The sequence below is a fragment of the Rossellomorea sp. NRS-1567 genome, from assembly GCF_050467885.1.
In the GTDB taxonomy this organism is placed as follows: Bacteria; Bacillota; Bacilli; order Bacillales; family Bacillaceae_B; genus Rossellomorea; species Rossellomorea aquimaris_C.
In genome coordinates this window covers 173,015-288,357 of sequence record NZ_JBITPL010000014.1, presented here as the reverse complement: position 1 = coordinate 288,357, position 115,343 = coordinate 173,015, and the positions used below count along the sequence as shown (strand labels likewise).

The window sequence follows — 115,343 nt, the reverse complement described above, 5'->3', positions numbered from 1 at the left end:
TTATCAACCGTTATTTCGATTTATCAACCGTTGTTTCGATTTATCAACCGTTGTTTCATTTTATCAACCGACATTTCAATATATCGACCGTTCGACAAATTTCGCCCTACACACACTCTAATACCCCCAACAACTCTCCCCCAATCTTTTCCCCACCCATACAAAAATTAACTTTGCCTTGTCCCCATTTTTACAGTAAACTAAGAATATAAATTTGAAGTTGTCAGACCTCCTACTTTATCATCATCACCTAAGGTAGCTCGTCTGTTTTTTAAAGTACAGTAATGATAACGTTTACAGAGAAGGAGACTATATAATGAAGCGCAGACTTATGTTTTTTACAATTGGACTTTTTATTTTGACGATGGGGGTTGCCTTGATTATTAAATCCGATTTGGGTGCCTCTGCCTGGGATGCCCTGGCCGTTGGGGAATCGAATATGTTCGGGATTACGGTTGGAACCGCTGTTTTCATAAATGGGATTGTATTGATCGGGCTTAATGCTCTTATTATGAAGAAAAAGCCTGATGTACTGGCTGCGGGAAGTATTCTTGTGATTGGTCTTTTGATTGATTTTTGGTTACTGGTTGTCTTTACTAATTATGCTCCTGAGATGCTGATGAATCAGGTGTTTACCCTTGCTTCAGGGATTTTGACAATGGGACTCGGGATTGCGATTTACTTACAGGCCAAATTCCCCGCAAGCCCGATGGATACACTTATGGTGGCCATCCATACTCGTTTCGGATTAAATCTTCGTAATTCCCGTATCATCAGTGAAGGATTTGCTCTGTCACTGGCATTCCTGTTTAAGGGTGATATTGGAATCGGCACGATCATTGTCACGCTCCTATTAGGATTCGTGGTTCAATATAGCTTCCCGATCTTCGAACAGCTCTTTGAGAGAAAATCAATGGGAAAAGCAGCCGTTTCTGCTGATTAATCAATAATAAAAAAGCAATCTTCCAAGTGGGAGATTGCTTTTTATTTTGTGTCATCTGAATGAGGGCTCGTGCCAGGCTCCAATTGTTCCGTTTACGTGGAACTTAATCCCCCTTTAGAATTCAAGAGCTCATTGATACGCTTTCTCTGACTCTTATTTGCAAGCACATAAAGTGTATCACCCGCATTGATGACGGTGTCTCCCATTGGAGTGATGAGTTCATTGTTTCGGATAACCGCTGAAATCAATGTTTTCTCGGGGAGATTGATGTCCTTGATCGCCTTGTTTGTAATATAGGCGTCGTCGTTAATGAGGATTTCGAGCATTTCATTGTTTGTTTTACCAATTGAAACGAGTTCTATGCTGTGAGCGATAGGGGGTCTTTCTTCTCCGGCAAGCTTAAGATAGTTGGCTAAAGGTGATATCGTCGTTCCTTGGATCAGGGCGGATAGAAGAACAACGAAAAACACGACGTTGAAGATGACTTCATTGTTTTCGATATTGGCTACCATTGGATACGTTGCCAATACGATGGGTACCGCGCCTTTCAAACCAGCCCATGAGATGAAGAACTTTTCTTTAACTGTGAAGTTCTTTGCCAGGGCAAGGCTTAAATAGACTCCCAGTGGTCGCGCCACTACAATCAATAGAATCGAGAGAACAATACCTTGCCACGCAATGCTTGGTAGATGCTGAGGGAATACCAACAAGCCCAGGAGGATAAACATGACGATTTGCATCATCCAGGCAAATCCTTCATTAAAGCGGACAATCGAATGACGATAAGTCAATTCCTGATTTCCGACTACAATCGCCATGATATAGACAGCTAATAGACCGCTCGCTTCCAGTATGCTTGTGAAGGCGTATGTGAAGATAGCCAGTGAGATGGACAGAACAGGATACAAACCGGATGAATCAAGATTGATCCGATTGATGATCCATACAGATGCCCATCCAAGCGCCAGTCCAAGTACCAGCCCCATACCCATTTGCCAAAAAAAGCTTAAAATCAAGGTAGCAGGATTTAATCCGGGAAATTGGATCAATTGTAAAAAAGCTACCGTCAAAAAGATTGCCATCGGGTCGTTACTGCCTGATTCTGCTTCCAGTGTAGAAGAAATTTTCGGTTTGATGTTTTTGTTCCCTAAAACGGAGAAAACCGCTGCAGCGTCCGTTGAACCAACAATAGCCCCAAATAACATCCCTTCCAGCCAGCTTACATCGAGGATGAACTTCGCTGCTACCCCAATCGAAAGTGTGGTCACAATGACTCCAATGGTTGCCAGTGATAATGAAGGTTTATAGACACTTTTCACATTACTCCATTTCGTCTGAAGTCCACCTTCAAACAGGATGATGATCAAAGCAAGTGTTCCGATGAATTGTGTCATTGGAGCATTATCGAAGAAGAAATATGTATTTAATACCATTCCTACGATGATAAATAAAATAAGTGAGGGGACGCCTAATCGTGTGGAGAACTTAGCGGTTACAACACCGACTAAAAGCAAGAGGCCAAGCAGTAAAGTCAAGTTATCAATGGTGATTTCCATTTTATCGCCTCTTATTTCATGAAGATTATTCTCTTTTATTATATAATATTGTGAATTACGTAACAATTAAAAAGCCTTGCTGCGTCTATTATCGAAACATCTGAAAGTATAAACGGATGAACTCCATTTCCCTCAACTTCTGTTCAGAAAGTGAGCGAGAATCAACCAATCTTCTTTTTTCTGCTTAAGGTTTTACCCATGATGATATATTCATGGGGGACATTCGGAAAGAATCCATCACGAAGGGTTTTCCAGTCTTGAGAATGATAAAAGTCAATGGCTGATTGATTATCCTTGCGGGTCGTAAGAAGTGCTCTTTCCTCTCTTCTATTCTGCAATAATATTCCCATCAGTCGTTTAGCCATACCTTTTCCTCTGTAATCGGGATGAACGCCAAGTTCGACCAGCTCCATGCAATTCTCCATCCATTCACGATCCCGCTGTAAATGACGGGACAAGAGCTCGTGGTAATATTGCCCTTTTTCAGAGGAATATCCATATACATACCCAGCGACTTCCTCACCCACAATAGCGAGGTATCCTTCAAAATGCGGGTACGTAGAATGACGTTTAAACTGTTGTTCCATGCCGGCAGGATCCACCGCAAAGAGCTGGCAATAAAGTTTGATCATTTTCTTGAAATACTTTCCTTCCACGCGAAACGGGACAATTTTCATTGTTCCCTAACCTCCTTCCCATGATTACGAATATACAAATAAGACTCCATGAACATCCATAGAGTCTTAATACTATCTATTATCATTATTTCTTCATGACCCCTTTTAGAACAAAGGCGACATTTGCCGGTCTTTCAGCCAGCCTTCTCATGAAGTATCCGTACCAATCCGTACCGTATGGGACGTATACGCGCATTTTGTAGCCTTCTTTGACCAGCTCATGCTGACGCTCTACACGAATGCCAAAAAGCATTTGAAATTCGAATTGATCACGCGGAATCTTATATTCTTCCACGAGTCTCTTCGTATATTCGATCATCTCATCATCATGGGTGGCGATAGCCGTATAATTTCCATTTAACAGATGAGTTTTAATAATTTTTTTGAAATTATCGTCTACATCCTTCTTCTCAGGAAACGCAACTTCAGGTGATTCTTTATAGGCCCCTTTTACTAGACGCAGGTTGGGGGAATACGCATTCAGATCATCCATATCCTTTTCTGTTCTATATAAATAGGCTTGTATTACCGTGCCGATATTATCATACTCAGACTTTAACCGTTTGAAGATATCAATGGTCTTTCCACAGCGGGAATAGTCTTCCATATCAATGGTCACAAATACGTTTTGTTTGGTTGCTTCATCAAGAATCAACCTCATATTCTTCATGACAATCTCTTCGGAAATATCCAGCCCCATTGATGTCATCTTCAGGGATAATTGAGATTTCAGGTTTTCTTTCCCGATCGCACGAATAGCCTCTACACATTCCAGGGCCATTTCGTTTGCTTCTCGTTCATTGTCCACAAACTCACCTAAATAGTCGATCGTTACAACAAGATTCTGACTATTTAGTTCACGAATAACCTCAACTGCCTGCAGAATATGAGATCCTGCAACGAACCGGCCGGCTCCAAAACGCAGGCCATATTTCTTAGCCAGTTTCGTCATCGGCTTATTTTTTGAAAGGAATAAAAAGAAATTACGCATTGCTTGCTCCATGTTGCTTACCCCCTGAAAAAACATATATATCATACTATGAAACCGTTTTCTTTATTGCTAAAAAAGAAAAAGTTCATACTATTATATATCTACCAACATTTTATCACCTTTTCAACGTTTTGAATATACTTTCAATACGTACTTAGTAGAATATTATCGAAATTTGTAAACACGTGAATAATCATGCTGAGCATTAGGAAAAATAACCTTTGCCCTATGATTATAAAACTTTCTTAATGGGTCGTATACAGGGTAATATTACCTATCGATCATACAAAGAAAGGGTATTCAAAGATTGAAAAGGAGGAAAAGAAAATGCAACAACAACCTCAACAAGGAAGCCAGCCGCAAGCTTATACAGAACCACCGCAAATGCTTACCACGAAGGATTCTTTATATTTAAATGACATGCTTGCATGGAATCTTAATGCCATGAAGAAGTGCCATTTTGCAGCAGCTCACTGTCAGGATACAGAGATTAAAGCTGAGTTGGATAAATGCGGCCAGATGCACCAACGTCACTACCAACAACTTTTAGCACATTTAAATACGACTAACCAAAATCAAAACATGATGTAGAAAGGAATCATCTTACATGAATCAGCAGAATCAGCAAAAAATCCAGAACCCGCAATCACAAGTACCCGAAACACCACAGATGAATGATCGAGACTTTATAACGGATGTGCTGTCTCACGAGAAATACATGACTGCTTCTTACTGTACAGCTCTGAACGAAGCGAGTCATCAAGCGCTATACCAGGATCTACTCACGATTTTTAATGAAACACAAAATGCTCAACGCGAGCTATATAATGAAATGTTCCGCAAAGGCTGGTATAAGCTTGAGGCTGCCGACAGTCAAAAGATTCAACAATCCTATCAGCAGCACCAGCAGTACTCTTCTCAATTCCCTTATGGATATGGCGGTCAGGTTCAATAATTGGACAATTGGAGGCAGACTCGGGTCTGCCTTTTTTTATCTGAAGAGGAAAGGTAAAGCCTCGTCTTCCCCATAAAAAAAGTACCCTCTTCAAAAGGGTACTTTTCAATCCAAATACTTACTCTTCCTTCTTTTTCTGATTCATTTCCGCGCGATGAGCTTCATTCATTTCTTTGATCTCGCCAACGATTCGTTTCATCTCATCCTTGCCTTCAGGATATAACGAATTCCAATGCTTCACGAGTGCAGGCATATTTTTCGCAATGAATGAGTAAAGAGCGTATCGGGTGACCATTTCTTTCTTGTCCGAATCGGTCTCACCTACCAAGAGCTCTGTGTACTTTTCGATCAATGCATCAAATTGTTTGGGAAATTCCTTCATTATCATAAACCTCCTTGTGAATATTGAACTATGTCCTTTTCACTCGACAGGTTTGTGGACATGTTTTACAGCGATACTGTTCCCCATTTTCCAGTCTATAGGAAAAGCAGCACGTTTTGCGAACACGAACGGTTTCCGTTACACCTTCTACATTTACTTTTCCACTATAGTAACGAGCCAATGGATTTTTGTGATACCGTCCGAACCATTGGCTGTTTTCATCGGAAAGCAGCTGGCAGAATTGTTCGTCACGCTGCTTTCTCATTCCTTCAGTCAAAAGAAAATCATCATTCTCGAAAATCCAGAAAATATATACGGCGATATTTTCCCACTGAATGAGATTTGATAGCTTTGTTGCTTTCTTTAACGACTGAATCACTCCATCAAGATGATCCCGAAAGATCGTCTGAATAAATTCCTCCCTTTCCCAGGTGGAAGTAAATTCAGTAACGGATGCATCTTTCACATAAAACTGAGGCATCCATAATCCATTCTTGTCCCCATCCACCAGGATAAGGTTTTCAGGGTTGAGGTTTAATTTCTTATTCCAATACGTCATTGCCATTAATCCCATTGCCGCTATGAAAGCATAGCGTTTCATGAATAAGGACGCTGCTACTTTAAGATCATCTGTTCCGATTGACGAAAGTCTGCCGGATAAATAAGCTTTCATGTCATTCTCCCCTAAGAAAGAACTTGCTTCTTCCCCTTTAAAAGTAGGATCCCACTCTCTATGAAAACGATATTTCTTAAGAGTGTCCCACTGTTCCTGGGTGAGGGCATTCATCCCGTCTCACCGACAGCATTCAGAATGCAGCGGCCTTTACCAAACGGGATGCATAGAGGCGTTCCGAACAATGGATCCCGGGAAACCTGGCAATCCATATCAAATACATTCTTCACCAGCTCACAGCTAATCACATCTTCAGGCTTCCCTTGGGCATAAATTTGTTTATCACGGATGGCGACAATATTATGGGCGTATCGACAGGCTAAATTCAGATCGTGCAGGACCATGACGATGGTTCGCTGCTCTTTCTCGTTGAGTTCGAATAATAAATCAAGAATCTCAATTTGGTGCGTCATATCGAGATAGGTAGTCGGTTCATCCAACAGAATGATGTCTGTGTCTTGTGCTAATGTCAATGCAATCCAAGCACGCTGTCTCTGTCCTCCTGAAAGTTCATCCACTTTCCGGTGCTGCAGTTCCTCCATCTTCGTTGCCTTCAGTGCGTCCTGAACAATTTCTTCATCCTTATGGGACCACTGCTTGAGCCAGGTTTGGTGAGGATAACGACCTTGCTTTACCAGCTGCAGGACGGTCAATCCCTCTGGAGCCGTTGGCGATTGAGGGAGAATGGCCATTTTACGAGCGACTTCTTTCGTTGATAAACGAGAGATTGCTTCCCCATCCAACAGAACCGAACCTTGTTTCGGCTTAAGTAATCTGGCAATGGAACGAAGAAGAGTGGATTTACCGCAGCCATTTCCGCCGATAAAGACAGAAATCTCCCCTTTTGGAATATCAATATTCAGTTCATCAATAATCGTTCGTTCCCCGTAAGATAGAGTTAAATCCTTCGTTTGTAAAATGTCACTCATTAATGGCCAACTCCTTTAAGAATTTCTTGTTTTAAATAATAGATAGATAAAATAAGGTGCTCCGATCGCTGCAGTAAATACACCGGCCGGAACTTCCAGGGGCAGGAATAATGTTCGGCCGATAAGATCTGCCACCATCACGAGAATTCCACCTATAAAAGCGGCAGTCGGAAGTAACGCTCCGAAAGATGATCCTACCATTCTTCTTGCCATATGAGGGGCCATCAAACCTACAAAGCCAATTCCCCCTGCAAAGGCAACCGCTCCACCTACTAAAGCCGTTGACATCAATAGAAGCAAAAAGCGTTGTCTCTGAACGTTCCCTCCAACACTTGTAGCGATTTCTTCCCCAAGTTCCTGAATATTTAATTGACGGGTTATAAAGAAGCTTAACAGGATAAAGACCAGGCTCCACGGAAGCAGGATCCATACGTCCTGCCAATCCGATCCGTTCACGGTACCCGTTATCCAAATATTGGCCTGGCTGGCTCTATATATAGGGCCGAGTATCATAAGAAGTGTTGTCAAAGCTTGTGTCAGAGCTGAAATACCGATTCCAATCAAGACGAGTCTGACAGGAGATACCCCTTTTCGCCAGGCTAAGAAATAGACTAAAAAGGCAATGACTGCTGCCCCTGTAAATGCAGCAACAGGAAGCCATTTAATGCTGACCATCAAGGTATTATCATCGTTGCTGAAAACGGTCAAAAAAGCGACCACAGCTGCTCCTGCACCCCCAGTAATCCCGATGATGTCGGGAGATGCCAAAGGATTTCGGATCATCCCCTGTAAAATCCCCCCTGCAACGGCCAATGCCATCCCGGCGAGCAGAGCAATGATGATCCGCGGAAGTCGAAAAGACGTAACGACAAGCTGTTCTAAGCTTGTTCCGCCTCCAAAGAAGACGCTTACGACCTTCCATGGTGCTATTTTCAAGTCACCTATTCCCGTACTCATAATAAGGACAAGTACAGTGATGACGCCTAATATCATGATTTTCTTCATTGCTGATAGATCAACAAGCATAGAAACCCGGTCCTGAAGCCAGCGTTTCCCCATAAATCTATTCATCGGTTAAAACCCCTTCCTTGCAACGTACACGAAGAATGGTGCACCAATAATGGCTGTCATAACACCAACCGGCACCTCCTGGGGCATGATGATGTAGCGGGCTCCAATGTCAGCGGCCAATAGTAAAATCGCTCCGAGTAATCCTGAGTAAGGGATCAACCAGCGATGATCCACCCCGATGATTTTTCTCGCAAGATGGGGGATGACAATCCCGATAAAGCCTATTGGTCCTGCGATGGCTACGGAACCTCCAGCCAGCAGCACGACCACGAGTAAAGCGATAAATTTAATCAAGGCTGTTTTGAGTCCCAACCCTTTGGCAACATCTTCTCCCATGGCAAGTATATTCATTTTTCCTGCTAACATGAGCGCAAGGATCCAGCCTGCCACAATATAAGGAAAGACCCCGGTTAAAATGTCCAGGCTTCTTCCTTGAACAGATCCTGCAAGCCAGAACAATACCTGCTCTAACGCCGCTTCATTCAGTACAAGTAATCCCTGTGTGAATGAGGAGAACATCGCCGTGATGGCAGCCCCTGCCAACGTCAGTTTCATGGGAGTCAACCCGTTATTCCCAACGGAGCTGATGACATACACTCCGACGGCAGCCAGTCCTGCTCCCAGAAATGCCAGCCATGTAAAGGATTGAAGATTGGTTACACCAAATAACGTAACCGCCACTACCACCAGAAAAGCACCACCGGCATTGATCCCGAAAATACCGGGAGATGCTAACGGATTCTTGGTCAAGGTTTGCATCAGGACACCTGAAATGGCGAGGGATGCCCCTACTGTCGCAGCAATAAGCGCCCGTGGTAACCGGATCGTCTGAAGTACAATATGTTCAGTCGAACCATCGGGATTGGTGAACGCTTCAATCGCTACCCTCCACGACGTATCGGTATACCCGTATACAATGCTGATTCCAATACACAATAGGAGAAAGAAAATGGTTCCTATATACAGAATAAGTTGTTTTTGAATTTTCATTATGTGTTAACCTTTCTAATCCATATGAACATTCCATAAGGAAAGGAAAATCAATTGTCATTTCACGTTCAGTCCTTCTCCTACTATTTTAAAGAAGAATGAAACAACCGTCAATGACTTTGAAAATCATTATCATTTAGGTATTGACAATGAAAGCCTTCTCACCTATTATGAAAAGTGTAATTGATAATCATTATCACCCATAAAATATTTTTCAGGAGGATTCATACATATGAAATTAAGAAGTTTATTATCTTTATTACTTATCGCTTCACTTCTATTTTTGGCAGCTTGCGGTAATAAAGAAGAAGAAAAAGAGGGTTCTGGAAGTAGCGATAAGAAAGAAGAAACCTATACAGTGGAACACGCAATGGGTACGACTGAAATCGAAGGAACTCCTAAGAAGGTTGTCATCCTTACAAATGAAGGAACAGAGGCTCTTCTCTCTATGGGTGTGACCCCTGTTGGTGCCGTACAATCCTGGACAGGTGATCCATGGTACGATCATATTGCCGACGATATGAAAGATGTTGAAGTAGTCGGAACTGAAAGCGAATTAAACATGGAAGCCATTGCTAAACTTCAACCGGACCTTATTATCGGGAACAAAATGCGTCAAGAGGAACAATACAATCAGCTGAAAGACATCGCTCCAACGGTGATGGCAGAAACATTACGCGGTAACTGGAAAGAAAACTTTGAATTATACGCTAAAGCGGTAAACAAAGAAGAAAAAGGCCAGGAAGTATTAGCCCAGTATGACCAGCGAATTGAAGATCTTAAAGGGAAACTTGGAGACAAACTCAACCAGGAAGTTTCTATGGTCCGCTTTTTAGCAGGTGACGTACGCATCTACCATAAAGATTCATTCTCAGGCGTGATCCTGGATCAATTAGGATTTGCCCGTCCTGAAGGTCAGGATGTTGAAGACTTTGCTGAAAAAGGTGTGACGAAAGAAAGAATCCCGGCGATGGATGGAGATGTGTTATTCTACTTCACCTATGAAACGGGTGATGGAGAAGCGAACAAGCTTGCCGAAGAGTGGCTGAACGATCCTCTATTCCAAAACCTTGAAGTGGCAAAACAAGATAAAGTGTATGAGGTAAGCGATGCTATTTGGAACACTGCCGGTGGCGTTATGGCAGCAAATGCGATGCTTGATGATATCGAGAAGTTTTTCCTGGAGAAGGAATAACGACATGAGACTGGAAAAGGGATATTCCTTTTCCAGTCTTTTTTATTTCATTCCCACCCTTGATAAATCTACCACGAACTCATTCCCTCTTTTCAATCAGCAGACCTTAACGTTTTTTCCCACTTCCCCATCCTTTTTCATAATTCTCCTATTTTCGGTAACACTATTGGATAGACCATACATCGAACATGAGGGATTAGTATGTTTCCATTCTTTAGAAATAAGAAAAACACCGATAGCACGAAGAAAAAACAGACCTATGAAAACTTTAAGCAGGAAGCTGAGAAGTCTGCTGACTATAAACAAGCCTTTTATCAGAATCCTCATACAGGGGCCAAGTTCAGTCTGCACTTTATTACCACCCTGATTGATGGGAAAATCCTGCAGGAGGATGTTCTTCCCTCCTTACTTTCAAAAGATTTTCATTCATTTGATGATTTAAAGACGTTGGTTCCTGTCCTGGATATAGAAATATCCAAAGATGAAGCACAAATTGAACAAAAGCTTTTTAACGGATATACCTTGTTAACGATGGATGCCTCCAACCGGAAATTTGCCTTCATCGCTACGAAAAATGAAATGGGGAGAAAGGTTTCCCAACCGGAAGTGGAATTCAGTGTGGTTGGTCCGAAAGAAGCTTTTGTAGAATCTCTCAGTGACAACCTGAATCTGCTCCGCAAACGTCTTCCTATTAAAGAGCTATTAGTGGAAGAATTCAATATTGGGAAAATGACTCACACGAGAGTCGCTTTAGTCTATCTTGATGGATTAGTGGATGAAGCCAATGTGAATACGATGCGGCAACGTTTACGAGCCGTGGATTTTGATCAAATCATGGATAGTTCATTTATTGAACAGCTCATTGCAGATAATAGCAATTCCCCTTTCCCCCAGCTTTTGGATTCAGAACGACCCGATCGAGTCGCTTCTGTACTGGTGGAGGGGAAGGTGGCCGTGATGGTGGATGGATCGCCTCACGCATTGATAGGACCCACGACTCTTGTTGAATTTTTTAATGCCTATGAGGATTATTTCTTGAATTTCTCGATCGCCTCATTCCTCCGTCTGGTGCGTGTATTTGCAGTGGGGTTTTCGATTTTGATTACACCGATTTACGTTGCTGCGCTGACGTATCATTATGAACTCATACCAAAGGATTTAATGGCCACTCTTGTAACATCCAGACAAGAGATCCCTTTGCCACCTATATTAGAAGCGTTATTTCTTGAATTAACGATTGAATTATTGCGTGAGGCAGGAGCCCGCCTTCCAACCAAAGTTGGTCAAACCATCGGTATCGTTGGAGGAATCGTAATCGGGACCGCATCCGTTGAGGCAGGGATTACGAGTAACGTACTGCTCATTTTAGTTGCCCTTGCTGCGCTTGCTTCCTTTACGACTCCCGTGTACCGCATGGGTAATACAATCCGTTTGCTCCGATTCCCCTTCTTGTTGTTCGCGCAGCTTTGGGGATTATTAGGCATCGTTTTCTGTTTCTGTTTACTTATGGGACATTTATTACAATTAACCTCCCTGGGAAGACCGTTCCTGGAGCCACTCTATCCACCGAGAATGAAGGACCTGAAAGACGCTCTGATCCGGTTCCCATTTAGTAAACAAGCAGGACGTCCGGAATATTTAAGAACGAAGAAACCATACAGATTCCGTCCATCTGAAGGAAAGAAAAAGCTGGATATAGACGAATAAAGGTTGGAGGTGATCAGATGCAGGCCATTCCAGATAGAAGAAAAATATCCCCATTCCTTGTTTTCTTTCTTATACATTCCATTCAAGTCGGGGCAGGTGTTCTGGGGTTCCAACGAATCATTTCGATGAATGCGGGGTATGATGGTTGGATTTCTGTCATCCTGGCAGGTATTTTTACTCATGTTCTCATGTTTCTTATGTACCTTATTTTAGAAAAATCTGGCGGGGACCTTGTATCTGCTCATACCTTGGTTTTCGGAAAGTGGATTGGGAATATATTCAATTTATTATTCGCCCTCTATTTCAGTTTGCTCGTGATAACGATCATGAGGACGTATATCGAGGTATTGCAAGTATGGATGTATCCGCGATTAAGTACGTTTATGTTTGCACTGTTCTTCTTAATCCTTGTCTACTATATCGTAAATGGTGGAGTCCGAACCATTGCAGGTACCGCTTTTTTTGGAACTGTACTACCCAGTTATCTGATCTTGACCTTTGCGTTTACATTTAAATACGCAGATTTCCGAAACATCTTGCCGGTATTTGATCACACCATCAAGGATATCTTGATCTCCACCAAAAATATGTCACTCACTTATCTGGGATACGAAGCCATACTGATGCTCTATCCATATATTAAAGAAGCGAAAAAGTCGCAAAAATATGCTCATTGGGCGCTGTTTACAACCACGACCATATACACCTTAATAGCCATCATTTCATTTGCATTTTTCAGTCAAAAGCAATTAGAAAAGACCGTGTGGGCCACCCTTTCCATGTGGAAAATCGTTGAAATGCCCTTTGTTGAACGTTTTGAATATATCGGTATCGCCAATTGGTGCTTAGTGATTCTGCCAAACGTGTGCATAGCTATCTGGTGCGCCAGCAGGACCATTAAGCGCATGACTCCTTTAAGACATCGTCATGCATTGATCATTATTTGTATTCTCTGTTTATGCACCTTAACGTTTATCACTGATCGAAAACAGGTTAATTTCTTGAATACGATTTCAGGACAAATCGGTTTTTATTTCAACTTTTTTTACATACCTGCCCTCTTAGTACTGGTGACTATCATGAAGAAGGTGAGACAAAAACAATGAAACAACTTTCCTTGATCATTTTTTGTTCTCTATTCCTATCGGGATGCGTAGAAAAGGAGATTCTCGACGATTTATATGTTGAAACCGGAAAAGCCTATGATTATGTAGGAGAGAATAAAATAAGAGGGACAGCTCTGTTCCCCATTTACTTATCCGATAAATCCATCCAAAATGGAACGTTGTCTGCTGAAGCATCGTCTACGCGGGAAGTGCTCGAGAAATTAGAAAGAAGAGCACAACAGCCCCTTGTAAGAGGAAGCTTGGATGTCGTGCTGATAGGAGAAAAACTGGCAAAGAAAGGAATCATCGATATCGGAGATTCCCTCCAAAGGGACGCCAGTGTTGGCGCAAGGCTATATGTAACGGTAGTAGAAGGAGATGCAGGTGACCTGATCAAAGGGAATTATGGCTTACGGGGAAATGGGACGTATATTTCTAACCTGATTACACACAACATTACCCGCAGAGAGTTACCGGAAACAAATTTACATTTATTTCTATTTAATTATTTCCAAGAAGGACAAACAGCCTATCTCCCTATATTGAAGCAGCTTTCTAATGAAAGTATAGCGATTTCAGGTGTGGCCCTCTTCGATAAAGATAAAATGGTCAAAAAGATTCCTTCTGAAGATATGTTTTTCTTTAAAATATTAGTGGATAAACTTGCTGAAGGAAGTCATGTCATCAAAATGGGGGAAAAGCCTGAAGCTGCCGAAGAAACGGTTGAGGCTTCTGTAACTAGTCTGATTTCAAAGCACAAACTTGTCATAAAACATAAGGCTGATCCTGTTGAAGTGACAATGAGAATCAAGATTAGGGGAATTGTCAGAGAGTATACCGGAAAAAAATTGACAACTGATAAAGTGGGAGAAGTTGAGAAACAAATGGAAAAGGATATCGAAGAAAAATGCTTAGCCATGCTGAAGGAGTTTCAGGAATTAGGCATCGACCCTGTCGGCATCGGTCAAAATCAAAAGCACGGGGTACGCGGATTTGATATTAAAGAATGGAAAGAAAGCATTTATCCCCGGGTAAGATTCAATATCGACGCAAAAGTTCAGATCTTAGAAGCTGGTACGGTAGAATAGCATCTATATAGAAGGGCTCCCGATTATGGGGAGCCCTTCTACTCTATTTCAGATGAATAACACGTTTGCTCTCTTCACTTTCTTTACATGCTTCAATGATTTTGATCACGTGCAAAGCATCCTCTGGTTTTACCGAAAGTGGTTTATTTCCCCTTAAGCTTCCATATACCCCCAGATAGAATTGAGTATAATCCCCCTTTTCAGAAGGAATGACTTCTGAGGTCACTTCATCCCGTGATAGGGTTGTCAGTGTACCCCAGTTTTCTTCATCTTCCAGTCCCCACTCTTCATCAAGGGGGGTTCTCCCAGCTTTCAAATCATCTTCCTGACGATCCATTCCGTGCTTCACGTAGCTTCCTTTTAATCCATGAACCTGATAGCGAGGTCCTGGATCAAGGACGATGGAACGCGAGTACAATTGCACCCTCAATACGTCATACCCAAGTGTAATGTGGAAATAGTCTTCCGCTTTTTCAGGATTTCTTTGCGGGAACACATCCGCCTGCACCCATTGTGGTGTACCAAACAGAGTGAGTGCTTGATCGAGAAGGTGAGATCCCAAATCATATAACACTCCGGCTCCTTCGATTTTATTTTCTTTCCAACGGTCTTTAATAGTTGGGCGGAAACGGTCGAAGTGGGCTTCATATGTATAGATTTGTCCTAGAGCATCTTCTTTGAGTAATTTTTGGATGGTTAAAAAGTCGGCATCCCATCGTCGGTTATGGAAGACAGAAAGATGCAAGCCTCTCTCTTTCGCCAAAGCTATAAGCTCTTCCCCTTCCACACTATTCGTTACAAACGGCTTCTCTACCACGACATGTTTATCAGCTAGTAAAGCCTGCTTAATCATGGAATAGTGCAGGTGGTTCGGCGTGGTGATCACCACTAATTCAATGTCTTGTTGAAGTAAATCTTCAAGGGACGACACCACCGTTGCACCCTCAATGTCTTTCAGCACTTTCTCTTCATCAGATGAAAGCACCGCTTCAATATGAAACTCCTCCAAATGAGAAAGTAACGGTCGATGAAAGCTTTGTCCAGAAAAACCGTATCCTACTAATCCAACTTTAATCGGTTGCATAATGTCACCTTTTTCCTTCAATATGTATTCCCATATTATCATGTGCAAGTTCAGACGAAAAATGATTCGTTTTACAAATGATCGTTTGTTTGTATAAAATAATGAAATAAGGGAGGTTAACAACATGCAAGCAATCAAAAACAAAGAAACCTTTGAAGACCTAATCACTTCGGCAGAGCCGGTGATCGTGAAATTCCACGCAGACTGGTGTCCCGACTGCCGTCGTATGGATATGTTCATTGATGAAATCATGGAAAATTTCGGTCAATATAAATGGTACGACATCAATAAAGACGAATTCCCTGAAATCGCCGAAAAATATGACGTCATGGGCATCCCAAGCCTGCTTGTCTACAAAAACGGAGAAAAAATCGCTCACCTGCACAGCGCCAACGCCAAAACACCAGAACAAGTAACAGAATTCCTAAGCGCACTATAACCCAAAGGTCCGTCCCCGTTTATGCAGAGGGACGGACCTTGTTTTTAACCTTCATGATGAATGTCACTTCAAACATTTAATAGGCATTCCCCTTTCCATCAACATAAACCGTTTGAATCATCGTTCTCTGAAATTGGTTCCCTTCCTGGGTTTCCCCTTCTATATCGATGGTGATGTTATGGACTCCTTCTTCAAATTCAGCAAGTGGCAGTAAAGATAGATTTTCAGTTGTAATGAGGGTGGTTTGGTTTTTGTTTCCGCTCTTCGTTGGGATATGGTGAATGGTATATGTTTTCTTCACAGGTTTGTCGTGTACACTCCATGAGCCCATTAAAGATTCTTCATCCCCTGCCAACTGATTCCACTCCTTACTAACCCCTTTCTGAAACAGAATGGTCAGCATATATTTTTCACTTTGATTATTATGCGCCCTCATTTCCCACTGTCCCAAAAGAGGCTTGGAAATGATCATGGAATGATGATAAGCGCCAGGGAAAAAGCCTGTCGCATCTTCCGAAATCATGAACTGTTTATACACTTGCCCGTTCGGACTAATGAGCTCATATCTCGTATCCTGTTGATCACTGATCCAGTCCACCGAGATTTTCTCTACCTCTTCCTCGACAGAAAACTTCTCCACTCCAACACCCATAAATGCCCCGCCTCTATGGAGGACCGATGTTTCTCCCTCTTTTGCATGCTCGCTCACGGCAGAATAGGATACCTCTTGCACCTCTTCTGTTAAGAAATCCTTCAAATAAGGGAAAATCTCCCCGCCTTCTTTTATCGTCGTATGAGTCCAGTCTTGGACCTGCACCTCTTTCTCATAAGGAAGGCTTGAACTTGTTACCAGCACCGCTCCATCACTTTGTCCAAATCGGCTTAAGTATAACCCACCCCAAAACAGTTCAGAATTCACCCCTCCCCATCCTGTACCACCGAATGTATAGAATGGGGTGGCTTTGGAAAGTTCAAGTTCATCCGTCTGGGAACGGAAAGATTTCATATATCCCGTTTGCATGGAGAACACGGCATTATTTTTACTTTTTAAAGCATCGGTTAACCAGCCGGCCCATTTACTATAGGCAAGGTCTGCAAGCTCTGATCCATGGTGAGGGGACGAAAGAGTGATGACCCTCTCTACATAGGGTCCGGCACCATAATGAACCAATGCTGTTTGAATATCGATTCCTCCCTTACTATGCCCCACAACCACTACCTTCCTCTTAAAATAGTCGTAAATCTCACGAAGCTTCCTCTCTAAAAGCTCCCCATTTTTCCACATATCTTCGTCTGGATGCAAATCAATAAAAACGGCTTGGTGCCCAAATTTCCGCGTGAATTCCAATAAATCATTTTCTCGTACCCATGTGTCTGACGAGGTATGAATTCCATGAATGAATAAAATCGGATAGCCCTCCGACCCGTCTGCTATTTCATCCACAAACCACCTGCCCGGTATTCCTGACGAACTCTGTATCCCATCCATTTTCTCATGCAATTTCTTTACCTCCCTTTAGATATCCTATCTTCATTATCGTTTAGAAGAATCAAAATATCAGTAGGAATGTTAAATATAGGAATAAAGTTGCAAATTCCATGTTCGTATCTTATTCAAAAGTCCAGTTTCATAATTCGTCATTAATACGATGAGACAAAAAGAAGACGAATGAAAAAAGCCAGGCACGTGCAAGCGCCTGGCTTTTTCGTCTATCAACCCTCCACCGTAAAAGCAGGGATCGGGTCATTAAGTTCCGTCCAATCCTCTGTCATTTCTATTTCTGTTAACAAGCAGCTATCTAATGACTGCTCTATTTCTTTCCTGTTCATCTCGAGACCGATAAATACGATTTCGTTCATTCGATCCCCATAAACAGGATCCCATCTCTCAGCTAATTCCACTTCTTCAGCCAGGATTTCCTTTCTCTCATTCTCAGGATAAGCAGCCACCCATTCCCCTGCTCCCTGAATGATGATCGATGGACCTGCCTGGGATAATAAGCCGGTCATGTCGTTACGGGTCGGCAGCCAAAAGAAGCCCTTTGCACGCACGATGTCTACCGGCCACTCCTCCATCCATTTCATGAAACGTTCTGGGTGAAATGGTTTATTCCGACGATAGACAAAAGAAGAAATTCCATATTCTTCAGTCTCGGGTATGTGTTCTTCTTGTAACTCTTTTATCCAACCGGCTGCCTGGCTCGCTTTATCAAAATCAAATAATCGAGTGTTCAGTACTTGATCTAATGAAATGCTAGAATGTGAAGTTTCAATGATTCTCGCTTCCGGATTCAACTTATGAAGAACAGCTTTTAATTCTATTACATCCACTCCTTCCACTAAGTCTATTTTATTTAACACAATTACATTCGCAAACTCGATTTGATCAATCAACAAATCCACTACTTCTCTTGTATCCCCTTCGTCCGTTGCCTGCTTACGGTCCAGTAAGGTTTCTCCACTTGCAAAATCATGCCAGAATCGGTTGGCATCCACAACCGTCACCATCGTATCCAGTCTTGTTTTACTTGTCAGATCTATATCCATCTCTTCATCCAGATAAGTGAATGTTTGAGCTACAGGAATGGGTTCGGAAATCCCGGTAGACTCGATCACAATATAATCAATATTCCCCTGTTCGACCAATCGCTGGACCTCAATCATTAAATCTTCCCTTAACGTGCAGCAAATACAACCATTTTGAAGCTCCACTAATTTTTCTTCTGTTCTGGTGAACCCTCCACTCTTCACCAGGGTGGCATCGATGTTCACCTCACTCATATCATTCACAATAACCGCTATTCGCTTATCTTCCCGATTATGTAAAATATGATTTAATAATGTCGTCTTGCCTGATCCTAAATAACCGCTTAATACTGTTACTGGTACTTTCATTCTAACAACTCCTGTTCTTTAATCGAAATGATTACGATTTATTCATTATAAGAAAATCCCCACTTACTCATAAGTAAGGATGTTTTTAGTTTATTCAATTTTAATATAGAACTCCTCTACATATGGATTAGCAGGAGGGTCTATTACTTCAAACACGGGATTCTTTAGAACCGGCATTTCCTGACCATTGAAATCCACCTTATCAATTACGCCACTGACGTTAATCCACGTATCGGGTTCAAGTTTACTCAGTCCTGAATCCCGTGCCAACAATCCATAAACAGAAGCATCTGCTACGCAGCACGTAACGGTAAAGCGGGAAATCACCATTTCATCTTCTGCAAATCCTTCATCTTTATACACAAAGCCTGTAAGCTGAATTTCTTTTCCGACGAAATCGTCCAGCTCTTCGTCTACAATACTTAATGTCTGAATATATTGTTCGTCTCTTACGATTATTTTTTCTCTCTTATTTACGATTTCTTTCAACTTGTCGAAATCCTTTTCCACAGGAAACTCATCATACGGACTGAGAGTGGGCTCAGTTTCAGTCGAACTTTTCTCAGAGCTCTCAACTTGATTTAACCCTTTTTGTTCACCGGATGGAGGTGTTGAAAATAGGCTATTCCCTACTTTCACCCCTCTTTTAGCCGCAACGGAACTATCTAATAAGTTATCCGGCAGCAGGAACCCCACCACAATTGGAAAAATGAATAGGGCGTAAACCACGCTGGATCGGATGAACCCTTTCGGCAGTTCATGAGCTTCGCAATCACAATTGTGATCTTTTGCAGAAGCTGAAGATGTACCCCGGATGATTTGGGTCGCCCCCAGGAGAATGAAAACCCCCAGAGCAAAATACATATAACCATGCATTTTGGGTGCAACAAAGTTTTGTAAATTAAACGTTAAGAATAACTTCAATACCAAAAGGGCATACCCGATTAAGATGATTCCCCGGATGAATGTATGGAATTGTATGGATGGTTTCATACCTCTCGCCTCCTTTATACAAATAATTGGAATACCAATGTGCATGTATACACAACAATCGTCACGACCCCAATAAAGATCAGTACAAATTTTTTATTAAAGTATGCAAGCATCAATAAAGTATTCTTGAAATCAATCATCGGACCATATACTAGAAATGCCAAAATGGAAGAAGCAGAAAATATACTGCCGAACGACGACGCCACGAATGCATCAGCCTCCGAACATAGAGAAATAATATACGCAAACCCCATCATGACTGCCGGCGCAAGTACCTCATTCGTCCCTACCCCCACTAACAGTTCTCTATCAAGGTATGTCTGAAATCCCGCTGCAACGAATGCTCCGATGATAAGGAATTTCCCCATATCAAAAAATTCATCACTGGCATGTACAATCGTCTGCATTAGTTTATTGGAAGAGTGACCGTGATGATGCCCGTGATCATGCTCTTTCTGTATAAGCGGGTTTCTCTTTCCATAAAACCTGTACAATAGTGCCCCAATGATCAAGGCTGCTATTAAAGCAATCCCCATCCTGCCCCAGACAACCGTCATATTATTTTGGAACGCATAATAAGTAGAAGCGAATACAATCGGATTTAAAATAGGTGCCGTCACCATAACGACAATTGCAAGATGAGCAGGCATTCCTTTCTTGATCAGCCTTCTTGCCACCGGTACAATGGCACACTCACAAACAGGAAGCAATGCTCCGACTACAGCTGCAGGAAACAGTGCCAAGTAAGGGAACCTCTTCGGAATGATTCTTTGTAATAGACTCTCAGAAACAAAGACTTGAATAAGTGCGGATGCGAAGACACCAATTAAGATAAAAGGGATCGCTTCTAACAAGATACTCAGGAATATCGTAATGACATTCACCATCGAAGAAGTAAGAAACTCGTCAGGGATATAATCTTTTACCCAATCTCCCGCTAAAAAAAGAACAATGAATAACATGAATAATAGTATCCCTGTCATCTCTTGACTAAAGCTCCTCAAAGAATTCATTCATTTACGTTTCCTTTCTTAAGTTTACATTCTTTAATCGTAATCATTTCGTTTTATATTATAACTTATTCTTGTCCCAAAAAACTATGCTAAATTATTTTTTAATCTTTCTTTAACATTTCTATTTGTGCATAACCTTTTGTTAATCTTCAAAAACTACTAATGAATTGAATAGAATGGAGGGAATTATATGACGAAAAAGAATAACAAAGGCAGTGAAAACCAAAATTCACCTAAGCGTGGAACGACGGAGTTTGCTAAAGAAATTACGAGTGGAGACAATAGCAAAGGAAATAAGCATAATAAAGACCAACGTAATAAAACGAAATGACAAAAACCTGCCCGATGGAAGATCGGGCAGGTTTTTGTTATAGATAAAGGATTCAGCTGGTACTCTTACTCATCATCACCAGTAATCCTCACCGCGGCCGTATTATTTTGAATATAAGTGGGCGGTGCCGGATCAACTTCTTTTTCATTACTTCCATAAAACCTTTCATTCATTTCCATGTTTGCTTCTGTAGTGGATGTTCTTTCATCCTGCTTCTTCATGTTATCACCCTTTCGCTATTAGCGTATCGGATTTGAAATGAAATATACGCTCATTTTTCTCATAAAAGAGGACAAACTAACCTATGGAAATAAACGATAAGGAGGAAATGAAAGATGGATTCTAACCGTGTAAAACAGATCTTATCTTCTTCAGCTGATATTGAAGTGAAATATAAAGATGCGTCCGTATGGATTGACTCTGTTCATGAAGATGGAAAAACAGCCGTTGTTCATCTTCGCGGACCATTGGAAGAACGTTCTGAAGTAAGTGTTTCAGATTTAGAAGAAGCATAAACGGAGAAAAGACCATGCAGTCCATCCCAAAAAGGAGGAAAAGCATGGTCTTTTCTAAATTAAGATTATTTCTTGTCTTTGATTTTGCCTTTGTTTTTAAGAAGTTCAAAGATCATTTTCGCTTGATCTGTGTTATCGATCATGCCGGAGAATTTCTCTTTTTGTGGACCAAATGCATACACAGGAACGTCATCTCCTGTATGTCCATCCGTTGTCCAGCCAGTACCTGAACGCTTGTCGAAGATTTTCTCGATGGCATTATCTATTTCGGTTTGATCGCCTTTTTCTGCTGCTTCTTTCACAGAAGCGATTTCTTCTTCTGTTAACTCAAGGTCGATATTTTCAGCTAATGTTTCTTCCACTGAAGCACCTTTTACAATTTGTTCTGCCATAAAGTCAGGAGTGCGTTTTGCAGCTTGAATCGGTGCCGGATCCCAATTATATTCACCGTCTGCACCAATCGAGATTCCCCCTGTGGAATGGTCTGCTGTAACCACTACCAATGTTTCACCATTTTCTTTCGCAAAATCCCTTACTTCTTCAAGTGCCTTCTCGAAGTCTCTCATTTCACTCATAGCCCCTACCACATCATTATCGTGACCAGCCCAATCGATTTGACTGCCTTCCACCATTAGGAAGAATCCGTCCTTGTCACCTTTTAAACGGTCAAGTGCAGATGTCGTCATATCCGCTAAGCTTGGCTGTTCTTCATCACGGTCGATCATCTTGTCCATTCCGACTTCCGAGAAAAGACCAAGAACTTGTTTGTTGTCATCATTTTTCAGTTCTTCAGCGGATTTTACATAGCTGTATCCATCCTTTTGAAACTGCTCGGCAAGATTTCGGTCATCACGTTCGAAGAAGTCCGTCCCTCCGCCCAGCATGACGTCAATCTTATGTTCACCATTAATCATTTCATCATAATAGTCATCCGCAATCGCATCTTCGCTTTTACGCTGCTCTTCATGGGCTCCATAAGATGCTGGAGTCGCATGGGTGATTTCAGATGTAGCCACGATTCCTGTAGACATACCGTTTTCTTTCGCGTGCTCTAATACCGTTTTAACATCTGTTTTATCATTATCGACTGCTATCGCATTATTGTAAGTTTTGACTCCACCGCTCATCGCCGTAGCAGCTGCTGCTGAGTCTGTTACGTTCTCTTTCTCATCTTCTGGATAAGTGGATTGTAATCCTACAAGGTAAGGATCGAATGCCGTTTTTTCCATTTCAACTGTTTCCGGATTGTCGTTCATATAGCGAAGAGCCGTTGTGTAAGGAACGCCCATTCCATCACCGATCATGAAGATGACATTCTTTGCTTTGCCGTTCTTGGAATCCTTCGCTTGTGCTTCGGTGTTGTCTTGATTCATTCCTATTACACTTCCAAGAGCTAATGTTGACACAACAGCTAACGGAAGAATCTTCTTCATTGATTTCTTCATTTGCCCTACCTCCTATAATTTCGACTACATATGTAGAATAAAGGGGAAATATGAAGAACCATTTACAAAAAAAAGACAGGAGTGTAAAGCTTCTGTAAAAAGAAGAAAAACAGGTATAAAGTCACCTGTTTTTCTTTAATGAAACTATCCAGTTCATAATCAATAAGATCTCAACTACTCTCTAATCAGAGGAAGCGTACAGCAGCGGAATGATCCGCCTGACTTGATGATTTCGGATAAATCCAGTTCGATCACGTCAAAACCTTTCAATCTGATTCGTTCATTCAAATCTTGATTTTGAGTAAGACTGATGATTTTACCAACACCGATTGCTAATACATTAGGACCCATTTGGAATTGCTCTTCATCCGTTACAGTGATGATATTATAATGCGTCTTGATCTTCTCAAGATCCTCTTTTGAAAAGGCCGGTGGATACACAAGGGCCCATTCCTCTGAAATGATCGTAAATACACAATCTAAATGAAGGATCTCTTCTTTTAAAGGCAATTCATGAACAGTATATTGGGGGAGCTGATTTCGTAACGATTGGATGGCCAATTGGTTCGTACGTCCACTCACTCCGATCCAAATATTCTGCTCATCAACGAGCACATCCCCTCCTTCAATGGAATGGAGAAGTTCATTATAAGGCACTTCATCCGTTTCCAGCCAATTCTTCAGCGTCTTCACTTCGCCTCGCCTGACATCGGTATTCATCGATGCAACGAAGAACTGATCATGAATCGTGAAACCGATGTCCCTTGTGAAGACTTGTTCATTAAACTCTGGCGATGGTTGCAGGTGAATGACCTCTGAACCATTTTTCTCTAACGTATCAACAAAGTTTTTATGCTGCAGAACCGCTTTATCTATATTGATATTTTCCTTCAGGAAATGCTTTTGAGTCTCATTTATGATTTCATTTATTTGCATATTTTCAGGTGACACAACGACCACTTTCTTTAACTTTCCATACTCATTGGCACAATGTGTTTTTTGATTTGGAACCAACGGGGAATTTAAACTCATCTTGATACCCTCCATTTGTCTACTCTTAAAAACTGCTTTTCCCTGTTATTATGCTGATAAAACTTCCTTTTTATAATTTATGCTTAAGAAGCCTAAACAGGCACGACGGGCATCCTGTAATTAAGAAATAAGGGCATTTGTCCAGACTAAAAAGGCATGCATCCGCACGCCTCCTTCCATTAATGAACCATCCTGTCATGATCCTTCCAGTATTCTTTTCGGATCACAACCTTTTGGATTTTTCCTGATGCGGTCTTGGGTAATTCTTTTGCAAAGGTAATACTCTTGGGTGCTTTGAAGTGGGCAAGCTTTTCTCTGCTGAATGCGATAAGTTCCTTTTCCGTTAAGCTGTGACCATCCCTGATCACAACGACTGCATGAGGCACTTCTCCCCAACGCTCATGCGGGATGGCAACAACGGCTGCTTCGAGGACACTGTCATGTTCATAGAGAGCCCCCTCTACTTCAATAGAAGAGATGTTTTCCCCCCCGCTGATGATGACGTCTTTCATCCTGTCGACAATTTCAATGAAGCCATCCTGGTCAACCGTCGCCATGTCCCCTGTATGCAGCCATCCATCTCGAATGGCTTGATTGGTGGCTTCAGGATTTTTATAATATCCTTCCATCACTGTATTCGTTCTCGTCACAATTTCTCCAATCGCTTTCCCGTCATGGGGCACTTCACTTCCGAGCTCATCCACTACTTTCACCTTGCTGCCAATCATACTGTAGCCGGCTTTCGCCTTTAACCGGTACTTTTCTTCCTTTGGTCGGTCCTGCTCTGAAGATCTCAGGATGGACGTAGTGATAAGTGGCGAAATTTCAGTCATTCCGTACACCTGGATAAACTCCCAATTCAGATCTTCTTCCACCTTTCGAACAAATGCAGGCGGAGGGGCAGAACCCGCAATGACAACCCTTACATTTTGCCCAATGGTCCGCTTTCTGTCCGGATAATTCTCCAGCAGCATATTCAAAACAGTCGGCGCCATATGCATAACCGATACGCCATGCTTCTCGACTTTATCTAAAATCATCTCAGGGTCTACTTTTCTGAGCATCACCTGGGTCGCACCATTTGCCGTATAGTAAAAAGGAGATCCCCATCCATTCACATGGAACATAGGCAGCACGTGAAGCAAGGTGTCCTGATCGGAAACCCGTAAATGATGCATGGAAGATAGAGCATGCAGATAGTTTGACCGGTGAGTGAGCAGTACCCCCTTCGGATCCCCTGTCGTTCCACTTGTATATAGTAATGAAGCAATATCGCTTTCTTCCAGTTCTACACGATCGAAGGCTTCGTCGCTGAATGAGCCGCGCCACCCGTCATAGCCGGGATGTCCATCTGTAGACTTACCATGAATCACAACATGCTTTAAATTCGGAACCTTAGACAAAATCGGGTGCACCAGCGGATAAAGTTCCTCATCCACAAATAATGCTTTGCTCTCGCTATGAGTCAGGATAAATTGATAGTCTGATGGTTTTAAACGAGTATTTAAAGGGGTCATAATTCCTCCGACTCCATATACACCATAAAATCCTTCCAGCATCTCCGTCGTATTAGGAGCCAGATAAGCGACCTTGTCCCCTTTCTCAATCCCGAATTCCTTAAGTCCCCTGGACAGTTGATTCACACGTGCATTCAGCTGCTTATACGTCAAACGTTTTACATCATCAATAATCGCAACCTTTTCTCCATATTGCTCGACTGCACGATCCAGAAAATCCGTTAACACTAAAGGTACATGCATATGTACAACCCACCCCTTCTGTTATTAATGACTATTAATATTCATTATTTTAGCAGATTCGAGTCATTAATTGGGAATATTCTGAAATTTTATAGTGGTGTGCTGATTCAAAAGTGTTTGAAGGATAGTTCACCACTCTTTTCTATAAAAAAGCATGATGACACATCGGTCACCATGCTTTTGGGTTAGCGGCCTCTTCTACTTGAAGAGGGTTTGCCTTGGCTGTTTCTTTTTCCGCTGGAATCGTTTCTTCTTGGTTTGCCAGAATCACTTGTTCTGGATGGTCTACCTCTTGAGGGACCGGCTGAGTCTCCGCCACGCCGGGATGATGATTCTTCCCTTCTGGATCGATGACTGCGTGATGAGTCACCACCGTCACTATTACGAGACCGGCCTCCACGTGGAGATCTTGCTTTTCGCTCTTTGTTGGTTTGGATATTCTTTTCCCGTCTATCCTTCGCACTTTCACTCGATCCCTTATGAACATGTGAGGTTTCCTTAGAAGGAGCCACCTCCACGACACGACGAGGCAATGAACGGCCAACGCCTTTTTCAATCATTTCCAGGTCCTGCTTATCCTTTAATGCCACAAAGGTGATCGCAAGCCCGTCTTTACCGGCACGGCCCGTTCGTCCGATTCTGTGAATGTAGCTTTCGACATCTTGAGGAATGTCATAATTGAATACATGAGTGACGCCTTCCACATCAAGACCACGCGCTGCTACATCTGTTGCGATAAGAAGCTGAAGTTTCGCGTCCCTGAACTTCTTCATCACACCTTCTCGTTTCGCTTGAGACAGGTCACCGTGCAGTTCGTCCACCAGGAACCCTCTCGCTTTCAGATCTCCCAGCAGCTTACTGACCCTTCTTTTCGTTCGGCAGAAAATGATGCCTAAAAACGGCTGGACATCATGAATCGTTTGGCTGAGGGCTTCTAATTTCTGACGATCTGTCGTTTCCACGATTTCCTGCTGAATTTCCTGTACAATTTTTTCTTTTTCCCTAATCTGTACATTATGGGGGTTGTTCATATAGCGCTTGCCGATCTTTCGGATATCCTTGGACATCGTCGCAGAAAATAGGGCAGTTTGACGGGTGAACGGCGTCTCGCGAATAATCGACTCGACTTCATCAAAAAATCCGATATGGAGCATTTGATCTGCTTCATCCAGCACAAGGAACGATACATTTGAAAAGTCCACGGTCTCCCGGCGAACGTGATCAAGTAAACGACCAGGTGTTCCGATCACGATATGAATCGCTTTATTCTTCAGTCGCTTGATCTGCTTCTCAACATCCTGGCCGCCGTACACAGCTAACACATTTATGTCATCTTCCGTAGAAGAAAGAATCTGATTTAATTCAGCCGTTACCTGAATCGCAAGTTCCCTCGTCGGAGTCACAATAAGAGATTGGACCTCATCTCTCGCTGGATCAATTTTGGCAAGCATAGGCAGGAGAAAAGCCATCGTTTTTCCCGTTCCTGTCTGTGCCTGTCCGATCACGTCTTCACCATTTAATAACACAGGGATGGTTTCGATTTGGATCGGTGTTGGCTCTGTAATCGATTGTTCTTTTAACGCATTGACGTACTTAGGTTGGATTCCTAAGGAAGTAAAATCATTCATTGGGGTCACCTCTTTGTACCCCATTATACCTTTAACTTCTCTTAGAAAATAGGGCACTATGTTATAATGGGAAAATCGTAAAATGAAATGAGGAATTTGATGTTACCATTTGAAGATAAATTAACCATAATCGAAGAGTTCCCTGAACTTTCACGGAAGGACGTTTCACTGAACCGGGTGAATTTCCACTTTGAAGAAAGTCTCTTTGAAAAGACGACTGTCGTATATCACCTGCATCCGAACGGGAACGGATTTGTTTATACGGGCAGTCTTCCCGATTATGAAGCCAATAAAAAAGGACTCGTGAATATCCGTGATTTTTCAGGTGATGAACTGCGTGACATCATTCGGGCATCCATTGATCATCTGGCTACGGAAGAAGAAATCGTGCCGCCCGTCGAACAGATGTGGAAAGATGCTGAAGGGCATTCCCTTATGCTGATCGAAGAAGATGAACGCTGGAATATTTATGCCGGCGATAACCTGGAAGACAGCTTTGGCGGGTACGATGAAGCAACGTTGTATTTGCGTGAGGAAGGGTTTCGCAGACGGTGATAAGAGGCAGCTTCATGCTTTTCCTGAAAAAGGACGAATCTTTATCGATTCGTCCTTTTTTGATGGATTTTGGCCCTGTATCTGTCATAGGGTTGCCTCCCCTTGTAAGAATCCAGGTAAATGGTGGCGAATCCGGCCGTTTTCTGTGATAATCCAGCCGAAATGGTGTTGAATCCGGCCGTTTTCTCTCATAATCCAGCCAGTTTTGCCAATAATCCGGCCGATTCCGGGAAAAATCCAGCCGTTTTACTTTTATTACCAAATTCCACTCCAACTTTTATCCCCGCCTACTGTCGATCGTCTTTTGGGCATGATCTCTGTTGCTCGGATATGCGAATATGTATGTGTATGCCTCAGCAAGAATCGCATTTACCTTATCTCAACGAAAGGTGGCGTCCAAACGGTTTAATGCTGTACACTCTAAATATAAGCGACTATTGGAGGACGCCAGTCACCTTGGCATGCATAGTCTTGATGCGGAATACTAAGAAAAAAACAACTCAAACAGTACATTTGAATAAATAAAGGAGTGTTGACAAATGAAAGTATTAGCCCTTTTAGGTAGCACACGAAAAAACGGTAACTCAGAATACCTTGCCAAAAAAATCGTAGAAGGAACCGATCACACTGTCGTATCTCTTTCCGACCTGCATATTGAAGCGATCGAAGACCTAAGACATTCAGAGGGCGGATTTTCTCCTGTGGATGATGATTACGAACAGCTCGTCCAATTGATGGAAGAGCATGACGTATTACTATTTGCTACACCCCTTTATTGGTATGGAATGAGTGGTCCTATGAAGAATTTCTTTGACCGCTGGAGTCAGTACTTGCGTGATGAGCGCTTTAACTTAAAAGAAGAGCTTATGAAGAAAAAAGCATATGTAGTGATTACCGGTGGAAGCTCAGCAAAGATTAAAGGCCTGCCCCTGGTACAGCAGTTCAATTACATTTTTGAATTCGTCAATATAGAATTTGCGGACTATATGATTGGTGCCGGAGTGAAGCCTGGTGAAATCGAGAATGACGTAGCAGCACTTGAAAAGGCTGAGCGTTGGAATGCATTATTTAAATGAGCGATGATCCCTTTTTAGGGGTCATCTTTTTTTGTTAATGAAAACTACATAAGGAAACATTAAAATAAAATGCTTGATTGGAGGAGCTTTATGGATTTCCCGACGATTCACACAAATTTCTGGGATGCGGTCATCGCGATACCCGTCCTGATCATCCTGACCCAACTCATTTAAATTTTCTTCAAACCCCCTGCCTTTTTAGTCCCAAACATTGCCGTTATCCTCGGCTTGATAATATCCATTTTCACCAGTCACAGAGGTCATCTGGCAACGGGAATCTTCATGGGATTCTTTTATGGGTACGCTGCGATTGGGAATTATGCTTCTTTGAAGACTTCGGTGTTGGCTTTTCGGGGGGAGGAGGATGCTCCATGAGAGGTGTTAAGTCGTATCTTTTGTTCCTTGTCGAGCCTGTGGTTGGAAGGTTCATTCTCTGTAACATTTTACGTGTCGCTGACTCGGACTCCAACTTTAAGAACTCCCTTGCTTCCCTGTTTGTAATAGTAGAACCCATAAGATAAACATAATCTCGTAACGAAGACATATGAGCATCCTTTTGTACTGTTCTACAGCTTCTGCACCTCCAAGTACCACCCATTCTCTCCATCGTTGCAGCTTCACACTCAACACAATAGACACCACATATAATATCTGAATGCGCAACGTTAAATTGCTGAAGAACATCATACGTTTGAGGTGTATGGTGCTTAAGAAGAAGCTTTGTAATTTTGGATAATTCTTTAGGAGTTAAAGAAGGGATTGGGTAAAAATGTGTATAGCTTTCAATTTGGAAGGGGAGCTTCGCACTTCTTACTAGTCTTTGAAACACATGCTGATCTTCCGGAGAATTTTTAATATGAGTATGAGGGTTCGACAGGACTACAAGGTGCTCGATCGGTATTCTAGGACATTTATTTTCAACTAACCATCTCTCAAGCTCCACCTTCTGCCTGTACGCTTGCAAGATTGGATCTGGAAAGACTTCCGTTTTACCGTTCAATGTTCGAATCATTTGATTGAAGTTTGTATCGATATAGATATCTCCAGCAATGTTTTTCACTTCTAAAATAAGAATAAAATGTCTGTGCAGGATTAACGTATCAATTTGAAAAATCGATGACTTGTTTTGTAGGCGAAGATCGTGAAGGATAACATACTCTTTATCAGGAAGATTGTTTAAATAATAGTCTAATGATAACTCACCACTATAGCCAGCTTTGAATTTACCTAGTTGAGACTCTATTTCAAGTCTTCTCACAAAGTATTTTGACAATCTCCTTAAAAGGGCTTCAAGCTTTGAGATAATAACAGGGGGTTGATGTTCTTTTCCGATCAAAAGATCACTCCTTTAGGTGAATGGGAAGAGTTTCAGTGGGTGAATGAGGTGCTGTTGAAAAAGATTCAGCAGTTTTAGGAGAACGGCGCCGTTTTCGAAGGAATTTCAGCAGTTTTTGAGGTGGGCCAAGTCCTGCAGGAGATTAATCCAGCCGTTTCTGAAGAAAATCCGGCCGAAACGTGGAAAAATTCAGCCGTTTTTAAAAGTAATCCGGCCGAAATCACGAAAAATCCAGCCACTTACCAAATTATAACAAACCCATAACCTTGATTCTACAATTTTCTCAAAAAAAAGATGACCAAAGTCATCCCTACTCACTTCTCTTCCCTTGAAGTCTTCCCAATATCGTCGTCAATGTCTGATCCAATCTCTCCAACTCTTCCCCATCCATCTCTAATCGCTCTAGCAACCGAGTCGGAACACAAGCTGCTTTTTCTTTCATTGCTTCTCCTTTTTTTGTAAGAGTTATCACAACGCTTCGCTCATCCTCAACAGATCGATGACGCTCGACAAGTCCGTTCGATTCCATTCTTTTCAGCATCGGAGTTAACGTTCCCGAGTCCAAGAACAATTTCCGACCCAATTCTTTTACAGATACCGTTCCATCTTCCCAAAGCACCAACAATGCAAGGTATTGCGGATAAGTTACACCGATTTCTTCAAGTAACCCTCGATATAACTTGGTAATCTCCCGCTCCGCTGTATAAATCTTAAAACATATTTGATTCTCTAATAATAATGGATCTTTCATACATGCGTATTCCTTTCTTGAACATACTAATTGAGATTATCATACAAAAAAAGATATCAATTATCAAATTAAATTGTACACAACTTAATTGTTGACAATCAAAAACAAAGCCGTTAGTATTAATTTTGTAATATTAAATTGTGCACAATAAAAAAACACAAATGAGGAGTGAAAGAAATGGAAGCATTATACACAGCAAAAGCAACAGCAACAGGTGGACGCGCCGGAAAAGTAACAAGCAGTGACGGAGTATTGGATGTCGCATTAGCCATGCCTAAATCACTTGGGGGTTCCGGGACAGAAGGAGCAACGAATCCTGAACAATTATTCGCAGCTGGGTATGCGGCTTGTTTCGATAGCGCTCTTAACTTAGTGGCCCGTCAAGAAAAGAAAAAGATTGAATCGAAAGTAGCAGCTGAAGTTTCCATTGGAAAAGATACAGATGGTGGATTCAAACTCGGCGTTGTGTTATCAGTAGCAGTAAGTGGTGTTGAATTAGATGAAGCGAAGCAATTGGTCGAAAAGGCACATGGAGTTTGCCCATATTCTAAAGCAACGAGTGGCAATATCGATGTTGAATTAAATACTGAATTATTTTAAACAATCGTGGATAGGCAGTTAGCTGCCTACCCATTTTTTTCTACATAAAACGAACATTTGTTCTTGTTTTATTCCAACGGTTTGGACTATAATGAAGATGTATTAAAATTCATGTGAACCGGAGTGGATAAATGATGAAACATCAGGCTGCACCTTATTTTAGTTTTAGTGGCGAAGCGAAAGAAGCATTAGACTATTACAAAGAAGTGTTTGAAGGAGAAGTATTGGCCGTTCAGACTTTTGGTGAGGCCGATTACCCAAGCCCACCGGAAATCGCTGATCAAATCATGCATGCTCACTTTAAAAAAGGAGAGCTTTCCTTTATGATGTCAGATAGCTTCCCCGGTCATCAGCCAACGGTAGGAAACAATATATCACTTGTCCTTGAGCTGGAAAGTGAAGAGGAAATCGACACTTATTACCGTCGGTTAACTGAAAAAGGAACCGTAGTAATGGACCTTCAAGACACGTTCTGGGGCGCTAAATATGGAAAGGTAAAAGATCCTTATGGCATCTGTTGGGACTTGAATTACACGAAAAAATAAACCAGTGGCTACTGCATCTTCATCCTGCATATGCAGTAGCCGTTTTTCCTGATACATTTAGATTGAATTTCTTCTGACTGAAAACAACGTCACATCTCAATTTCCTTCATTTAAATAACCCCGCTTACCTTAATAACTATACTATGATAATGATGATGGTACCCACTAAGACACTTCGTTACAAAACAGTAACGATTAAATATATGTTTTATCCAAGACTGTTTAAGGGAATGGGATATGAACATAATTTAAATATCGATACTTATTGGGGGAACCAAAATGGATTTGCATAATGGCCGTTTATATTGGCCAACTACATTAAAAGATAAAAAGAGAAACTTTGATAAACAGTATGATGTAGCCATTATCGGGGGAGGAATGTCCGGGGCATTATGTGCCTATTCACTTACCGAAGCTGGTTTGAACGTTGCAATCATTGAAAAACGAAGTATGGCTTCAGGGAGTTCAGCTGCCAATACTGGTTTACTTCAATTTTCCAACGATATCATGCTCCATAATCTGATTGATCAAATTGGAGAAGAGAAAGCTGTCCGTTTTTATAAGCTATGTCTTGAAGCGATCGAAAACCTTGAAAAAGTTGCTATGAATTTACCCGTGTCTCCCGAATTCATCCGGAGGAAGAGCATCTACTATGCCAGTACTACCCGGCATGTATCAAAGCTGAAAAAAGAATACAAAGTATTGAAGGAACACGGCTTTCCAGTTGAATATTGGTCCAAGAAAGAAATCAAAGAGCGATTGCCTTTTTCAAAACCGGGAGCTTTGATCACCAATGGAGATGCCGAAGTAAATCCATACCGATTTGTGAACGGTATCATTGACTATTTAAAGGAAGGTCAAAAGACAACCATATTTGAAAACCTTGAAGCCGGGCGGGTAGAAGAAGATGCTGCCGGTGTCAACATTCATACTTCTGAAGGAATTATTCAGGCATCACACCTGGTTCATGCAACCGGATATGAAACTCCTCCTATCGATAAGAAAATAGGCACTGATATCAATCGATCTTATGCCATTGCCACTGAGCCCATTGAAGATTTATCCCAATGGCATGAACGTGCTCTCATCTGGGAAACGAAACGCCCCTACCTATATTTGCGCACTACAGTGGATAATCGAATCATTGCAGGGGGCTTGGATGAGGATCCTCCCGAGGCACCTCAGAATGAGAAGAAAATTGAAAAAAGGGGAAAGCAAATTGAGAGAGAGGTTCAAAAACTATTTCCCGACATGGACATTAAAATGGACTATGCATGGGGAGCAAGCTTTGGAGAATCATTGGACAACCTCCCTTATATCGGAAAGCACCCTGAAAAAGAACGAACCTATTACTTATTAGGCTTCGGTGGAAACGGCACGGTATACAGCATGCTCGGATCTAACATCCTCCGTGACCTCATCTTAAACCGTCCAAACCAAGACGCAGACATCGTTAAATTAGACAGGTAAAAATAAGGGACGGACCTTCAAAGGTCCGTCCCTCCAATCACAAAATAGTACTTATCTTTTTTTTGGATATGCCCTTCTGTTATCAGTTCTTTCGTGAGGCTGGTCACAGTTTCTCTTGTAGAGCCAATGAAGCTCGCGATATCCTGGTGGGTTAGGGGGACCGTTAATTTCATGAATCTCCCTTGTTTTTCTCCAAAATTCTTCATAAGGAATGACATGAGGTAAAGGATTCGTTCTTTAACCGGTGCATACATGATGCGTTCGAGGAACATGTTTCGTTGTTTCATATGTTGATTGAAGGTGTAGAAGAGCTCTGCAAGAAAAGCAGGTTGCGACACGCTTAAGCTATCCAGTTGTTTAAGAGAGATGACTGTTAAGATCGTTTCATCGATAGCTTCTGCGTAAACTCCCTCGTCGTCTAAGCTGAAACGCGCTATATTACTGAAGAAATCCCCCTCACCCAGCATGGTGAGGATGGTTTTGCGTCCATCCTCACTATTCTTATATAGCTTTATTTTCCCGGATTGAATCCTGTACAGATTTTGACTAAGTGAAAAAGGTTGAAAGATCACTTCTTTTTTTGAGTAGTTTGCGAGCTTTCCCGGAAGATCACTGTTGGCTGAAGCAGATCGTAATGACGTTGCTGCATTCAAGACGACTCCCCCTCCACTTTTTCAAAATGAGAAACGAACTCTCCGTAGCCTTGATCTTCTAACTCATCTTTCGGGACAAATCGAAGGGCTGCTGAATTCATGCAATATCTTAAACCTGTTGGCTCAGGACCATCATCAAACACATGCCCCAGGTGAGAGTCTGCGTGCTTACTCCTTACCTCGGTCCGCACCATGAATAGTGTGCGATCTTCGACTTCCACAATGTTTTCCGCTACCAGGGGCTTCGTGAAACTCGGCCATCCGGTGCCACTTTTATATTTATCTTTTGAACTGAAGAGAGGCTCCCCTGAAACGATATCCACATAAATCCCTTCTTCTTTGTTGTCCCAATATTCATTATCAAATGCTTTCTCGGTCCCATCTTCCTGGGTCACTTTGTATTGGATATCCGTAAGTCTTTCTTTTAACTCTTCGTCTGAATAAGAAGGGTAAAGGGGCTTGGTGTCAAGCTTGATGTTTCGGTCCTCTCCCCAATCTTCATCAAGGAAATCATCCCTTCCTGAGTTGTTTCTGTAAAACTTATAGCTTAATTCATTTTTCTTATAATAGTCCTGATGGTACTCTTCCGCTTTGTAAAAGGTGGTAGCAGGCTGGATCTCTGTGACGATCTCTTCTTCAAAACGCCCTGAGTCTGCTAACTCCTGCTTTGATTGCTGTGCTATTTCCTCCTGTTCTTCACTATGAGTGAAGATACCACTAACATATTGAGGACCCCGGTCGACGAATTGTCCACCATTATCAGTAGGGTCGATTTGTCTCCAGAAAATCTTTAATAGTTGCTCATACGTTATCACTTTAGGATTATATTCAATTTGAACGACTTCCACATGACCCGTCTGTTTCGTGGAAACTTCATCATAGGTCGGATTCTTTTCCTCGCCACCTGTGTATCCGGAAATGACGGAATACACACCATCCAATTTTTCAAAAGGTGGCTCCATGCACCAGAAGCATCCTCCTGCGAAGGTCGCAACCGCATGTTCGTCATCCACCATAGCAGTCTTTACGGGCTCACTTCCCAAAGACTTCTGGGTCATGCTTGCATATAGTTTAGGTCCGAAAAATACCGCCAGACTCACTACCAACATCAGGCCGATTCCAATCATCACTTTTTTCATCATCTCTCCTCCTTACTCATTTCTAAAGGCAATCGGAACCAAAAGGTGCTGCCCGACTCACCATCACTTTCGACTCCGATCTCTCCTCCATGAAGTTCAACAATTTCTTTGCTTATGGACAGTCCCAGGCCAGACCCTCCACCTGCTTTATTACGGGACTTCTCTACCCGATAAAAACGCTGAAAGATTGATGCCTGTTCTTCAAGGGGAACCCCCTTTCCTTCGTCTGTGACCGAAAAGCTCATCATCTCCCCATCCTTCGCTGCTTTTATTTCCAGTGACGTATGATCAGGGGAAAAGGATAGAGCATTTTGTATAAAGTTCGTCATCACTCTTTTGATTTGAACGGGCATTAAAGGAACAAGAGGCAAATCTTCATCGTACTGTACTATCAGTTCAACATGTTTTTCTTGTAAAACCCTTTCGAACTGCTGAATGGTTTCGATCAGGAGTTTATCAATTGGTGTCGGATGCGGATTCCATGGCAGTTTCCTGTTTTCCAACTGTGAAAACTCCAGTACTTCTTCAATTAATAGACCCAGTTTTTCGGTTTCTGACAAAATGGTCTCGTAATATCTCTTCCGTGCTTCAGAATCTTCAATAATGTCATCGTTCAAAGCGGCAACAAAAGAATGGATCGATGATAAAGGTGTTCTAAGATCATGGGAAACATTGGCGATCAGTTCACTCTTGAACTTCTCTGATTCCGTTAATTCGTCGAACATTGCTTCTATTTTAGTGGACATATGATTAAAGTTAGCAGCGAGCTCTCTAATTTCCTGAGGTCCTGCTTCTGTCACCTTCACATCAAAGTCACCCTTAGCCATCCGCTCTGCTTCATTGCTCATCTGCTTTACAGACTTCAATAAAGGCGATGTTATCATCAAATTCACGGCAAAGGATAGGATCCCCGCTCCAAGCGTAATAAGGGAAAGCAGGATGATGATATTGGTTGAGATAAACATCTGAACATACGAGATTGTGAGAAATACTAAGATTACGGAGAGCGAAATCGTGTTGGCTAAAATAAGGAGGGTTCTAATTTTCATAATGCTGCTGCCCCACAAACTTATAGCCTATTCCCCACACGGTTTTTATCCATTGAGGCTCAGAAGGATCGACCTCTATCTTTTCTCTTAACCTGCGTATATGAACATTGATCGTGTTGGCATCACCCAGATATTCATACCCCCATAAAGTTTCAAGCAACTGCGATTTGGAGAAAACCTGTGAAGGATGCTCTGCTAACAGGGTTAATAAATCGAATTCTTTCACGGTCATGTCAATTTCTCTCCCAGTAACGACTACTTTTCGTTTATCCCGATCAATGAGTAAGTCTCTCCACTTAAGAACTTCCCTTTGACCTTCCCGGTTTGGAGTGGAGTAGGTCCTTCTTAATACGTTTTTGACACGGAGCAATAATTCCCGGGGACTGAAAGGTTTGGTGACATAGTCATCCGCACCTATCGTCAACCCATAAATCCGATCCTTCTCCTGCCCCAATGCTGTCAGCATGATGATGGGTGTGTCGCTGTCTTCCCTTATCTTTTCAGCAGCCTGCCACCCATCCATTTGAGGCATCATAATATCCAGGATCACGATGTCCGGTTGGAACGTTTTATATTGTTGGATTGCCTCATATCCATTAGAGGCAGTACTCACTTCATACCCCTCCCTCATGAGATACCGTGAGCATACATCCACAATATTTTCTTCATCATCTACTAACAGCACTTTGTTTGCCATGGCTTACTCTCCTTTACATTGCCTTACCTATCTCAGCACGACCGAAATCCACATTAAATTGTTTACACCAAATCACAATTTGCATTCCTGATGATGCAGAATGATCTCCTGGAATCTCATAATTTTGATTGCCGATGTTCCCATTTAATTCACCCAGTGAAATCCCTTTTTTCGTTTCCTGACCTTCTTCTACTAAGTAAACGTATAGATCCGGTCCATTGGTCACTTCAAAATTTTCCAATCGAATATTTTTTCCTGATATACTCACTTTTCCTTTTGCATCGTGATTTTCATCTGCCCCTTGAAAAATCCCGACTAATTCATTTACTTTCATTGTATCGTTTGTCATTTCATCTGGCGAAGATGAATCGGTTTCTTTCATAGTATTCTCTTCTTGTTCTTTCATATTTGAGCCAGAAGACGATGAAACAGGCGCTTCGTTCACCACCTTATCTAAAAATAACGGAGAAACCAGCCACCATCCCACTCCTAATACTCCTATTACAGCTATTCCAATCATCCACTTTTTCATTTGCTCATCCCCTCGTTATGATTAACGATAGTATAATAAACAAACCTTATGGATTCTTAACGAAAATCTTAAATAATTCTTAAATGTGATACTCCTTTCATTTTGGACAGTCGCAAGCTTATCTGAGATAGTAATAGATATCGAATGAAAAGGAGCAGAATCCATGCTTATATCTATATTTTCACTTACCGCTTTGATCGTGATTGCCTTCCTGATAATCCGGTTTTATCCTTCATTTGGTGAGAAGCCTTCCCTTGAACGTGTTCAGTCCTCTCCGCAGCATTCAAAAGGCTCTTTTAAAAATTCCATCCCAACCTCCATGGATACAAGCTTTTCCACCTCTCTTACGATGATTCGAGATCTTGTGAAAAGAAACGCCAACCGGAAGCCTAAGTACGATATTCCGATAGTCACCTATCCATCCCTTGATCATCCTTATCCCGTTACGAATGTCACCTGGTTTGGGCACTCAGCTTCCTTGATTGAGATTGATGGAAAAAGACTATTGCTTGATCCCATGTTTGGTCGTGCTCCATCGCCGTTTCCTTGGATGGGCGGGAAACGGTTTAGCAAAGACCTTCCGTTTCAATTAGAACAACTACCTTCTATTGATGCTGTGATTTTTTCACATGATCATTACGATCATCTGGATTATGGCACGATTCAAAAGCTTCGAGGCAAAGTGAATCAGTTCTTTGTTCCCATCGGGGTAGGGAGTCACCTTGAGAGATGGGGAATCCATTCTGAACACATTATAGAGCTTGATTGGTGGGACGAGATTGAGTGGAGTGGTCTTACTCTGGCTTGTACCCCGGCACGACATTTTTCCGGCAGAAGCTTACATGATCGGAATGCTACTTTATGGTGTTCATGGTGTATCATCGGGAACTCTTCCAGAATCTTTTTCAGCGGAGATAGTGGATACGGTCCTCATTTTAAAGAGATTGGCAGTGTTTATGGGCCATTCGATTTGTCCCTGATGGAATGTGGTCAATATGATACCAGATGGGCACCGATTCATATGCTTCCAGAAGAAACTGTACAAGCGCATATTGATGTGAAGGGAAAGCAGCTTTTGCCCATTCATTGGGGTGCTTTTACGTTATCCTTTCATGAATGGACCGACCCCATCAAACGTGTGACAAAAAGCGGTGCAGAACAAGGGGTTCCTGTTGTTACTCCAAGGATTGGGGAAACCTTTCCCGTCGGAAGTGATTCTTACCAGTCATTCGAATGGTGGGAAACACCTTAAACGCATGATGAACAAACGATTGCCTAGTTGTATACAATATCTAAGAACTTTAAAGTAGGCGATTATACTATGAGCAATGAACAAAAAGCCACGTTCGGAGCATGGATCGCGGCAATCGGAACGGTCATTGCCGCTATTGGCAGTACCCCCATTAAGAGCATTCCAGAAGATACTTTAAACTCGTTCAATCTCGTAGGAAATGAACTTCAAGCAACGGGAAATGCGTTAGAAGCAGATGCAATAGATGATTTTACCCTGACGAAAGCAGGAAATGAAATTCAAGCGATCGGAAACGTAACTGTTATAGCCGGCATACTCATTAAGTTTAATGACATTACGAAGCAAGAGTTGAATATTAAAGGAAATCTCCTTCAAGCACTGGGTGGAGGGGCTGCCCTTGCCGATTCATTTGATGAAGAACATACGTTAGAAGAGTTATATTCTATATACGGTAATCTCCTTCAGGTTATTGGTAACTCACTACAGGCCATCGCTGGAATCCTCGAATTGAATGAAAGAGACAGCGGGAATATCAATGTGACGGGAAGCTGGATCCAGGCAATCGGAGCCGTCATATCTGCATTGGTGCAAACGAAGGAATCTTCCTCCTGAAGTTGTTTTACATACTCAATTAGTGAGAATGTAAAGTAACCAGGTTAGCAGCTGCTTTACATTTTATAACTCAAAGAATTGTCATAGGTCTATTTTCACAAACTCTCTCTAGATGGGTGAATGCCCAGTCCATTTCGTATCCGGGCGAATATTCATAACCTAGATAGAGAGGAGGTTTATGTTATGAATGACTTTCACACTTTAAATAATGAATCATTTTTCAACTATCATGATGTACGACGCCCGATCGGACGAGTGGGATTTGGCAGGCCTGGCTTTGGTGGGTTTGGAAGAAGACCGTTTGGATTTGGATTCAACCCGTTTTTAGGTGGCCTCGCCGGTGGACTGCTTGGAGCTGCATTATTGAGTCCATACTCATATGGATATGGATACGGATATCCTCCACCTTACTATGGTTATCCTCCTTACCCTTATTATTATTAATAAAATCATACAAAAAAGGAGCCAGCGCCACATTCAATGTGCTTAGGCTCCTTATTAAGATATTCCTCATATTCATCCATCAAGAGGGACGGACCTCACATTGAGGTCCGTCCCTCTTCTCTTACACGCTTAGATAAATCCGGTTGCCTGATGGGTCTTCGGTTAGGATTTTTCCATTCTGTTCGTGGATGGTCGCTCCTATGGATTGAAGCTTTCGGATGATGGTGGTTCTTTTTTCTTCGTTTGGGAAGTGAAGAGTGAACCAGTTTAAACCGACACTGTTTTCAGCTGGTCCCGAAGCTCCTACCCCGTTCCAGGTGTTCAGCCCAATATGATGATGATATCCACCTGTTGAAATGAAAAGTGCCTGACTTCCGAATCGACTGACTACATCGAAGCCAAGTCCCTTCCCGTAGAATTCCTCTGTTGATTTCAAATCAGAAACATGCAGATGGATGTGTCCCATGACCGTACCGGCAGGCAGTCCTTCCCACGGTTGTCCCATTGCCTCAGCCAATATCCCCCTTGCATCGATGGGATCAACGGCCATCTTGACCTGATTGCCACTCCATGTCCACTCGGATGAAGGTCGGTCCCTGTAAATCTCGATTCCATTTCCATCTGGATCTGATAAATACAGTGCTTCACTGACCAGGTGATCAGAAGACCCCAGTTGAATATTCAGCTTTATAAAATGTTCTAATATTTCCCCCAGATCTGCTCTATTCGGTAACAACAAGGCAAAATGGTACAATCCTGTCGTTCCGGGCTGCTTCGGTAAAACATTTTCAGGCTGTTCCAGAGATAATAATGGGTGGATCCCATCTGCGGTCAAAGTCGCTCTATTCTCTGTTTGTTCCAGTACTTTAAATCCGATTACATCTTGGTAAAAGGAAAGAGATCGTTCTAAGTTTCCAACTTTTATATTTACTTCCCCACCGAATGTATGTGGTTCTTTATGAAAATTCATCTTAATTCCTCCAATTCATTCTGACTGTGAAAACTTCTGATCTATTGAGAACAATGATTCCTTTGCCACGACAAAATATAATGAAATCGCAAGCAGTGCTAAATCAAATTCATATCCGGCCATCTGTCCATTCCCTAAGAAACCGGCTGCTAATTTTACTTTGACTATCGCTCCCAACATGATTAACGCAAATAATCCAGCCACGACACGAGTCCCGATCCCCAGAATCATTGCCAATCCACCGACCAGTTCAATGATGGCGACTACATAAGCCGCAAACCCCGGCAGTCCTAAACTTTGAAAGAAACCGACCGTATTTTCAATCCCTCCCTGAAACTTAGTCAAACCGTGAATGAAAAAGGTGATTCCTAGAAATATTCTTAAAATAAATGCCCCTATTAAGTGATTCTGTAGCATTGTATATTCTTCCTTCCTTGATGTTATTTTATTAAAGTTAGTTACTTTATGTAACTTATAATATTTTAATAACTATGTTCTGTCAAGTAATTAAATTACTAAAAAGGTAATTTTGTGGTATACTAGTCACAAAGAAGGAGGCGCCTGACAAAATGAATCAATCAGAAATTTGTCCAAGGTTTGAGAAGGCAATCGGCATCTTAAGTCAAAGATGGACAGCACTCATCATTTATCAATTGCTTACCGGTCCACAACGAAACTGCACCATCAAAGACGCAATCGGCATCAGTGGCAGACTTCTATCAGAGCGTTTAAAGGACCTTGAAGAAGAAGGCATCGTACAGAGAGACGTCTATCCGGAAACACCGGTCCGTATTGAATATTCACTAACTAAAAAAGGGTATTCTTTAGAACCTTTAATGAAAGATATAGAAAAGTGGTCCCAGGAGTGGATTGAGAAGGAATGAAAGCCCGTCAGATTGTTGGCGGGTGTTTTTGTTTGTGCTTTCGGGTCTGACTTTCATCGGATGATAGGATGTATTGTGTTCCTTTTTTAGTGCCTGTTGTGGGGAGGTTGAGGGATTGGAGGAGTCTTTTTGCAACATAGGGTGAATCAACTACTAAATACTCTCTTAGTTCAGAATTATTTATAGTTGAACCGATTAACAGCTCATAATCTTTAAGGGCTTGGATATGAGCATCATTATTCCTGCTTTCACATTTCAAACAGAACCAGGTACCATGTTTTCTTACTAAAGGACGATGATGGCAAACTTCACAAATGACCCCCTTTAATAGATCTTTCTCTTCAATGTTAAATCTCTCTGGAATTGAGGGCGTTGCTTCTTGGTGTTGTCTTATCAATGTTCGAATGATTTTTTTTATGACTTTAGTTGAAGTTGTCTCTTTTTCAACGCTATTCTCAATTTCGTTTATTTTGTCCATGAGTGAATGACGATGGATGACGATTTTATTAAGGGTTTTGTTATCTGGAGAGGTTTTAATGATATTCCGGTCGTTGCTCATGACTACGCAAGAGTAAACGGGAAAGTTGGGAAATCCCTGCTTCGATAACCAGCTTATAAGCTGGCTTTCCTGTCTTTTGATTTGGATCGTAGGGTCCGGTAAAGCTGATTCAATACCATCTTTTGTTTGAATAAGTTGATTGAAGATAGGGTCGAAATAAGCAGTGCCAGCGAGGTATTTGATTTCGATATTGAGGATGAATTTGGTTGTGATGAGTAGAGTGTCTATTTGAAAAAAGCTGTCTTTGTAGGGGATTCTGAGATCGTGGAGGATGTAGTATTTTTTGGGGTCTAAAAAGCTTAAAGTGTAATCTAGAGCCTTCTCCCCCTTTGAATCCGGCCATTCTTTTACCAAGTTCCTCGGTTATCATGTGCAGTTTTGGATGGTTGAGGGGAAGTCGACGGAGTAAAGCTTGCAAAATGAGGATAATTCGAGGGATGATTCGTTCTTTTTCAATCATTTAATCACTCCAATCGGGTTTTATACTACGTGTATTCTCCTTGAACTATAGAAATTCCTGCTATGAGAAGATAGATTTAAGTTTTATCGGCGAAATTTCAAATTTAACGGCGAAATCCTGGATATAACGGCGAAATTTTCTTTTTAACGGCGATTTCTCATTTTTAACGGCGAACTGCCTTTTCCAGGCTCTCTCACAAGATAACTACACCACTCCCCAACCCAAAAAAATCATTCCCATTCCCCTCCCACCATAGTATATTTAGAGAAGCGAAATAAATCGACTGCGAGGGACGGACCTATATGTGGAAAAATAAAAATGTATGGATATTATTGATAGGTGAATTTATAGCCGGACTAGGATTGTGGTTAGGGATTATCGGTAATCTGGAGTTTATGCAGGAAAAGGTGCCATCCGACTTTCTGAAATCGGTGATTCTCGCTTCAGGGCTGCTCGCCGGGCTTGCTGTTGGACCTTTAGCCGGCAGAATAACGGATCAGGTAAATAAAAAGACGGTGATGCTCATCTCAGGCTTCACCAGGGCATTAAGTGTTATTTTCATGTTGATTGCGATTGATACCGGCTCGGTGTTATGGATGGTCGTCTTCTTAGTGAGCATCCAAATTTCAGCCGCCTTCTATTTCCCAGCATTGCAAGCTGCCATTCCGATGGTGGTGAAAGAGAAGGATTTACTGCAAATGAATGGGGTCCATATGAATGTTGCCACGCTCTCAAGGATCCTCGGAACTGCGTTAGCAGGTATCCTATTGGTGGTCATATCCTTAACGATGGTATACGTTCTCTCATTAGTGGCGTATCTGGCACTATTTGTGATGACCTGGTTTCTATCAATTGAAGAAACGACGGCAGCCCCTCAAAAAGGGGAAAAACCAAAAGGGGCAAGCTTCAAAGAAGTATTTCCAATTATCAAAGGGCTTCCCATCGTATTGATGACCCTTGTGATGACGTTGATCCCACTGCTATTTATCGGCGGATTCAACTTAATGGTCATCAACATCAGCGAACTTCAGGATAGTTCGGCCATTAAGGGTTGGATCTATACCGCCGAAGGAATTGCCTTTATGACAGGTGCTTTTGCCGTCAAGAAGATGGGTGAAAAAATGTCACCTTATAACATATTATTCTTTTTTAGCTTTATCATTGGGATTGCGCAAATGATTCTTTATTTTGCAACCAGTCCGTTCTTGTCCGTGCTTGCGTTTACAGTGTTTGGATTTGCAGTGGGATGCTTCTTCCCTACTGCTGCTACGATTTTTCAAACACGAATACCGAAAGAATTTCACGGCCGTTTCTTCTCGTTCCGTAATATGCTCGACCGACTGATTTTCCAGGTTGTGCTCCTTCTAACAGGATTGCTGCTGGATCTCGTTGGACTCCAAATCATGACGGTTTTATTCGGATGCCTGTCCCTAATGATGACGGGACTGTTCTATACAAAATACCGGCAACTCAAAACGACCACATTATCCGAACAGACCGGTTGACCATGAAGCTCACTTTTGTGGGCTTTTTTTGTATAAGAATGAGAATTATTATCAATACTATATAAAAAGAAGACAACCACGCCTATGGTTGCCTTCTATCCATTACATACCCGGATCGAATGTTTTACAATCTGTTTCTTCACTGTTGTGGGCTTTGTTTCCTTTATGACTGACAACGAAAATCTGGTCTGCGGAGCACTTCTTGCCTTCTCGGTTGTATTTGCAGTTGCTTACTTCACATAATACGTCTTGTGCCATCTTCAAACACCTCCCTTATTATCTTTAGAGTGTACTTTTCCACCCTTTTTCATACCTGATTCGTGGAGAGTAATCATCATATATCTGAAGCTTTCACCATATAATCAAAGAGATATGTTTGATGTGAAGGGAGAATCTTCAGTATGGAGCAGAGACGTCTGTATCATGTTCAAAATCTTGCATTTGAAATCATGGATCAAATGAATACAGATAACGAATTAAAGAGGACAGAACATTTAAAGCATGTGATCGATCATTTATCCCGTGCAATCGGGAGTCTTACCGATCCATCAGGGACTTTCTCTATTGATTATGTTGAAGAAAAAATTGCCACCGCCCATTATATATTGTTTAAAAACGAGAAGAAAGTTGCCCGTATAAATTTTGATAGACAATCAGCATCCGCTTTAATTAAATGAGAAAGAGGACTTACCGAATTATGGTAAGTCCTCTTCTTCTGTTTCAGTTACAATTCCAATACGTTATCGTTCTGATTTTCACCATGATTTCCACGTTTGGTCACTACATTATAAACCGCGATCGTTATAATTATCACTCCACTGCAAATGAGATACAAAGCCGAAAATCCAAACTGGGATAAAACGACTCCCAATACAAACGATCCAACGGCAATCCCAAGGTCATAAAAGATAAAGAACGTAGCCGTCGCATGCCCTGTTCTCCTCTTAGGGGCAGCAACAATGGACATGGTTTGAAAACTCGGAAGCAAAGCACCGTAACCAAGTCCGATAAGGGTTCCTGCAACCAATAATAGAAGGACGGAATGAGTAACACTCAAAAGAATCAAACCGATGGCAAAAATAATAAGGGACGGATAGATGACTGAATTGGGTCCTGACCTGTCATATAAGCGTCCTGTATAAGGGCGCGATAGCAGCATAGCAGCTGCAAAGACGACGAAGAATAAGCTGACGGATTCGAATAAACCGACAGATTTCGCATAGACGGATATAAACGACATGATCCCGGAGTAAGCAAAAGAAGTTAAGAAACCTACCAAGGCAATCGGGATTGCTTTCACTTCCATTAAATCCTTAAGGGTTAACCGTTTAGACACATCTTCTTTCACCACATCGTCCTCTGTCACCTGAATACCAAAGGAGCAGAGAAACCCAATGACGATTACCCATGCAAGTCCCATAAATAAAGAAGTGTATGGGATCCATCGAATGAGGGCTAACGAAAGAAACGGTCCTACCACAACCGCCAAGTTCATTGACATGGCAAAGTAACCAAGCCCCTCTCCCTTTCTTTGGGGAGGGATCATATCTGCGGCAATCGCCACCATGACCGTTGAGCCGATACTGAACCAGATTCCGTGAAAGAAGCGGAGCGCCATTAAAAGATAAAAATCATTTACCCAGAAGTAAATGAATGAAGAAATGCCAAACATCATCACACTTATGATCAGCGTTTTTTTCTTGCCTAAAAGCTCAATGATTTTCCCCGAAAAGGGCCTCACAATAATGGCTGATAATAAAAAAACCGTTGTAGCAAGCCCTGCCTGCCCTTCTGTTCCATGAAGTACATCAATCACATAGAGTGGCAGAACAGTTAACAACGAATAAAAGACTAAAAAGATAAAAAAATTATTCACTAATGCCATAAAAAATGGCCGTGTCCATATAGTTGTTTGATTGGAATGACTCATAAGATTCTCCTTCATCCGATTAGTTGTTATACTAATTATATCTATAACATGTATATTTGTAAATATAGTTGTTGTGACAAACAAATGAAGTACTTTTGATGAAACTCTCAAATCATCCTGAATTTCATGTATGATTAAGAGAAGAAAATGAATGTAGCAGGTGAAAATAATGACGATGTCCCGTGATGAATCCATTGGCTTGTATACGAGCCATACTGTGAAGAATATTATTCGATTCCTTACACTTCATCTGAAGGAATTTGATGTGACACCCGAGCAGTGGACGGTGTTGAAGCGATTAGCTGAGCAGGATGGAATCAGTCAAAAACAACTGGCCTTGAAATCAGAAAAAGATCAGCCGACCCTGACCAGGATATTAGACATATTGGAACGGAAAGAACTGATTTACAAACAGAAAAACACAGAGGATAGAAGGTCTTTCCTTATTTTCATCACTGAGAAAGGGAAGACAGCAAAGGATGAACTGTCTCCATTTATAGAAGGATTATATGAAGAGACCCTTCTTAAAGGAATTTCTGAGGAGGATTTAGAAGTATATAAAAATGTTCTTTCTAAAATCAATGAGAACATGACAAGAGGATAGGAGTGTGTGAAGATGAAACAAATTCCGATTGCCCTGCAAATGTATACATTACGAACTGAGTTAGAAAAGGACTTTACAGGAACTCTTCAAAAAGTGGCCGAACTGGGCTATGAGGGAGTTGAACTGGCAGGCTATGGAGGGCTATCAGCAAAAGAGCTTAAGAAAAAACTCGATCAGCTGGAACTACGGGTCGCTTCCAGTCATATACCGCTAACCGACTTAAGAAGTGATGTGAGCAAAGTGATTCACGATCAGCTGGAGCTTGGCAGCAAGTACATTGTGTGTCCGTATCTGCTTCCGGAAGAAAGAACTGAGGAACATTATATTCAATTAGTCGATGATCTCAACTCGTTTGGTGAAAGGTGTTCAGACGAAGGGATTACTCTGTGCTATCACAATCACGAATTCGAATTATCCACACTGTCAAACGGGAAAACAGCACTGGATACCATCCTTTCTGGAAACCAATCCCGATTGGGTCAAAGCAGAGTTTGATATTTATTGGCTGACCTATGCTGGTGAAAATCCGATGGAATGGTTGAAACGTTACCATGATAGGACCCCCCTTGTTCATTTAAAAGATATGACGACGGACGGAGAACGATTTTTTGCTGAATTGGGTGCGGGTGGTGTGGACATTGATTCTGTCTTAGACTATGGCGTACATCATGATGTGAACTGGTGGATTGTCGAACAGGACGAGTCCAGGATTTCTCCTTTTGACAGCGTCCGGATGAGCCTTGAATACCTCAGACATAACAAAATTTGAGATCAAAAGGACTTGTTAACGGACAAGTCCTTTTTTCCATTAGTTAGACAAAATGTGACCGAGTGCCTTTTCCAACGTGTCATATTTAAATTCGTATCCGGCAGTCTCTAATCGTTCCGGAATGACCCACCTACTTTTCAGGACCAGTTCTGTTTCAGTTTTGATAAACATGGCACCTGCTTCGAGCATCCATTTCGGAGTCGGCAGTCCTATCTTTTTGTTCATCATCGTACGTAAGTGTGTCATGAATTCTCGATTCGTGACAGGTTCTGGGGAAGAGCAGTTGAACACTCCGCTTAGCTTCTTTTGTTCCATAAGAAATAGCATAATGCGGAACACATCTTCTATATGAACCCAGCTAAATCTCTGATTTCCCGGCCCCTGTACACCTCCGAGACCAAATCTGACTAAGTTTCTGTATGGTGTCATGACTCCGCCGCCAGGTCCTAATACAATCGCCATTCGCAAAGCTGCTTGTCTGGTTGCCGGTAAGCGGTATGAGAAGAACGCTTTCTCCCACTCCTTCGCTACTTCAACGGAGAAACCTATGCCGATGTCGCCACCATCCTCTGTCATAGGCCGGTCTTCTGCGTGTCGATAAATCGTTGCCGTACTGGAATTGATCCATAAGGAAGGAGGATTCTTGCACTGCAAAAGGGCATCCCCCAGCGCCTTGGTCGTTTCCGTCCTGGATTGAAAGATCTCTGCTTTGTTTTTATCATTATAACGGCAGTCGACAGACTTTCCTGCAAGGTTAATAAGCAGTTCCGCTCCTTCTAATGATTGAACCACTCCCTCTTGATCGTCCCAGGAAACGTGGGGAGACTGCCTTGAAATGATGGTCACTGCATCACCCATTTCAAGAAATTTCTTCTGAAGATACTGACCGATAAAGCCTGTTCCCCCAGCTATCACAACTTTCTTTCCCACTTGATCAACTCATTTCTTTTTAAAGGTTATGAAATATTCAAGTTTGTGAAATCATTCACATTTATTATACCAAAAGCTGCCACTTCCATAAACCATATTTCCTTTTTTTCTTCCTTGCACAAAAAATAGTGGAATATTCCCAGAAAAATATTTTTTTACAAAATGGATAGATAACAGAAGAAATTCCCCTTCTATTTGCGTGAAATCGACATAACATAACACGAAATATTTTAAATTTACTGAAAATTACCATTTTTCCCATTGTCAATCTTGCAACTTTTTACTAAACTTCTAATTAGCCGCCGGGGCCAAAAGAAATAGCTATTTCTCAAATCTATGATCAAAAGGGGAAATTGTAATTATGTCGAGAAAGAAACTCGTTAGTTTAGCACTAGGTACTTCTCTTGTATTCAGCGCATCCTTTACAGGTGCCACCACATTTGCTCAGTCTTCAGATTCTATTACTTCAAAAATGGACATTCATCAAAAGGTCATGAACATAGATAAAAAAGGACCTAGCTTCTTATCTGGTAAACTATCAAAAGGGATTGTAAAGAACGATAAAGATGTTAAAAAGTTCCTGAAGGACAATAAAGGGCTATTTGCAATAGATCCTCATTCTGAATTGACATTACTGGAAAAGACGACAGATGAACTGGGAATGTCACATTATAAATTCACACAATCAGTGGACGGTGTTCCTGTTGATGGAGCGATCTTCATTGTCCATACAAATAAAAAGAATGAAGTGACGGCTACAACGGGCCAACTTTATAAAGAAGCTTCTAAAAAAGTAACCAAGACAAAATCAAAAATCAATCAAAAGTCAGCTGCAGATTTAGCATGGAAGCATATTGGTGTTTCTGAAGCAGACACAGTGGCAGGTACTCACGACGCGCATGTTCTTGATGCGAAGAAAGACAGTGATGTTGAAAGCACAAACGTTAAAAATGATCTAGTGATACATGAAAAGGATGGGAATTTCACGCTTGCTTATAAAGTGCAGCTTCAATTCATCCAACCGTATGGAGCTAACTGGCAGGTGTACGTTGATGCGACTGACGGCTCCATCGTGGAAGCTTACAACGCAGTGACGGACGCTGCTACAACCGGTTACGGATATGGCGTATTGGATGACTATAAAGATCTTAATACTTATTATTCAAATGGTACTTATTACTTATATGATGTGACGAAGCCAATGAATGGCGTCATCGAAACCCGTACAGCTCAAAACGGTTCAAGTCTTCCAGGAAGCTACACAGTCGATAGCAATAATGCGTGGACTGCTTACTCGCAAGCGGCTGAAGTAGATGCCCATGCGTATGCAGGCAAAGTATATGACTATTATAAAAATACTCATAACCGAAATAGCTATGACAATAACGGAGCTACCATCCGCTCCACTGTCCATTACGGCTCGAATTACAATAATGCATTCTGGAATGGTTCCCAAATGGTATATGGCGATGGGGACGGCACAACCTTCACTTCCCTATCGGGTGCATTGGATGTCGTTGCCCATGAACTGACTCATGCCGTAACGGAACGTACTGCCGGATTACAATATCAATATCAATCTGGTGCTTTGAACGAATCATTCTCTGATGTTTTTGGTTATTTCTTAGATCCGGGCGATTACTTATTAGGTGAAGATATCTACACTCCAGGCATTTCAGGAGACGCCCTTCGCAGTCTATCGAATCCTACTCAATATGGACAACCCGCTCATATGAATAACTATGTGAACACCTCTTCCGATAACGGAGGCGTTCATACAAACTCTGGTATTCCAAATAAAGCGGCTTACAACACGATCTCAAGCATTGGGAAAGTTAAAGCCGAAAAAATCTACTATCGTGCTCTGACTGTTTACTTAACACCAACAAGTAACTTCAGTTATGCTCGTGCGGCTCTTCTACAGTCGGCTGCAGATCTTTACGGTAACGGAAGTGCTACTTACAATTCCGTTAAAGCAGCATGGGATGCTGTTGGGGTTTATTAATTCAAGATTTACATTTAACATTTCTAACGTAACTACGTGAAAAAAGGAGAAAAAATCGATTCTGATGAAATCGACTTTTTCTCCTTTTCACTTATAATAGTACATGGTTTCTAAAATAATGGTTATAAGCCCCTTTGATTCACATTGAAGCCTTCATCACGACTTTATAATCCAACCCAAACCCGGTATGCAAACGTTCTGCCGCCAGCTGGACCTGGCTTTTCTCAACGACTGCCGTAACGCTAATAGCAGATTCACCCACTAGTTTCACTCTCACGGCATTTTCTAGTAAAATTTTGCACATATCCATTTTTATGGCCGGCTGTGATTTAATATTTTGCCCGATGACCGAGACCTTTGACAGACCTCGTTTTCGTTCAATTCGTGAGTACATCCATTTCTCTTTCTCTTTATCCAGGATCGATAATACTTCTTGAAGGTCTTGTTCTTTGATCAATAAGGATAATGAGTTCCTACAGGTTTGTTTATAGACATCCGCCTGAATATGACGAGATGCCAGCTCACACATCAGTGCTTTCCGGAACCCTTCGACATCTTCACAATCAAACATTTCTACTCTATTAATATCCTTTTCAAATGTGACACCTATCACAGGATTTGATCCAATCTGCTTTGCCTTCCCATGAATCATGGTACCCCTGCCCTTTTCAAAGCTGGATTTTATATAGAGTGGAATTCCGAATTTCTTTGCATGTTTAACCGCCCTTGGATGTAGTACACCTGCTCCCATGGAGGCTAAATTCTGCATATCTTCATAGGAAAGGGAGGTGAGCTTCGATGCTTTCGGAACAAATCTGGGATCAGAGGTGTATACTCCGTCGACATCCGTATAGATGTCACACCGATCTGCCTTTAATGCGGACGCAAGTGCAGCTGCCGTGATATCGGATCCCCCTCTTCCCAAAGTGGAAATGTCCCCATCTTCCGTTACTCCTTGAAAACCTGCCACTACAACCACTTTTCCATGATCCAATTCGTTTAGAATGCGACCTGTATCAATGGATTGAATATGGGCATTTCCAAGGACTGAATCCGTTTGAATGCCTGCCTGCCATCCTGTGAAAGAAATCGCCTCCACCCCTTGTTGTTGCAGAGCCATGGAAAGGAGGGAGATCGTTACTTGTTCACCCGTTGACAATAGCATATCCATCTCTCTCTTACTTGGCTCACTCGTGATGTCACTTACCAACTTTACGAGTGCGTCGGTGGTTTTCCCCATAGCAGAAACGACAACGACGACGTCATGACCTTTTTCCTTCTCCCGCATGACTCTGTCTGCCATTCGTTTTATTCTCTCGGTAGAACCAACAGAGGTTCCACCGAATTTCTGAACAATTGTACTCAGGATATGACCCTCCTTTCTATTTGGGAATTAAAGCTGATCAGATTGACCCAACAGTCCGGTTGATTTTATATGCAGCCAGAGCGTTTGTCACTTTCCCGAATTCAGAAGCGTGTGGGCGGTCATCGTCATCAGAGTAACCGTAGTCCACCATACGGTTCCGGTTCAGACAAAGTTTCGTAAGCTCCGGTTTAAAGAAGTCAAACAGCTTGAAGCGTTCTTGTAACTGCGGAAAACGTTCCTGATAGTTGAGTATGGATTCAGCAAGGAGACCCCAGAATGTTTCTTCTTCCATCATTCCATTGTTTTTCAACAGGTTACTTAAGTATCTCAGGTGACAGATAAAGAGACCCGTGAAGATAAACTGTGTAAGCCCTTCAGGCGGCTCCGTTCGAAGGACCGCTTTAAATTCAGTTGACAGCCCTTGCAGCTCAGGGAAATCCTGGTCTGAAATATTGACGTCATCTACAAAATCTTTAATGGCTAATCGGTGTGGTTTCCCATCCTTTAATACGACAATTGTATTTTGGCCGTGGGGAGAAAAAACCGTTCCGTATTGGTAAAGGTAATGGAGAAGAGGATCCATTGCGACTTTGAAAAATTGTTTCATCCATGCTTCTGAGTCCAGGCCTGATTGTTCAATTAAACTCTCAACATACGGTTTATCGTTATGATCTTCATACAGTAAGGCGGCCAGTGTAATCGCTTGTTCCCCGTCTTCTAAATACGTATAGATGCTTTCTCTCCATATGGTTCCAAGCATCTCCAGGTATTGGTACGGTGCCTGCTTTAATTGGGTATAGTAGTGGTGATTCACATTCATACTGGCATTTTCCCCTGGCAGGATGACCCGGCATTCCTCTTTTAAAAATGGATCCTTTTCAGCCATCCCTTTAATGAACTCTGTCACCTTGGGAGCAATCACGGTTCGTTCAGATGGCAGTCCCCGATAAACCAGCGTGTTCAAAATGCTCATCGGAAGCTTCACATGATGCTTATCTTTGTTCGTTGTATTCACAAATGTGCGGATCGACTGCTGAGGAAGGTAGCGGTCTTCCCCCTCTCCCAAGGGAATGATGCGACCCATTGCCAGCTCCTCAGGGAAATTCTGAATGAGTGTGTTTTTCCATTGCCACGCGTGCACCGGCAAGAAATAGTATTCCGATGGTTCGTTTCCATTTTGTTTTACGATCTTGTCAAAACGGATTCGGTCTTCCTCACTTAGTTCATCGGCAATCAACGTTTCATAATCCAATCCTTCCACAGATTGAAACGATGCAAGGTCCTTATGTACGGCAATCCAGGAAAGCTGGACCTCCTTCTGTTGTTCAGGAGCAAAGGCAAGGTAATCATCATATCCGAACCCGATTCTCCCTTTGTTATATGTAATCCATGGGTGCCCTGTCATATAACCTTCGAGGGTAGCGTAGTCTTCATGAATCAGTTCGTCCGATGTTTTCGTTTCTCTTTCAAGAAGATGGGCATCGGCTATTAAAGTGCTGTTCATTTCCTTGATTAAGTGCCCCGCCGTCTCAGATGAAATCCCGATGACCTCCTGGAGATCGACCAATAGCTCTATTGCGCTATCAGCTTCCTTTCTTCCTCCATTTTCAACGATATATACCGTCGTCCATTTCACATCTAAACTATCAAACAATCGTTTTTGTGCGATATAGTGATAGTGCTTGGAATCTGTGACCTGCAGGGAATATTCAATATCTTCCCCATTTTCCGAGAGGACTTCAGGACGGATCATATCTTCATACATATACTCAGACAGCATTTTACCAATCAATTTCTTGTTTACTTTCGTCCAGCTATCACTCTTAAAAACACTTTGAATTTCTTCACTGAATAACATATTATCCCTTCTTTCACTTAGTCTATGTTTCCTTTGCATCAGAGAGGAACCGGAATGTGAGCCGCTTTCGTTCCAAAGGTTTGAAACACATTTTTGTTCTGAACCGGAAATACGTTTCTCCCTGTAATGGTATTGATGATGATCGCATTACGGTGTGCACCGAGTCCAAGATCAGGTGCCCCGACTCCGTGAGTATGCATTTCACCGTTCTGAACAAAAATTTCACCCATACCTTTTACATAGGTTTCTAATCGATAATCTTCTTTCACTTGGTATCTGTCATATTCATCCCATGCAATCCACTCTTTCATTTTTGAAAGGAATCCCGGGAATGCAGGCTTATAGCCAGTGCCAAGAATGATGACATCTGCTTTATCTACAAAATGTTCATCCTTGATTCGATGATAGCCATGCAGCTCAAAGGACGTTTCAGTCTTTTCAATCCCGACGATCTCTGTCATGGCCTGCAAGGCGATATCGGGCTCCTCGCTTCCTACGGATCGTTCATATAAATAATCATATATATCGGCGATCGTCTCTGAACTGATCCCTTTATACAGAAGGTCTTGTTCCTGTAGGAGCTGATCCTTCTTTTCCTGTGGAAGCTGATAAAAGAACCTGGTATAGTCAGGAGAAAAATACTCAAGTCCAAGTTTTGAATATTCCATCGGGAAGAATCCCTTTGATCGTGTATACCATTGCAGGGAAAATCCTTGATTCTCCTGCTCTTTGGCTACATCAAGAAACACTTCGGCTGCACTTTGGCCTGATCCGATAACAGCAACCGATTCAGCTTGTGCACATATCTCCTTATTGGATAAATAGTCGGCACTGTGAAAGACGGTTTTGCCCAGCATTCCCTGAAAGGCTTCAGGTACAGAAGGAACAGAACCAATTCCCAGTACGAGATGTTTCGTGAACATAGTTTCCGTTTGTTGAAGGGAATCATTCCATATGGTGACCTCATATATACTTTCCCCACTCCCCAATTGGACCGGGATGACACTTTGGACATCCATCCCGAATCGGCATGTATCCAGCTGCTCACTCACCCATTGGCAATAATGGTTATATTCTTTGCGCGGGATATGAAATTTTTCCAGAAAGTAAAAGTGATATAAGCGATTATGAGCCTCCAGATAGCGGAGAAAGCTGTAATCACTTCGTACATCTGCCATACTGACTAAATCCGCGAAGAACGGTACTTGTAAGGTCGTTCCGTCAATCAGCATGCCCGGATGCCAATTGAAGGCGTTCTTTTTTTCCAAAAATACGTTTTTCACTTCGGGTACCGAATCCAATAAAGCGGCTAACCCCAGATTAAACGGACCCAATCCGATCCCGATGACGTCATATAATTCATTTGATGTGTTCGTGAAGTCCTTCATTCAGCCACCTCTTTTCAAATTCGCTTCTCTCACAGAACATGAGCAGTCCGGTTTTGTCAGGGAGAGTAATTGGTTTAACCGGTTTAAAGCCGCATTTCTCAAAAACATGGATCATTTTGTCATTTCGAATATCCGGTTCCGCTACGACTTTAGTAGTCTTCTTTTCTTGAAACTGAAACGACACCATGGCTCGTAATAATGGCAGGGAAAGTCCTTTACCAAGATACTCCCTCTCTCCGATTAACAGATGCACACCTTGATCGAAAGGAGCAGAAGGATACGTTTCCTCCACCACGTCGCCTTTTACCCGATAGGCCTCCCAGTAACTCATGGCCACACCGTCAAGATACCCTGCGTAAAGGGTTTGATGTGAATCAGACAAAGCTTTTTTCAAATGGTCTTGAAACTTTTCAAATGGAATATTTAAATTCCAGAATGGATGGACGTGTTCCTCCATCATCCATTTATGGATAAGCTCCGCGTCCCGGTCAAATTCGATTTTCTTAAATTGAACGGTCTTTTTGATTTCTTGATCATACACCTCGTAGTCAAAGGACATGATGGATTTCCACCTCTTTGGCAAGGGGGTTTTTCACCATCGTATAGACCGACTGGGCTTCCATTGGACCGACCAGTTCATCCATGTCATAGAATCGAGTCAATAGATTCGCTTTACACGGAAGGACCGGTTGATATAATAAACTGCTCAGTAGATTGGAATCTTCCCCCCACTGCTGTTCATGGTACTCCAGACGTTCCTTTACAAGATTCATAAGTTTTTCTTCATCGATGAGACCACTTGCTCCAAAACCATTGATCAGTCCGAATAAATGGTTAAAGAAGAAGTAATAGCGCAATCGTTCCTCTGCCACTTCATCGGCACAAATCGTGTCGCTTTCTTGATTTAAGTCAGGAAGCAGCTCTTTGAGTTTTCCGACTTTCGATTCGCTATAGTAGTATCCCTGATTATCTCTGTAATAGAAGGTTTCAGGATAACCATTACTAAGTTGGATCACTGAGTTCTGCTGATGAGCCTCCATGGCAATCCCGTACGTGTGGAACAGCCAGATCATCGGATCCAGCGTCAGGGATAAGTATCGGTCGAACCATTCCAGGCTCACTTCTTCCAGACTTCGATTCTCCCTTTCGGATATTCCTTTAACTATGGAATGAATTCTGGTTTTTCCTCCATACGCAGGATCCTGGCATAAAGCTGCGATCAAGCTGGTCCCGCAACTGTTTTCATAGAAAGGATTTTCCCTGATGACCAGCTCAAACCCGGACACTTCCTCTTTCAGGTCCAAGTTTAAATAAGCAGGATCCTGGATGACCTTAAAACGTGGGAACTCTCTGCTAAGGCTTTTTCCCACTTCCGTTTCGAGTAATCTCGAAACCTCTACTCCCCTTGCCAGCTCCTTCTTTTGGTTGATGCGAAGAGAGTTTGTGATTTTGACAGGGACGGAGAATTTATACATGTACCGCGATTCTTTGCTATAGACCGTTCTAAACGATGACGTAGCCGTAAAGCGCTTCCCTATCGGACCGATATATTCCAGTCGTCCTTCTGCCATCAGGTGTTGTACGTTCTCTTTTACCAATAATGTCTTTACTTGAAGAGGGTGAACAGGAACTAAAATACGATCTCCATCTTTCAGCAGCTTCTGTAACCATTTCTGATCTACACCAGAATCATCCTTTAACTCTTCAAAAATGATGGAAGCTGCAGATTTGTCGGCACTTGAATCCTGTTCTACCAATGATTTTTCCGCACTAAAGTAATGAAGCTGAAATTCCCCTTTATATTCAGGAGAATACAGATGGTCTTCTTGTTCCGTCAGGCCCTGTTTACTTTTCGGGGTTGGATGAAGCATATGCCCGAATAGGAGGGATTGCTCAGCATCGATATAGTCAAATTCTTCATCCGAGAGCACCTCATTGTCGTTCACCCTACTTTCAACATAGCTTTTTATACTCCTACAGCTTAATATCACTCTTAATAGAAGTTCATCTTCTGACCCGTGGTGGCGCTTATCCAGTAAGAACTCTTTCACCACTAGCGTTGTAAGGGTAACGTAGTCGAGTGGTTTTAATTCGCTTTCTCCGACTCGGTAATAGAGGGGAAAGCCGAATAGATGACGATCCGTCAGTGACCAGTATGTTACTGGTATAATCAATTCAATCTGCTGCAGTACCAAATGAGAGACGATGACTTTCTCAAACTGTCCAAGTGACGGATCTTTGTCGTAGCGACTCTCTTCAGCGTAGTTCCCTGTTTCTCTTAAATAGCAATTTAGAAAGCTTTGCATCGTTGCATGTTCAGCCATTTCCTTAGAATTTCTCAATGTATAACCCCTCCATTTACTAATTCAGTGCCGATTTCTTCAATCTCGTGTAGAAGGGAATGAATATCCTCCGGCTTTGTTCTTGGATTTAATAACGTCAATTTCAAGAAGGTATGACCCTTGATCACTGTTTTCGCGATAACCCCTTTACCCTTATAAAGCAGTGTTTGTTGGATCGTCCGGTTCAAATGATTCAAATCCAAATCCTTTCCTTCCATCCTTTTTGGCTGATAGCGAAAGATGACTGTATTGATTTCCGGTTCAGGGTTTTGTATCACAAAGCCCTCTAACTCTTCCATATAAGAAGCTGTGTATCTGGCGAGCTTCACCGTTTCATCGATCATACTGCCAAAAAGGTCGGTCCCTAGTGTCTTTAAGGAAAGATACAGTTTTAACGCATCGAATCTTCTCGTTGTTTGAACCGACTTATTCACCAGGTTCAAGATGCCCTCTTCATCGTCCTTTACGGGATTCAAGTAATCAGCATGATAGGATAGATAACGGAAATTCACCTCATCCTTAACGAGGAAAGCTCCGCAACTGATCGGCTGGTAAAATAATTTGTGGAAATCCACCGTAATGGAGTCGGCGTTCTCCAACCCTTTCAGTTTGTCAGCATGAGAATGACTCAACATCAGTCCACCGCCGTATGCGGCATCGATATGGAACCATAGTCCCTGCCCACGGGCGATTTCTGCCAGTTCCTCCATTGGGTCGATACTTCCAAAATCGGTGGTCCCACACGTCGCAACAAGGGCAAAGGGCAATAGGTTCTCTTTATCAAGCTTCTGTAGTGTTTCATTCACTTCCCGGACGCTCATTCGATGATTTTCATCGGTCTCAACCGTCACAACCGCTTGTTCTCCCAACCCCAGCTGGGATGCTGCTTTCTTTACAGTGAAATGGGCTTCTTCTGAGCAAAGAATCCTTAATCGGTTAAAGCCTTCGGGTAAACCATCCTGTTGTACGTTATGGTTCCATTTCGAATGACAGAATGCATCACGTGCTAACAGGATTCCCATATAATTGGATTGTGTCCCACCACTTGTAAAGACTCCGCCGGATGCTTCTGGAAGCTTTATTTTTTCAGTCAACCACTTCACCATTTCCGCTTCCACATAGGTGGCAGCCGTACTCTGATCCCAGGAATCCATTGATTGATTAAGGGTTGCGATGATCAGTTCCGCCGCCACCCCGGGGAGAAGGGGAGGACAATGTAAATGGGCCATACTCTTTTGATGGGAAATATGAAGACTGTTTTTTAATATCGGTCCATCGATTTCATCAAGGACGTCTTCAAAGGATTTCCCTTCAGGAGTAAACGTCATGATCGGTTTGATTTCTTCTTTTATTGCACCGGGCATTTTCCCGATAAAAGGATTCCCGGTACCTTCATATAGCTTTTGCAGTTTCCTGCTGACTCCCTCTATCAGTTCATTAAATGCACGGATTCCTTCTTCCCCTTGATGTAGAAAGAAGGAGTCCATATTCTGGCTGGTTTTTCTTTCGACTGTTTTCATTTTCATGGTTTCACTCCGCAAGAGAGGCTATTAAAGCTTCTCTGAATATCGACACCACTTCATCGACTTGCTCTCTTGTGATGATCAATGGCGGAAGGAAACGGACCACTGCCCCATGTCTCCCCCCTACCTCAAGGATCAATCCACGTTTGAAGCATTCACGCTGGATTCCGCTTGCAACGGCAGGATTAGCCGGCTGACTTCCGCTCGCTGAATGAGGTTTAGCCGGATCAGTGATTTCCACACCTACCATCAGTCCTCTTCCTCTTACATCACCTATCTCAGGAAATTCTTGTTGAAGCTCTCTCAAGGATGAAAGAAGTCTTTCTCCCATTTCCCCGGCATGTGCAGCCAAGTGATTTTCCTTAATGAACTTTAATGTTGCTGTCCCTGCAGCCATGGCCATTTGATTTCCTCTGAATGTGCCGATATGTGCCCCTGGTTCCCAGGCATCCAGGTCACGATCATATATCACGACGGATAGGGGAAGACTTCCTCCAATAGCTTTTGAAAGAACAAACACATCCGGTACGATTCCTGCATGTTCAAAAGAGAACAGTTCCCCGGTACGTCCGATTCCCGTCTGCACTTCATCGATGATGAGTGGAATTCCTCTTTCTTTCGTGATTCTTCTCATTTCCTTAATCCATTCGATCGGTGCCGGGATCGAACCCCCTTCCCCTTGAACCGTTTCAAAAATCATGGCAGCCGGTGGTAATATTCCACTTTCGGGATCATCAAGGAGATTCTCGATGTATTGACTGCTGATGCGATGACTTTCCTCTCCTCCTATCCCAAATGGGCATCGGTATGTATATGGGTAAGGTAAGAAATGAGTATCAGGCATCAATCCTTGCACTTTCTTTTTGGGCCCCAGGTTGCCGCTGATCGCCATCGTTCCGTGAGTAGCACCGTGGTATCCGCCTTGAAACGTGAGGATGCTTTGTCTACCGGTTGCCGTCTTCACTAATTTCAACGCAGCCTCAATCGCATCGCCGCCTGTCGGCCCACAGAATTGGATCTTGGCACGATCACGAAATCCTTCCGGCAAAGAGGAGAATAATTCATTCACAAACTCCTCTTTCACAGGCGTCGTAATATCTAACGTATGTAATGGTCGTTTATCACGGATCACTTGTTCCATGGCCTCAATGACCGCCGGGTGATTGTGTCCCAGGGCTAGTGTTCCCGCTCCCGCTAAGCAATCCAAGTATTTATTCCCTTCCATGTCCGTCACATAGATTCCCTCCGCTTCACTGATTGCCAGTGGAATTCTTCTCGGATAGGATCTCGCATTCGATTCGCGCCTCTCTTGTTGGTCCAGTAATTCTCTATTTGAAATGGCATTTTGTATCATCATCAAATCTTCCTTTCGTGATTGATTGGCTTTTGCTTCCAACGTCATCTTAATTGATAATGATTATCAATGTCAATGGTAGTTGATAACTATTCTCAATTAATTTCATTTACTTCTAGTCATTTCGTACGAGGAAGGCACTTTTCTATCAAGGGACATAAAGTTCCTGTCATACATAGGTTTTAAGTAAAAGGATTAACAGATTAGATTAATTACAATTTTACGTAAAGTAATATATAAGTCTATTGTCCCAGCATCATAACCAGTATAATAGTAGTGTAAATTTTATTTAATTGAGAACGTTTTTCAGCCAATATTCGATTTCAATAAAAAAACCGGAGAAAAAATCTCCGGTCTACTTGTTCTAATCGGCTCTTAATGATTCAATTTCTTTCTAAAGGAAGCGTCATACACCTTATCCCGCCGCCACCTTTTTCAAGTTCATTTACATCGACTTCTATCAATTTCTTTCCCTGTAATTTCGGATGACCTTTCAATATCTTCTTATTGGCTTTAGTACTGACTAACAGGGTCTCCGGATCCAGGTTCAGAAAATTGATATCTGCGACTGTATGTTTTACATCATCGGTCCATAGAACGTCGAAGCCCTGACGGCGGATGAATTCCTCCATCATCACGTAGCGGCCACCCTTTTCTGTGATGATTTGTACTGGAAATAGCCTCATATAGCTTTTGGCTATGAGAAGGTCGGATCCGGCAACATTGCAGTTCATATCCAAATGCAAGGTTTCCCCGGTTCGCGGCAAGTCGATGATCCCGATCTCCGAGAATCCGGCCCGAAAGATCTCCTGTTGGACCTCTTCAATACTTTCAATACTTGTCCGCATTCCTGTATTAATAAAGACAGCATCTTTATTCAGAACGAATACATCCCCATTTTCCAATGCCTTCAATTGGTTATTATCCTTAATCGAAAACGTCTTTTCGTCAAACCATGTTTGAAAAAGCTCATGACTATGTACGTATTCAGGCGCCCTCATTGTAATCCCTGCTTCACCTGGGATGACAGTATTTCCATACACACATGCCAGGTCCCTTACAAATACCCTATTGATGAGCTGATGATTAAGTTCAGCCTTCTCTCCCTTTAAGTACAGGGAATAATCAATAACTGTTATTCCTGCGTCTTCCATTGCCTTTATCATACCTTCATGGTTTTCTTTCGCTCTTTCCTGGTTGACAGGTTTTTCCCAACCAACGTAATCCGCCGTTCTTTGATCAGGTATATCCAGTGAAGAAGGCGAGCACACCATCACCGTTTTTAATTCTCCATATTCACTCCAGCAATTCGGATGAATCTTTACCATGAGCCAGCCTCCTTAGTATTAGTCTCCCTTACTTTTCTCCTTTCTCGGATAAATCATTCTGTTCCCTTCACATAATTCATGAATCTCTACGTCAAACTATGAAGGGGAAAGGTCAGGTGAAAAACAGATGAGTAAATGTACGAATCAATCAAATCTTACATGGTGGCAGCTTTCTTTTATCGGGGTGGGCTGTATCATTGGAACAGGTTACTTTCTGGGATCAGCCATCCCTATTCAAAGGGCGGGTTCCTCTGTTTTGATTGCTTATTTAGTGGCCGGAATTGGAACATGGATGGTGTTTCAAGCCCTTGCAAAATTAACGGCCCATCATCCTGAAAAGGGGTCCTTCCGAACTTATGCAAAGCAGGCTTACGGATCATGGGCAGGGTTCAGTAACGGATGGGTCTATTGGTCGGCAGAAATGCTCATTATGGGGAGTCAACTAACCGCCCTTGCCCTCTTTGCTCAATTCTGGCTACCTGCCATTCCTCTGTGGATGTTCACTGCCGGATTTGCAGGTGTTGGATTACTTGTCATTTTGATGGGTGTGCAGAAAGTGGAACAGATGGAGAATCTGTTTGGCATCATGAAAATAGCAGCCATCGTAATGTTTGTCATCATCGCTACTGCCGCCATGTTCGGGTGGTTAGGAACGGGAGCTGCTAACCATCCGCCTCAATCTCCATTAACAGAGATACTCCCACACGATGGAAAGGGTTTATGGCTCGCACTTCTTTTTGCCTTTTATGGATTCGGGGGAATTGAAGTGATGGGGTTGATGGCTCAGGAGCTTAAAGACCCGAAGGATGCGCCAAAGTCAGGGAATATCATGCTTCTTATCTTGACCATCCTTTACCTTTTATCCTTTTATCTCGTATTAAAGCTCGTACCTGCAGGCAGGATCAATCCGAATGAAAGTCCATTTCTAACGGCTCTTAAACAATATGATCTACCCTGGGTCCCCCATGTATTCAACGCCATTCTGGTTATTGCCGGGTTCTCCACCATGGTTGCTTCCTTATATGCAGTCACGACGATGCTGGTGGCATTGGCAGAAGAAGGGGATGCTCCAAAAGTTTTTGCCAAGAAGGGGAAATGGAAGGTGCCCCTCCCCGCTTTCGGACTCACCACCCTTGTTGTCGCGGCTTCGATTGCGGTCGCCATGCTCCTGCCGGACAAACTGTTCGAGTATATCACTACAGCAGCTGGACTCATGCTTCTATATACATGGATCTTTATCCTTGCCTCCTTTTACAAGCTGATGAGCAAAAGTTGGTGGGACCGTATCCAATCAATATTTGCACTCATCCTCATTTTAGCGGCAATCAGCGGCACGCTTCTTGATCATGTAAGTCGCATTGGATTTTTTGTAAGCATCGCCTTTATTGTGCTGATTGCGATTGCGACAATTATAAAAGAAAAAAGAGCTAAAGCCTGAACGCTTTAACTCTTGATTTTCTTTTGCATATTTAGAAATGGACATTGGGATAGAGTCGAATCATCATCACTAAGAAAATACTGCTTCCACTCATAGTTGTCTTCCTGACCATACCATTTAAGGCTGGGATGGGGTTCTGCCTCATCATAGTCAATGAGCCGCTTCCGTATCACTTTCTTTAATTTCTGGCCGAATGCAGTGGAAGAGTTGATTTCATCGAACACCCACCGGGGCTGGAAGGCTACAAGAAAATAAGGAAAATGACGGCTTTTCCGCATCGTATGGGCAGGTGTTGCACAGAAGGCAAAGTAAGGTTCCCCGTCAAAACAAAATTCCCAGGTATGATGATGCGGATCCTTCGCAATATCTTCCGGCCATGGTGATTCATCCAATTCATGAACCCGATTCAATAAACCCCAGAATATATCCTGATAAGAATCAATCGATTGGTCATCGGCCACTATCTCCTCTGAATTAAAAAAGACTACAAGAGATGCATACTTCCCTGTATCCCTTGATATTTCACCATATTGTTTGAGTAAGCAGGTCAGTTTTTCAGAAGCTGCTTGATTTCTTGGATCATCTGCAAATCCAAAGCGTAAGGTATCTGTCTGAAAGCCCTGTTTTCCAGGTACACACGGGTAAGGATGTTCTTCGTCGCACATGACAGCCGAGAAATGCCCGTAGGCTGCTTTCTGCCATGGGGTAAGTTTCTCCCCTTGCTGATCGATCAAACTTTTAGACCATAACATATAGCCGATCCCTCCTAAATAGTACACATTTATCCTATTAGGAGAGAACTTATTGGGTGTCTGTCTAGCCGAATAATAAACGGCAGGCCTGGACACCGAAGTAAATCCCAAAGCCCATCAGAATGAGACCGGAAATGATGGATATGACCCGCAAAATCCCAGGACTGACCAGTTTCCTTGCCCCTGTCGCCACACCGGCCATCGTAAGATCCCAAAGGGTGATTCCAAGAAAGATCCCCATGCTGTACAGGAAAAGCTGTCCTGCTTCATAGGAGCCGGACGTCTGAGCTAATATAGAACCATAGATACCTAGCCAAAATAGAATGCTTAATGGATTGGAAATGGCCATAAAGAATCCTGTGCGAAAAGCCTTTCCTTTTGTTTCATGGGGATTTTGATGAGAGGGCTTTGTAATGGATGCTGATTTCTGGATGCTTTCAATCCCTGTATACGTTAATACAAAGAACCCAAATACCCACAGGAACAATTTAATGACCGGGGTATCGATAAATTGAGAGACTCCAAAATATATGAGAAGCATAAAGATCCCGTCCGCTACCATTCCCCCTACCCCCACAAGCCAGGCATGAAAAAAGCCGAATCGGATCCCCTTGTCCAATTGAGCGGCATTAATCGGTCCCATAGGGGCAGAAAGCGATAATCCCAAAATGATATAGCTTATGAATATACTCATCTTCGACCACCTTCAAATTGACTTCTTCCTATTGTATTCGGACAGGCTGCCAAGTATTAAACCAAAATACATAATTGTGCTTTTTAAGGATATTCTAATCATCGATGCTATTTTCAAGGAGGGAAAAAAGATGCAAAACCAAGGACAACCATCGAATATGACACCACCAGGAACTCAGATGCCACCGAATATGATGAACACTGAAAGTAAAAACCACGGGGGCCATGAGCTTTTTGATGCCCATGAGATCATAGCCGGGATCATCAGCATGCTCGATCAGTATCAAATGTATGATCAGCACATTCAGGATCCTGAACTTAAAGGTATACTTAAGCGCCAGTCAACTTTCGTCACGACTATGTATAATACGATTGTCGGCAGCTTTTCGACAGGACATGACCCAACTGTGCCAACCCAGCAATACAAAATGACTCAAACCAATACCACCACATACGGCATCAAGCCCGGAGCACCTAAGAAGCCGAATCAATCGGTCAAGGACCTTTCCGATAAAGGCTTGTCTGCTTATATGCTGGGACAGACCAAGTCATTGGCCATGCTTCTTGCCATGACGGCCCTTGAGATGACAAACCCTGTATTACGGCGTGTCGTAGCTGACAGCGTCCCGAATTTCATTGAAATGAGCTATGAGATCTTCCTTTATCAAAATAAGCATGGCTATTATCAGGTTCCTCAATTAAACGACCAGGATATGACCCTTATGCTCCAAAGCTATACAACCGTTCCACAACCAAACATGCCTCAATAACGCCTGTCTCCTCTTTTTAAGAGGAGCAGGTTTTTTCACTTACTCATCTTCTTGAACGACTTTCTCTCACGCACATAGGATAGAGGGAGAGTGAAATTGGGAGGTGTTTGAGCTGATTCACACAGTCAAGGTGGGAGAAACACTCAGTCAAATATCAAGAGATTACAGGACCCCGTTCCCATCCATACTTAAAGCCAATCCCGGTATTGATCCGGATGTGATCTATCCAGGTCAAACGATTACGATACCTGGGATTCCGGATACAACCAATAACCCTTACCGCATTCAGGTCTCTGTTAACAACCGGTGGCTGCGTTTGTTCAAGGATGGGGTTCAAATCAAGCAGTATCCCATTGCAGTGGGGAGAGTACTTTTTGAAACTCCCATCGGGGAATTTATCATCATTAACAAAGCACCAAATCCCGGCGGACCTTTTGGAACGATGTGGATGAGTTTATCGAAAGAAAGCTACGGGATTCATGGAACCAATGACCCAAGCTCGATTGGAAATGCCGTGTCCAGGGGATGTATACGAATGAATAACAAAGACGTAGAGGAGTTAGCGGGACTCGTTCCAATCGGTACGCCTGTTTTGATCAGTCCATAAGTGAAAAAGTGTATAGGAGTGCCTATACACTTTTTTCATGTGGTGAAAGACAGAATGTTCCACCTTCCGATCCTTTCACAAAACAGCTCTCCTTGATTCCACGTAATCCAAACCAAAGTGCATATGAAGGACCCTGGCTGCTTTTTCCACATCATATCTATCAACCAGTGCACTTAATCCTACCGGGGATTCCCATATGGACGCCTTTGCAATATGGTAGTCATGAAAGACGTTGGTAACCTTCTCTTTTACCTCATGTGTTGATTTGATTTGCCCGATCACGGATACCTTAGATAGATCCTCTCTTTCTTCTGTATGAGAGTAAGCTTGGTTATATTGTCCAACGATTCTTTTCAACTCATGAAAATCCTGATCTTTAACGATGAGAACAAGATTTTCCTGGTATTTAATGATTTCTGTTTCAATATGATTGGAATCGAGATCATACAGAATCAGTGACTCTCCACCCTGACAGTCAAACATTGTCAGAACAGAAATGTCTTTCTGATAGGCTACCCCGACAATAGGGGCATTTCTCTGTGTTCTTCCGCTAATGACGGTACCCCTTCCTTCATTCAAACTGGAACAAACCACAAGCGGCACATGATGTTCCTTCGCATGTTTAATCGCTCTCGGATGCAGGACACCAGCTCCCATGGTGGCTAAACGCAGCATCTCATCATAGGAGAGGGTGTCAATTTTCGCTGCACGGGGAACGATTCGCGGATCCGACGTATACACCCCATCTACATCCGTATAAATATCACACCTATCCGCTTTTAAAGCGGCCGCAAGAGCGGCAGCCGTCGTATCCGAACCACCCCTGCCTAATGTGGCCACCTCTCCTTTATCCGTGATCCCTTGAAAACCGGCTACCACAACGATTCGTCCTTTTGATAACTCCGATTTTATCCGATCGGTATTGATCGAGGTAATCTTGGCATTCCCAAATACTCCATCGGTTTGGATTCCCGCCTGTCTGCCTGTCAGGGATACGGCTTCCAGTCCCTTATGGTGCAGGGCCATTGTCAAAAGGGAGATCGTCACCTGCTCCCCGGTACTTAAGAGCATATCCATTTCTCTCTTACTAGGATCTGAAGAAAGTTCCCCTGCCAATCGTACGAGTGTATCAGTCGTTTTATTCATTGCTGACACCACAACGACGACATCATGACCTTTTTCTCTTTCCTTCATGACATGAAAGACCATGCGTTTGATTCGATCTGTAGAACCAACAGAGGTTCCACCAAACTTTTGAACGATCATACTCAATGATACCCCTACTTTCCATCAGACCATATTTTTTAAAGATTTCTTCTAAGAAACAGCAGCTCCAGTCTTCACTTCATTTTCCAACGGAATTTCTTTTAAAATAGGAACGGCTTGAATATGGTTATGCGTCTGAAGAAGCGATTCCAGTGTCTCTTTCCTGCCTTCAACAAATACGTACAAGTAATCGTCCAGCTGAATACGATCCTTTAAAATGAACGATGGAAGCCAGTTTTGATACTCATCAGTTTCACGGATTCTTAAGACCCATTGGTGGCTGCTCTCAACAAGAACCTCTTCCGTATTCACGGTACTTACGGCAGAGTCGGTATACTTCCTCTCTATCAACGACAGGAAATCCTCTACCATGGCGCTGCCTGTAGGCAATTTTCCAGCTCCCGGACCAAGCAGGGTAATCCTCCCTACAAGACTACCCTTAAGAGATATGGCATTTTCCACATCCTCCACACCGTAAAAAGGATGGGTGTCATGGACAAGGATGGGCTCTACTGCACCTTTAATATGGTCGACTGAATCCCGCCGGAGAGAACCTATGTGCTTAAACCGTAATCGAAAGGATTCCGCTGCCTGGAGCCACTCTGCAGTCAGGTGGGATATCCCCTTACGTCGGATATTCTTCCAATCGGGCTGTCTGCCAAAGGCTGTTTGACTTAAAATAAGCAATTTATAGAACGCATCATGGCCTTCGATGTCATTTGTCGGATCGGCTTCAGCGTATCCTTTCTCCTGAGAAATCTTTAAGGCTGTATCAAAGGCAAGACCTCTTTTTCTCATTTGAGATAAAATGAAGTTGGACGTCCCATTCAGAATCCCTTGAATTTGTCTGATCTCATTCACCTTCAGAAGCTGCCTGATACTGCCGATCACCGGGATTCCCCCGGCTGTCGTCGCTTCAAATCCGACCGATATCCCCTTCCTTTTCGCCTTCTCCAATAGCTCAGGACCATATTTGGCAAACATCGCTTTATTGGCCGTGACGATATGAACCCCCTTCTCAATGGCTTCGGTTAAATACGTATAGCTCGGCTCTTCCCCCACGATCGCTTCAAAGATCACGTGCAGGTCCGGGATATCCAGGATGTCTTGGAAATCCGTTGTGACGTTGATGGATGGTTCAATGCTCCGCTCTTTTGTGGGATCTTTAATAAGGATCGCCCTAACCTTCACCTCTTTACCCAGGACTTCCTTCAATCTGTCCTGATGAGTATCGATTGCTTCACAGACCCCTTGCCCTACTGTTCCGAACCCTAGAAGTGCCACATTAATCGTTGACATCATTCAGCCTCCTTTTATCGACTTTTCACTTTATACGTAAGAATGATTCATTTCAGTTGAAGATCCACTTGAGGGATATGAGCGGAAAAGAAAAAGGGATACAGAAAAGCCCTCTTCTTTTAAGAAGAGGGCTAAATGATCATGCTCCTCCCCTTATCTTCCAGATCCACATGGAATCTGTAGGAATTGGCACCTTTACAGTCTGATCCTGCAGGTTGCCGGGCTTCATCGGGCCTATCCCTCCGCCGCTCTTGATAAGAGATATAATGTTTCGTTTTGGTATTACTTTCTATTTGAGTATGAATTGGATTATAAAGGGGATTCATTCCTTCGTCAATACTATTTTTAGTATTTTTGAAAAATTCTTTCTAATGTTACAGACCGCATCATTCCCTATCGGTTTACTTAAATTCGCACCCTGTCTGGGAGTTTATCAATCTAATTTGCAAAGAGACGTTTTAACCTGTTCTGGCAGGGAAAACTATTCCATATCCCTTTATTTGAAAGGAACCGGATCAATTATGCTGAAAAAAATGCTCCCCTTATCCATCAAAAAATATATGCTTATGTCCAAACGGCAGAGAATGCGTGAGATTCGGCTGACCATATGGTATATGCCGTTCTTTTATATTTGTTTTTCCATACTGCTTGTAGCACTCACCCTCTATTTAGATCTGTATGCTGACATCTCTCAATATACCTTTAACTTCTTAAGTATGGATGCATCTGTTACGCGCATGCTTGTCAGTACACTCATCGGGGCCATCCTGACGCTCAGTGCTTTCACCTTGAATTCACTGCTTGTTGTGCTCACGATGTTCAGTGGTCAATTTTCACCCAGGATGCTCCTGGATTTCATTTCGGACAAACAAACACAGCACGCCCTCGGAATTTTCAATGGCAGCTTTGTATATGTACTGCTCCTCTTTCTTTTTATCGGAAATTCAAAGGAAGAACTGTTTGTGGCTGCCCCGATCATGACGATCGGACTCGCTTTTCTTACTTCTGTAACCTTTATCTTCTTCATTAACCATGCGTCTACTTGGATGCAGGTACACAATATTACGTACAATATGAAGCAGGTTTCTGAAGTAATGATCAATCAAACGCTGAAACATGACTTAGAAGCCCATCGAACCAGCAATACCGGCGATATGATGGAGCATCATAAGGAGAATATCATTCATGTGAAGTCAAGAGAGTCGGGATATATACAGCTGATCGATTTTCATGGAATGATTGAATCGGCAAAAGATGATCAGCTTGTCATCCAGCTCCACTATAAAGTCGGAGATTATGTTTTGGCCGGGAATGAATTGGTGAGCATATGGGGACCGAAAACCGAGGATATTTCTATTGATCACTATCTCAACTTTATCGAAATGGGCCATAAGGAGACGGAAATTCAAGACCTGCAGATGGGGATTCATAAGCTTGCTGAAGTTGCGATCAAATCGCTTGGGAATGATGATCCCAAAACAGCCTCCAATACGATTGATCAATTGGCCGATCTGATGATAACAGTTGAAGAACACCTTTCCTTCACCCCGTATTTAATCGACCAGGAAGGAAGCATTCGAATCATTCTCCAGACAGAAGCATTTGATTATTATCTCTATCGAGGATTTGGCTATATCAGGCATTATGCCAAAGACAATCATCTCATCATCACTGATATCGTCCGGGTACTCGCTCTTATTGCAGAGTCCATTGACCCATCTAAGCACAAAGCCCTTTGGGAATTTGCCTGTAATACCATTGATCATATCGAGAAAGAAGTGATTTACGAATTGGACAAAACCTTTCTTTTGCAGGAGGTTCACAAACTGGCACGGCTTACCCAGGAGCTTGACGAATATAAAAAAATCGAAAGGAAATTCTATCCTTCGGCAAATGAAAATGTATAAAAAAGCTTCATTCCTTTCAGTAGGAATGAAGCTTTTTTATACACTAAATCCACGTTTCAACTATGTTCGAATCTTCACCCTGGGCTTTTGGAACCAACGAGAACCGGTCTGGAACTTCCATTCTAACCGCTTCTAATGTAGGTCTCATCAAAATATAATGAGTCGGTTGATTCACGTCGAATAGTCTTGCTACAAACATCCCTTGATAATCTTCAGGACTCTCATATATACAGATGATCGGCATTTTATAATCGCTGAAGGGGATTTCATCAAACGATGAGATTAAACGATCTGGGTTTTCCATGGACTCGCTCCTCCTAAAATAGTATTGCCATAACCCCATGTAGGGGGCTCATGCTTCAGCAAGCCGTAAGCTGTTTGAAATGCTACCCTTGCCTTCCTATCGTCCATCATGTCACGGTGCACATTCCCTAGGTTCATATAAAGAATGGCTTTTCTTCGATGATCATGCAGGTTATCACAATGCTGGATCAGCTCATCATATTTCCCTTCCAAATCTTCCAGTCTCTCACTTCCGTGTTTCCCTTCTGCCACCAGCTGAATCGTAGCGGCATCAATGCATCTGGTGAAATTAAACGTTTCTTTAAAGTGATGAAGGGAACGTTCACTATAATGAAAGGATTGATCAAGTTGATCCATTTGCTGATAGGCAAGAGCCAAATGATAATAATACTCGAAATTGGTGTAAACCTCTCCGTTGATTTTCTGTAAAAACTCGATTGCCTTTTTCGCATTTCCCTTTAGTAGCTCAAACATCCCTTTCACATGATAATACAAATGATAGTCATAATCCCTCATATGAAAGGAAAGGCGCTTATTTGAAAATTGATTTAATAGAAATTCTGACTCTTGCATGTTCCCTTTCAACATATGATATCTTGCCCTGAGAAGCTTATACGTTCCATTCAGGGTTTCAATTTTCACCAGGGGATTTTGTTCAATCGTTTCTTTCAATAATTCTACTTTCCCATTAATCTGCTTAATCATCACATCATGCCACAGATCCAACTCTGTTTGTAATTTATGAAAAGCCTTCAGCTCATCTTCAATATTGATCCCCAGTCTTCGATTAAAGAGAGCGAGCTTGTCTTTCGTCAAATGTAAATGCCCGCTTTCGATTTTACTGATGTGACCGGGGGTGCAAATCCCATCCCCAACTTGTTTCTGGGTCATCCCCATAAAGATGCGATAGTATTTAATAAATGCCCCACTATTCATTATTTACCCTCCCGGATGACGTAGTTAATAGCCTTCAGATCAAGCACAAGTGATCAAGCACAAGTCATAGATTTTTTATATCGATATAGGTTCTACTAACATTATACTAATTAATAATCACAAAAAAATTGGGGTTTTCACTAGTTGCAGGCTGCTCTTCCTCACAACTTTATACCTATTATGAATTGTGATTTACCACAAATCGTTTAGCATTAAATGGCTAATATATTGATTATTTTAAGTATAGGTACAATCAATAAACGAAAATAGTTCTAGTTCTATTAACCCATACTTTTTTCCCGATTCCTTATGCACATACATGCTATCTTGAAAAAACGTTTCTGATTATCATTCAATCACATGAAAAAAACCGCACCAATTTCTCCGGCACGGTCTTTATCTATTTCTATTAATTTATTCAGATGGTCGAATGGGCGGGTCCAGTTGGACATCCTCATTTGAGACACTTCTGTTTTTATAAATTATGAGCGATCAAAAAGCGCACTACCCGCAATCCCGGGATTAGTCATCTCATAAGGATTCAGGATCAGATCCAGCTCTTCCTCAGTCAGAACATCATATTCCAGACAAAGCTCCCTCACAGATTTCCCTTTTAGAATAGCTTCCCTGGCAATCCGGGACACAACTTCATATCCTAAGTGTGGATTGACTGCAGTGATGATTCCTACGCTATTTTCCACATATTCCTTCATACGTGTTTCATTCGCTTCGATTCCAACAAGACAGTTGTCTGTAAAGCTTCTGAACGCATTGTTCATGATGCTGATGGATTGAAGGAGATTGAAAACGAGTACTGGTTCCATCACATTCAGTTCAAGCTGGCCGGCTTCTGATGCCAGGGAGATGGTCTGATCATTTCCCATGACCTGAAAAGCTACTTGATTGATCAGCTCAGGCATGACGGGATTCACTTTACCAGGCATGATGGAAGAACCAGGTTGTCTGGATGGCAATGAAATTTCACCCAGCCCTGCACGAGGTCCTGACGCCATCAGACGCAGGTCATTGGCAATCTTCGACATATTGATCATACACACCTTCAAGGCACCAGAAACTTCTGTATAAGCGTCGGTATTTTGCGTGGCATCGACGAGGTGTTCAGCTCCTGTTAAGGGCAATCCGCTTATATCTGCCAGATGCTTTACGACATTTTCAATATAAACAGGATCTGCATTCAATCCAGTCCCTACTGCAGTCGCCCCCATATTTACTTCATAGAGGTGATCCCGTGTTCGTCCGATCCGTTTAATATCACGCTCCACCACCCTGCTATACGCCTCAAACTCCTGACCAAGTCGAATCGGTACAGCATCCTGCAGGTGGGTACGTCCCATTTTAATGACGTGATCAAACTCCTGCGCTTTCTTTTTAAAGGCGTTCAGCATATGTTCCATGGTGATAAGAAGTTTCTCTAATAATTTCAGCGTGGAAATATGGATGACCGTCGGAAATACGTCATTCGTTGACTGTGACATATTAACATGACTGTTCGGGCTTACCTTTCCATATTCCCCTTTACGATGGGCCATGAGCTCCAGTGCTCGATTGGCAATGACTTCATTAGCGTTCATGTTGATGGAAGTCCCTGCTCCTCCCTGGATGGGATCGACGATGAAGAATTCATGAAGCTTCCCTTCCAATATTTCATCAGAAGCTTGCACGATGGCTTGACCTATCCCGTCATAAAGACGTGTGGTCTGCATATTGGCAAGAGCCGCGGCTTTCTTAACCGTCGCTAAAGCATCGATCATCTCTTTATGGATTTTGTACCCCGTAACAGGAAAGTTTTCCACTGCCCGTAAGGTTTGAATTCCATAGTACACATCTTCAGGTACTTCTTTTTCTCCAAGAAAATCTTTTTCTATTCTAAATCCACTAGTGACATTTATCATTTTTTTCTCCTCATTTTCGAATTACAGTTACTCTAATTGATGATTCTATCAATTCATTGGAAAGTAGGCAATATTTTTAATTGCACCTCCAAATTTTACATTGTTTATCAAGAAATATAAAGCCCACAAGGTATCCGCCGGCTTTTCTATCAACATATTTATTTCTGTTTGACCTGCTCCCTCAACCCTACAGCCTATTAACAAGTTTCATAACGAGCTCATTACTTTTATGAAAGACTTCCACAAAATTCTGTAAAGACAGATGAATAGCCATTTCTTTCTTTAGTATAACACCTATTAATCACAATCTGCCTATTCATTAATATTAAATTAGATATATGGACGGCAAAAACCTAAGTTCTACATAGGTATAATTACTCATATATTACCAAAGAAAAGGAGGGGATTATTAGATGGGTATTAAACTGATCAGGATTTCTGTCGTCTACTTCATGATTGGTGTGTGTATCGGACTGTATATGTCCATGGTCCATGACTACAGTTTGACTCCGGTCCATGTTCACGTTAACTTATTAGGCTGGACTGCCCTTACGTTAGCAGGTCTTATTTATCACTTATTCCCGGCAGTATCTTCTACTAAACTGGCTAAGGCTCATTTCTGGCTTCATAATGTCGGCTTGCCCCTTATGATGATTGGATTATTTTTCTTAGTGCTTGGAAATGAAGGTGTCGTCCCGGTTATTGCTGCCGGTGGTGTAGTGACTACGGTCGGTGTCCTTTTGTTTGGAATCAATGTCTTGAAGGAATTGAAAGCAGACTGAAGGTAGTGAGCGCCACCTCCGACGTTGAGGTTGGCGCTCTTTTATTTGGATATATTTTTTGATTATTCATATTTTTCCGACCAATAAGAACAAGATGATGCTACAATAAAAAATGTAGTCATTATAATCAATAGGAGTGATAGACATGTCAGTCAATGTTTACCTGAATTTTAATGGGAATTGTCGAGAAGCTGTTGAGTATTATGCAGAGGTATTCGGTACTGAGTCGCCACAGATCATGACATTTGCAGAAGCACCTCCCCACCCGGATTATCCCCTTCCTGAAGAAGCTAAGAACCTGGTGTTACATACAAGACTGACAATCGACGGCAGTAACGTCATGTTTTCCGACGTGTTTCCTGATATGCCTTTTGTAGAAGGAAACAATATCACCCTGGCCCTAGTAAGCAAGGATACTGAAGAGTTGACGGCCCGTTTCCACAAATTGAAAGAAGGCGGTAAGGTGGATATGGAGCTGCAGGAAACATTCTGGAGTAAGTTGTATGGTCAGGTTACCGATAAATTTGGTATTCAGTGGCAGTTTAACTATGAGGATGAAAAAGCCTATTAGAAAAAAACGTTAAAAAGAGGTCGTTGAATAGGTTCAACGACCTCTTTTTATATAACAAATTGATTTCTATCCATTAATGCATATTGCTCAATACCCAAATCGATCCAAGTACGATCACAAGTGCGATAAATGCAGCTGACATCATTTTTCCTACCTGCCATCTGCCTTCTCCTTCTGTTACGTGCATGAACATAAACAGCTGGATTGCAGCCTGGATAAAGGCAAGAACAAATACAAGAGCAACCATCACATTGTACGCGAGTCCTGCGTAAAGTCCGAACCAGACGGCCAAAAATGTTAATGCAATGGATAAGACAAAACCAATGATCTGTGTCCAGGGAATACGACTATGATTCGCTGTATTGTGTTCCATTATCCCACCATCCCTAGTAAGTACACGCTTGTAAACACGAAGATCCATACAAAGTCCAAGAAGTGCCAATACAAGCTGGATACGAATAGTTTTTTAGCGGTATCTGGATTTAATCCTTGTCTTTTCACCTGGAACATCACAAGTATTATCCATAAAATACCTAATGTTACGTGGAGACCATGCGTACCGGTCAATAGATAGAAAGAAGACCAGTATGCATTGGTGCCCATGGCGGCTCCCTCATGGATCAGATGAAGGAATTCCGTGATTTCCATGTAAAGGAACCCTGCGCCAAAGAGCAATGTGATGATCAGCCAGACCATCATCCCTTTGACATTTCTTCTTCTCAATTCATTTATTGATAACCCTGACGTGAAACTACTGATTAATAATAGTAACGTCATGATGATTGTATTCTTCAGATCAAACACTTCAGATGGAAGCGGACCTCCAACCGTGCCGCTTTCAAGGGCAAAGAATGTCGCGAAAATAGTGGCAAATAGAGCTACTTCCGCACCCAGGAAAACCCAGAATCCAAAAATATTCAGTTTGCCGATCTCCGATTGATATTCAAGTGGCGCATTTGGATCTACATTTGTACTATGTGCCATATTCACGCCTCCCTCTTATACGGATTTTCTGCTTTTTCTATTTCTTCCACACTTACATAGTAACCAGCATCCTGTTTGTGTGAAAATAGGGAACGGTATGCCATGCATCCGAAGATACCAATAAGGGCAAGAATCGCCATCCACCACAGTTCAAACACCAAGCCAAATCCACCAACGAAGAATAACCCGGACATGATGAATGGTGTCCCTGCATTGCTCGGCATATGAATCGGTTTATACTCAACCTTTTCCGGCTTACCGGATTCTTTTCTTTCTTGTTTCATATAGTAGAATGCATCCGCACTCTTCACTTCAGGAACATGTGCGAAGTTATAATGAGGTGGAATCGCCGAACTAGTTGCCCATTCAAGCGTACGTCCATCCCAAGCATCCCCTGATAGTTCCCGTTTTGCAAAACGGTAGCTGTAGTAAACGTTATAGACGATAATCATGAATCCTACTCCCATTCCGAAAGCCCCGACAGAAGAGATAACGTTCAATGCCATCCAGCCATCTTCCGGTCCGTATGTGTACACACGTCTTGGCATACCGGAAAATCCTAAGACGAATTGCGGTAAGAAACATACATTGAAACCGATAGAGAAGAACCAGAAAGCCCATTTCCCTATGCGTTCATTCATCTTATGTCCAAACATTTTTGGATACCAGTACACGAGTCCTGCGAAGCAGGCAAATACCACACCGGCAATCAGCGTGTAGTGGAAGTGAGCAACCAGGAAGTAGTTATTGTGATATTGGAAGTCGGCAGCAGCCATCCCCAACATGACCCCTGTCACTCCACCAATCAGGAAGGTCGGAATGAATGCAACGGACCACATCATGGCGACGGTAAATTCAATCCGTCCCTTATAAAGGGTACCCAACCAGTTAAATATCTTGATCCCGGTCGGTATGGCAATCGCCATCGTCGAAATCGAGAATACACTGTTAACCGCAGCGCTTCCGCCCATTGTGAAGAAATGGTGAACCCACACAACGAAACTTAACCCTGAAATGGCTACTAGTGAGATGATCATCGATTTATAACCAAACAATGTTTTTCTTGCAAATGTTGCAATGATTTCTGAGAAAATACCGAAAGCAGGCAAAATAACGATATATACTTCCGGGTGTCCCCATAACCAGAATAAATTCGACCAAAGCATTGGATTCCCACCGGCTGTAAGCGTGAAGAAATGCGTACCGAATAATCGGTCAAATGTCATCAACGCTAATGTCACCGTTAAGATCGGGAATGCGAAAACGATGATGAATGCTGTGATCAATGTCGTCCACGTGAACATCGGCATACGAAGAAGCGTCATGCCTGGTGCACGCATCTTAATAATCGTGACAACAAAGTTGATTCCCGTTAATAACGTACCAATTCCGGAAATCTGCAGGCCAAGGAGGTAATAGTTAATTCCCGGTCCCGGACTTCCTTCAATCGCCAGTGGTGCGTAGTTCGTCCAACCTGCATCCGGTGATCCACCGAATACGAAAGACATATTGAAAAGGATCGCCCCAAACATGAATGACCAAAAACTTAAGTTATTCAGAAATGGGAATGCGACGTCCCTTGCACCGATTTGGAGAGGGACTACGACGTTCATCAGTCCAAGTAAGAATGGCATCGCCATGAATAAAATCATGATCGTACCATGAGTCGTAAAGATTTCATTATAGTGTTGTGATGATAAAAATTCATTATTAGGCACCGTTAATTGCGCCCTCATTAAAAGGGCATCGACTCCTCCGCGGAAGAGCATGATCAATGCAGCAATGATATACATGATACCGATTTTTTTATGATCAACACTCGTGATCCAGTCATTCCACAGCCATTTCCATTTTTTAAAGTACGTAAGGGTCGCGACGATCCCTATTACGGTGAAAACGATGGAAATGTTTGCTCCAAGAATCAACGGATCATTGAGGATTAAATTATCTTTAATAAAATCAAACATCTAGAGTCCTCCTTTCTTAGTGCTCATGTCCTTCGTTATTTTCTTGGTCTTTATGCTCTTCTTCGTCATGGTCTTCATGATCTTTCATTCCATCATGGTCTTCATGGTTATCATGATCTTCCATGTTTCCGTGATCACCGTGATTTCCATGACTTGTCTCAGCATCTTTATCCGCACCATGTGAAGATGCCTCCACACCATATTTCTCACGGATCGCCATGGCATATTCAGAATTCTTCCCATGGTCGACAAAGGCTAAATGAGTGGATGAAAAGGTCATTTTATCAACCGTATCAGGCAGCATGAGTTTTTCATATGTTTCTTCCGTCAATTTCGTCTCATTTTCCTGAGAATCTTTTACCCACTTTTCATACTTCTCTTCTTCTAACGCAACAAAATCAAACTTTTGGTGTGTCATCCCTTCACCAGTGAAGTTTGAGTTTCTTCCATCATAAGTACCCGGCTCATCAGCCTGTAAGTATAAATCATTCACCATTCCCGGCATCCCATAAATCTGTCCGCCAAGTTGCGGTACCCAGAAAGAAGCCATGGAATCTGCAGCTGTTACCTTGAATAAAATGGGATGATCTTCCGGTACATTGACATAGTTGACTGTCTCAATACCTTCCTCCGGATAACTGAAGATCCATTTCCAATCCGCAGCAGTGGCATGGATCACAATCGGATCTTTATGAGCTGTTGCTTTAGGAGCTTCCCTTAATTCATATAATGCCTTTGTATTTGGGATAGACAAGGCAATAACAATCAATACAGGAATAAGCGTCCAGATAATTTCTAATTTCGTACTCCCGTGCATCTCGGGCTTGTAATCACTATCCTTTTTACTGCTTCGATATTTTAGGAGAATAACAGTAAAGAAGGAAAGAACGACAACCATAATGCCAAGCATATAGTAGATTGACAGCATGATCAGATCTTTCTGCAAGGCCCCAACAGGTCCTTTAGGATCGAGAATGATCATTTCACTTCCCGAACTGAATATAATGATGAAAAATAATGAAACCAGACTGATCAACACAATCAAGTATGGCTTGAATTTATTAAACATAGGGAAATCACCTTCCTTTATGTCGGATTTATCACTGTAGACCTATACTATCAAATTCTATTAAAAGGTACCCTTGTTTCACTCAACTTTAAACAGATTTTCGAAATTTCGTCGAAGTTTATTCACAGAACGGTAACAATGTTGGAAAGAAATGCTCACAACTCAAAAAAATAACTCTCAAAATTATTTGAGAATAATTTTGAGAGCGGTATATAGGTTGATTATTATGAAAATTAAGAGCTTGTTTAATTTTAATCTTCAGGTATTTTAATTTTGACTTACTGCTATCCCTCAAAATTTTTTGGAAAACTTATTCACTTCGCAAAATTTCAATTTAAACCTAAAAACACAAAAAATCTCCATCTAATATTACTGATACAATCACTATTTGGGTAATGATTAATTAAGAGGGAAATAAGCAAAATAGAATGATAGGAGTTGGAAGGTTTGAAAGCTTGGGAAGCAGCCTATCTTGCTGGGATTATCGATGGGGAAGGTTCTATAACATTAACACGCATGCATGATAAAGAATATAGAAGACCTTGTATTAGTGTTGCCTCGACAGACCTGGAACTTCTGGAATACCTCAAAAACCTAACAAACGGTCACATTACTAAAAAGAAAAACTACCATCCAGATCGTCATCAGAATTCCTTTACACTAACCATTAAGACTAAAAATCAAGTTTTAGACATATTGAAATACGTTCTACCTTTTCTTAGAGTGGAAAAAAAGAGAAAACGTGCTGACTGGATCCTCAAACATTATAATAGGATAACAATTAGAAACGGGAAATACAATCCAGAATGTTTGAAGCAGAAATTAGCTTTTGAAGAAGAGTTTTTCAAGTTATAAAAATAAAAAACCACCAAATATGTATTTGGTGGAGACGGTGGGACGTGCACTTCCATGCTTTCGACATGGCACTGACTATATCTTGAACCTGTAGTAAAGGTCCTTTGGCGTATTATGCGAAATATAGATTTATCTTTTGAGAGATATAAATTCCGCATCCTAGTACTGCCGATCTTGGGCAGCCTATAAGTCGATACACGGCTGTTGGATTGCTCCACATACCGCTCGGCATTGCCTTATCACACTGTGTGTGACTTAGGTTTCACCGATAAAGCCAAATTTTCACTTATGTGTTACCACATAAGGCGACTAATAACTAATCGAACCCACGTCCAGAAACATCGCCACTTAAGCGTCTACGAGCGTAGTCGATATATTCGCAAGTTCACTGCAGCTTCTGCCTATCAACGGGCGTCCGTGCAGCTAGTCTGATTGGTCTCTTCCTTTGTCCTCAGACGGTGGACTCCGGCGTAGCCTACTAAGAGTGAGTCCCTTACCCTACCACATAGGCGATGGAGGGAGGAACAGCTAAAGCGCTATTATGCAGCTAAAGCTAGGTTATTGTTAGTTTTGCCAGTTATTATTGGCTTTGACGTTTTATCGTGGACGATCCCCACGGCTCGCAACCTAAGCTCGAACTATCCCTGTCGAATCCGTAACGTCCCCATGATAGAAAGGGAAGAACGGGAAAGAATAAGTTCAGCGTGTAAGTCACTTATTCAATTGTCCTTACAGCCACAAGATTACCTCGCGACATCTATTAGTATAACAAATCCTGAGATAATTGCAAATGCCACATTCCGGAAATCTGTACAATTACATACCTTTTTGACGCTGTGCCAGTTCTCTCTGGATCGAACGGTTCGCTTCTTTTCGTTTTAAATCTTCCCGTTTATCAAACTTTTTCTTACCACGGGCTAGACCGATCAGAAGTTTAGCCACACCATTTTTGATGTATAGCTTTAATGGAACGATACTGTATCCTGCTTCCTTCGAATCACCGATCAATTTATTGATTTGCTTTTTGTGAAGCAGCAGCTTACGTGTTCTGAGAGGTTCGTGATTAAATCGATTTCCCTGTTCATATGGACTGATGTGCATATTATGAACGAAAATTTCTCCATTTTGAACACGGGCAAAAGAATCCTTCAAGTTCACACGGCCGCCCCGAATCGCTTTAATTTCGGTTCCTTGCAGCACAAGACCTGCCTCATATGTTTCTTCTACGGCATAGTCATGACGTGCTTTTTTATTTTGGGCAATAAGCTTGCCTTCTCCCTTTGGCATTGGAATCCCCCTAGTCATCGCTGGTTTACTCATTATTATCTCATATTCTCGAGAAAAATTGAATTGTTACACTTGGAAAAGAAAAGGAGCAAAGGTTATCCCATTGCTCCTGAACCTTTATTTCTTCTTTTTGCGTTTGCTTCGAGGCGCATTTTCAAAGTGTTTCTTATTCGACTTTTTCTTCTTGTTGTTTTTCGGTGGACGTGTTGACCATTCTCCGTCCTTTTTCCGGTCTGAAGATCGATTCGATTTTCCACGATCCAATTTTCCTTTATCAGAGCGGATCGAGCGGACACGGTCTTCACGTTCCTTGCGATTATTCTTCATTCCTACGATTTCAAAGTCGATGGCACGCTCATCTTTATTGACGCTCACGACACGAACGGTGATCTCGTCTCCGATTCGGAATACGTTTGCTGTTCTTTCACCAATCATGGCAAGATGACGTTCATCGAATCGGTAGTAGTCATCCGTCATATAGCTCACATGGACAAGACCTTCAATGGTGTTAGGCAGTTCGACAAACATTCCGAAATTCGTAACGGAACTGATGATACCGTCGTACTCTTCTCCCACTTTGTCTTCCATATACTCTGCTTTTTTTAGCTCATCGGTCTCCCGTTCTGCATCCACTGCACGGCGTTCGCGGCTTGACGTGTGCTCAGCGATATGACCCATTTGGGCGCCCCATTTTTCCCGTGTTGCTTGATCAACCTTGCCTTCAATCAGGTAAGTCCTGATCAAACGGTGAACAATCAAGTCAGGGTAACGACGGATCGGTGAGGTGAAATGAGTATAGAACTCTGTTGCGAGTCCAAAGTGACCTAAGCTTTCAGGATCGTATTTCGCTTGTTGCATGGAACGCAGCATCATCGTCGATACAACCATTTCTTCCGGCTGCCCTTGTACGTCCTCGACAATCTCCTGAAGAGCACGTGGATGAATCGAATTGGCTGTTCCTTTTACAATCAAGCCGAAATTCGTAATAAATTCGAAGAAGCGCTGCAGTTTATCTTCTTTGGGGTCTTCATGGATACGATAGATGAACGGTACTTCCATCCAGTGGAAGTGCTCAGCAACCGTCTCATTCGCCACTAACATGAACTCTTCGATCAGCTTTTCGGCTACTGAACGTTCACGCAGGACCACATCCGTTGGTTCTCCCTCTTCATTTACAAGCACCTTCGCTTCTTTGAAATCAAAGTCGATGGCTCCGCGCTTCATCCGTTTTGTGCGGAGAACCTGTGCCAAGTCTTCCATTTCCTCGAACATCGGTACCAAAGGCTCGTATTTTTTACGAAGTTCTTCATCTTTATCCACAAGAATCTTATTTACATCTGAATACGTCATTCGTTCCGTTGTCTTAATGACACTTTGGAAGATTTCGTGTTTCACGACATCGCCATCAGGTGAAATTTCCATATCACAGGATAGAGTCAAACGATCGACCTTGGGATTAAGAGAACAAATACCATTCGATAGTCGGTGCGGTATCATTGGGATGACCCGGTCTACCAAGTATACGGATGTCCCTCTATCAAACGCTTCCTGGTCAATCGGAGAGCTTTCTTTAACATAGTACGTTACGTCTGCAATATGTACCCCAAGTTTGTAGTTTCCATTGTCCAGCTTCGTTACGGTTACAGCATCGTCCAAATCCTTTGCGTCAGCACCATCAATCGTGACGATTGTCTGATCGCGCAGGTCTTTTCGGTTTGGAATTTCTGATTCGTCGATTTCACTTGGCACATTATTCGCCTGATCCATGACTTCTTCAGGGAATTCGACGTCAATCCCGTGCTTATGGATGATTGAGAGAATATCGACACCGGGATCATTTTTATGACCCAGGATTTCAATGACCTCACCCTCTGCACTCTTGCGACCTTCAGGGTAGGAAGTTAATTTCACGACGACCTTATGTCCTTCCGCTGCACCCATTTGAGCGGATTTCGGGATAAAGATATCACTCGCAAACTTCTTGTCATCCGGGATAACGAATCCGAAATGCTTACTTTCTGTGAACGTCCCAACCATTTGGTCGACACCGCGCTCTACGATTCTCACAACAGTTCCTTCTCTTCTGGAACCTGAAGAAGAAGTAGACACTCTTACTAATACTATATCGCCGTGCATGGCGTTATTCGTTTCATTAGGAGGGATGAAGATATCGTCCATTCCTGATTCTTCCGGTATCACAAACGCAAAACCTTTTGCATGAGCGGATACTTTCCCTCTTACCAGATTCATTTTCTCAGGTAAGCCGTAGCGATTACTTCTCGTACGTACGACCAGCCCTTTCTCTTCCATTACGACAAGAGCCTTTACGAATTCCTTGAAGTTCGTGGATCCTTCAATTCCGAATGCTTCTTCAAGCTCCTGTACCGTTAATGGCTTGTATGCTTCTTCCTTCATGTAGGAAAGGAGCCTATCCACATGCTCTTTAATATTTTCGTCCATGACAATCCCTCCTGATCATCGAATTCATCAAACCGTCCAATCTAATTTCTCTAAGAAACCGTAGACGTCTTCATGAAGCTGTTCTTTTTCTTTATCTAATGTAATCACATGACCGGACTCTTCGTACCACTTCATGTCTTTGTCATCGGATTCAACGTTATCATAGATGATATTAGCAGAATCCGTATTGATCATATGGTCATGCCTTGCCTGTACAACAAACGTCGGTGAATAAATCATATCCACATTTTCACGCACGTCTGCAATCAATTCCTGCAGGGCCTTCAATGTATTCATCGGCGTTTTCTTAAACTCTTCTATTTCTTTTTCAATTTGGTCTTCTTGTTTTCCTTCAAATTTCTTAAATTCACGGGCGTAATCCACGACCCCTTTATACATGACTTCTTCACTTTTTATATACATCGGTGCACACATAGGGACAATACCCTTTACAGGTACAGTGTAACCTAATTTAAGAGAAAATACCCCTCCTAGAGAAAGGCCGGCAACCGCAATCTCTTCATATCCCTTACTCTTTAAAAGCTCATATCCGTCCATGACATCCTGCCACCAATCTTCAGGACCTGTATGAACCAATTCTTCCGGCGGTACACCGTGTCCTTTATAGTGAGGGGCATGGGATGAATAGCCTTTCTTTTCTAAGAAACGACCGAGCATCCGGACATCGGCTGAGTTTCCTGTGAATCCGTGAAGCAATAAGACGGCACGGGGACCTGCTTCAAATGTGAATGGTTTTGGTAATACGGTTTTCATAGCTAGTGACTCCTTTTATCTCATTTTAAACAAACGTTTGATTAGCTGGGAGAAACCTTGATTTTAAAGGCTCCTTTCTGTTAAACAGTTGTTTAAATGATTTTGTTATGCAATCAGATTTTAGTTGTTTTTTTGTTAAACAAACGTTTGATTAGTAGCTCAGAAGCTTGATATCACAGGCTTCTTTCAGTTAAACGATCGTTTAGTCCACTCTTCTCCTCTATTTTTAGCAAACATTGGTCAGACAATCCAATATTTCGCTTGAAAAAACAATTTAGTTTTTGTTTCAAAGCTCTTTTGTAAGATTCCCGTCGAAAGAGTGAGTGCTGGTTGATTTCCGCTCCAGGTGCTCGCTTTCCGCGGGGCGTGAGTTGAGCCTCCTCGGGCTTTGCCCTGTGGGGTCTCAACTTTCCCGCTATTCCCGCAGGAGTCGAGCACCTTCCTCTCCAATCAACTTTCTAAGCATGAAATTATAAACTAATAAATATGTCATTCGAATTTTTAGAAAAGCTTTTTTTCATAGTATGTATAAATAGTTTTCAAATTTTATTAGATACACTAATTCTTTCGAGTGTTTGTTGTCTCTTCTTTGCTAAATTCGATACTTTCAGCTCTTTCACGCACACCCCTCACCATCAAGCAAGCCCTTATTGACAGAGCCTAAGCAGATCATAAGTAAAAAAATAATCTTTAAGAATTAATCCTGTTTAAATAAAAAAACCTGACTTTAATGATCAGGTTTTTGTACGTATTAGATAGCTACGATGGCAATGGTTAGTACGAAGAATAGTACCGATAATACGATTGTGATTCTGTGCAGTACTAAGTCAATACCACGAGCTTTTTGTTTTCCGAAAAGTTGTTCTGCACCACCAGAGATGGCCCCTGAAAGTCCAGCACTTTTACCTGACTGAAGTAATACAATGGCGATAAGTGCGATTGATACAATAATAAGTAAAGTGACTAATAAAGTGTGCATGAGTCCCACCTCCTGATACGAACATAACATTACTACTAGTTTACCATAGGGATTATGTAGTGGACAAGGTAATATTGTTTGAATTGTGGAAAGAGTTGGTTAGGGATGCGATTGTACGTCGGTGTAGAGTGGCCTTAGATGAGATGTGCGTTTCGATTTTGGGATAATATGTTAATCGGCCGGATTTTGGGTTATTTCGGCTGGATTATTTTCGAAAACGGCTGGATTTTCATCTGAAACGGCCGGATTTTTCTCAAAAACGGCTGGATTTCTACCCAAAACGGCCGGATTTTCATCCGAGATCCCCCTAATAAGCCACTTGGAACAGTCTTCTCCTCAAAGAATCATATGAAATGGAGTACATCTCCATTGAAACGTTCTTCTTTAGCTTGTCAAACCCCTATTTTAGCTAAAAACTCTTTCATTATAACGTGCCTTGGCAAACCAGGGTGATGATATAGAAAAAATAATGCCATCAAAAATCACAAAAACAGCCCCATCCAAAGACGGGGCTGCTTTTCAAATTGCTTGTATTAGCGATTTACGTTATAGAATGTTTTCGCTCCAAGATATTGAGCTGTGTGAGCCAATTGATCTTCGATTCGAAGTAGTTGGTTGTATTTCGCTACGCGGTCTGTACGTGATGGTGCACCTGTTTTGATTTGACCAGCGTTTGTTGCTACTGCGATGTCAGCGATTGTGCTGTCTTCTGTTTCACCAGAACGGTGAGAGATGACGGCTGTGTAACCAGCGCGCTTCGCCATTTCGATTGCATCGAATGTTTCAGTCAGTGTACCGATTTGGTTCACTTTGATCAGGATCGAGTTACCGATACCTTGCTCGATACCTTGAGAAAGCTTGGTCGTGTTTGTAACGAATAAGTCATCCCCTACTAATTGAACCTTTTTACCGATACGGTCAGTCAGTAGTTTGAAACCATCCCAGTCGTTTTCGTCAAGACCGTCTTCGATGGAGATGATTGGGTATTTGTTGCACATTTCTTCGTACCAATCAACCATTTCTGCTGAAGTACGAACAACGCCTTCTCCAGAAAGATGATATTTACCGTCTTCTTTGTTGTAGATTTCAGAAGCTGCTACGTCCATTGCAAGAAGAACTTCTTCTCCTGGCTTGTATCCAGCTTTTTCGATTGCTTCGATGATTGTTGAAAGTGCTTCTTCATTGGACTTAAGGTTTGGAGCGAATCCACCTTCATCACCAACTGCAGTGTTGTAGCCTTTAGATTTAAGAACTGACTTCAGGCTGTGGAAGATTTCTGTTCCCATGCGCAGACCTTCTTTAAATGTAGAAGCTCCTACAGGCATTACCATGAATTCCTGGATGTCTACGTTGTTGTCAGCGTGCTCTCCACCATTAACGATGTTCATCATCGGTACTGGAAGCTGCTTCGCGTTGAATCCACCAAGGTATTGGTATAATTCCACTCCGAAGAAGTCAGCAGCTGCACGGGCAACAGCCATGGAAACACCAAGGATTGCGTTGGCACCTAACTTACCTTTGTTTTCTGTACCGTCAAGAGCGATCATTGCCTGGTCGATTGCTACTTGTTCAGTGATGTCATAACCGATCAGTTCTTCAGCGATTTCGTTGTTTACGTTATCGACTGCTTTTTGTACCCCTTTACCAAGGTAGCGGTCTTTTTCTCCGTCACGAAGTTCAACGGCTTCGTATTCACCTGTTGAAGCTCCAGATGGAACTAGTGCGCGTCCGAAAGCACCTGATTGTGTATATACTTCTACTTCGATTGTTGGGTTACCGCGTGAATCCAATACTTCACGAGCGTATACGTCTGTAATAAATGGCATTTAGAATCTCTCCTTATTTTTTAATTAGTGTTTTTCCAGTCATTTCAGCTGGTTGATTAACATTTAATAAATCTAGCATGGTTGGAGCAAGATCTCCTAGCTTTCCACCTTCACGAAGCTCGATTCCTTCTTTCGTTACGATGACAGGGACCGGGTTCGTCGTGTGGGCCGTCATAGGCTTGCCTTCTTCGGTCAGAACTTCATCTGCATTTCCGTGGTCTGCTGTGATGATGGCTGTTCCGCCTTTTTCAGTGATGAGGTCAATGATTTTCCCAAGACACTCATCCACTGTTTCCACCGCTTTGATCGTCGGCTCAAGCATTCCTGAGTGACCGACCATATCCGGATTTGCGAAGTTCAAGATAATCGCATCCTGACGGTCTTCACGGATTTCCTCAAGTAAAGCATCCGTCACTTCATACGCACTCATTTCAGGCTTCAGGTCATACGTTGCCACTTTAGGGGAATCGATCAGAATCCGTTTTTCCCCCGGGAATTCATCTTCACGGCCACCGCTCATAAAGAACGTGACATGAGGATATTTCTCCGTCTCGGCGATACGCAATTGCTTCAGTCCGTTTTGGGAAAGGACTTCACCAAGTGTATTATCAAGATTTGTCGGTTTGAATGCTACAAATCCATCAACTGTTTCACTGAATCGTGTTAAGCAGACAAAGTGAAGGTTCTTCGGATGCTTCTCTCCGCGCTCAAATGAACGGAAGTCTGCATTCGCAAATGTATTCGAAATCTGGATCGCTCGGTCAGGACGGAAGTTGTAAAAGATTACAGCATCATCGTCTTTAATCGTTGCGACCGGCTCTCCGTTTTCTTTCGTCATCACAGATGGAATGACGAATTCATCGTAGATTCCATTTTCGTATGAATCGTTCACAAGTTCCATCGGATCATGATAGCTTGGGCCTTCACCGTAAACCATGGCACGGTAGGATTTCTCCACACGTTCCCAGCGCTTGTCACGGTCCATGGAATAGTAACGACCAGAAATCGTCGCAAATTGGCCAACGCCGATTTCTTTCATTTTCGCTTCAGCATCCTGGAGGTACCCTTTCGCTGTCTGTGGTCCAACGTCACGTCCATCAAGGAAAGCATGAACATATACATTCTTGATGCCTTCTTGAGCTGCTAAACCAAGAAGAGCATAAAGATGTTCAATGTGACTGTGAACCCCACCATCCGAAAGTAGTCCAAAGATATGAAGATTCGTTCCTTTTTCTTTCGCGTGATTGATCGCATCGATGAAAGTGGCATTCGTTTCGAATTCCCCTTCACGAATCGCTAAATTCACGCGGGTTAAGCTTTGGTACACGATACGTCCGGCACCAATATTCAAGTGACCCACTTCGGAGTTCCCCATTTGTCCTTCAGGAAGTCCTACGGATTCGCCACTTGCAATTAATTGATTGTGAGGGTACTGATTCCACAAACGATCAAAGTTCGGTTTGTTCGCTTGGGCTACAGCGTTTCCTTCTTTTGTGTTACGGCAAGCAAAACCATCTAAGATGATTAACGCTACTGGTGACTTACTCATGTGTGCTTGCCCCTTCTAAAAGCTGCAAGAAGCTTTGTGGTTCAAGGCTTGCTCCACCTACAAGAGCACCATCGATATCCGATTGAGCCATGTATTCTTTAATGTTATTAGGTTTTACACTACCGCCGTACTGAATTCTCACTGCGTCTGCCGCTTCTTGAGAAAATTCTCCTGCAACCACTTGACGGATATGTGCACATACTTCGTTCGCATCTTCAGCTGTAGACGATTTACCTGTTCCGATTGCCCAGATTGGCTCATAAGCAATGACAGTGTGTTTCACTTGATCTGCTGATAGACCGGCAAGTGCTCTTTTCACTTGGTTACCAACAAGTTCTTTTGTTTCATTGTTTTCGCGTTGATCGAGCGTCTCCCCTACACAAACGATTGGAGTTAAGCCGTGTTTGAAAGCAGCCAGAGTCTTTTTGTTCACTGACTCGTCTGTTTCATTGAACATTTCACGACGCTCTGAGTGTCCAAGGATGACATACTTTACGCCTAAATCAGAAAGCGCTACAGGACTCACTTCCCCTGTGAATGCTCCGTTTTCTTCAAAGTGCATATTTTGAGCACCAATTTCTACCTTGTATTCTTTTGAAATGTTCACTAAGCTTTCTAAAAATAGGGCTGGAGAACAAATGACAGAATCGACAACCTCTTGATCAGGAACTAATCCTTGTACTTCTTCAGTAAAAGATTTTGCTTCTGATAACGTTTTGTTCATTTTCCAGTTACCTGCAATGATCGGTTTACGCATTGTATTCATCCTTTCTGTTTTATAATCGGTTCCCAAAATTGTTGGTCTTTGAAAAGCGATTATTTATCGTTAAGAGCCACTACTCCAGGAAGTTCTTTACCTTCCATGAACTCAAGTGAAGCTCCACCACCTGTAGAAATATGACTCATCTTGTCAGCATATCCGAATTTCTCAACGGCTGCTGCAGAGTCACCGCCACCGATAACAGAATATGTATCTGTTGCATCGGCTAACGCCTCCGCTACGGCTTTCGTTCCATTTGCAAATGTTTCTAATTCGAATACACCCATCGGTCCGTTCCAGATGACAAGCTTAGAGCTTTTGATTGTATCCTGGAATAACGCTCTTGTTTTAGGTCCGATATCAAGTGCTTCCCAATCAGAAGGAATCGAATCGATATCCACTTCCTCCGTATTTGCATCATTTGAGAAGTCATCAGCAACGACTACATCAACAGGCATAAGGAATTTAACGCCTTTATCTTCTGCTTTTTTCATGAATTGCTTGGCTAAATCAATCTTGTCTTCTTCAAGAAGGGATTTTCCTACTTCATGGCCTTGGGCTTTTACGAATGTATAAGCAAGTCCTCCACCAATGATCAGGTTGTCCACTTTATCTAATAGGTTGTCAATGACACCGATTTTATCTTTTACTTTTGCTCCACCAACGATTGCTGTAAATGGGCGTTCAGGATTGGATAGAGCTTTCCCTAATACGTCCAGTTCTTTCTCCATCAGGAGGCCCGCTACAGCTGGAAGATGTTTGGCAATTCCTTCAGTAGAAGCATGAGCACGGTGTGCAGCACCGAATGCATCGTTTACATAGAGATCAGCAAGAGCTACAAATTCTTTTGCGAGTTCAGGATCATTCTTCGTTTCTCCCGGGTAGAAGCGAACGTTTTCCAGTACCAGAACGTCACCTTCAGCCATGTCGCTGATCTTCGATTGAACAGCTTCACCATACGCTTCATCCGCTTTTGCTACCTTTTTCCCAAGAAGTTCGGAAAGTCTTTCGGCTACCGGTGTTAAGCGCAGCCCTTCCACGACTTCACCTTTAGGACGACCTAAGTGACTAGCCAGAATGACTTTAGCCCCGCCATCCACTAAGTACTTAATAGTTGGAAGTGCAGCTTGAATACGAGTTTCATCTGTAATCTTGCCCTCAGACATCGGTACGTTGAAGTCCACACGGCAAAATACGCGTTTTCCTCTTACATCGACATCTTTAATCGACTTTTTGTTCATCGTAAAAGGCCTCCTTTAGTTTTCAATTTCTACATCTTTTTCAAAAAAATAGAAATAGCAATAAGAAAAGGGAGAGGGGAATCTTCCCCGCTCCCCTTCATCACATCTTCATTATAGATGGTGGGACAAAATTTATCCATCAATCACCATGCTAATGATGTCAATTCACAAAATTTTATCGATTAAAGTCCTTTAGAAGCGATAAACCCTGCAAGGTCAACTACACGGTTAGAGTATCCGCTCTCGTTATCATACCAAGAGATTACTTTGACCATGTTGTCTTCTAGAACCATTGTAGATAATGCATCGATTGTAGAAGAAGCCGGGCTACCGTTGTAATCAGTAGATACTAAAGGCTCTTCGCTGTACGCAAGGATTCCTTTAAGATCGCCTTCAGCCGCTTCTTTAAGAGCCGCATTCACATCTTCAGCTGTTACGTTTTTATCAAGTTCAGCAACTAAGTCTACTAGTGAAACGTTTGGAGTTGGAACACGAACCGCTCCACCATTCAGTTTCCCTTTAAGCTCAGGAAGAACAAGAGATACAGCTTTCGCAGCACCTGTAGTTGTTGGAATCATGTTCTCAGCAGCTGCACGTGCACGACGGTAATCTTTATGTGGTAAGTCTAAGATTTGTTGGTCGTTTGTGTAAGAGTGGATGGTTGTCATCATTCCACGCTTGATTCCGAATTTATCGTTAAGAACTTTAGCGAATGGCGCTAAGCAGTTTGTTGTACATGAAGCGTTAGAGATAACATCGTGGCTAGCCGCGTCATACTTGTCTTCGTTAACACCCATAACCACTGTGATGTCTTCATCAGATGCAGGAGCAGAAATGATGACTTTCTTCGCACCAGCTTCGATATGTTTCGCTGCGTCAGCACGCTTAGTGAAACGTCCAGTAGATTCAACAACGATATCTACACCAAGATCTCCCCAACCAAGTTGAGCAGGATCGCGCTCAGCTAATACTTTTACTTTTTTACCGCCAACTACAAGGTAGTCGCCGTCAACAGTTACTTTCTCTTGAAGAGTTCCGTGAACTGTATCATATTGTAAAAGGTGAGCAAGCATGTTTGCATCAGTTAAGTCATTAACTGCTACTACCTCTACGTCGTTATTTTTAAGTGCTGCACGGAATACATTACGTCCGATACGTCCAAATCCGTTAATACCAATTTTTGTTGCCATGAATAATTTCCTCCTTTAGATAGTTAAGGATGATTTTTTTTATATTTCAAAAGGGCTTACCCTTTTAAAAGCTCTCTCGCTGCTCCTTCATCCGTGATGAGCACGGTTTCCTTAGGAGCACTCTTCATATACGCCCGAATCGCTTTCGCCTTCGAGCTGCCGCCTGCGACGCTAATGACGTTTTCGATGTGACTTAAATCTTCTAATTGCAGGCCGATCGTTGGCACCTTATGTACCACTTCACCCGCTTCGTTAAAATAATAACCAAATGCCTCCCCGACAGCATGACCATCTGTGATTTTCTCAAAGTCCTCATCAGTGGTCTTTCGTCTTTCAGCCATTGTGATAGCATCTCCAATCCCATGGAGAACCATGTTAGCCGATTTGATCAAATTTAAAACTTCTTTGATCATCGGTTCCTTCAAGAAGGACTTGTATACTTCTTTACTAACCTGATCCGGCACATATAAAACACGATGTCGCGTTCTCGTATGCTCAGCCATCTTGGCACATATGGTGTTAGCCTGGTTTTTAACGTCTTCTCCAATTCCACCCCGAGCAGGAACAAACAAGGTTTCGTCAGAGAAATCCGGTGTAAGCATCTCTGCTACAGCGGCCATCGTCGAACCTCCAGTCACAGCGATGATAGTATTTCCTTTCAGGCGACGTTTCATACTAGAAGCTGATGCACGCCCTAATTCTTCTTTTACCCAAGGAGACTCATCACTATTCCCAGGAACGATTACAATTTCATGAAGATTAAGTAAAGATTTTAATTCCCGCTCCATTACGTTGATTCCCGAAACTTCTCTCATCATGGTTTCAAGGCTTTCTAAAAGCTGAATACCATCCTCCGTCATAATCATTCCAGAGGTTTTGATATCAATGAGATCTTGATTGTTCAGGAATTCCACTTCGCTTCTCAGTACACGTTCGGTCAGGCCCATGTTCTGAGCAAGACTTCTGCGTCCGACAGGCTGCATGAACCGGATGGAACGAAGAATCTGATGCCTTTTTTGCATAACTTCAAGCAGGTCAGGTAATAATCGCTTTTGTATGTCAATTAAAGATTCCATAGTTAAAAGCTCCTTCAAATGAAGTGAGTGGATATGGTGGACTTATAAAGTCCCACATAGACATATTATGTCCCACTACCTCCAAAAAAATTCATCCCTGCTTTCAAAGTTCATTTTATCAGGGTATGAATCGTAATTCAACTAGAAACTATCGGGTTTTTTCATGTAAACGCTTGCTGAGCGTAAAATAATCAATTTGCCCATATTGAAGGATTTCCCCGTCCAGTTCCAAGACAGGGATCATGAGTCCGAAACGTTCGGTCAGTTCATCAGTTTCCTCGATGTCGATTTCGATTATCTCGAATCCCAGTTCATCCTGAATGAGCTTTAAGGTGATTTTTGCGTCTTCACATAGTCCGCATTGGTTTCGCGTGTAGAATAGGACTTGTTTCATCTTGGTTCCTCACTTTGTACTAGGTTGGGGTGATCGGGAATGGTATGTGCGGTCTGTGATTTGGGCTTGTGCCAGGCACTCTTGCGCAACCTGGTGCCAGGCACAAAATGCGTTTATGGTGCCTGGCACCGACCGACCCAAACCGATCTATTCATATCTCTTCCTCATCGTGGAAGAAGCAATCCCTAATTGATCGCGGTATTTAGCAATCGTCCTTCTTGATACATCATAGCCTTTATCCAATAAAAGATTGACAATTTTCTGGTCTGATAGTGGTTTCTTCTTGTCTTCTTCATCGATCAGCTTTTGCAGCTCATTTTTCACGCTCGTCGCGGATACCGTTTCGGAGTCCTCAAGCTTGACCGATTTGATGGCTGAGGTGAAGAAGTACTTCAATTCATAAATTCCATAAGGTGTTTGCATATACTTCCCTTTTACAGCCCGGCTTATAGTGGATTCATGAACATCGATTTCATCGGCCACCTGCTTCAAAGTCAAAGGCTGGACGGCTGATGGTCCTTTAAGAAAGAAGGCTTTTTGCTTCTCAGCAAGCATCTTCCCTACTTTCAGGATTGTCTGCTTTCGCTGCCTTAAACTTTGCAGCAGCCACTGGAAGTCCTGCTCCTTTTCCTGAAGATAGGACTGAACTTCCTTATCAGGGTGACGCTCAAGGAAATCTGTGTACTCTTCATTATATGTGACGTTAACGGTTGTGCCATCATACAACGAAACGGCCACGGTATGTCCGTCGATCACCTTCACGACCAGCTCAGGAATAATGAATTCAGCGATATGCTGAGAATATTTTGAGCCGGGTCTCGGATTGCAATGCTGAATGAAGTCAGCCGCCTGTTGGATGTCTTTCAGCTCTACCGAAAGATCCTTGGCGATTGCTTTCCACTTCTTTTCGGCAAAGTTTTGAAAATGATTATCTACAATCCTCGTAACTAGAGGAGGAACATCGGCTTTCCTCTGCAGCTGAAGGGATATGCACTCCTGCAGGGATCTCGCTCCTATACCGGCTGGTTCTAATTCCTGAAGCCTATTAATATAGTTATCTAGTTGAATCACTTCCAAACCATGTTTATGAATGAAGGATTCTTCGTCTACTCTCAAATAACCATTGTCATCCAAGCTGTATATTAATTCTTCCATTATCTTTCTTCCTGAAGAAGTAAGCGATTTCAAATTTAATTGAACAGATAGTGCATCCGCAAGGGACTTCTTTGGCACTGATACATATTCATACCAATCCACCGTGTTTTCGTGATTTCCGGCATTTCGTTTAAACGTATGAGGTTCTCGTTGATGAAGGGGATCTTGCTTTGGCGGTTCTAATTGTATAAGGGGATTCTCTAATTGCTTAGCTTCTAGATAAGCATTCAGTTCCATCGTAGAATATTGGAGGATGGTGATGGCTTGAGAAAGCTGCTGCGTCATTTGAAGTTTCAGTTGTTGATTTTGAAAAAGTCCTGCTTTCAAATTCATGATTCGTAACCTCCCATTCATTTATTCTACAATAAAATTGGTGTTTCGTTAATGGGAATTCGTTGGTAGTTGGTGGGTTTGTACTATATATGTGGCTTTCTCTCATGAAATTCCACAGAGAGAGAGGTAGTTGATTCCCATCCATCACAACAACATTCTTTTTTATTTATAATCAATAGAATAAAAAGCTAATAATGAAAAAGCACCCTGGAGGATGCCTCAATTGAATATCACTATAAGATAGAGGTTCTCCGGAAAGTTGTGTTATTTAGCAGATTTACTTACTAATGAAGAGCGATAGATGCCTTCGGATATTTCTCCCGGTTTAATTCGAGTCTTATTGTAGAGAGAATCAAAGTCCGTAATCTTGTACTCTTCTGCTAGCTTTAGCATTAATTGAGCGCATGCTTTAGCATCATCTGCAGCATGATGGTGATTATCTAATTCGATTCCAAAATAAGTACATATAGATGATAGCTGATAGGCAGGAAGACCCTTTACCATTTTTCTGGACATTTGATATGTGCAGAGAAATTGGTTGTATACGGGCTTCATTTCATAACGAGCTAAATTATCCCTCAAAGCGTATCCATCGAAGGAAAGATTATGAGCAATCATCAACTTATTCTCTATTTTTCCCTTGATAGAATGATAGAAAGCATCGAACGTCATCGCACCTATAACATCTTGAGGTTTAATTCCATGTATTCTAATATTAAAATGATCAAATTTCTCTTCTGGATCGATTAATTGATAAATTGAATCAACAATTTCTCCATTTTCTACAAATACCATTCCGACTGAGCATATACTGTGTCTTGCACGATTAGCCGTTTCAAAATCAAAAGCTACAAAATCTTTCATTCCAAGCCACCATCCCGGTTTTAGATTATTCTTCTTTTCTATACTCTAACTATTCTGGTGCAGGGCGAAACACCTTCTCGCAACTTTCCTATGTATCTAATTCAAAACCGATCCGGCACTTCTTCAAAATAGGTATATTATTGATTATACAATATACTAAAAATACCCTTAATCTCAGGAACGAAAAAAGATGCCTCCACAAATCAAAAATTTGTAGAAACACCTTCATATCACTCTTTCAACTACGCCCTCGGAGGGAATCGAACCCCCATTTTAAGAACCGGAATCTTACGTGCTATCCGTTGCACCACTTTCGGTTCAAAAAGCCGTTAGACCTTGTTGTATCAATAGTTTATGCTTGTTTGATTGTTTTTCATTGCGTATTATACCTAAAAACAATGATACTGAAGCATGCCCATAATTGCAAAAATTAAAAGACCTAACTCTCCTTAAGTCAGGTTTTTGATATTCATTTATTGGCATCTAACCGCTTTAATACATAAGTCATCATTTATTTTGATAACTATAATGATAAACAGTTTGAGAATTACGTAATAATCTAACTCATATTGTTCCTCATCATTAGTATTTGTTCCATGTAAATATTTATTTCGAATATCATGGCCATTAGTGAATTTTGATTTATTTAAATAGTAATCAAGATAATCTTGTTCATTTCTTGAGAATAGAGTGTTTTCAAATTCCACGATATTTCGAGTGTTTAAATCCTCTATTACTTCTTGTATATTTTTAGGATAATGCCAATAACTAATTGTTTCATTATAGTAGAGTTCCATAAGAACATATATAACCCTTTGGTCAACAAACTCTAAGTGGCCAATATCACTTTCACGAATTAAGTTATTATCGAATAACCATTGCATCCTTTTCATTTGATACTCCTGAAAATCAGCTCTAGTTAACTTTTCAGAAGTCACCAAGTTATAGAAATTCTTATATCTCTCTTCCTTACTTGGTAAATAGAATATACTACTCTGGTCAGAAAACAATAAGAATGAAGCTGTTTCATACCAGTCGCTGGAGGAGTATACATATTTTTTTTCATTAAACGACATTATATCTTTATTTTTAAAACTTGAAGACGACATCTGAATTAATTCATGGTCTATCTCCCCATCTTCAATTAAGGTATTATACTGTTTAAAAATCCTATCTATCTCAGGGAGAATAGTTCTGCACTTTTCAAAGTAAGACGCTCCACTCGACGGCATTTTAACAATAAAGTCATTAATTTGAAATTCTTCTTTAAAATACATACAAAAAAACCATTCAATCATTTCTTCTAATCTTACTCCAAAAACATTTAACACATTAAGATAACTATATACCTGAGCATCAGATAAGATTTCTTTATAATAAAATGAGGTTGACTGGAAATATAAGTGATCTGCTTGCGGTCTAATTACTGATTCCAGAGCGCTGCTTTCACTTTTTTTAGAAACTAATTCTAACCTCATCTTTTCATCTACAATGCCAAATAGATAAATAAAATTATTCCAAAGAGTAGGATAATCAATATTTTCTTCAATCCACTTTCGACTAACCTTGACCTCTGTTGTTCCCCCATCCATATTAAATATTATTTCTTCTTCTTGGTTATTAGGATATGAAATCATCACTTCTGATTCAATACCAGTTCCCTCGCTGAAAATTTTTTCTTCTTCTTCTTTAGCTTTCCTCATGGCATGTAATTTGATTTTATCAGGTATACTAATCCCCTTATTTGTTGGAAAGTTAATAATTTTCCTTAATACATTGATATTTACTAGTGGAGAGTTAATATATTCATCAATCAAGCATAAGGTATCAGCTTCACTCAAAGATGGTGGCAAAAATATATCATCTTCCTGGAGAAATTTCGACAAAATGGTCTCTGCATTCCTAGAGTCCGATAATAGCTCATCTTTAACTGCTTCATTATAGTACTCAGTCAACTTCTTAAACTTGAGTACTGTACAGATATGTACATTTTCCTTCTCAATAAATCTCCGGAAATCCTGAATATCTATATTCCGAAATAACTTGAAGCCTTCAAAAATTTCAAGAAAATCATTAGCAGCATCAACGGTAATCTCATTATAAAAATCAAGGAAAAAATCCTTATGAGAGCCCACAAATATACCAATTTTTCGTCTTATTTCTTTTTCAAAAGCTTCTATATCAGTACTTGTTTCTTGAACAATATAGTCCCTAAACCTTTTAATATTTATATATTTCAAGACATTATGGAAGTCTAATATTTCATTAATACTCCAATTAGAATTAATAACGTTATCTTTAATTTTTTCAATTATTTTTTCCAATTCCCAAACACAAATCATATCATACTCAGAATAGAATTTAATACCTGACATATATACTTTCCTCTCTAACATTTTTCCCTAACCGTTTAGGCGTTTCAGGTAACCGTCTCACTTTATACTGTTTAGAAATATTGAATTTTTTATTTTACCTATTTAGATGATTTTAATACTTTCCACTTTGAATAATGAAAGCTGAATAAGAGATTCTCTTTTAAGATAAGAAACTTTTTAGTACTTTTCAATCTTGTCTCTGATTATCAATTAAATTAAAGAATTTCTGAAAAAACATAGAGATAACTTCCAAATAATTCAAACAAAACCCTTTTTGTAAAATGAGTTCCCCACTTGGTTGTTTGATTTTCACTCCCATCTCTTCAATGAATTTTATTTTTTCTGAATACCTACTAGTATCTATTTCTCCTCCATCATGTACTATGATGTTCCTAACTTCCCTATAATAATTCTGAATTAGATTCCATTCGCTAATTTCTCCTGAAAAATCAACACCAAACTTTTTCTCAATTCTTTTAAGATAGATAGAAATTTTACTAGTAGTTTTAATATTTGAGCTATAATCACTTGATGTAATAATTTTCTTTTCATAATAATTAGCAAGATCTTTCAACCCTTTTTCGAAAAGAGAGAAAGAACTAATTAGCATAGAACTCCTGAGCAAGGAAGGGTGTGTCTCTGCTAAAGTCCAATAGTCATCTGACAAGTACTCACCATATTCATCCTTCTGTTCTTCGCTCCATCCGTTCGTTTCTTCTTCAAACCTCTTATTAAACCCATCAATTTCAGATTCTAAAAATTCTTCCATTTTATTCACGTAAACTTTATGATTTTCTATGGAATGTTCTATTAGTATTTGTTGAAAGTTGATTCTTTTAAAGATACTCACAATTGGCCTCCAAAAATAAAATAAGTTAGTAAATAATCTTCACTTTTTAGAAGAGATTTGTAGACGAAAGATTGATACTACGTATTTTAACAAGGAATAAACTAAAGAGGAGACCTCATCAGTCTCCCTCTGTTTTATTGCATTTCTTGTAAAAGTTTTTGCGTTTTAATCTCAGAAGAAACCCAGTATAAAGTCAGTTCAATTAACTGCTTTAAATCGTTAATGTCCTTGTTACCCCATTTACGAACATAATGAGTTTCGTCATTGCCTAACCAGACTGCTCTTATAGCTACATTTTGAACGTTCCGGTCTGTTACATTTTCTTTGATACATTTTCCTAAAAATTTGCCCCCAATCTCTTCTTTATCTTCCTCTCTAAAGGAGATTAGATAATCTTTTATAAGGTACTCTAATGATTTCCTATAACCCATACCCGCTACATGATTGAGTTGACTTTCTTCAGCCTCTTTTGCCTGATTATAAATTACTGAAAACTCGGGTGAAATATCGTTTATTTCCTCCTCAAATTTTCTTTGCATAGGCCTAATTGGAGCCGAGTTTAGAAAATAGAAATCTCTTGAGCCGTTTTTTGCTACACGGTAGTAACTTATAAACAAATGTTGACAGGTTTGTCTAGTACAGTAATAAACAACTTCTAAAGAATCTTGATTTTTAGTTGAGTTGTTAAGAATTACATTCATAATTTTCGGTGAAATTCCGTAATGACAATGAGGACATGTATCAGCTAATCTGTTAATTCTTGCTGGCATGCGTAAACTGGTATCAGTCGTATTGGGTACTACATACTTTATATCAATCATTGAAACCTACACCTTTCCTCTTATTCTTCGTTAAGGTCTTCTACAACTTCCTCTAAAGATTCGTCAACACCTTGAATAACAGGCGTATCATATCCAATTATCAAAACACCTTTCAGTGGAAGTTTTAATCTATCCGTTGAATATAACGCATCAAAAAATTTACACACTTCATCGAAATTATTATTCAATCTATTTTTTGTTCTGTACTCATTAAGAACTGCTATGGTTAAATAGTCGACGTTTTGCATCATACAAGCTTGAAATAGATCCTTTAGAAACTGATTGTTCAATACTCCTCTACCTGCTTCTACTTCAATAACTGATTTATCCTCTTCGTTAAAGGCATCCGCTCGAAATGACTTTTCTAATACATTATTTCTACCAAACAGAACAGGTACTTCAATGAAATTCCCGTCAGTATTATGACTACCTTCCACTTTATAACCAATGCTAATTAGACCACCTCTACATTCCGCTAGAATGTCATTACTTCTATATTTTCTATTCGTATTTAAAATTCTTCTATTCATTTCTGAAAAGACTTGTACTACTTGGGATAGAAAGTCAGGTAATTTATTATTTTTCGGGTAGAACTGATAATTAATCATATATTCCCTCACTATTATATTAAATTAATATTACTTAATAAGCGGATATCTATCTGATTGCGTTGATTAGGAGAAATAATACCTTCTAAACATAGAGGTGGTCTTCTATTTCTTATTTTTGCTCTCCTTTTAACAACATCTATGTTAAAGAATTGATACATAACAGCTATTATAGCCTCGTGATATCTATCTATCGGTAGTCTAACTCCTCTTTTCCCTTTACTACGAGGATAATTTATGTCTTCTTGTCCTATTAACCAATAGATTATCTCTACAAATTCATATTCATTATAATTTATACCATTTAAAATTATGTTGAAATTCGGGACCACTCTGGCATTTAATCCATAATTTAAGATATCCAGTAGAACATCACTAAGTTCTATAGCTTTTTTCAATCTCATATTAACAGGGAATGATAGAATATATCTCTCAATATCATTAATTATGTCTCCGTGTGACAAACTGGTTCCATTCAAGCTAAATCTGTAATCACCAATACTTTTATAAGTGGGATATTCTAAAATGAGATTATGTACATTACAAGGCGGTTGATAGACTAAAGAATAATCATTGACAGGGCCATTAATATTGGCATAATTTTTTTTCATTGTGTGGATTACTAGAGTGTAAGGCATGGTCCAGCTCCCTTCTAAAATATCACTTCAGTTCCAGTACTTAAATACTATCATAAATCCATTTTTTTACACAAAAAAATATCATATTAATCATAATAATGGAAACTAAAAATGCCCTGCATCAATTTGCAGGACATTTCATATAATTCATTGAATTTTGCCTCAAAAACCACAATAATTTACAATATAACCTTTCACAAATAAATCATCGTACCCAAACCTACACATAGATATAACAATTTTGCTAAAATCTAATTTTTCTTCTTTGGAACAGAACGATCTCTTTTTATGTGTGCTGCAACAAGGAATGAAACAGGATACTATTTCCCACAAATCCAGCAGTATTCGATTGCTTTATTTCTAAAAAGGGTTTTCGGCTTCCCTTGAACATCTAGAACATCTAAATCAAAACCTTCAATACCAGCCCTATATTCGGCCTCTGTTACTGGCGGTTGACCAGTCTTTCTAAGTAACTCCTCTTTAGTGATTTTTATCATAAACCTCCATGGACATTAGGAACCATCTTCTCTAATGTAGAAAGTTCTTTGGTCCAGAAATTTCTAATCACTTATTCATATCCCATTTTACTTTTGACGGTTTCGACAGGGTGATAATTTTTAAAAGCATTGACAATATCGTTTCTTCCAATATTTCTTAAATAGGATAGAGATGGAAATTTGCCGATATCACAGCAAATAGGTTCTAACTCACTTATAATATTACTAATATCTGACCAAAAACCAATTGGTTTTCGAACTTTATATAATACATTCATCCTTTCTGCTACCCACCTTGTGGAAGGATAATGGGAAGTTATAGCTGACGATATATCCGTTCTACCCATCTCTTTTAATTCAGTGTGCGTTGGGAAACAGTTGAGCTGCTCGCAAATCGGCCTTAATTCACTTTCAAGGTTATCGAAGTTTTTCCAATAACCTCTTCCTTTAGTGTAGTTATAGTAGTCCAAATATCCAATGTCATCTTCATCAAATTGATAATTGACTGTTTGCTTACTATTGACATTAATAAATGACATGAGATTGTTCATTTCCTTTTTAAATCCCTTACTAGATTTAAAGGTGCTAGGAAAAATCTCATATAAGACATATTCCTTTGATAATAAATAAGCTTTTCTCTTTTTAAGATATCTTTTTATATAAGCACTATGTAATTCTGTATCCCTAGGATCTCTATAATCAGCCATTAAGACTTCTATTAGGATATTCCCTATAATAAAGTCAGGGACTGCTGTTATACTTCCAATCTTTATTTCTTCATCTCTTAAGTGATGGACCTTATTTTTAAATAAGGTATTATCAACTAGCCTTTCCCATCCCGAGTCACAAAAATGCCCATCTTCCGCTAAGATATACCTTTTTGATAAGTGATAACCCATTGTCTGAGAAAATTTTTTAAATCCTCCATGATAGTTCTTCACATAATAAACTAAATGCCTTTTATCCATTACAATTAATTCTTGAGAAGTTGGAAAATATCCTAGTCCATTAATAAGCAACTGAAATTCCTTCTTTATATTTTCCTCATCTTTTAAATGTTCATTTTTCGAATGAAAAGTTTCATATTTGAAACCAAACTTTTCAGCAAACTCCTTCATACCACCATGATAATTTCTAATTGCAACAGTTAATTCGGTCCTTCCAATTCTTTCAAAGTATGTCCTAGTTGGTAAGAATCCACCATTCTCTTCAACTATCGTTTTAATTTCAGATAAAAGTTTATCCTCATTCCTATATAATGGATATCGCTCTTCGGATAACCCCATATCTAAGTCTTTTCTTAATTTTTTCATCCCTCCATATACTTCACTTACAGCATAGATAAATGATTCGTATCCTAATTCATTCAACTCGTCTGTAGGAGGTAATTCTCCATGCCTCTCAAAAATATTATAAGCTTCTTTAACAATATTACTTACTTCCAGCCAGTAACCTTTTTTTTCCTTAAAATTTATTTCATATCCTAACCTTAATGCCGTTTCATACTTATCATGATACTTTTGAAACACATTAAGAATATCACTACGACCTCGTGAGACCAATTCTTCATGGGATGGGAAATGACCAATTTCTTCACATATAGGTAATAATTCTTTCTTCAGGTTGTCAAAATCCTCCCAGTATCCACGTTCCTTTCTCACCTCATACTTATAACCCGTTTTCTCGGCTACAGTTTGAGAAGAATGGTGCTTTTGTAGGGCGTTAACAATATCGTTTCTTCCTCTGCTAATTAATTCAGTTGTATTGGGGAAAAAGCCCAACTCCTCACATATAGGAAGAACCTCTTTTTTTATATTGTTAATATCCTTCCAAAACCCCCTTGTTTCTTTAGGATTATAAGTAAAACCCAATTCTTTCATAACTGTTTCTTTTGAATGATGACGATCGATAGCATTTAGAATATCGTTTCTTTTATTTTCCCTTAAGTATTTATAGCTAGGAAATTCACCTAACAATTCACATATAGGCTTTAGCTCTTTAACTACTTTTTGGATATCCTTCCAGTAACCTGCAGGTTTGGGCATTTTATCACTCCATAGATAAGAATAAAGGGTAACCTTCTTCTCGTTTTTTCACCTCTTTTGTTTGAGTTTTTTTAGGAGCTTTAGTCTACTTATATCCTCCTTTAACAAAACCTCGTACAATTAGTTTCAAAACTAATAAAACCGATATTTCATTAAGCGGTTTATCAAAAATTTCCTGATGTGTGCGTAAACCTACTATGTACTAACTGACTTTATATAGAGGCATAATAAGTGGAAAATCCCCCCCCCTCATTATGGTCTACTAAATGGTGGCCAAACTTTCACCTTTTGATAAAACATTATATTTAGTAACCTTATTGATTAATAGAATTAAAACTTTAACCAGGTCAACCATTTAGAATCCAACATCGTAATATTGTTTAGGCTGATTGAGGAAGCACATGAGTTTCAATGATATTTAATTGTAATTCTATTTTATCAAGTCTTTAAGTTGGTCAATAGTTAATATTTCAGCTTTCCTCCTGTGTATCATTCTATGACAATTTGCACATAACGGAACTAGATCTGTTGCAGGATTAATTACAACCGCTTCTTGAAGTGTACTTAATGGCTTGATATGGTGAATTTCTATAAAATCTCTTCCCCGCTCTCCATATACTTCCTCAAAATTAAAACTGCACACCCAACAATTTAACCCATGTATTTCAATTGCTTTTTTTCTATTTTTGGGGTCACGTTCATACTTATTTACGAAGTATGACTTCTTTGTCCCTTCTACATAATTACCTTCTTCTATCTCTTGAGCTTCAATATCTGAAATAACAGTCTCATACAATCTTGATGTCTTTGCTTGTACTTTTAATAACCGAACAACATCTGCATACCTTTCTCCTTTACTATTAAGTATTTCTATTACTTCATCTATTGACTGTCCTTCGAAAAATCCTCTATAATCCGCTTTTAAACCTAAATAGTAAAGGATATTGGCTGAATTACGGCCATTAGTATTACCATTCGCCCCAAGTACATTTATATCCATCCACCTATGCATTTTGTTGTTGAATAAGTGTTCATATATAACTTGTGCTTTCAACTCATCTGAATAAAAGTTATATTCACGATCTCGATTATTAGGTTTCAAAGGTGGTAAAATCCTATTTTTCATCAAATCTCCCCTAACGCAATTTGAAAGAGTTAAACAAATAAAAACTTAAAGATTTATTTTTAAATAATGCTCATTCTTTCTTCTTATGAGTGTTCTTTTTGTAATTCCTGTCATTGCTTCTACCTCCTTATAAGTATGAGTCTCAAGGAGTTTCAAAGCATGCTCAACTTGTTTCTTTGTATGCTTTCGAGGTCTCCCCTCTCGGAAATCATCTTTCATCCTTGCAAGTGCCTTCCCTTCTTGTGTTCGTTCTACAATTAGATTTCGTTCCATTTCAGCAACTGCAAAAAGGGTTTGAAGGAAGAAGCGACCCATAGTGGTATTTTCCAGCAGTCCTACATTTAGAACATGGACCTTTATCCCAATCCCAAAAAGGTACTCTATCACCTGAATCCCTTCTTTCGTATTTCTAGCTAAACGGTCAAGCTTCGTCACTACCAAGGTGTCCCCAACTTGAAGTACACCGAGTAATTTTCTAAACTGGGGTCTATCGGTTTTTGTACCTGTGAACTTCTCTTCATAGATGACTTCGCACCCTTCTCTTTTTAATTCCTCATTTTGTACAGTTAAATCTTGTGCCATAGTGGACACCCGTGCATAGCCATATTTCATTGTATTTTCTCCTATTATTTATGTCACTAATTTTTGTCACCATCTAACACCTTGATTTTACTGAGTATGGAAATGTGTGTCAATACCCTTAAGTTTTGTCACCAAAATTAAGATTTATAGTATTTTGTATTCTTTGGATTTTTACACTTATAAAAATTTACTTTACTAGTCTTAAAAACAATGAGAAAATTTTACAATAATCAGTTATAGGAATATTTAGCAATTTTTTAAGATTCATTTTCCGTTACTAAATGAACATACAACAGATTAGTAGTGGTAATTTTAGGAGGAGATTTAGTGATAGTTAAAAGAGGAGATATATATTTTGCTGATTTGTCACCAGTTGTAGGTAGCGAACAAGGCGGGGTTAGACCAGTAATGGTAATTCAGAACGATATCGGAAACCGCTTTTCTCCTACTGTAATAGTAGCTGCAATCACCGCACAGATTAGAGAACCGAAACTTCCAACACACATAAAACTAACTGCCAATAAATTCAGTTTACCAAAAGACTCCATTCTTCTCCTTGAACAAATTCGTACTATTGATAAAATGCGGTTAAGCGAAAAAATCAGTAGCGCTTCTGAGGATTCAGAAATCATGAATCAAATAACGGAAGCTTATATGATTTCAGGGGGCGCTATTCCATTTACAGAAAAGAATCATGAATCCTCTAAAAAAGGATACTTATATACACTAAATCAAACTCTCAATATTCTTGAGGATACAGAGTACGAACTAAAAGAAATAAGAGGTAGAAATCCAAAGAATTCTATTAGTAGTAATGTAGCTGAATATGCAACTGCTTTTCTGAATACACAAGGTGGTCGTATTCTATACGGAGTTACTGATGATAGTACAGTAAAGGGTTTTAAGGCAAGCAGTCAACAAATTGATGAAATCCAGAGAGTGGTTTTTGATTCTCTTCGTACAATTGAACCGACACTTTCAGCAGACCATTATCAGCTTGAATTCCATCAAATTTACAACAATGAGTCAGAACCCATTGAGGATCTACGTGTTTTAGAAGTTGTTGTTCCTCCAAGTAGAGATAAAAAAGCGGTTTATTTCAATAAAGGAAAAGAACTTCATATAAGAGTAAGAGGTGTAAAACATCATTTAAAAGGTACGGAAATAGTTTCGTTTATACAAAATAAATCTACTGAATAGTAAAAAACAAAAAATCAAGATATCCATGCTTTTTAACTATCATGGATGTCTTGATTTTTTGTTTTTAATAACTCTTCTCTTCTTGTGCAGATGATTGTTGTTTTCGTTTTTCAAGTATTTTAAAATCAGTTTAATAATCCATAGTTTTTTGCTAATTTCCAAATGGCTCCACGTGACGTATTGTAAATGTCAGCGATTTCTTGAAATCCTTTACCGTCTACAATATAGTGTTGTTGTAACTCTTTTTTTGAAATTAAATCCTTTAATTTCGGTTTTCGAATTTTTATCTTTTGCCCCACCAATGCATCTGAACAATTGTACAAAACAGCAATTTCTTTCAGGGTTTTCCCTTCAAGGTATAACCGTTCCATCTCCTTAATAATTTCATGAGAATTTAAATCTTCTCTAAAATTTTTGTTTTTTACTTCCACATCATTTTCCACTAAATACTTTCGAATCGTAATTTCACTATTACCAGTAATATTAGAAATTTCTTTTAAAGAAAGTCCTTCTTTATATAACTTGGTGAGCAGTTTTGTATCAATTTTCTTCTCAAAAGAAATACCCTTTAATGTTAGTCTTTTTCGAATTGTGCTATCAGAACAATTAAACATCGAACTTATATCTAGAACTGATGCACCAAAATTATACAGTTCTAATAATATATCATTATCCAATTCTCCAAACCTATTATATTGGGTAGGAAAATCTATACCCAACTCCTCTAATCGGAGTCTTTCAGTATTCAATTTAGCTATTTCATCAAATGGAACACCTTGCTTAAATAACGATAATACTATATGACTGTTAATTGTTCGTAAAGTAGAGCTATTGACGACACTAAAACCTGCTTCTTTCAGTTTAATGCTAATTTTCCTGCTGGAGGAGTTAAAATGTTTTGCTATAGATTTTATGCTCATACCCAACTCACAATACATATGAGTAACTTCTTCAAGCATAATGTCATTTCTTCTATGGTTAATTGACACATCGTTTATGCCATGTTTCTTTAATATTTTTGTGATTGTCTGATGAGAAGCTGAGAAGTATTTTGCAATTTCACTAATTCTTTTCCCTTCCTCAAACATGTCCAGAATCTCTGTTGGGGATAACTCGTCTCTGAGTAGTTTATTTTTTATCTGAATACCATTATCACGTAATATAGATGTAATTCTTCTTGCGGAAGAATTAACCTTAGCAGCAATTTTTTTAACCGATTCTCCTTCATGGTAGGAGCTTATGATAAAATCAAGATACTTTTCCTCAAAATCCTCTATTAATCTGAATTTCAATGCATATTCTCTTACATTCTCAGAGTAACAAGGAAATCTCTGACTATGAAATTCCTTAGAAATTTGAGATATAAAATCAACTTCACCCATCTTTTTACTTAACCAGTCTTTATCTTGATACGCAAATATCAAGTTTTCTTTCTTCATAAAAGTAATAATTCTATATGGCAGAACTTTAATCTTTAAACCCATTTCACTTACGGACATTTTCAAATGGTTATCTCTAACAAAACTCCGCCACTGCTTCTCAAGTATATCGTAATTTACAATTTTAACTGGATTATCCGTATGTACATTATGATGACAACCATCACATAGCGTCACCAGATTTTCTAAATCAGTTAGCCGTATATCATTTTCACATGTTTCTACGAAATTAAGGCGAGAAGATTCGTCTAACAAATCAATTTCGGGATTCTCCTCTAGTATCTCTTTCAATATTTCAGAAAAAGGCTTTAAATGATGAGCATGTAAATCCCTTGGTTTCCCACAGTTCACACATGAGTAACCATCACGCTTGAAACATTTATCTGATAAATAAGCTAGGCGATTTCGAATCAAACCACTTACTTTTGTAACCCCGCCTTTCCAACGAGGATGTTCTTCATTTTTTTTACCCCATTTTTCCTTTCTTTCTTGGGTTGTAAATGAAGGATCTCCTGCATTTTTTCTTACAGGAATCCCAAATATATATAAGCGTTTAATTACAAGATTATTACTGCAGCCAATCTTTTTAGCAATTGTTCTAGAGGACAACTTTTGGTCTACATATAGTTTTTTTAGTAACTTTTCATTCAATTCTGGGTAAGTATTGGCCTTTCTTTTTTCCACCCCTAAAATTTCTAGAGCATTCAGAACGTTTCTTTTAGTTGTACTCATTATTTTTGCAATTTCAGAAGAACTCTTTTTTTCTACGCAATACAAATGAGTTAACTCCTTTTCATCCAAATAAGAGTTACCCACTTTCACCATTTGTTATCACCTTCATTCTATTTATTGATACATCTTATAATTATAGCGCTAAAAACCTATACCGTTATGCCCGAATCCACCACAAATAAAATAGAATCGTTCTAAAAGAACAACCGAGTATATATTTTTTTGGTTTCAGCTATTTGTTGTGGGATAAATAGTAATTTACTTATAAAATATGCAGTAAAGAACTATAATTAGAAGAGATTATATCTTGGATTATCTCCGTATAAAACGGAAACCCTTACAAATAAATCTCTCATCTCTCCTTGCATCAAAGCTCCTCCTTGACTCCTATACGGCTGAAAATAAGTGTTTTTCAAGGTGATGTCATAATTACTATATCCGCCTGCAAATCTGGTGTAGACCTAAATTTTTTTGCCTTGTCCCATTGCCAATTGGGAATTGATTCTACACTTCTGTTTGTAAAAACAATATTTGCAAACCGCATTAGCATATCCCTTGGCTTAGCAGCTCTCTTTATTGAAAATGCAGCAAAAGCCTGAAAATTTTCGTCACCCCAGTTTATTTCTTGTTCAAACATCATAACCATCAATTCTTCCAAAGCAAGTTGTTCATCTGGATAACTGGCAACAGATCTAGGAGGATAAAATCCAGTCCAAACATTAACACAATTATTCAGTGATGAATGTCTAAGCAAATCTTTAAACATCATGAAATGGGTTTTATTTGTTGATTTATCTACTTGAACTTTCAAGTCAAATAATCCTCTTTTAGTCTTACCCTTTTCTACTTCTTGGTAGCCATTAAACCGCTATAGCTTCTTTGGTACACAAAACCTAACTGTATTCTGACTGAGGATAAACAAACATTTATAGCTCCTCTCCTTTCCAAATTATTCTAATAGACATTTTACAGTACCCCAACTTTAATTAATAGGTCCAATGTACTGGTGCATTTGAATTTCACGAGTCCCCACCTACATACAAATGCGCCTCCATGGTACGTACCATTAAGATTTCACGCAGAGATTTATACAAAAAAAGAGTCTCATTAAGAGACCCCAATAAAAATATTATTTTATTCATACCCTTTTACAATAATCAATTCTTAAGATTTTTTATCTTAGTAATCAACTTTAGATATTCTTTCTTATATATTAGGTGGATTGATTTTTATATTATCTGTACATCGAAAGTATTGTAATAACACTTCCCACATTGGCGCATATTGCTTTAAAGTTTTTAATGATTTAACCCTATCCGAATCAGATCTGTTAGTCGTATTTTTCTCACGTTCCTTCGACAGCTTCAATGAACGCTCGCTATGTTTATCTTTATACACTCTTACCATCGAATAAGCTGATGCCTCTGTTAAACCAAATGTAAAGTCTAATTCTCCATTCTGTTTTAACCTTTCAAGGTATTCATTGACCCCTAAATCACTATCCTGAATAACACAGAAGTGTGCGTCATAGTAATATTTAAGACCCAACTCTTGCTGTAATCTTTTAGCAAATTCATCCCTAAAAGCCTTAACCTCTTTCATTCTGGTCATAAATAAATCTCTTCCTGTAAGAGCATAAGCATTAAGTAATGTACGTCTAAGACTTGCGATTTCCTTAATTTCCTTTTGTTTTAGCTCCCTATGATTATTATGAAGAGTGCATCCCCATACTTCTTTTTGATGTATAATCACTTTTGCCTTAACTAATTTGTTAAAAACTGAGACAAGGTTACTTTTCAAGCTTTTTAATGATACCTGTATGAATTCATCCAGCATTTCAATATCGTTATCCGCCTTATTATATTCTTTATGCACCTTTCCGAACTCCTTCTGAACATCTTCTAGATGTCCAATCCGAGAACCATACAATGCACCAATCAGCTTCCTATCAACTATTTCTAATTCAGTAAGCCACATGTTCAAACTCATTGGTTTCACCTTATTGTCCTTCTGAATTAGATAATTGACAACGAGTGAATTTAATTCAAACTCACCTACTAATTGACCTTGACCATTTTTAGACCTGTTATCAACTCGTTCAAGTTTTTTTTGACGTTTTCCATAGCAGGTGATAATTCGTTTGGAACCCCTACCTTCAACCGTAAAAGATTCCCACTCAGTATAGACAGTTTTGCAAAGAAGGATAAACTCCTTTCCTGAAAGGTTGCCCTTTTTCTTTAATGACTCCTTCTGAGCTTTACTCCCATACTTCTTTACCAATTCTACTAATGTAAAAGTATTCATCATTGTTTTCCCTTTTCTAATGGCTAAGATTTGCTGTTTTTTGCAGCCATCTAGTTCACTCCCTTTCTTCAAAAACTATATCTAAATCGTCACTTTAATCATATTTTCATTGCTTTTATAGACTACTAATTTCTGTACCAAATCGACCTCATAAAAATAATAAATATTAATACCTCGATTAGGTACAGTTTTCCATCTATGATATATCATGTTTTATCTAATACTCCAATGTATAAAAGGCTTCAATAATTCAAAGATGACTATCATATTTGTAACTCTATTTATTATCAATCAAGAGTTACGGGCTTGAGCGCCCCGTCACTCGCTACGCTCATTCCTCCTAGCCCAGTTCCCTCCCTCGGAAAACCGCCGAGGAAGGCAACTTATTACAATCTTTCACTAATATCAACTATATGTTGACACAATTCTGGTGGAATTTTAGACCTGTTAACAGACCCTTTCATCCCTTGCGTTCCTGTTCTTGACCCCCTCGGTGCAGCTTCATGGCAAGGCATACCATTCTTACACATTGGCTTGAATTCAGGATTAGAGTGGTTAGTCCATATGTCAGTTGGTTTCATTCTTAAATCCCCGTACTGACAGTAGGTGACTGTAAACCTAGGCAATCCTTTGATAAAATTCATCTTTCTCATACCTCCACGAGGATTTTCAATAAAGTAATATCTTGGTTGTAATTCTTCAATTAAATTAAGGACATGCATATTGACCTTATCGCAAAACTTGGCATACTCACTCTTTGGTGCGAGGTTACCATCGTCTTCTTTTGTCCTATGATGAGAAATGCCTGCAATTGAATATGAAGTACAATCTGGACTGGCCCAAATAATGTCCACCTTACCAAACTGCTCATGAATTTGCTCAGTAGTTACTGTTAAAACATCAGCGTATAAATCGATATTATCATGCTGACGATCCCACTCAATTGAGTAAACTTTGTGACCACCCTTTTCAAATGCTTTACCAATACTTCTTGTCCCAGCGAATAATTCTAATACTTTTAATTGTTTCAATGTAAATATTCCTTATCTTTGGCAGAATGATGCTACAGCAACTATGACTTGCCAAGGTCATATGGTTCACTCCCCTTTCATATGGTAATAATTAGCACCCTAATGCTTTCCTTCACTCTTTTTAATCAATAACCCCAACCTTTTAAAATGTTTTCAGCAGAAGAAACTTTAAATAGACCTTTAGACTTGCCACAGAAAACACAAAAAGGAGAGAATTTAAATACAATCTCCTTATAGAAAGCACACTTACCCCTAAAAACTTAAGTTAACTCATACTCAACAAACGTACACCAATTAAAATGAACGTTTAAGTTTTTATAGGATATGTGTGCCTCCTAATGAGGCGGTCGCATTTAAAATTCTCTCCTTATAGTAAATTTAAAATTATTATTTTATATTAATTATATCAACCTAATAATTATACCAGATTCAGCAAACGAATTCAACTGTTTTCTAGAGTTATATTTTCTTTAAAATTGAACAATACCAATCTCGGACTTAATTACATTATAAACAATAACTATAATATTCATTTACCTGATATTAATGAAAAAAATTCGTCTCGTATCGGTTCTTTTTACACCGTGGACGTGAACATACAGGTCATTCAGTTCACCATAGTGTTATTTGAGTGGGTTCTTAAATTAAAAATTATTCAAAACCTTTTTCTATTGCCTGTTCAAGATCCTTTCCATAGATTTGAACATAACGTTGTAACATTTCAAGGTCACTATGTCCAGTCAGCCTTTGCAGTACAAATAAATTCACTCCTGCTTCAACTTTCAACCGACAGAACGTCCTTCTGAAAGCGTGAGGACTCACTGCAACCTCTTTCTCAACGTTTGAAGTAACCCCATAGTGCTTCAGCCTCTCTTGAACAGTCCGAGGGCTAATAGGGGCATTCTCGACACTTACAAACAAAGCATCATTCTCAAGTATACCCCGCTCCTCACAATAAGCTTTAAGGACTGTCTTTAGACGCTTTGTCATCGGGATACGTCTTGCATATCGATTTTTTGCCTGTTGAATGTTGACCTCTCCATGACCATCAAATAATAGGTCTTGAACTTTAAGAGAACATAACTCTTTTAAACGAAGTCCTACATGTGCAAAGGTTAACATGATAGCAAGGTCACGAAGACCAACAAATTGAGTTATATCTGGAGCGCTTAATAACTTTTCTAATTGCTTTTTTGTGAAGGTTGCACCAATGGTATGGCGTTTTCTAAGTTGAGATACACCTTCAAATGGGTTCTTATCAATGTAACTCTTCTTTATGCAAAAATTAAAGAACGTTCTCCCCGCTCTCATACGTGCGTTGATTGAAGAGACGGCTCTGTTGTTCTTCAACATATATTCAACCCAGTTCTCGACATCTTCTGTCTGCATTGCTCGGACATCATCCAGCGAGACTTCCAATTCATGAAATGCTTTTAATAACCCTTTTAGTTCTTTTTCGTAAAACTTAACTGTATCTGGTGAGAGTCCTTTGATAGTACAATGCCTCAAAAACTCTTTGGACACTGTTTGAATATCCCTAGAAGCCTGCTCTTTCTTTGGTACTAACGTATTTAATACCTTGGTGCTAGTCGCTGCTTTTCTTCTTGCCATGTTTATTCCTCCCATTGCGTGTTATTCGTTGCGTGGTATAAACAATTGAAAAGCACCCAAAAAACCAAACAAAAAAAGACCTCATGCCTGCTGATAAACTCAACAAACACAAGGTCTCAACTACGCCCTCGGAGGGAATCGAACCCCCATTTTAAGAACCGGAATCTTACGTGCTATCCGTTGCACCACGAGGGCATGAAATGAATAACCGTCACGAATATATATTATAAGCCAGGTATTGCTTGTTTGCAATAGATATTATGGTATATGTCTTTTTAAGATTATCCATTACTATCTTTTAAAAAGTTAAATGGGAATTTATTTGTAATTAGTGAACTCTAACAGGATCTGCTTCACTCTTTATCTAGCCTATTAAAGAATCACAGAGTGGATTGAAGCGGAAGGCACTTGACTCCTGCGGGAATAGAGGGAAGGTCGAGACCCCACAGGGCGCAAGCCCGAGGAGGCTCGACTCCCTCCCCGCCGGAAAGCAAGTGCCTGCAGCGGAAAGGAACGGTCCACGTTCTACCCCAATACTTTTTATAGAAGTTATCCAAACTACAACTAACTTGCCCCACACACTTAAACACCAACAAACTTTACAACGAGAGTCCCGTTTAAAAAAGGAATGAATGGGTATCATGTAGAAAGGATTTATATACAGGGTATTAAAGGAAGCGTTTAGTTTGACCTTTATTGACCATGGGTGTATGATTACAGTACAAAGTGAATAAGTAATTCAGAAAAATAAAAAGGATTTCTAAGGAGGAACGAGGATGAATTTAATTCCTACAGTAATTGAACAAACAAACCGCGGTGAACGTGCGTATGACATTTATTCACGTTTATTGAAAGACCGTGTAATCATGCTTGGAAGCGGCATTGATGACAATGTGGCAAACTCCATTGTAGCACAACTTCTTTTCCTTGAATCTGAAAACCCGGAGAAGGATATTTCGATTTACATAAACTCTCCTGGTGGAAGCATCACAGCGGGTATGGCCATCTACGATACAATCCAATACATCAAGCCTGATGTACAAACGATCTGTATCGGTATGGCTGCTTCAATGGGTGCGTTCCTTCTTGCAGCAGGTGCAAAAGGTAAGCGATTAGCCCTTCCAAACGCTGAAGTGATGATTCACCAACCACTTGGTGGAGCTCAAGGTCAAGCTACGGAAATCGAAATCGCAGCGAAGCGAATTCTTTTCCTTCGTGAAAAACTGAATCAGATCCTGGCTGATCGTACAGGTCAACCACTTGATGTGATTTCAAAAGATACCGATCGTGATAACTTCATGACAGCTGAAAGAGCGCTTGAATATGGACTGATCGATCGCATCATCACTCGTAACGATATGAATAATAAGTAAGAATACTGAAACCCCCTCATGGATTCGACCATGAGGGGGTTTTTTTACTCTATTTCGATTGTTTTTCCTCAACCGGTATTAAAATCTCACCGTTCATCCCTTTTTTCAACATCAGATGTAATATCGTTTTAGATAACTTACTAGGGTGATATGGTTTGACTAAATAATCATTGGCTCCCAGCGTAAGTCCTTTTTCTTTTTCATCTAACGCCGAAGAAATGATAATC

Annotated in this window: 113 protein-coding genes, 1 tRNA gene, 1 other RNA gene, 2 pseudogenes and 1 riboswitch (1 of these 118 cut by a window edge); of the genes and pseudogenes, 37 read left to right on the top strand and 80 right to left on the bottom strand. The window is 40.8% G+C overall.

What is annotated here, in order from left to right:
• Window positions 1-316: 316 nt before the first annotated feature.
• Window positions 317-943, top strand: a complete 627-nt coding sequence (locus ACIFOD_RS09335; protein ID WP_430314395.1) for a YczE/YyaS/YitT family protein — start codon at window positions 317-319, stop codon at window positions 941-943.
• Window positions 944-1,035: 92 nt separating this feature from the next.
• Here the strand turns inward: ACIFOD_RS09335 and ACIFOD_RS09330 are convergent, their stop codons facing one another.
• From ACIFOD_RS09330 to ACIFOD_RS09320, 3 genes are all read right to left on the bottom strand, one after another.
• Window positions 1,036-2,499, bottom strand: a complete 1,464-nt coding sequence (locus ACIFOD_RS09330; protein WP_430314394.1) for a potassium/proton antiporter — start codon at window positions 2,497-2,499, stop codon at window positions 1,036-1,038.
• A gap of 161 nt (window positions 2,500-2,660) precedes the next feature.
• Window positions 2,661-3,176 (bottom strand): N-acetyltransferase family protein, encoded by a 516-nt coding sequence (locus ACIFOD_RS09325; protein WP_430314393.1) that lies wholly within the window; start codon window positions 3,174-3,176, stop codon window positions 2,661-2,663.
• Window positions 3,177-3,261: 85 nt separating this feature from the next.
• Complete coding sequence (locus tag ACIFOD_RS09320) at window positions 3,262-4,179, bottom strand: proline dehydrogenase family protein (RefSeq protein WP_430314392.1); 918 nt, start codon at window positions 4,177-4,179, stop codon at window positions 3,262-3,264.
• 315 nt (window positions 4,180-4,494) lie between these two features.
• On the opposite strand from ACIFOD_RS09320, the gene ACIFOD_RS09315 reads away from it, so the two are divergent.
• Both ACIFOD_RS09315 and ACIFOD_RS09310 read left to right on the top strand, forming a co-directional pair.
• Entirely contained in the window at window positions 4,495-4,758 is a 264-nt protein-coding gene (locus tag ACIFOD_RS09315; protein ID WP_113969038.1) for a hypothetical protein, read from the top strand.
• 16 nt (window positions 4,759-4,774) lie between these two features.
• Window positions 4,775-5,122 (top strand): spore coat protein, encoded by a 348-nt coding sequence (locus ACIFOD_RS09310; RefSeq protein WP_430314391.1) that lies wholly within the window; start codon window positions 4,775-4,777, stop codon window positions 5,120-5,122.
• 118 nt (window positions 5,123-5,240) lie between these two features.
• Here ACIFOD_RS09310 and ACIFOD_RS09305 read toward each other — a convergent pair whose 3' ends face one another.
• The 5 genes from ACIFOD_RS09305 to ACIFOD_RS09285 form a co-directional block, all read right to left on the bottom strand.
• Window positions 5,241-5,507: a DUF2573 family protein gene (locus ACIFOD_RS09305; protein ID WP_430314415.1), complete on the bottom strand. Its 267-nt coding sequence runs from the start codon at window positions 5,505-5,507 to the stop codon at window positions 5,241-5,243.
• 25 nt (window positions 5,508-5,532) lie between these two features.
• Window positions 5,533-6,177 carry a siderophore-iron reductase FhuF gene (gene fhuF / locus ACIFOD_RS09300; RefSeq protein WP_430314390.1) on the bottom strand — a complete coding sequence of 215 codons (645 nt, stop codon included), beginning with the start codon at window positions 6,175-6,177 and terminating at the stop codon, window positions 5,533-5,535.
• Window positions 6,178-6,287: 110 nt separating this feature from the next.
• The gene (locus ACIFOD_RS09295) at window positions 6,288-7,106 is read right to left on the bottom strand and encodes an ABC transporter ATP-binding protein (protein ID WP_044338193.1); all 819 of its coding nucleotides are present in this window, start codon (window positions 7,104-7,106) and stop codon (window positions 6,288-6,290) included.
• A 15-nt stretch (window positions 7,107-7,121) separates the two neighbouring features.
• On the bottom strand, window positions 7,122-8,177 hold the full coding sequence (locus ACIFOD_RS09290) for a FecCD family ABC transporter permease (protein WP_430314389.1): 1,056 nt from the start codon (window positions 8,175-8,177) through the stop codon (window positions 7,122-7,124).
• A gap of 3 nt (window positions 8,178-8,180) precedes the next feature.
• The gene (locus tag ACIFOD_RS09285; RefSeq protein WP_397552860.1) at window positions 8,181-9,167 is read right to left on the bottom strand and encodes a FecCD family ABC transporter permease; all 987 of its coding nucleotides are present in this window, start codon (window positions 9,165-9,167) and stop codon (window positions 8,181-8,183) included.
• A 232-nt stretch (window positions 9,168-9,399) separates the two neighbouring features.
• Here ACIFOD_RS09285 and ACIFOD_RS09280 point away from each other — a divergent pair, with 232 nt between their 5' ends.
• The 4 genes from ACIFOD_RS09280 to ACIFOD_RS09265 all read left to right on the top strand — a co-directional run bounded on the left by ACIFOD_RS09280 (window position 9,400) and on the right by ACIFOD_RS09265 (window position 14,263).
• Window positions 9,400-10,362, top strand: a complete 963-nt coding sequence (locus ACIFOD_RS09280; RefSeq protein ID WP_430314388.1) for an ABC transporter substrate-binding protein — start codon at window positions 9,400-9,402, stop codon at window positions 10,360-10,362.
• A gap of 201 nt (window positions 10,363-10,563) precedes the next feature.
• Window positions 10,564-12,069 (top strand): spore germination protein, encoded by a 1,506-nt coding sequence (locus ACIFOD_RS09275; protein WP_430314387.1) that lies wholly within the window; start codon window positions 10,564-10,566, stop codon window positions 12,067-12,069.
• A 17-nt stretch (window positions 12,070-12,086) separates the two neighbouring features.
• Complete coding sequence (locus tag ACIFOD_RS09270) at window positions 12,087-13,175, top strand: GerAB/ArcD/ProY family transporter (RefSeq protein ID WP_430314386.1); 1,089 nt, start codon at window positions 12,087-12,089, stop codon at window positions 13,173-13,175.
• Window positions 13,172-14,263, top strand: a complete 1,092-nt coding sequence (locus ACIFOD_RS09265) for a Ger(x)C family spore germination protein (RefSeq protein WP_430314385.1) — start codon at window positions 13,172-13,174, stop codon at window positions 14,261-14,263. Before ACIFOD_RS09270 ends, ACIFOD_RS09265 begins: the two co-directional genes overlap by 4 nt.
• A gap of 43 nt (window positions 14,264-14,306) precedes the next feature.
• Here ACIFOD_RS09265 and ACIFOD_RS09260 read toward each other — a convergent pair whose 3' ends face one another.
• Window positions 14,307-15,347 (bottom strand): oxidoreductase, encoded by a 1,041-nt coding sequence (locus tag ACIFOD_RS09260; RefSeq protein WP_430314414.1) that lies wholly within the window; start codon window positions 15,345-15,347, stop codon window positions 14,307-14,309.
• 124 nt (window positions 15,348-15,471) lie between these two features.
• On the opposite strand from ACIFOD_RS09260, the gene ACIFOD_RS09255 reads away from it, so the two are divergent.
• Window positions 15,472-15,786, top strand: coding sequence for a thioredoxin family protein (locus tag ACIFOD_RS09255; RefSeq protein ID WP_430314384.1), 315 nt, complete (start codon window positions 15,472-15,474; stop codon window positions 15,784-15,786).
• 76 nt (window positions 15,787-15,862) lie between these two features.
• Here ACIFOD_RS09255 and ACIFOD_RS09250 read toward each other — a convergent pair whose 3' ends face one another.
• The 4 genes from ACIFOD_RS09250 to ACIFOD_RS09235 all read right to left on the bottom strand — a co-directional run bounded on the left by ACIFOD_RS09250 (window position 15,863) and on the right by ACIFOD_RS09235 (window position 20,687).
• Complete coding sequence (locus tag ACIFOD_RS09250; protein WP_430314383.1) at window positions 15,863-17,287, bottom strand: esterase/lipase family protein; 1,425 nt, start codon at window positions 17,285-17,287, stop codon at window positions 15,863-15,865.
• 212 nt (window positions 17,288-17,499) lie between these two features.
• Complete coding sequence (locus ACIFOD_RS09245; RefSeq protein ID WP_430314382.1) at window positions 17,500-18,681, bottom strand: GTP-binding protein; 1,182 nt, start codon at window positions 18,679-18,681, stop codon at window positions 17,500-17,502.
• Window positions 18,682-18,771: 90 nt separating this feature from the next.
• Entirely contained in the window at window positions 18,772-19,674 is a 903-nt protein-coding gene (locus ACIFOD_RS09240; RefSeq protein WP_430314381.1) for a TIGR03943 family putative permease subunit, read from the bottom strand.
• A 14-nt stretch (window positions 19,675-19,688) separates the two neighbouring features.
• Entirely contained in the window at window positions 19,689-20,687 is a 999-nt protein-coding gene (locus tag ACIFOD_RS09235) for a permease (protein ID WP_430314380.1), read from the bottom strand.
• 190 nt (window positions 20,688-20,877) lie between these two features.
• Here ACIFOD_RS09235 and ACIFOD_RS09230 point away from each other — a divergent pair, with 190 nt between their 5' ends.
• Window positions 20,878-21,018 (top strand): hypothetical protein, encoded by a 141-nt coding sequence (locus tag ACIFOD_RS09230; protein ID WP_187443387.1) that lies wholly within the window; start codon window positions 20,878-20,880, stop codon window positions 21,016-21,018.
• A 65-nt stretch (window positions 21,019-21,083) separates the two neighbouring features.
• Here the strand turns inward: ACIFOD_RS09230 and ACIFOD_RS09225 are convergent, their stop codons facing one another.
• Complete coding sequence (locus ACIFOD_RS09225) at window positions 21,084-21,239, bottom strand: hypothetical protein (protein WP_430314379.1); 156 nt, start codon at window positions 21,237-21,239, stop codon at window positions 21,084-21,086.
• 114 nt (window positions 21,240-21,353) lie between these two features.
• Here ACIFOD_RS09225 and ACIFOD_RS09220 point away from each other — a divergent pair, with 114 nt between their 5' ends.
• Entirely contained in the window at window positions 21,354-21,533 is a 180-nt protein-coding gene (locus ACIFOD_RS09220) for an H-type small acid-soluble spore protein (RefSeq protein WP_148970097.1), read from the top strand.
• A 65-nt stretch (window positions 21,534-21,598) separates the two neighbouring features.
• On the opposite strand, the gene ACIFOD_RS09215 is transcribed toward ACIFOD_RS09220, so the two are convergent.
• From ACIFOD_RS09215 to ACIFOD_RS09200, 4 genes are all read right to left on the bottom strand, one after another.
• On the bottom strand, window positions 21,599-22,978 hold the full coding sequence (locus ACIFOD_RS09215; RefSeq protein WP_430314378.1) for an alkaline phosphatase: 1,380 nt from the start codon (window positions 22,976-22,978) through the stop codon (window positions 21,599-21,601).
• 174 nt (window positions 22,979-23,152) lie between these two features.
• Entirely contained in the window at window positions 23,153-24,010 is an 858-nt protein-coding gene (locus ACIFOD_RS09210; protein WP_430314377.1) for a dimethylarginine dimethylaminohydrolase family protein, read from the bottom strand.
• Window positions 24,011-24,189: 179 nt separating this feature from the next.
• Window positions 24,190-25,770 carry a long-chain-fatty-acid--CoA ligase gene (locus tag ACIFOD_RS09205; protein ID WP_430314376.1) on the bottom strand — a complete coding sequence of 527 codons (1,581 nt, stop codon included), beginning with the start codon at window positions 25,768-25,770 and terminating at the stop codon, window positions 24,190-24,192.
• 185 nt (window positions 25,771-25,955) lie between these two features.
• Window positions 25,956-27,407: a DEAD/DEAH box helicase gene (locus tag ACIFOD_RS09200; RefSeq protein WP_430314375.1), complete on the bottom strand. Its 1,452-nt coding sequence runs from the start codon at window positions 27,405-27,407 to the stop codon at window positions 25,956-25,958.
• Between the two features lie 90 nt (window positions 27,408-27,497).
• Between ACIFOD_RS09200 and ACIFOD_RS09195 the strand changes: the two genes are divergently transcribed.
• The 4 genes and pseudogenes from ACIFOD_RS09195 (at window position 27,498) to ACIFOD_RS09180 (ending at window position 29,404) form a co-directional block, all read left to right on the top strand.
• Window positions 27,498-27,953, top strand: coding sequence for a hypothetical protein (locus ACIFOD_RS09195; protein ID WP_430314374.1), 456 nt, complete (start codon window positions 27,498-27,500; stop codon window positions 27,951-27,953).
• 14 nt (window positions 27,954-27,967) lie between these two features.
• On the top strand, window positions 27,968-28,102 hold the full coding sequence (locus tag ACIFOD_RS09190; protein WP_397552845.1) for a hypothetical protein: 135 nt from the start codon (window positions 27,968-27,970) through the stop codon (window positions 28,100-28,102).
• A 390-nt stretch (window positions 28,103-28,492) separates the two neighbouring features.
• Window positions 28,493-29,029 carry a flavodoxin family protein gene (locus ACIFOD_RS09185; RefSeq protein ID WP_397552844.1) on the top strand — a complete coding sequence of 179 codons (537 nt, stop codon included), beginning with the start codon at window positions 28,493-28,495 and terminating at the stop codon, window positions 29,027-29,029.
• Between the two features lie 90 nt (window positions 29,030-29,119).
• A pseudogene (locus ACIFOD_RS09180) lies at window positions 29,120-29,404 on the top strand (hypothetical protein).
• Here the strand turns inward: ACIFOD_RS09180 and ACIFOD_RS09175 are convergent.
• On the bottom strand, window positions 29,310-30,365 hold the full coding sequence (locus tag ACIFOD_RS09175) for a nuclease-related domain-containing protein (protein ID WP_397552842.1): 1,056 nt from the start codon (window positions 30,363-30,365) through the stop codon (window positions 29,310-29,312). The pseudogene ACIFOD_RS09180 and the gene ACIFOD_RS09175 overlap by 95 nt on opposite strands.
• A gap of 310 nt (window positions 30,366-30,675) precedes the next feature.
• Window positions 30,676-31,116 (bottom strand): MarR family winged helix-turn-helix transcriptional regulator, encoded by a 441-nt coding sequence (locus ACIFOD_RS09170; RefSeq protein WP_430314373.1) that lies wholly within the window; start codon window positions 31,114-31,116, stop codon window positions 30,676-30,678.
• A gap of 177 nt (window positions 31,117-31,293) precedes the next feature.
• Here ACIFOD_RS09170 and ACIFOD_RS09165 point away from each other — a divergent pair, with 177 nt between their 5' ends.
• The 3 genes from ACIFOD_RS09165 to ACIFOD_RS09155 all read left to right on the top strand — a co-directional run bounded on the left by ACIFOD_RS09165 (window position 31,294) and on the right by ACIFOD_RS09155 (window position 33,731).
• On the top strand, window positions 31,294-31,716 hold the full coding sequence (locus tag ACIFOD_RS09165) for an organic hydroperoxide resistance protein (RefSeq protein ID WP_430314372.1): 423 nt from the start codon (window positions 31,294-31,296) through the stop codon (window positions 31,714-31,716).
• A 131-nt stretch (window positions 31,717-31,847) separates the two neighbouring features.
• Window positions 31,848-32,261, top strand: coding sequence for a VOC family protein (locus tag ACIFOD_RS09160; RefSeq protein ID WP_430314371.1), 414 nt, complete (start codon window positions 31,848-31,850; stop codon window positions 32,259-32,261).
• Between the two features lie 279 nt (window positions 32,262-32,540).
• Complete coding sequence (locus tag ACIFOD_RS09155) at window positions 32,541-33,731, top strand: NAD(P)/FAD-dependent oxidoreductase (protein ID WP_430314370.1); 1,191 nt, start codon at window positions 32,541-32,543, stop codon at window positions 33,729-33,731.
• 17 nt (window positions 33,732-33,748) lie between these two features.
• On the opposite strand, the gene ACIFOD_RS09150 is transcribed toward ACIFOD_RS09155, so the two are convergent.
• From ACIFOD_RS09150 to ACIFOD_RS09130, 5 genes are read right to left on the bottom strand one after another with little or no spacing between them, the layout of a single operon-like run.
• Window positions 33,749-34,384: a Crp/Fnr family transcriptional regulator gene (locus ACIFOD_RS09150; RefSeq protein WP_430314369.1), complete on the bottom strand. Its 636-nt coding sequence runs from the start codon at window positions 34,382-34,384 to the stop codon at window positions 33,749-33,751.
• On the bottom strand, window positions 34,381-35,523 hold the full coding sequence (gene msrB / locus ACIFOD_RS09145; RefSeq protein WP_430314368.1) for a peptide-methionine (R)-S-oxide reductase MsrB: 1,143 nt from the start codon (window positions 35,521-35,523) through the stop codon (window positions 34,381-34,383). The genes ACIFOD_RS09150 and msrB overlap by 4 nt, the downstream gene beginning before the upstream one ends.
• The gene (locus tag ACIFOD_RS09140; protein ID WP_430314367.1) at window positions 35,523-36,572 is read right to left on the bottom strand and encodes a sensor histidine kinase; all 1,050 of its coding nucleotides are present in this window, start codon (window positions 36,570-36,572) and stop codon (window positions 35,523-35,525) included. Before ACIFOD_RS09140 ends, msrB begins: the two co-directional genes overlap by 1 nt.
• Window positions 36,562-37,269, bottom strand: coding sequence for a response regulator transcription factor (locus ACIFOD_RS09135; RefSeq protein WP_397552835.1), 708 nt, complete (start codon window positions 37,267-37,269; stop codon window positions 36,562-36,564). Before ACIFOD_RS09135 ends, ACIFOD_RS09140 begins: the two co-directional genes overlap by 11 nt.
• Window positions 37,270-37,282: 13 nt before the next feature.
• Window positions 37,283-37,801, bottom strand: a complete 519-nt coding sequence (locus ACIFOD_RS09130) for a DM13 domain-containing protein (protein ID WP_430314366.1) — start codon at window positions 37,799-37,801, stop codon at window positions 37,283-37,285.
• A 163-nt stretch (window positions 37,802-37,964) separates the two neighbouring features.
• Here ACIFOD_RS09130 and ACIFOD_RS09125 point away from each other — a divergent pair, with 163 nt between their 5' ends.
• From ACIFOD_RS09125 to ACIFOD_RS09115, 3 genes are all read left to right on the top strand, one after another.
• Complete coding sequence (locus ACIFOD_RS09125) at window positions 37,965-39,053, top strand: MBL fold metallo-hydrolase (RefSeq protein WP_430314365.1); 1,089 nt, start codon at window positions 37,965-37,967, stop codon at window positions 39,051-39,053.
• 69 nt (window positions 39,054-39,122) lie between these two features.
• Complete coding sequence (locus ACIFOD_RS09120) at window positions 39,123-39,665, top strand: DUF6944 family repetitive protein (RefSeq protein ID WP_430314364.1); 543 nt, start codon at window positions 39,123-39,125, stop codon at window positions 39,663-39,665.
• A 183-nt stretch (window positions 39,666-39,848) separates the two neighbouring features.
• Window positions 39,849-40,109 (top strand): spore coat protein, encoded by a 261-nt coding sequence (locus ACIFOD_RS09115; RefSeq protein WP_397552831.1) that lies wholly within the window; start codon window positions 39,849-39,851, stop codon window positions 40,107-40,109.
• A 121-nt stretch (window positions 40,110-40,230) separates the two neighbouring features.
• Here ACIFOD_RS09115 and ACIFOD_RS09110 read toward each other — a convergent pair whose 3' ends face one another.
• Complete coding sequence (locus ACIFOD_RS09110) at window positions 40,231-41,079, bottom strand: VOC family protein (protein ID WP_430314363.1); 849 nt, start codon at window positions 41,077-41,079, stop codon at window positions 40,231-40,233.
• Window positions 41,080-41,094: 15 nt separating this feature from the next.
• Window positions 41,095-41,496 carry a DoxX family protein gene (locus ACIFOD_RS09105; RefSeq protein ID WP_430314362.1) on the bottom strand — a complete coding sequence of 134 codons (402 nt, stop codon included), beginning with the start codon at window positions 41,494-41,496 and terminating at the stop codon, window positions 41,095-41,097.
• A 152-nt stretch (window positions 41,497-41,648) separates the two neighbouring features.
• Between ACIFOD_RS09105 and ACIFOD_RS09100 the strand changes: the two genes are divergently transcribed.
• Window positions 41,649-41,963 carry a winged helix-turn-helix transcriptional regulator gene (locus ACIFOD_RS09100; RefSeq protein ID WP_428976124.1) on the top strand — a complete coding sequence of 105 codons (315 nt, stop codon included), beginning with the start codon at window positions 41,649-41,651 and terminating at the stop codon, window positions 41,961-41,963.
• A gap of 7 nt (window positions 41,964-41,970) precedes the next feature.
• Here the strand turns inward: ACIFOD_RS09100 and ACIFOD_RS09095 are convergent, their stop codons facing one another.
• Entirely contained in the window at window positions 41,971-42,876 is a 906-nt protein-coding gene (locus ACIFOD_RS09095; protein WP_430314361.1) for a nuclease-related domain-containing protein, read from the bottom strand.
• 408 nt (window positions 42,877-43,284) lie between these two features.
• Here ACIFOD_RS09095 and ACIFOD_RS09090 point away from each other — a divergent pair, with 408 nt between their 5' ends.
• Window positions 43,285-44,487 (top strand): MFS transporter, encoded by a 1,203-nt coding sequence (locus ACIFOD_RS09090; RefSeq protein WP_430314360.1) that lies wholly within the window; start codon window positions 43,285-43,287, stop codon window positions 44,485-44,487.
• A gap of 102 nt (window positions 44,488-44,589) precedes the next feature.
• Here the strand turns inward: ACIFOD_RS09090 and ACIFOD_RS09085 are convergent, their stop codons facing one another.
• Complete coding sequence (locus ACIFOD_RS09085) at window positions 44,590-44,745, bottom strand: DUF1540 domain-containing protein (protein ID WP_082051198.1); 156 nt, start codon at window positions 44,743-44,745, stop codon at window positions 44,590-44,592.
• A 143-nt stretch (window positions 44,746-44,888) separates the two neighbouring features.
• Between ACIFOD_RS09085 and ACIFOD_RS09080 the strand changes: the two genes are divergently transcribed.
• Window positions 44,889-45,164 carry a hypothetical protein gene (locus ACIFOD_RS09080; protein WP_430314359.1) on the top strand — a complete coding sequence of 92 codons (276 nt, stop codon included), beginning with the start codon at window positions 44,889-44,891 and terminating at the stop codon, window positions 45,162-45,164.
• Between the two features lie 47 nt (window positions 45,165-45,211).
• Here ACIFOD_RS09080 and ACIFOD_RS09075 read toward each other — a convergent pair whose 3' ends face one another.
• The gene (locus ACIFOD_RS09075) at window positions 45,212-46,417 is read right to left on the bottom strand and encodes an MFS transporter (RefSeq protein WP_430314358.1); all 1,206 of its coding nucleotides are present in this window, start codon (window positions 46,415-46,417) and stop codon (window positions 45,212-45,214) included.
• A gap of 169 nt (window positions 46,418-46,586) precedes the next feature.
• On the opposite strand from ACIFOD_RS09075, the gene ACIFOD_RS09070 reads away from it, so the two are divergent.
• From ACIFOD_RS09070 to ACIFOD_RS09060, 3 genes are read left to right on the top strand one after another with little or no spacing between them, the layout of a single operon-like run.
• Window positions 46,587-47,021, top strand: coding sequence for a MarR family winged helix-turn-helix transcriptional regulator (locus ACIFOD_RS09070; RefSeq protein ID WP_430314413.1), 435 nt, complete (start codon window positions 46,587-46,589; stop codon window positions 47,019-47,021).
• 12 nt (window positions 47,022-47,033) lie between these two features.
• Window positions 47,034-47,516, top strand: a complete 483-nt coding sequence (locus ACIFOD_RS09065) for a sugar phosphate isomerase/epimerase family protein (RefSeq protein ID WP_430314357.1) — start codon at window positions 47,034-47,036, stop codon at window positions 47,514-47,516.
• A 34-nt stretch (window positions 47,517-47,550) separates the two neighbouring features.
• On the top strand, window positions 47,551-47,790 hold the full coding sequence (locus tag ACIFOD_RS09060) for a hypothetical protein (protein WP_430314356.1): 240 nt from the start codon (window positions 47,551-47,553) through the stop codon (window positions 47,788-47,790).
• A gap of 39 nt (window positions 47,791-47,829) precedes the next feature.
• Here the strand turns inward: ACIFOD_RS09060 and ACIFOD_RS09055 are convergent, their stop codons facing one another.
• On the bottom strand, window positions 47,830-48,720 hold the full coding sequence (locus tag ACIFOD_RS09055) for a TIGR01777 family oxidoreductase (RefSeq protein ID WP_430314355.1): 891 nt from the start codon (window positions 48,718-48,720) through the stop codon (window positions 47,830-47,832).
• 361 nt (window positions 48,721-49,081) lie between these two features.
• Between ACIFOD_RS09055 and ACIFOD_RS09050 the strand changes: the two genes are divergently transcribed.
• Window positions 49,082-50,725: a M4 family metallopeptidase gene (locus ACIFOD_RS09050; protein ID WP_430314354.1), complete on the top strand. Its 1,644-nt coding sequence runs from the start codon at window positions 49,082-49,084 to the stop codon at window positions 50,723-50,725.
• 139 nt (window positions 50,726-50,864) lie between these two features.
• On the opposite strand, the gene ACIFOD_RS09045 is transcribed toward ACIFOD_RS09050, so the two are convergent.
• From ACIFOD_RS09045 to ACIFOD_RS09010, 8 genes are all read right to left on the bottom strand, one after another.
• Window positions 50,865-52,091, bottom strand: a complete 1,227-nt coding sequence (locus ACIFOD_RS09045; RefSeq protein ID WP_430314412.1) for an aspartate kinase — start codon at window positions 52,089-52,091, stop codon at window positions 50,865-50,867.
• Window positions 52,092-52,128: 37 nt separating this feature from the next.
• Window positions 52,129-53,949: an IucA/IucC family protein gene (locus ACIFOD_RS09040; protein WP_430314411.1), complete on the bottom strand. Its 1,821-nt coding sequence runs from the start codon at window positions 53,947-53,949 to the stop codon at window positions 52,129-52,131.
• Between the two features lie 38 nt (window positions 53,950-53,987).
• Window positions 53,988-55,337: a lysine N(6)-hydroxylase/L-ornithine N(5)-oxygenase family protein gene (locus tag ACIFOD_RS09035; RefSeq protein WP_430314353.1), complete on the bottom strand. Its 1,350-nt coding sequence runs from the start codon at window positions 55,335-55,337 to the stop codon at window positions 53,988-53,990.
• Complete coding sequence (locus tag ACIFOD_RS09030) at window positions 55,309-55,863, bottom strand: GNAT family N-acetyltransferase (protein WP_430314410.1); 555 nt, start codon at window positions 55,861-55,863, stop codon at window positions 55,309-55,311. The genes ACIFOD_RS09035 and ACIFOD_RS09030 overlap by 29 nt, the downstream gene beginning before the upstream one ends.
• A 22-nt stretch (window positions 55,864-55,885) precedes the next feature.
• Window positions 55,886-57,679, bottom strand: a complete 1,794-nt coding sequence (locus tag ACIFOD_RS09025; protein WP_430314352.1) for an IucA/IucC family protein — start codon at window positions 57,677-57,679, stop codon at window positions 55,886-55,888.
• Window positions 57,676-59,199, bottom strand: a complete 1,524-nt coding sequence (locus ACIFOD_RS09020) for a pyridoxal phosphate-dependent decarboxylase family protein (protein WP_430314351.1) — start codon at window positions 59,197-59,199, stop codon at window positions 57,676-57,678. The genes ACIFOD_RS09025 and ACIFOD_RS09020 overlap by 4 nt, the downstream gene beginning before the upstream one ends.
• A gap of 10 nt (window positions 59,200-59,209) precedes the next feature.
• Window positions 59,210-60,559: an aspartate aminotransferase family protein gene (locus tag ACIFOD_RS09015; protein WP_430314350.1), complete on the bottom strand. Its 1,350-nt coding sequence runs from the start codon at window positions 60,557-60,559 to the stop codon at window positions 59,210-59,212.
• 380 nt (window positions 60,560-60,939) lie between these two features.
• Window positions 60,940-61,884, bottom strand: coding sequence for an arginine deiminase family protein (locus tag ACIFOD_RS09010; RefSeq protein ID WP_430314349.1), 945 nt, complete (start codon window positions 61,882-61,884; stop codon window positions 60,940-60,942).
• Between the two features lie 127 nt (window positions 61,885-62,011).
• Between ACIFOD_RS09010 and ACIFOD_RS09005 the strand changes: the two genes are divergently transcribed.
• Window positions 62,012-63,322, top strand: a complete 1,311-nt coding sequence (locus ACIFOD_RS09005; RefSeq protein WP_430314348.1) for an amino acid permease — start codon at window positions 62,012-62,014, stop codon at window positions 63,320-63,322.
• Window positions 63,323-63,327: 5 nt separating this feature from the next.
• On the opposite strand, the gene ACIFOD_RS09000 is transcribed toward ACIFOD_RS09005, so the two are convergent.
• Both ACIFOD_RS09000 and ACIFOD_RS08995 read right to left on the bottom strand, forming a co-directional pair.
• Window positions 63,328-64,074, bottom strand: a complete 747-nt coding sequence (locus ACIFOD_RS09000; protein ID WP_430314347.1) for a YqcI/YcgG family protein — start codon at window positions 64,072-64,074, stop codon at window positions 63,328-63,330.
• A 64-nt stretch (window positions 64,075-64,138) separates the two neighbouring features.
• A complete protein-coding gene (locus ACIFOD_RS08995) occupies window positions 64,139-64,768 on the bottom strand; it encodes a LysE family transporter (protein WP_430314346.1) in 630 nt (209 codons plus the stop codon).
• Window positions 64,769-64,898: 130 nt separating this feature from the next.
• On the opposite strand from ACIFOD_RS08995, the gene ACIFOD_RS08990 reads away from it, so the two are divergent.
• Window positions 64,899-65,537, top strand: coding sequence for a spore coat protein (locus tag ACIFOD_RS08990; RefSeq protein WP_430314345.1), 639 nt, complete (start codon window positions 64,899-64,901; stop codon window positions 65,535-65,537).
• Window positions 65,538-65,649: 112 nt separating this feature from the next.
• On the top strand, window positions 65,650-66,144 hold the full coding sequence (locus tag ACIFOD_RS08985) for a L,D-transpeptidase family protein (protein WP_430314409.1): 495 nt from the start codon (window positions 65,650-65,652) through the stop codon (window positions 66,142-66,144).
• 75 nt (window positions 66,145-66,219) lie between these two features.
• Here ACIFOD_RS08985 and ACIFOD_RS08980 read toward each other — a convergent pair whose 3' ends face one another.
• Complete coding sequence (locus tag ACIFOD_RS08980) at window positions 66,220-67,410, bottom strand: aspartate kinase (protein WP_430314344.1); 1,191 nt, start codon at window positions 67,408-67,410, stop codon at window positions 66,220-66,222.
• 51 nt (window positions 67,411-67,461) lie between these two features.
• Window positions 67,462-68,709 (bottom strand): homoserine dehydrogenase, encoded by a 1,248-nt coding sequence (locus tag ACIFOD_RS08975; protein ID WP_430314343.1) that lies wholly within the window; start codon window positions 68,707-68,709, stop codon window positions 67,462-67,464.
• A 150-nt stretch (window positions 68,710-68,859) separates the two neighbouring features.
• Window positions 68,860-68,970: riboswitch (SAM riboswitch) on the bottom strand.
• Between the two features lie 305 nt (window positions 68,971-69,275).
• On the opposite strand from ACIFOD_RS08975, the gene ACIFOD_RS08970 reads away from it, so the two are divergent.
• Window positions 69,276-70,616 (top strand): DUF2254 domain-containing protein, encoded by a 1,341-nt coding sequence (locus ACIFOD_RS08970; protein ID WP_430314342.1) that lies wholly within the window; start codon window positions 69,276-69,278, stop codon window positions 70,614-70,616.
• 43 nt (window positions 70,617-70,659) lie between these two features.
• On the opposite strand, the gene ACIFOD_RS08965 is transcribed toward ACIFOD_RS08970, so the two are convergent.
• From ACIFOD_RS08965 to aspA, 3 genes are all read right to left on the bottom strand, one after another.
• Entirely contained in the window at window positions 70,660-70,920 is a 261-nt protein-coding gene (locus tag ACIFOD_RS08965; RefSeq protein ID WP_397552806.1) for a hypothetical protein, read from the bottom strand.
• Entirely contained in the window at window positions 70,899-71,855 is a 957-nt protein-coding gene (locus ACIFOD_RS08960; protein WP_430314341.1) for a helix-turn-helix domain-containing protein, read from the bottom strand. Before ACIFOD_RS08960 ends, ACIFOD_RS08965 begins: the two co-directional genes overlap by 22 nt.
• Before the next feature lie 482 nt (window positions 71,856-72,337).
• Entirely contained in the window at window positions 72,338-73,768 is a 1,431-nt protein-coding gene (aspA, locus tag ACIFOD_RS08955) for an aspartate ammonia-lyase (protein ID WP_430314340.1), read from the bottom strand.
• 413 nt (window positions 73,769-74,181) lie between these two features.
• Here aspA and ACIFOD_RS08950 point away from each other — a divergent pair, with 413 nt between their 5' ends.
• Window positions 74,182-74,550 (top strand): cytochrome-c oxidase, encoded by a 369-nt coding sequence (locus ACIFOD_RS08950; RefSeq protein WP_430314339.1) that lies wholly within the window; start codon window positions 74,182-74,184, stop codon window positions 74,548-74,550.
• A 145-nt stretch (window positions 74,551-74,695) separates the two neighbouring features.
• Complete coding sequence (locus ACIFOD_RS08945) at window positions 74,696-75,121, top strand: VOC family protein (RefSeq protein WP_430314338.1); 426 nt, start codon at window positions 74,696-74,698, stop codon at window positions 75,119-75,121.
• Between the two features lie 73 nt (window positions 75,122-75,194).
• Here the strand turns inward: ACIFOD_RS08945 and qoxD are convergent, their stop codons facing one another.
• The 4 genes from qoxD to qoxA are packed head-to-tail and all read right to left on the bottom strand — an operon-like array spanning window position 75,195 to window position 79,141.
• Window positions 75,195-75,494 (bottom strand): cytochrome aa3 quinol oxidase subunit IV, encoded by a 300-nt coding sequence (qoxD, locus tag ACIFOD_RS08940; RefSeq protein ID WP_149156577.1) that lies wholly within the window; start codon window positions 75,492-75,494, stop codon window positions 75,195-75,197.
• Window positions 75,494-76,105, bottom strand: coding sequence for a cytochrome aa3 quinol oxidase subunit III (qoxC, locus tag ACIFOD_RS08935; RefSeq protein ID WP_430314337.1), 612 nt, complete (start codon window positions 76,103-76,105; stop codon window positions 75,494-75,496). Before qoxC ends, qoxD begins: the two co-directional genes overlap by 1 nt.
• 2 nt (window positions 76,106-76,107) lie before the next feature.
• A complete protein-coding gene (gene qoxB, locus ACIFOD_RS08930; protein ID WP_282138544.1) occupies window positions 76,108-78,072 on the bottom strand; it encodes a cytochrome aa3 quinol oxidase subunit I in 1,965 nt (654 codons plus the stop codon).
• 16 nt (window positions 78,073-78,088) lie between these two features.
• Window positions 78,089-79,141 (bottom strand): cytochrome aa3 quinol oxidase subunit II, encoded by a 1,053-nt coding sequence (gene qoxA, locus ACIFOD_RS08925; RefSeq protein ID WP_430314336.1) that lies wholly within the window; start codon window positions 79,139-79,141, stop codon window positions 78,089-78,091.
• 447 nt (window positions 79,142-79,588) lie between these two features.
• Between qoxA and ACIFOD_RS08920 the strand changes: the two genes are divergently transcribed.
• The gene (locus tag ACIFOD_RS08920; protein ID WP_430314335.1) at window positions 79,589-79,996 is read left to right on the top strand and encodes an LAGLIDADG family homing endonuclease; all 408 of its coding nucleotides are present in this window, start codon (window positions 79,589-79,591) and stop codon (window positions 79,994-79,996) included.
• A gap of 317 nt (window positions 79,997-80,313) precedes the next feature.
• Here the strand turns inward: ACIFOD_RS08920 and ssrA are convergent.
• The 23 genes from ssrA to ACIFOD_RS08805 form a co-directional block, all read right to left on the bottom strand.
• Window positions 80,314-80,654: a transfer-messenger RNA gene (gene ssrA, locus ACIFOD_RS08915) on the bottom strand.
• A 158-nt stretch (window positions 80,655-80,812) separates the two neighbouring features.
• Window positions 80,813-81,283 (bottom strand): SsrA-binding protein SmpB, encoded by a 471-nt coding sequence (smpB, locus tag ACIFOD_RS08910; protein ID WP_113969124.1) that lies wholly within the window; start codon window positions 81,281-81,283, stop codon window positions 80,813-80,815.
• Window positions 81,284-81,400: 117 nt separating this feature from the next.
• Complete coding sequence (rnr, locus tag ACIFOD_RS08905; RefSeq protein WP_430314334.1) at window positions 81,401-83,743, bottom strand: ribonuclease R; 2,343 nt, start codon at window positions 83,741-83,743, stop codon at window positions 81,401-81,403.
• A 27-nt stretch (window positions 83,744-83,770) separates the two neighbouring features.
• Window positions 83,771-84,517, bottom strand: a complete 747-nt coding sequence (locus ACIFOD_RS08900) for an alpha/beta hydrolase (RefSeq protein WP_430314333.1) — start codon at window positions 84,515-84,517, stop codon at window positions 83,771-83,773.
• 751 nt (window positions 84,518-85,268) lie between these two features.
• Window positions 85,269-85,496: a preprotein translocase subunit SecG gene (secG, locus tag ACIFOD_RS08895; protein WP_148995353.1), complete on the bottom strand. Its 228-nt coding sequence runs from the start codon at window positions 85,494-85,496 to the stop codon at window positions 85,269-85,271.
• Window positions 85,497-86,029: 533 nt separating this feature from the next.
• Entirely contained in the window at window positions 86,030-87,322 is a 1,293-nt protein-coding gene (eno, locus tag ACIFOD_RS08890; RefSeq protein ID WP_113969128.1) for a phosphopyruvate hydratase, read from the bottom strand.
• 13 nt (window positions 87,323-87,335) lie between these two features.
• Window positions 87,336-88,871, bottom strand: coding sequence for a 2,3-bisphosphoglycerate-independent phosphoglycerate mutase (gene gpmI / locus ACIFOD_RS08885; protein WP_430314332.1), 1,536 nt, complete (start codon window positions 88,869-88,871; stop codon window positions 87,336-87,338).
• The gene (gene tpiA, locus ACIFOD_RS08880; protein WP_430314331.1) at window positions 88,864-89,628 is read right to left on the bottom strand and encodes a triose-phosphate isomerase; all 765 of its coding nucleotides are present in this window, start codon (window positions 89,626-89,628) and stop codon (window positions 88,864-88,866) included. The genes gpmI and tpiA overlap by 8 nt, the downstream gene beginning before the upstream one ends.
• A gap of 59 nt (window positions 89,629-89,687) precedes the next feature.
• The gene (locus ACIFOD_RS08875; RefSeq protein WP_430314330.1) at window positions 89,688-90,872 is read right to left on the bottom strand and encodes a phosphoglycerate kinase; all 1,185 of its coding nucleotides are present in this window, start codon (window positions 90,870-90,872) and stop codon (window positions 89,688-89,690) included.
• Between the two features lie 182 nt (window positions 90,873-91,054).
• On the bottom strand, window positions 91,055-92,062 hold the full coding sequence (gene gap, locus ACIFOD_RS08870; protein WP_113969132.1) for a type I glyceraldehyde-3-phosphate dehydrogenase: 1,008 nt from the start codon (window positions 92,060-92,062) through the stop codon (window positions 91,055-91,057).
• A 56-nt stretch (window positions 92,063-92,118) separates the two neighbouring features.
• Window positions 92,119-93,138 (bottom strand): sugar-binding transcriptional regulator, encoded by a 1,020-nt coding sequence (locus ACIFOD_RS08865; protein ID WP_430314329.1) that lies wholly within the window; start codon window positions 93,136-93,138, stop codon window positions 92,119-92,121.
• A gap of 148 nt (window positions 93,139-93,286) precedes the next feature.
• On the bottom strand, window positions 93,287-93,532 hold the full coding sequence (locus ACIFOD_RS08860) for a glutaredoxin family protein (protein WP_430314328.1): 246 nt from the start codon (window positions 93,530-93,532) through the stop codon (window positions 93,287-93,289).
• A 147-nt stretch (window positions 93,533-93,679) separates the two neighbouring features.
• Window positions 93,680-95,020, bottom strand: coding sequence for an RNA polymerase factor sigma-54 (gene rpoN / locus ACIFOD_RS08855; RefSeq protein WP_430314327.1), 1,341 nt, complete (start codon window positions 95,018-95,020; stop codon window positions 93,680-93,682).
• Between the two features lie 264 nt (window positions 95,021-95,284).
• On the bottom strand, window positions 95,285-95,884 hold the full coding sequence (locus ACIFOD_RS08850; protein ID WP_397552781.1) for a 3'-5' exonuclease: 600 nt from the start codon (window positions 95,882-95,884) through the stop codon (window positions 95,285-95,287).
• Window positions 95,885-96,357: 473 nt separating this feature from the next.
• The gene (locus ACIFOD_RS08845; protein WP_430314326.1) at window positions 96,358-98,259 is read right to left on the bottom strand and encodes a hypothetical protein; all 1,902 of its coding nucleotides are present in this window, start codon (window positions 98,257-98,259) and stop codon (window positions 96,358-96,360) included.
• 187 nt (window positions 98,260-98,446) lie between these two features.
• Window positions 98,447-99,109: a hypothetical protein gene (locus tag ACIFOD_RS08840; RefSeq protein ID WP_430314325.1), complete on the bottom strand. Its 663-nt coding sequence runs from the start codon at window positions 99,107-99,109 to the stop codon at window positions 98,447-98,449.
• Window positions 99,110-99,243: 134 nt separating this feature from the next.
• The gene (locus ACIFOD_RS08835; protein WP_430314324.1) at window positions 99,244-99,930 is read right to left on the bottom strand and encodes a hypothetical protein; all 687 of its coding nucleotides are present in this window, start codon (window positions 99,928-99,930) and stop codon (window positions 99,244-99,246) included.
• Between the two features lie 20 nt (window positions 99,931-99,950).
• Window positions 99,951-100,538, bottom strand: coding sequence for a hypothetical protein (locus ACIFOD_RS08830; RefSeq protein ID WP_430314323.1), 588 nt, complete (start codon window positions 100,536-100,538; stop codon window positions 99,951-99,953).
• 14 nt (window positions 100,539-100,552) lie between these two features.
• Complete coding sequence (locus tag ACIFOD_RS08825) at window positions 100,553-101,149, bottom strand: hypothetical protein (protein ID WP_430314322.1); 597 nt, start codon at window positions 101,147-101,149, stop codon at window positions 100,553-100,555.
• A gap of 347 nt (window positions 101,150-101,496) precedes the next feature.
• On the bottom strand, window positions 101,497-101,673 hold the full coding sequence (locus ACIFOD_RS08820) for a hypothetical protein (RefSeq protein WP_430314321.1): 177 nt from the start codon (window positions 101,671-101,673) through the stop codon (window positions 101,497-101,499).
• Between the two features lie 71 nt (window positions 101,674-101,744).
• A complete protein-coding gene (locus ACIFOD_RS08815; RefSeq protein WP_430314320.1) occupies window positions 101,745-103,718 on the bottom strand; it encodes a hypothetical protein in 1,974 nt (657 codons plus the stop codon).
• Between the two features lie 430 nt (window positions 103,719-104,148).
• Window positions 104,149-104,844 carry an HNH endonuclease gene (locus tag ACIFOD_RS08810; protein ID WP_430314319.1) on the bottom strand — a complete coding sequence of 232 codons (696 nt, stop codon included), beginning with the start codon at window positions 104,842-104,844 and terminating at the stop codon, window positions 104,149-104,151.
• 45 nt (window positions 104,845-104,889) lie between these two features.
• Window positions 104,890-105,456 (bottom strand): recombinase family protein, encoded by a 567-nt coding sequence (locus ACIFOD_RS08805; RefSeq protein ID WP_430314318.1) that lies wholly within the window; start codon window positions 105,454-105,456, stop codon window positions 104,890-104,892.
• Between the two features lie 297 nt (window positions 105,457-105,753).
• Here ACIFOD_RS08805 and ACIFOD_RS08800 point away from each other — a divergent pair.
• Window positions 105,754-106,107 (top strand): annotated as a pseudogene (locus ACIFOD_RS08800) (type II toxin-antitoxin system PemK/MazF family toxin); the annotation flags it as partial.
• A complete protein-coding gene (locus ACIFOD_RS08795) occupies window positions 106,081-106,626 on the top strand; it encodes an ATP-binding protein (RefSeq protein ID WP_430314408.1) in 546 nt (181 codons plus the stop codon). The pseudogene ACIFOD_RS08800 and the gene ACIFOD_RS08795, both read left to right, overlap by 27 nt.
• Window positions 106,627-106,751: 125 nt before the next feature.
• On the opposite strand, the gene ACIFOD_RS08790 is transcribed toward ACIFOD_RS08795, so the two are convergent.
• From ACIFOD_RS08790 to ACIFOD_RS08765, 6 genes are all read right to left on the bottom strand, one after another.
• Window positions 106,752-108,890 (bottom strand): HNH endonuclease, encoded by a 2,139-nt coding sequence (locus ACIFOD_RS08790; protein ID WP_430314317.1) that lies wholly within the window; start codon window positions 108,888-108,890, stop codon window positions 106,752-106,754.
• A gap of 319 nt (window positions 108,891-109,209) precedes the next feature.
• Entirely contained in the window at window positions 109,210-109,608 is a 399-nt protein-coding gene (locus tag ACIFOD_RS08785; RefSeq protein WP_430314316.1) for a hypothetical protein, read from the bottom strand.
• Between the two features lie 395 nt (window positions 109,609-110,003).
• Window positions 110,004-111,173: a hypothetical protein gene (locus ACIFOD_RS08780; protein WP_430314315.1), complete on the bottom strand. Its 1,170-nt coding sequence runs from the start codon at window positions 111,171-111,173 to the stop codon at window positions 110,004-110,006.
• A gap of 314 nt (window positions 111,174-111,487) precedes the next feature.
• Window positions 111,488-112,132: a DNA cytosine methyltransferase gene (locus ACIFOD_RS08775; protein WP_430314314.1), complete on the bottom strand. Its 645-nt coding sequence runs from the start codon at window positions 112,130-112,132 to the stop codon at window positions 111,488-111,490.
• Window positions 112,133-112,783: 651 nt separating this feature from the next.
• Complete coding sequence (locus ACIFOD_RS08770) at window positions 112,784-113,743, bottom strand: tyrosine-type recombinase/integrase (protein ID WP_430314313.1); 960 nt, start codon at window positions 113,741-113,743, stop codon at window positions 112,784-112,786.
• Window positions 113,744-113,866: 123 nt separating this feature from the next.
• Window positions 113,867-113,938: transfer RNA gene (locus tag ACIFOD_RS08765), tRNA-Arg, on the bottom strand.
• Window positions 113,939-114,519: 581 nt separating this feature from the next.
• On the opposite strand from ACIFOD_RS08765, the gene clpP reads away from it, so the two are divergent.
• On the top strand, window positions 114,520-115,116 hold the full coding sequence (gene clpP, locus ACIFOD_RS08760) for an ATP-dependent Clp endopeptidase proteolytic subunit ClpP (RefSeq protein ID WP_113969137.1): 597 nt from the start codon (window positions 114,520-114,522) through the stop codon (window positions 115,114-115,116).
• Between the two features lie 49 nt (window positions 115,117-115,165).
• On the opposite strand, the gene ACIFOD_RS08755 is transcribed toward clpP, so the two are convergent.
• Window positions 115,166-115,343 carry the final stretch of an ATP-binding protein gene (locus tag ACIFOD_RS08755; RefSeq protein ID WP_430314312.1) on the bottom strand. Its footprint extends 2,693 nt past the window's final position, so the window shows 178 of its 2,871 coding nt (coding positions 2,694-2,871); its start codon lies off the right edge, out of view; its stop codon occupies window positions 115,166-115,168.

What these genes read in the sequence shown, in the direction of transcription:
- ACIFOD_RS09335 (WP_430314395.1), top strand. Translation starts at nt 317, where the DNA reads ATGAAGCGCAGACTTATGTTTTTTACAATTGGACTTTTTATTTTGACG.
- ACIFOD_RS09330 (WP_430314394.1), bottom strand. Translation starts at nt 2,499, where the DNA reads ATGGAAATCACCATTGATAACTTGACTTTACTGCTTGGCCTCTTGCTT.
- ACIFOD_RS09325 (WP_430314393.1), bottom strand. Translation starts at nt 3,176, where the DNA reads ATGAAAATTGTCCCGTTTCGCGTGGAAGGAAAGTATTTCAAGAAAATG.
- ACIFOD_RS09320 (WP_430314392.1), bottom strand. Translation starts at nt 4,179, where the DNA reads ATGGAGCAAGCAATGCGTAATTTCTTTTTATTCCTTTCAAAAAATAAG.
- ACIFOD_RS09315 (WP_113969038.1), top strand. Translation starts at nt 4,495, where the DNA reads ATGCAACAACAACCTCAACAAGGAAGCCAGCCGCAAGCTTATACAGAA.
- ACIFOD_RS09310 (WP_430314391.1), top strand. Translation starts at nt 4,775, where the DNA reads ATGAATCAGCAGAATCAGCAAAAAATCCAGAACCCGCAATCACAAGTA.
- fhuF (WP_430314390.1), bottom strand. Translation starts at nt 6,177, where the DNA reads ATGAAAGCTTATTTATCCGGCAGACTTTCGTCAATCGGAACAGATGAT.
- ACIFOD_RS09295 (WP_044338193.1), bottom strand. Translation starts at nt 7,106, where the DNA reads ATGAGTGACATTTTACAAACGAAGGATTTAACTCTATCTTACGGGGAA.
- ACIFOD_RS09290 (WP_430314389.1), bottom strand. Translation starts at nt 8,177, where the DNA reads ATGAATAGATTTATGGGGAAACGCTGGCTTCAGGACCGGGTTTCTATG.
- ACIFOD_RS09285 (WP_397552860.1), bottom strand. Translation starts at nt 9,167, where the DNA reads ATGAAAATTCAAAAACAACTTATTCTGTATATAGGAACCATTTTCTTT.
- ACIFOD_RS09280 (WP_430314388.1), top strand. Translation starts at nt 9,400, where the DNA reads ATGAAATTAAGAAGTTTATTATCTTTATTACTTATCGCTTCACTTCTA.
- ACIFOD_RS09275 (WP_430314387.1), top strand. Translation starts at nt 10,564, where the DNA reads ATGTTTCCATTCTTTAGAAATAAGAAAAACACCGATAGCACGAAGAAA.
- ACIFOD_RS09270 (WP_430314386.1), top strand. Translation starts at nt 12,087, where the DNA reads ATGCAGGCCATTCCAGATAGAAGAAAAATATCCCCATTCCTTGTTTTC.
- ACIFOD_RS09265 (WP_430314385.1), top strand. Translation starts at nt 13,172, where the DNA reads ATGAAACAACTTTCCTTGATCATTTTTTGTTCTCTATTCCTATCGGGA.
- ACIFOD_RS09260 (WP_430314414.1), bottom strand. Translation starts at nt 15,347, where the DNA reads ATGCAACCGATTAAAGTTGGATTAGTAGGATACGGTTTTTCTGGACAA.
- ACIFOD_RS09255 (WP_430314384.1), top strand. Translation starts at nt 15,472, where the DNA reads ATGCAAGCAATCAAAAACAAAGAAACCTTTGAAGACCTAATCACTTCG.
- ACIFOD_RS09245 (WP_430314382.1), bottom strand. Translation starts at nt 18,681, where the DNA reads ATGAAAGTACCAGTAACAGTATTAAGCGGTTATTTAGGATCAGGCAAG.
- ACIFOD_RS09240 (WP_430314381.1), bottom strand. Translation starts at nt 19,674, where the DNA reads ATGAAACCATCCATACAATTCCATACATTCATCCGGGGAATCATCTTA.
- ACIFOD_RS09235 (WP_430314380.1), bottom strand. Translation starts at nt 20,687, where the DNA reads ATGAATTCTTTGAGGAGCTTTAGTCAAGAGATGACAGGGATACTATTA.
- ACIFOD_RS09230 (WP_187443387.1), top strand. Translation starts at nt 20,878, where the DNA reads ATGACGAAAAAGAATAACAAAGGCAGTGAAAACCAAAATTCACCTAAG.
- ACIFOD_RS09225 (WP_430314379.1), bottom strand. Translation starts at nt 21,239, where the DNA reads ATGAAGAAGCAGGATGAAAGAACATCCACTACAGAAGCAAACATGGAA.
- ACIFOD_RS09220 (WP_148970097.1), top strand. Translation starts at nt 21,354, where the DNA reads ATGGATTCTAACCGTGTAAAACAGATCTTATCTTCTTCAGCTGATATT.
- ACIFOD_RS09215 (WP_430314378.1), bottom strand. Translation starts at nt 22,978, where the DNA reads ATGAAGAAATCAATGAAGAAGATTCTTCCGTTAGCTGTTGTGTCAACA.
- ACIFOD_RS09210 (WP_430314377.1), bottom strand. Translation starts at nt 24,010, where the DNA reads ATGAGTTTAAATTCCCCGTTGGTTCCAAATCAAAAAACACATTGTGCC.
- ACIFOD_RS09205 (WP_430314376.1), bottom strand. Translation starts at nt 25,770, where the DNA reads ATGCATGTACCTTTAGTGTTAACGGATTTTCTGGATCGTGCAGTCGAG.
- ACIFOD_RS09195 (WP_430314374.1), top strand. Translation starts at nt 27,498, where the DNA reads ATGTTACCATTTGAAGATAAATTAACCATAATCGAAGAGTTCCCTGAA.
- ACIFOD_RS09190 (WP_397552845.1), top strand. Translation starts at nt 27,968, where the DNA reads ATGCTTTTCCTGAAAAAGGACGAATCTTTATCGATTCGTCCTTTTTTG.
- ACIFOD_RS09185 (WP_397552844.1), top strand. Translation starts at nt 28,493, where the DNA reads ATGAAAGTATTAGCCCTTTTAGGTAGCACACGAAAAAACGGTAACTCA.
- ACIFOD_RS09170 (WP_430314373.1), bottom strand. Translation starts at nt 31,116, where the DNA reads ATGAAAGATCCATTATTATTAGAGAATCAAATATGTTTTAAGATTTAT.
- ACIFOD_RS09165 (WP_430314372.1), top strand. Translation starts at nt 31,294, where the DNA reads ATGGAAGCATTATACACAGCAAAAGCAACAGCAACAGGTGGACGCGCC.
- ACIFOD_RS09160 (WP_430314371.1), top strand. Translation starts at nt 31,848, where the DNA reads ATGATGAAACATCAGGCTGCACCTTATTTTAGTTTTAGTGGCGAAGCG.
- ACIFOD_RS09155 (WP_430314370.1), top strand. Translation starts at nt 32,541, where the DNA reads ATGGATTTGCATAATGGCCGTTTATATTGGCCAACTACATTAAAAGAT.
- msrB (WP_430314368.1), bottom strand. Translation starts at nt 35,523, where the DNA reads ATGAAAAAAGTGATGATTGGAATCGGCCTGATGTTGGTAGTGAGTCTG.
- ACIFOD_RS09140 (WP_430314367.1), bottom strand. Translation starts at nt 36,572, where the DNA reads ATGAAAATTAGAACCCTCCTTATTTTAGCCAACACGATTTCGCTCTCC.
- ACIFOD_RS09135 (WP_397552835.1), bottom strand. Translation starts at nt 37,269, where the DNA reads ATGGCAAACAAAGTGCTGTTAGTAGATGATGAAGAAAATATTGTGGAT.
- ACIFOD_RS09130 (WP_430314366.1), bottom strand. Translation starts at nt 37,801, where the DNA reads ATGAAAAAGTGGATGATTGGAATAGCTGTAATAGGAGTATTAGGAGTG.
- ACIFOD_RS09125 (WP_430314365.1), top strand. Translation starts at nt 37,965, where the DNA reads ATGCTTATATCTATATTTTCACTTACCGCTTTGATCGTGATTGCCTTC.
- ACIFOD_RS09120 (WP_430314364.1), top strand. Translation starts at nt 39,123, where the DNA reads ATGAGCAATGAACAAAAAGCCACGTTCGGAGCATGGATCGCGGCAATC.
- ACIFOD_RS09115 (WP_397552831.1), top strand. Translation starts at nt 39,849, where the DNA reads ATGAATGACTTTCACACTTTAAATAATGAATCATTTTTCAACTATCAT.
- ACIFOD_RS09110 (WP_430314363.1), bottom strand. Translation starts at nt 41,079, where the DNA reads ATGAATTTTCATAAAGAACCACATACATTCGGTGGGGAAGTAAATATA.
- ACIFOD_RS09105 (WP_430314362.1), bottom strand. Translation starts at nt 41,496, where the DNA reads ATGCTACAGAATCACTTAATAGGGGCATTTATTTTAAGAATATTTCTA.
- ACIFOD_RS09100 (WP_428976124.1), top strand. Translation starts at nt 41,649, where the DNA reads ATGAATCAATCAGAAATTTGTCCAAGGTTTGAGAAGGCAATCGGCATC.
- ACIFOD_RS09090 (WP_430314360.1), top strand. Translation starts at nt 43,285, where the DNA reads ATGTGGAAAAATAAAAATGTATGGATATTATTGATAGGTGAATTTATA.
- ACIFOD_RS09085 (WP_082051198.1), bottom strand. Translation starts at nt 44,745, where the DNA reads ATGGCACAAGACGTATTATGTGAAGTAAGCAACTGCAAATACAACCGA.
- ACIFOD_RS09080 (WP_430314359.1), top strand. Translation starts at nt 44,889, where the DNA reads ATGGAGCAGAGACGTCTGTATCATGTTCAAAATCTTGCATTTGAAATC.
- ACIFOD_RS09075 (WP_430314358.1), bottom strand. Translation starts at nt 46,417, where the DNA reads ATGAGTCATTCCAATCAAACAACTATATGGACACGGCCATTTTTTATG.
- ACIFOD_RS09070 (WP_430314413.1), top strand. Translation starts at nt 46,587, where the DNA reads ATGACGATGTCCCGTGATGAATCCATTGGCTTGTATACGAGCCATACT.
- ACIFOD_RS09065 (WP_430314357.1), top strand. Translation starts at nt 47,034, where the DNA reads ATGAAACAAATTCCGATTGCCCTGCAAATGTATACATTACGAACTGAG.
- ACIFOD_RS09060 (WP_430314356.1), top strand. Translation starts at nt 47,551, where the DNA reads ATGGAATGGTTGAAACGTTACCATGATAGGACCCCCCTTGTTCATTTA.
- ACIFOD_RS09050 (WP_430314354.1), top strand. Translation starts at nt 49,082, where the DNA reads ATGTCGAGAAAGAAACTCGTTAGTTTAGCACTAGGTACTTCTCTTGTA.
- ACIFOD_RS09040 (WP_430314411.1), bottom strand. Translation starts at nt 53,949, where the DNA reads ATGTTATTCAGTGAAGAAATTCAAAGTGTTTTTAAGAGTGATAGCTGG.
- ACIFOD_RS09035 (WP_430314353.1), bottom strand. Translation starts at nt 55,337, where the DNA reads ATGAAGGACTTCACGAACACATCAAATGAATTATATGACGTCATCGGG.
- ACIFOD_RS09020 (WP_430314351.1), bottom strand. Translation starts at nt 59,199, where the DNA reads ATGAAAACAGTCGAAAGAAAAACCAGCCAGAATATGGACTCCTTCTTT.
- ACIFOD_RS09015 (WP_430314350.1), bottom strand. Translation starts at nt 60,559, where the DNA reads ATGATGATACAAAATGCCATTTCAAATAGAGAATTACTGGACCAACAA.
- ACIFOD_RS09010 (WP_430314349.1), bottom strand. Translation starts at nt 61,884, where the DNA reads ATGGTAAAGATTCATCCGAATTGCTGGAGTGAATATGGAGAATTAAAA.
- ACIFOD_RS09005 (WP_430314348.1), top strand. Translation starts at nt 62,012, where the DNA reads ATGAGTAAATGTACGAATCAATCAAATCTTACATGGTGGCAGCTTTCT.
- ACIFOD_RS09000 (WP_430314347.1), bottom strand. Translation starts at nt 64,074, where the DNA reads ATGTTATGGTCTAAAAGTTTGATCGATCAGCAAGGGGAGAAACTTACC.
- ACIFOD_RS08995 (WP_430314346.1), bottom strand. Translation starts at nt 64,768, where the DNA reads ATGAGTATATTCATAAGCTATATCATTTTGGGATTATCGCTTTCTGCC.
- ACIFOD_RS08990 (WP_430314345.1), top strand. Translation starts at nt 64,899, where the DNA reads ATGCAAAACCAAGGACAACCATCGAATATGACACCACCAGGAACTCAG.
- ACIFOD_RS08980 (WP_430314344.1), bottom strand. Translation starts at nt 67,410, where the DNA reads ATGATCGTTCAAAAGTTTGGTGGAACCTCTGTTGGTTCTACAGATCGA.
- ACIFOD_RS08975 (WP_430314343.1), bottom strand. Translation starts at nt 68,709, where the DNA reads ATGTCAACGATTAATGTGGCACTTCTAGGGTTCGGAACAGTAGGGCAA.
- ACIFOD_RS08970 (WP_430314342.1), top strand. Translation starts at nt 69,276, where the DNA reads ATGTCCAAACGGCAGAGAATGCGTGAGATTCGGCTGACCATATGGTAT.
- ACIFOD_RS08965 (WP_397552806.1), bottom strand. Translation starts at nt 70,920, where the DNA reads ATGGAAAACCCAGATCGTTTAATCTCATCGTTTGATGAAATCCCCTTC.
- ACIFOD_RS08960 (WP_430314341.1), bottom strand. Translation starts at nt 71,855, where the DNA reads ATGAATAGTGGGGCATTTATTAAATACTATCGCATCTTTATGGGGATG.
- aspA (WP_430314340.1), bottom strand. Translation starts at nt 73,768, where the DNA reads ATGATAAATGTCACTAGTGGATTTAGAATAGAAAAAGATTTTCTTGGA.
- ACIFOD_RS08950 (WP_430314339.1), top strand. Translation starts at nt 74,182, where the DNA reads ATGGGTATTAAACTGATCAGGATTTCTGTCGTCTACTTCATGATTGGT.
- ACIFOD_RS08945 (WP_430314338.1), top strand. Translation starts at nt 74,696, where the DNA reads ATGTCAGTCAATGTTTACCTGAATTTTAATGGGAATTGTCGAGAAGCT.
- qoxD (WP_149156577.1), bottom strand. Translation starts at nt 75,494, where the DNA reads ATGGAACACAATACAGCGAATCATAGTCGTATTCCCTGGACACAGATC.
- qoxC (WP_430314337.1), bottom strand. Translation starts at nt 76,105, where the DNA reads ATGGCACATAGTACAAATGTAGATCCAAATGCGCCACTTGAATATCAA.
- qoxB (WP_282138544.1), bottom strand. Translation starts at nt 78,072, where the DNA reads ATGTTTGATTTTATTAAAGATAATTTAATCCTCAATGATCCGTTGATT.
- qoxA (WP_430314336.1), bottom strand. Translation starts at nt 79,141, where the DNA reads ATGTTTAATAAATTCAAGCCATACTTGATTGTGTTGATCAGTCTGGTT.
- smpB (WP_113969124.1), bottom strand. Translation starts at nt 81,283, where the DNA reads ATGCCAAAGGGAGAAGGCAAGCTTATTGCCCAAAATAAAAAAGCACGT.
- rnr (WP_430314334.1), bottom strand. Translation starts at nt 83,743, where the DNA reads ATGGACGAAAATATTAAAGAGCATGTGGATAGGCTCCTTTCCTACATG.
- ACIFOD_RS08900 (WP_430314333.1), bottom strand. Translation starts at nt 84,517, where the DNA reads ATGAAAACCGTATTACCAAAACCATTCACATTTGAAGCAGGTCCCCGT.
- secG (WP_148995353.1), bottom strand. Translation starts at nt 85,496, where the DNA reads ATGCACACTTTATTAGTCACTTTACTTATTATTGTATCAATCGCACTT.
- eno (WP_113969128.1), bottom strand. Translation starts at nt 87,322, where the DNA reads ATGCCATTTATTACAGACGTATACGCTCGTGAAGTATTGGATTCACGC.
- gpmI (WP_430314332.1), bottom strand. Translation starts at nt 88,871, where the DNA reads ATGAGTAAGTCACCAGTAGCGTTAATCATCTTAGATGGTTTTGCTTGC.
- tpiA (WP_430314331.1), bottom strand. Translation starts at nt 89,628, where the DNA reads ATGCGTAAACCGATCATTGCAGGTAACTGGAAAATGAACAAAACGTTA.
- ACIFOD_RS08875 (WP_430314330.1), bottom strand. Translation starts at nt 90,872, where the DNA reads ATGAACAAAAAGTCGATTAAAGATGTCGATGTAAGAGGAAAACGCGTA.
- gap (WP_113969132.1), bottom strand. Translation starts at nt 92,062, where the DNA reads ATGGCAACAAAAATTGGTATTAACGGATTTGGACGTATCGGACGTAAT.
- ACIFOD_RS08865 (WP_430314329.1), bottom strand. Translation starts at nt 93,138, where the DNA reads ATGGAATCTTTAATTGACATACAAAAGCGATTATTACCTGACCTGCTT.
- ACIFOD_RS08860 (WP_430314328.1), bottom strand. Translation starts at nt 93,532, where the DNA reads ATGAAACAAGTCCTATTCTACACGCGAAACCAATGCGGACTATGTGAA.
- rpoN (WP_430314327.1), bottom strand. Translation starts at nt 95,020, where the DNA reads ATGAATTTGAAAGCAGGACTTTTTCAAAATCAACAACTGAAACTTCAA.
- ACIFOD_RS08850 (WP_397552781.1), bottom strand. Translation starts at nt 95,884, where the DNA reads ATGAAAGATTTTGTAGCTTTTGATTTTGAAACGGCTAATCGTGCAAGA.
- ACIFOD_RS08845 (WP_430314326.1), bottom strand. Translation starts at nt 98,259, where the DNA reads ATGTCAGGTATTAAATTCTATTCTGAGTATGATATGATTTGTGTTTGG.
- ACIFOD_RS08835 (WP_430314324.1), bottom strand. Translation starts at nt 99,930, where the DNA reads ATGATTGATATAAAGTATGTAGTACCCAATACGACTGATACCAGTTTA.
- ACIFOD_RS08830 (WP_430314323.1), bottom strand. Translation starts at nt 100,538, where the DNA reads ATGATTAATTATCAGTTCTACCCGAAAAATAATAAATTACCTGACTTT.
- ACIFOD_RS08825 (WP_430314322.1), bottom strand. Translation starts at nt 101,149, where the DNA reads ATGAAAAAAAATTATGCCAATATTAATGGCCCTGTCAATGATTATTCT.
- ACIFOD_RS08820 (WP_430314321.1), bottom strand. Translation starts at nt 101,673, where the DNA reads ATGATAAAAATCACTAAAGAGGAGTTACTTAGAAAGACTGGTCAACCG.
- ACIFOD_RS08815 (WP_430314320.1), bottom strand. Translation starts at nt 103,718, where the DNA reads ATGCCCAAACCTGCAGGTTACTGGAAGGATATCCAAAAAGTAGTTAAA.
- ACIFOD_RS08810 (WP_430314319.1), bottom strand. Translation starts at nt 104,844, where the DNA reads ATGAAAAATAGGATTTTACCACCTTTGAAACCTAATAATCGAGATCGT.
- ACIFOD_RS08805 (WP_430314318.1), bottom strand. Translation starts at nt 105,456, where the DNA reads ATGAAATATGGCTATGCACGGGTGTCCACTATGGCACAAGATTTAACT.
- ACIFOD_RS08795 (WP_430314408.1), top strand. Translation starts at nt 106,081, where the DNA reads ATGATTTCAGGGGGCGCTATTCCATTTACAGAAAAGAATCATGAATCC.
- ACIFOD_RS08790 (WP_430314317.1), bottom strand. Translation starts at nt 108,890, where the DNA reads ATGGTGAAAGTGGGTAACTCTTATTTGGATGAAAAGGAGTTAACTCAT.
- ACIFOD_RS08770 (WP_430314313.1), bottom strand. Translation starts at nt 113,743, where the DNA reads ATGGCAAGAAGAAAAGCAGCGACTAGCACCAAGGTATTAAATACGTTA.
- clpP (WP_113969137.1), top strand. Translation starts at nt 114,520, where the DNA reads ATGAATTTAATTCCTACAGTAATTGAACAAACAAACCGCGGTGAACGT.